The following is a 114763-nucleotide window of genomic DNA, read 5'->3' as shown; positions in this document are numbered from 1 at the left end:
CGTACGGATCGCGGCCTGCGAGCCGGCCACCGGCAGGGCATGGGGCGCGCCGCATGCCGCCGCGGCCAGTTCGGCCAGGCCATCGTCGTCCTGTGGCAAGCGTTGCCACACCTGCGGCGGCAGCGCGGGCACCGCATAGCCGTCGGGGTTGATGCCGGTGGACAGGTCGAGCCAGTCGTCGGCCGGGCGGCCGTAGCGGCGCACCGCGGCGAGCAGGTCGCCGCCATGGCGGATCGGGGGCAGGGCGGTGCTCATGCCGGTGCGGATGCCGTCAGTGCAGCGAGCGCGCTGGCGCCGGCCAGCGCCAGCCACAGCCATAGCGTGCGTTCGACCAGCCGCAGGCAGGCCATCACATGCGCCGCCTGCGGCGCGGTGCCGGTGCCAAGCGGCGGGCGTTGCTCGATTTCACCGTGATAGCGCGCCGGGCCGCCGAGCTGCACGCCGACCGCGCCGGCTCCCGCCGCCATCACCGGGCCGGCATTGGGGCTCGACCACGCCGGGGCCTGGGTGCGCCAGCAGCGCAGCGCCTGCCCGGTGGCGCCGAGCAGCGCATATGACAGCGCGGTCAGCCGTGCCGGCACCAGGTTGAGCGCATCGTCGAGGCGCGCTGCGGCCCAGCCGAAATGCAGCAGCCGCGGCGTGCGGTACCCCCACATCGCATCGAGCGTATTGGCCAGGCGGAATCCGATCACAGCGGGTGCGCCGCCGACCAGGAACCAGAACAGCGCGCCGGACACCGCGTCATTGCCGTTCTCCAGCGCCGATTCGCAGGCGGCGCGGGCCAGCGCCTCGGCGTCGGCATCGGCGGTGTCGCGCGAGACGATGCGCGCGGTCAGCGCGCGCGCGGTGGGCAGGTCGGCCGCGCCCAGCGCGTCGGCAATCGGGGCGATATGCTGGTGCAGGCTGCGCGCGCCCAGCGCCGCGTACAGCGCCAGCGCATGCAGCGCCAGCGCGGCGAGCGGATGCCAGCGGGCCGCGGCGGCCACCAGCCACCATGCCAGCGCGGCCGGGACCAGCACCAGCACGCACCAGCCGGCAAGCCCGGCAAGGCGCTGGCGCCATGGCGCATTACGTTGCGAGGGAGGGTTGAGGCATCGTTCCAATGCGGCCGCGATGCGGCCGAAGCCCACCAGCGGATGCCAGCGGCGCGGCTCGCCGAGCCAGCGGTCCAGCAGTGCCCCGATCCATGCCGCTGCCACGGATGCCGGCCAGGCCAGCATCAGCATGCGGGATCGGGCCCCTTTACCGCCACCGGGATGCCCGCCACCAGCAGCCGCACGCAGTCGGCGGCGGCAGCCAGCTTCTGGTTCAGGCGGCCCAGTTCATCGACATAGAAGCGGGTAATGGCGCCCATCGGAATCACGCCGAAGCCGATCTCGTTCGAGACCAGGATCACGTGGCCGGGCAGCGTCGGCAGTGCGTTGAGCAGCGCCTCGATTTCTTCGGTGAATGCCGCCGGTGGCGTGATCACGCCATGCTCGGGATAGCTGCGGCCATCGGGGAAAAGCAGGTTGTTGATCCACAGCGTCATGCAATCCACCAGGATGCAGCCGTCGTGGCGCGCGTTGGCATAGAGCGCATCGGCCAGGTGCACCGGCTCTTCGACCAGGCGCCAGTCGGCGGGGCGGCGCGCGCGGTGCAGCGCGATGCGCACCTCCAGTTCCTGGTCGGCGTGGGCCGGGTCCTGGTGCGCGGTGGCGATGTAGGTGACCGGCCCGCCGGTAAGGGTGGCGTGGTCGGTGGCGAGCTGTTCGGCAAAGTGGCTCTTGCCGGAACGTGCGCCGCCCAGCACCAGCGTCAGCTGGCGGCCGCCGGTCCCGCTGGCGGCAGCGCGCGGCTGTGCGGCAGGGGCGATGCCGGATGCGTTAGCGGGTGCGATGGCCGGGGTTTCCATCCGCGTATTGTAGCCGCCGCATCCGGGCATGGCACGACCCGCGTGCGGGCCGGTGCGATAATCCGCCGATGCAACCCGACTCTCCGCAATCCCGCTTTCCGGGTGCCCTGCGCGGCACCCTGATGGTCCAGGGCACCACCTCCGACGCCGGCAAGAGCACCATCGTCGCCGGCCTGTGCCGGGTGCTGGCGCGCGCCGGCACGCGCGTGGTGCCGTTCAAGCCGCAGAACATGGCGCTGAACAGCGCCGTCACCGCCGATGGCGGCGAGATCGGCCGGGCCCAGGCGCTGCAGGCGCAGGCCGCGCGGCTGGCGCCGCATACCGACATGAATCCGGTGCTGCTCAAGCCCAGCAGCGACACCGGCGCCCAGGTCATCATCCACGGCCGCGCGCGGCTGGACCTGGACGCGCGCGCCTACCACGCCTACAAGCCGCAGGCGATGCAGGCGGTGCTGGCCTCGCACGCGCGCCTGGCGCAGGCCTACGAGGTGGTGCTGGTGGAGGGCGCCGGCAGCCCGGCCGAGGTCAACCTGCGCGAGCGCGACATCGCCAACATGGGGTTTGCCGAGCAGGTCGACTGCCCGGTGGTGCTGGTCGCGGACATCGATCGCGGCGGCGTGTTCGCGCACCTGGTGGGCACGCTCGACTGCCTGTCCGAGAGCGAGCGCGCGCGCGTGACCGGCTTCATCATCAACCGCTTCCGCGGCGATATCGGGCTGCTGGAGCCGGGACTGGACTGGCTGGTGGCGCGTACCGGCAAGCCGGTGTTCGGCGTGCTGCCGTACCTGCATGGCCTGCACCTGGACGCCGAGGACGCCATCATCGGCGCGCAGGCCGAAGGTGGCCAGGACGCGCAGCGCCTGCGCGTGATCGTGCCGGTGCTGCCGCGCATCGCCAACCATACCGACTTCGACGCGCTGCGCGCGCACCCGCAGGTGGACCTGCAGTTTGTCGGCCCGGGCCGGCCGATCCCGCCGGCCGACCTGGTGGTGCTGCCCGGCAGCAAGAACGTGCGCGGCGACCTGGACTTCCTGCGGGCCCAGGGCTGGGACGCGGCGCTGGCGCGCCACCTGCGCTACGGCGGCAAGCTGATCGGCATCTGCGGCGGCATGCAGATGCTGGGGCGGCAGGTGCACGATCCCGACGGCCGCGAAGGCCCCGCCGGCAGCAGCGCAGGCCTGGGCTGGCTCGATTACGAAACCACGCTGGCCGCCGACAAGCAGCTGCGCCAGGTGCACGGACGGCTGGCGCCGGACCCGGCCGGGGCACCGGTGCGCGGCTACGAGATCCATCTCGGCGTCACCACCGGCAAGGGCCTGGAGCAGCCGGCGCTGTGGCTGGACCGAGGCGACGGCACCATGCGCCCGGACGGGGCGCGCTCGGCCGACGGGCAGGTGCTGGCCACCTATGTCCACGGCCTGTTCGACGATCCCGCGGCCTGCCAGGCGCTGCTGCGCTGGGCGGGGCTGGACCAGGCCCAGGCGGTGGACCTGGACGCGCTGCGCGAAGCGTCGATCGAACGCCTGGCCGACACCATGGCGGCGCACCTGGACCTGGCGGCACTGCTGGCGCCGTTGCAGCGCTGAGGTCGTGGCGCTGAGGTTGCGACGGGCACGCGGCGGCAAGCAGCGGCCCTGCTAGAATCGCGAATCCTTCGCATTCGCATCGTGGCATGGAGATGGCTTTTGCGCCATATTCCGCGCCTTGCAGCGTCCGCTCAACGTACTTCACCCCGTCATGGTTACCGGCCGCCTGCGCGTCGTCCTCGTCAAGCTGCATCGCTATATCGGCCTGAGTCTCGGCCTGCTGTTCGTCCTGTTGGGGCTGACCGGCATGACCATCGCCTGGCGCGATGAGCTCGACGCCTGGCTTAATCCCGACCTGCTGGTGGCGTCCGCGCCGATGACCGCGCCGGTGACCCCGGACACGGTCCAGGCCGTGACCGAGCGGCTGGCGGCGCCGCCCTACGGCAAGCCCAACCTGCTGATGCTGCCGACCCATGCCGACGGCGTCTTTATCGCCTGGTATCCGGTCAAGGGGCCCGGCGGCGTGGTGCCGGGGCGCTCGCGCCAGGTGATGGTCGATCCGGTCACGCTGGCAGTGAAGGGCGAGCGCGTGTGGGGCGAGGCGGGGCTGTCGCGCCGGCTGCTGCTGCCCACGCTGTTCCACCTGCACCGCTACCTGCTGTCGGGCGATACCGGCAAGACCATCACCGGCGTGGCCGGCATGCTGCTGTTGCTGACCACGCTGGTCGGGGTGGCAGCGTGGTGGCCCAAGATGAAGCTGCGCTCGGTGGTGCAGGCGTTCCGCGTTACGCATGGCGGTTCATGGTCGCGCTTCAATTACTCGCTGCACCGCGCCGGCGGCATCCTGGCCGCGCCGGTGCTGGCGATCATCGCGTTTTCCGGCTGGTACCTGAACCTGCCCAAGTGGGTGACGCCGATCGTGGCGGGGGTGATGACGGTGACGCCACCGGCCAAGCACGTCTCGGCACCGGCGCCGGCGGGCGCGCGGCCGCTGGAGGCGGGCGAGATCATGGCCGCCGCGCAGGCGCAGTTCCCGCAGGCGCAGGTGACCCGCATCGGCTTCCCGCGCAAGCCCGGCGATGCCTTCGAGATCCGGCTGTGCCAGCCCGGCGAGGTGCGCCAGCACACCGGCGCGACGCGGCTCTGGCTCGATGCCTGGACCGGCGCGCCCCTGGGCGTGCGCGACCCGCAGCAGGCGCCCGCCGGTGACACGCTGCTGAACTGGCAGTTTCCGCTGCATACCGGCGAAGCCTTCGGCCTGCCGGGGCGGATCTTCATCACGCTGTTCGGGCTGGCGCCGCTGGCGTTTGCCGTGACCGGCACTCTGATCTGGTGGAAGCGGCGGCGCGGCCACCAGCGCCATGTGGTGAAGAGCGCGCAACGCGCCGGCATGCGCGGGGCATGAAAAAAGGCAGGCGCAAGGCCTGCCTTCTTTCTTTGGCGGACGCGGCTGCGTCGCTCAGATTTCCAGGTTGTCGATCAACCGGGTCGCGCCCAGTTTGGCCGCGGTCAGGATCACCAGCGGCTCGCCGGCGAGGAATTCCTCGCGCGTCGGCGCTTGCAGGTCGACGCGCTTGCGGATCGACACATAGTCCGGCTTCCAGCCACGCTGTTCCAGCGACGCGCGGGCGCCGGCCTCCACCGCCAGCAGGTCGGCCGAGGCGCGGTCGCCGCCCAGCACCGTGTCGCGCACGTCGTGCAGGGTGCGGTACAGAACGGGTGCCTCGGCGCGCTCGTCCGGACTCAGGTAACGGTTGCGCGACGACAGCGCCAGGCCGTCTTCGGCGCGCACGGTCTCGGCGGGAATGATGTCGATCGGCAGCGCAAACTGCTGCACCATGCGGCGCACGATCATCAGCTGCTGGTAGTCCTTCTTGCCGAACACCGCCACGCGCGGCTGCGCGCACGAGAACAGCTTCATCACCACCGTGCACACGCCCTTGAAGAAGCCGGGGCGGAACTCGCCTTCGAGGATATCGCCCAGGTCGTGCGGCGGCTCGACGCGGTATTCCTGGGGCTCGGGGTACATGTCGCGCTCCGAAGGCGCGAACAGCACGTAGACGCCTTCGCTCTGCAGTTTCTCGATGTCGTCCTGCAGCGTGCGCGGGTACTTGTCGAAATCCTCGTTCGGGCCGAACTGCAGGCGGTTGACGAAGATGGATGCCACCACCGGATCGCCGTGCTGGCGCGCCAGGCGCATCAGCGACAGGTGGCCTTCGTGCAGGTTGCCCATGGTGGGGACAAACGCGGCGCGGTTCTGGCCGCGCAACTGGTCCCGCAGCTCTTGGATGGAGGAAATGACTTTCATCTGCCTTGGTGTGCTGGTCGTGTAGGGGTGACCCGGACGCCGGTCCGCGGCGCGCGGCGGCTGCCGTGCCGGTCTGGGCCGGCTGTCGGCGGATTGTAGATCAACTGGGGCGGGGCTGGCCTCGGCGGTTCGGACGGGTCAGCTGGGGCTGTACGCCAATCGCACATAAATCGGCGCGAACGGCTCGGCCTGGGTGATCTCCACCAGCGATTCGCGCGACAGTTCCAGCATGGCGATGAAGTTCACCACCACCACCGGCACGCCCTTGCCGGAGCGCACCGCGTCCTCGAACAGCTCCGAGAACTCCATGAAGCGCGCATGCTGCAGCCGGCGCAGGATCTGGCTCATATGCTCGCGCACCGACAGCTCCTCGCGCGAGATCTTGTGGTGCTGGTTGAGCTTGGCGCGCTTGAGCACGTCGGCCCAGGCCGCCTGCAGGTCGACGGTTTCCACGTCGGGAAAGCGCGGCGCCAGGCTCTGCTCGATATACACCTGCGAGCGCAGGAAGTCGCGGCCCAGCTGCGGCACCGTATCGAGGCGCTGCGCGGCCAGCTTCATCTGCTCGTACTCCAGCAGGCGGCGTACCAGCTCGGCGCGGGGGTCTTCGGCTTCCTCGTCGCTGTCGGCCTTCTTGACCGGCAGCAGCATGCGCGACTTGATCTCGATCAGCATCGCCGCCATCAGCAGGTATTCCGCCGCCAGCTCCAGGTTGGTCTTGCGAATCTGCTCGATATACGACAGGTACTGCCGCGTCACCTGCGACATCGGGATGTCGAGGACGTTGAAGTTCTGCTTGCGGATCAGGTACAGCAGCAGGTCCAGCGGACCTTCGAAGGCTTCGAGGAAGATCTCGAGCGCGTCCGGCGGGATATAGAGGTCCTGCGGCAGCTTGAACAGCGGCTCGCCGTACAGGCGCGCGAACGCCATCCCGTCGACCATGTCGGCGGGGCCGGCCGGGCCGGCGGCGGCCGCGGGCGCCACGGCGGGCAGCTCCACGGGCAGCGGCAGCTTGTCCTGGTCGGCTGCGCTCATGGTGCAGTCGGCTCGGGTCCGGGCTCTGGGGCGGCGGGAATCAGTTGTCCTGCGAGTAGACGTAGGGCTTCTGCGCCACGCGCGAAGCCTGGGCGCGGGCGCGCTCTTCGAGGTCGATCGGTGCCTTGTCCCACAGCAGGGCGCGGCCGTCGCGCTGCTCGGCCTCCAGCGTCGGGCGCTCTTGCTTGAGCTGCTTCAGGAACTGGGTGATATCGGATTCGTAGAGGGCCATGTTCAACCGGGATGCACCCGTGCGGGCGCCAGATAGGTACAGTGGGCCATGATTTTACAGTATCGGCCCCCCGGGATGCACGCCAGACTGTAGCCGGAGGCCGCGAGGGCACCGCAGCGCGTGGGAAAGTTCCGGGCGCGCGGCCGGGTGTGGTCAAATACCGACTTTGTATGTGTGGACAATGGGGCGATGCCGCAAGACACCGCTAACACCGCTGACTGGCCTGGCCGTGCCGCCAGGCGTCCCGCCGCGCGCGCACTCGGCGTGCTCGGAGCGCTGGTGCTGGCCCTTGCCGCAAGTGCGGCCCCGGCCGCCTACAAGGTCGAGGTGGAAGCGCCCAAGCCGATCCGCGAGATGCTCGAGGAGCACCTCGACCTGGCCCGCTACAAGGACCGCGCCGACCTGTCCCAGGACCAGTTCGACTACATGGTCGAGACCGTCGGCGAGCAGGTGCGGGCCTTAGCCTCCACCGAAGGCTATTTCGATCCGACCACCACTACCCGCGTCGAGGGCGAGGGCGACAAGCGCGTGGTCCATGTGATGGTGGACCCCGGCGCGCGCACGCTGATCCGCAACGTCGACCTGCAGGTGACCGGCCCGGCCGCGACCCAGTCGCCCGAGCAGGTGGCGGAGATGAAAGCCAAGTGGGGCCTGCCCGCGGGCGAGCCGTTCCGCCAGGAGGCCTGGGACAAGGCCAAGGAAAACGCGCTGGTGACGTTGCAGAGCCACACCTACTACGGCGCGCGGCTGGCTGCGTCGCAGGCGCGGATCGAGCCGGACGAACTGCGCGCGGACCTGTCGACGCACTATGTCAGCGGCCCGGCCTACCGGCTGGGCGCGCTCAAGGTCACGGGCACGCGCCGCTACCCGGAACAGATCGTCTATAACGTCAACCCGCTCAGCGAGGGCGAGCCGTACCGGGTGGAGCGGCTGCTGGAGCTGCAGCGCGCGATCCAGAACCAGCCGTATTTCTCCAACGTGCAGGTCGACCTGGAGCCGCCGCCGGATGCCGAGCAGGCCCCGGACGGTGTGGTCACCGCGCCGGTGTCGGTGCGCGTGCGCGAATATCCGGTGCACCGGCTCAACAGCGGTGTCGGCTTTACCACCGATACCGGGGCGCAGGTCGAAGGGCGCTATTCCTACTACAACCTGTTCAACCGCGCCTGGACCTTCGATTCGCAGGCGCGCATCGAGCAGAAGCGTTCCTACCTGTTCGCCGAGGCGGCGATGCCGCCGTCGCGCGGTGCCTACCGCAACAGCGTCTACAGCAGCTACGAGCGCACCATCGACATCGAGAACACCGACACCACCAGCCTGCGCGCGGGCCTGAAGCGCTCGCGCTCGCGCGAGAAGTACGACGTGACCACGTCGCTGGATTTCTACTACGACAAGCTGCTGCCGCTGGGCCAGGCCAGCCAGATCAGCAAGGCGCTGGTGCCGGCGTTTGCCTGGACCCGGCGCGATGTCGACAACCCGGTGTTCCCGCGCCGCGGCAACGTGATCAACACCCAGATCGGGGTGGCCGCCAAGAACCTGCTCAGCGATGCCACCTTCCTGCGGCTGTACGGCCGGATCCGCCAGTACGTGCCGGTGGGCAAGCGCGACCTGGTGGTGGCGCGGCTGGAGCTGGGCGCCGACCTGACCGGCGACAGCGCCAGCCAGATCCCGGCGACGCTGCGCTTCCGCGCCGGCGGCACCGACTCGATCCGCGGCTACAGCTACCAGTCGATCGGCACGCCCAGCGGCGCCAGCATCCTGCCGGCCAAGTACCTGGCCACCGGCAGCCTGGAGTACCAGTACTGGTTCAAGCCGGACTGGGGCGTGGCCGTGTTCTGGGATGCCGGCACCGCCGCCAACGACCTGCGCGGCGTGACCATCTACAACGGCGTGGGCGTCGGCGTGCGCTGGCGCACGCCGGTGGGCCCGCTGCAGCTGGACGTGGGCTATGGCATCCAGGAGCAGCAGTTCCGGCCGCATATCTCGCTGGGGGTGGCGTTCTGATGAACGTGCACGACCTGCCTTCCGTGCCCGGCGGCGGCGACGCCGCGCCGCCATCCGGTCCGGCACCGCGCAAGCGCCGGCGGCTGTGGCGCGCGCTGGGCTGGCTGGCCGGCATCCTGCTGTTGCTGGTGGTGGTGCTTACGGCTGCCGGCGTGGCGGCGCTGCGCACCGAAACCGGCACGCGCCACCTGTGGACGCTGGCCACGCGGCTGTCGGCCGGCATGCTCAGCGGCCGCCTGGAAGGCGGCACCGTGGCGCACGGCCTGCGCCTGCGCGACGTTGTGTTTGCCAGCGGCCAGACGCGCGTCACGGTCGACCGCGTCGACGGCAGCTGGAACCTGAGCTGGCAGCCCCGGCGGCTGCATGTGCAATGGCTGCGCATCGGCAAGGCCGAAGTGCGGCTGGGGCCGTCGGAGCCCAGCACCGGACCGATGCAGAAGCCGGCTTCGCTCGAACTGCCGCTGGCCGTCGATGTCGATGCGCTGACGCTCGAGCGCCTGGCGCTGGTGCAGGGCCCGGCGCCCACGGCCGAGCCGATGGTGTTCGGCAACCTGTCAGGCGCGCTGCACAGCGACGGCCAGCACCACCGCGTCAGCGTCGACAAGCTGGAAACGCCTTACGGCAAGCTCGCCGCCAACGCGCAGCTGGGCGCCGCCGCGCCGTTCGCGCTCAGCGCCGAGGCCTTGCTGGAAAGCAGCTGGCAGGACGAGGCCTTTGCCGTCAATGCCACCGCCGACGGCAACCTCGATGCCTTGCGCGCCGAGCTGCAGGCCAGCGGCGACCGCATCCACCTGCGTGCCGGCGCCGACCTGACGCCGTTCGGCAAGGTGCCGTTCACGCACCTGCTGGTCGATGGCGACCGCATCAACCCGCGCCTGTTCAGCCGGTCGGCGCCGCAGGCCAACCTGACCGTGCATGCGGAGCTGCGGCCGGTGGATGGCGTGGCGGCCGGCAGCAATGCGGCGGGGGCTTCGGCGCCTGCGGCTTCCGCGCCGGCTGCCTCCGCGCCATCGGCGCCATCGGCGGCCTCGGCCCCCGCGGCCCCCGCGGCCGCGTCGGCGCCGCTGGCAGTCGCCGGCGAGATCGAGATCCGCAACCTGGAGGCCGGCCCGCTCGACCGGGAGCGGCTGCCGGTGCAATCGGTGCGCGCCCGCGTGGAACTGAGCGAGGCGGCGCAGGCGGTGTCGGACCTGCGCGTGGCGCTGGCGGGCAAGGCCGAGATCGCCGGCAGCGGCTCGCTGCGCGGCGGCCGCGGCGGCTTCGACCTGGACGTGCGCCGGCTGGACCCGGCGGCGCTGCATGGCTCGCTGACCAGCGCCAGCCTGTCGGGCCCGGTGGTGGTCCGCCTCGAGCCGGGCCGCCAGAGCGTGGCGCTGGACCTGTCCGGCGGCCAGCTCAAGCTATTTGCCGACGCCAGCATGGATGCCGAGACCGTGACCCTGGCCGCGCTGCGCGCCGTGGTCGGCACCGGCCTGCTGACCGCCGAAGGCAAGCTGGGGCTGAAGGACAAGCAGCCGTACAGCTTCAAGGGCAAGCTGTCGGCGTTCGATCCGTCGCGGCTGGCCAAGGTGGCCGCGGGCCGGATCAATGCGGATTTCAGCGCGACCGGCGAGCTCGCGCCGCAACTGGGCGTGGCGCTGGACTTCGCCGTGCATGAAAGCGAATACGCGGGCCTGCCGATGACCGGCGGCGGCAAGCTGCGCCTGGCCGGCGAGCGGCTGCTGCCGAGCGAGGCCGCGCTCAGCATGGCCGGCAACCAGGCCAGCCTGCGCGGCAGCTTCGGCGCGCGCGGCGATGCGCTCAGGCTGGCGGTCGACGCGCCGCAGCTGGAGCGCCTGAAGTTCGGTGTGGCCGGCAAGCTCAAGCTCGACGCCACCATCACCGGCACGCTGAAGAAGCCCGAGGTAGTGGCCGACTACAACGCGCAAACGCTGGAATTGGGCCCGCACAAGCTGGCCAGCGCCAGCGGCCGCGCCGAGATCCGCGGCGGGCTCGACGGCCCGCTGTCGGTGCAGCTGGCGGCGCGCGGCTACCGCGGCCCGCACGCCAGCCTCGCCACGCTCGACGCGACCCTCAACGGCACCCAGGCCAGCCACGCCTTCGACGTCAAGGCGGCCGGCAGCCTGAACCAGCGGCCCCTGCAGCTGGCGCTGGCAGGTCAGGGCGCGTGGCGGGGCAAAGACGGCTGGAACGGCACCATCCGCACGCTGGAAGAGCGCGGCACCGTCAACCTGCGCCTGGCCGCGCCGACGCAGCTGCTGGTGGCCGATCAGCGCGTGCGCCTGGGCGCGACGCGCCTGCTGCTGGACCGCGCCACGCTGGTGATCGACAGCCTCGACTGGGACCACGGCCGCATCCGCAGCGCCGGCAGCCTCGACGGCCTGCAGGTGGCGCGCGTGCTGGAGCTGATGGAAACCATCACCGGCGAGCGCCCGCCGGTGCGTTCCGATCTGGTCATCGACGGCCGCTGGAACCTGGCGCTGGCCGAGACCGCCACCGGCTTTGCGGAACTGCGCCGGCGCAGCGGCGACCTGTCGGTCAACGCGGGCCGGGGCTTCACCACGCTCGGCCTGGGCGAGACCAGCCTGCGCGCCGACGCCGGCGGCAACCGCATCGCGCTGCGCGGCGGCATGGTGTCGGGCCGCATCGGCAAGGTGGTGGTCGATGCCTCGGCCGGCCTGGTGCAGGAGCAGGGGTTGCAGACCGTGGGCCCGGCCTCGACGCTGGGCGGCACCGTCACCGTCGACGTGCCGCGGCTGAAGTCGCTGGAAGCGCTGACCGGCCCGCAATACGCCTTCGACGGCCGCCTGGCTGCGGCGATGCGGCTGGCCGGCACGGTGGCGGCGCCGCTGCTGACCGGCACCATCAACGGTGACAATCTTGCGGTGACGCTGTACGACCAGGGGCTGCGCCTGACCGACGGCACCGTGCGCGTGGTGCTCGACCAGAACACGGTCGAGCTCAGGCAGGTGGAGTTCCATGGCGGCGAGGGCAAGCTCACCGCCACCGGCAACGTCAAGCTGGGCGAGGCCGATCCCAACCTGACCGGCAGGATCGTCGCCGACAAGCTGCAGCTGTTCGCCAGCCCGGAACGCACCCTGGTGGTGTCGGGCGATGCCAGCATCGCCAACGAGAACAAGCAGGTGGTGATCCGCGGCAAGTTCCGCGTCGACCGCGGCCTGTTCGACCTGCCCAAGGCCGGGGCGCCGGTGCTGGGCGACGATGTCGTGGTGATCCGGCGCAAGGACCAGCGCGCGGTCAAGACCGCGGCCACGCCGGTGCCGGAAAGCAAGCCCGCCAGCCGCTTCAGCCCCGTGATCGACCTGACCGTCGACCTCGGCAACAACTTCCGCTTCCGCGGTGCCGGCGCGGACCTGCTGCTGGCCGGGCAGATGGGCGTGAAGAGCGAACCGCTGGCGCCGATGAAGGCCACCGGCACGGTGCGCGTCACCGACGGCACCTACGAGGCCTTCGGACGCAAGCTGGACATCGAACGCGGCATCATCAATTTCAACGGGCCGATCGACAACCCGAACATGAACATCCGCGCCATGCGTCGCAACCAGGAGGTCGAGGCCGGCGTGGAAGTCACCGGCACGGTGCGGCTGCCGCGCGTGCGGCTGGTGTCGGAGCCCAACGTGCCCGACGAGGACAAGCTGTCGTGGCTGATGTTCGGCTACGGCGCGGAAAGCGCCGGCGCCGGCCAGCAGCGCCAGCTGAGCGGCTCGGCGCTGGGCGGCGCCGCGCTGGGGCTGATCGGCGGCCGGGCCGGCAAGGGCATCGTCTCGCATTTCGGCATCGACGAATTCTCGATCGGGCCCAGCACCGCCGGCCTGAACGACCAGCAGGTGGTCAGCATGGGCAAGGCCATCACCGAACGCATGTCGGTGGGCTACGAGCAGAGCCTGACCTCGGCCTCGAACGTGGTGAAACTGACCTGGCAATTTTCGCGGCGCTGGTCGCTGATTGCCAAGGGCGGGTCCATCAACGGTTTGTCGGTCTTGTTCAACCGCCGCTTCGATACCTGGGCCAACCTGTTCAGCGGGGCCCCGAATCGCGGTACCAGGAGGAGCCAGCAGGATGAAAGCCAGCCACTCGACCCCCAGGGCGCCGCACAGGCGGCCTCGGCCGTCATCGCCGAGCCGGTGCGCCGATGACTTCCCTTCGACCTTTGCCGCGTCGCCGCGACGCCTTGCCGCCATGGGACTGATTGCCTCGATGCTTGCGCTGTTCGGCTGCGACCAGCAGAAGGTCGACGAAGCCATGAAGAAGGCGGGCGAGACCGCGCGCAACACCTGGAACGCGATCAAGCCCGACAGCGAGCTGTTCAAGGGCATCGTGCCGGGCCAGTCGACCGAGGAAGACCTGCGCCGCCAGGCCGGCAAGCCCGAGATCGTCTGGGAAGAGGCCGACGGCGCGCGCCGCCTGGAATACCCGCGCGGCCCCGAGGGCACCACCACTTGGATGGTCACCATCGGCGCCGACGGCAAGGTCGCTAAGATCGAGCAGGTGCTGTCGGCCGAGAATTTCGCGCGCGTGCGCGCCGGCATGAGCAAGGACGATATCCGCCGCCTGCTGGGCAAGCCCACCAAGGTGGAAGCGTTCGCGCTGAAGCAGGAAGAGGTGTGGGGCTACCGCTGGATGGAAACCTCGACCGACAAGGCCTTCTTCAACGTGCATTTCAACAGCGACGGCACCGTCACCACCACCTCGCGCAGCGACGATCCGTCGCGGATGCAGGGCGGCTGAGGCAGTTCGGCCGAGCCCCGCGGCCCGCGCCTGCCTCCCGCCTGCCTTCTGTGAAGATTCACTGCAGCAGGTGGCAGGCGGCCTGGTGCGCCGGCATTGCCGCGCCGGTGGTCGGGTCCAGCCGCCGCATCGGCGGCACCTGCGTCGCGCACGCCGGCAGCGCGCGCGGGCAGCGCGGATGGAACTTGCAGCCCGGCGGCGGGTGCAGCGCCGAGCCGATCTCGCCCACGATCAGGCCTTCGGCGGGCTGGTGGTCCGGGTCGGGCCGCGGCGCCGAGCCCAGCAGCGCCTGCGTATAGGGATGGCGCGGCGCGCCGAACACCGCGGCGCTGGGCCCGCTTTCCGCCAGGTTGCCCAGGTACATCACGCCCACCGCCGAGCTGAAGTGCTCCACCAGCGCCAGGTCGTGGGCGATCACCACATAGGCCAGCCCGAAGCTGCGCTGGATATCCGACAGCAGGTTGATGATCTGCGCGCGGATCGACACATCCAGCGCCGAGGTCGGCTCGTCCAGCACCATCAGCCGCGGGCGCAGCGCCAGCGCGCGCGCCACCGCGATGCGCTGGCGCTGGCCGCCGCTGAACTCGTGCGGGTAGAGCTCGAGCGCGCCGGGCGGCAGGCCAACGATCTCGAGCAGCTCCAGCAGGCGGGCGCGCAGCGCCGCGCGGTTGCCGCCCTGGCCGTGCGCCAGCAGCGGCTCGGCCAGCAGCATGCTGACCTTCAGCCGCGGATTGAGCGACGACGACGGGTCCTGGAACACTGCCTGCACCTGGCGCCGGTAGGCCAGCACGCCCTTGCGGTCCAGTGCCAGCACGTCCTGGCCATCGAAGCGGACGGCGCCGGCGCTGGGGCGCTCGAGCAGCAGCAACTGGCGCGCTATGGTGGTCTTGCCGCAACCGGACTCGCCCACCAGCGCAAAGGTCTGGCCGGCATCGACGGCAAAGCTGACGCCGTCGACGGCACGCACGGTGCCGCCGCGCGTAGGGAAATGCTTTTGCAGGTCTTGCACTTCAAGCAGCATGGCGCCTCCTGGCTTAACGCTGTCTCAGCCGGCCGAGGCCAGCCAGCAGCTGACCTTGTGGCCGGATTCGAGTTCGATCTCTGGCGGATAGGCGTCGTCGCACAGCGGCTTGCGGTGCGGACAGCGCGCCGCGAAGCGGCAGCCGTGCGGCGGGTCGACCAGGCTGGGCGGGCTGCCCGGGATGGCGTACAGCCGCTCGCGCCGGTCGCCGAAATGCGGGATGGCCTGCAGCAGCGCCTGCGTATAGGGATGGGCGGGGCGCTGGTACAGCGTGCGCACGTCGCCGGTCTCGACGATGCGCCCGGCGTACATCACCGCGACCCGGTGGCAGATGCTGGCCGCCACGCCCAGGTCATGCGTGATCAGGATGATGCCGACGCCGGTCTGCGCCTGGATCCTGCGGAACAGCGCCATGATCTGCACCTGGATGGTCACGTCCAGCGCCGAGGTGGGCTCGTCGGCCACCAGCAGCCGCGGCGCGCTGGCGATGGCCATGCCGGTCACCACGCGCTGGCGCATGCCGCCGCTGAACTGGTGCGGATAGTCGTCCAGCCGCGTCTCGGGCGACGGGATGCGCACGCTTTCCAGCACCTGCACCACCTGGCGCCGGCGCGCTGCGCGGCTGTGGGCAAGGCCGTGGTAGTGCAGCGGCGCGCCGACCTGGTCACCGACGGTGAACACCGGATTGAGCGAGGTCAGCGGATCCTGCGAGATCATGGCGATCTTGCGGCCGCGGTACTGCGCGCTCATGGTCTTTTCCGGCAACTGCAGCAGGTCCACGCCATCGAGCAGCACCTTGCCGCCCAGGCGCACGCCGCCCTGGCGCGGCAGCAGGCGCAGGATCGAGAGGATGGTCATGGACTTGCCGGAGCCCGACTCGCCCACCACGCCCAGGGTCTCGCCCTGGTTCACATGCAGGTCGACGCCGTCGACGGCGCGCACCATGCCGCGGCGCAGTTCGAGGTGGGTGGTCAGGCCCTGCACCGACAGCATCGGCGTGCCATGCGAGGACGTGGCGGGGGCGGCCGTTGGCAACGGGCGTTGGGTCACGTGCGGGTCCGGGCCGGTCATAGCTGCCTCCGTTTCGGGTCGAAGTGGTCGCGCAGCCAGTCGCCCAGCAGGTTGGACGCCAGGCACGTGGCCATGATCGCAAGCCCGGGCATGGTGATGGCCCACCACGCGTTGGTGATGTAGTTGCGCGCATCGGCCAGCATCAGTCCCCACGACACGTCGGGCTGCTGGATGCCCAGCCCCAGGAAGCTCAGCGAGGCCTCGAAGATGATCACCTGGCCCACCTGCAGCGTGGCCAGCACCAGCAGGGTGTTGAGCAGGTTGGGCAGCAGGTGGCGGCGGAAGATGGTGAGCGTGCCGCAGCCCGCCACGCGTGCCAGCGCCACGTAGTCGCGCTGCTTGAGCGACATCACCTCGCCGCGCACGATGCGCGCGTACCAGGTCCAGTAGGTCACCACGATCACCAGCACCACGGTGTTGAAGCCCGGGCCCAGCACCGCGGCCAGCACCAGCGCCAGCGCCAGCGCGGGGATCGACATCTGGATGTCGACCAGCCGCATGATGAGCGCATCCAGGCGGCCGCCGAAGTAGCCGGCCAGCATGCCCGCGGCAGTGCCGATGCCGCCGGAGATCAGGATCGCGTACAGCGCGACCACCAGCGAGATGCGCGTGCCGGCCATGATGCGCGTGAGCAGGTCGCGCCCCATGTTGTCGGTGCCGAGCGGATAGGCCCAGCTGCCGCCGGCCAGCCATGCCGGCGGCTGGAACGCGAGCCCGAGGTCGAGGCCGTTGGGGTCGTGCGGCAGCAGCGCGTCGCCGCCGACGGCGCAGGCCAGCAGCAGCGGCAGCACCGCCAGCGCAAACCAGGGCAGGTCGCGCAGGTTGCGCCGCGGGCGCTTGCGCACGGGCGCCGCGGGGGCGCCGGCAGGGGGCATGGCGATCTCAGGCATGGCGGATCCTCGGGTCGATCAGGCCGTAGCTCAGGTCGACCAGCAGGTTGGACAGCACGAACAGTACGGAGGTGAGCATCACGCCCGCCTGCACCACGGGAAAATCGCGCGCGAACACGGCCTCGACCACGGTGCGGCCGACGCCGGGCCAGGCGAAGATGACTTCGACCACGAAGGCGCCGCCCAGCATCGCCGCGAAGTAGACGCCGAGGATCGTCACCAGCGGAATCGCCGCGTTGCGCAGCGCGTACTTCCAGATCAGCACGCGCTCGGGCAGGCCCATGGCGCGGCCCATGCGGATGTAGTCGCTGTCGAGCACGTCGAGCATGGCCGAGCGCACCACGCGGGTCTGCGCCGCCACCGGATACCAGCCCAGCGCCATCGCGGGCAGCACCAGGCTGTGCCACGATTCGCGCCCGAAGGCCGGCAGCCAGTTCAGCTGCACCGCGAAGAGCAGGATCAGCAGCAGGCCGACCCAGAAGTTGGGCATGGCCTGGCCAAGCATGGCGAACACCTTGGCAAAGCGGTCGAACCAGGAGCCGCGGTAGACCGCCGACAGCACCCCGAATGGCACCGCCATCGCAATCGAGAAGCCCAGCGCGGCCAGCGCCAGTTCCACCGTGGCCGGCAGCCGCTCCAGGATCAGGCCGAGCGCCGGCTCCTGCCAGCGGTAAGAGTTGCCGAAGTCGCCGGTGACGGCGTTGCGCAGGAACACCAGGTACTGCGCCGCCAGCGGCTGGTCCAGGCCGAGGTGCTGGCGGGTCTGTTCGATGACCTGTGGCGGCGCGTCGGCGGGCAGCAGCAAGGCCAGCGGGTCGCCGGACAGGCGCGAGATCAGGAAGATGATCACGCTCGCGCCAAGGATGCTGATCAGGCCGTGCAGCAGGCGTCTTGCAATGGGCATGACAGGCTCCGTCGGAGATTCGTCAGCGGGGATGCCGCGTCCGGCACGGGCGCCGGACGCGGCGGCGGGTCAGCGCTGCTTCCAGCTGACTTCCTGGAACGAGCGCCAGTAGTCGCGGATGGGCCAGGGCACGTAGTTGATCTTGTTGTCGCGCCAGGCAAAGGTCACCAGCGGCCGGTAGGTCGGCAGGCCGCCCAGCACGCGCTCCTGCTTGAGCCGCGCGATCTGCTGCAGCAGCGCGGTGCGTGCCGCCGGGTCCATGGTCTGGCGCTGCTTTTCCAGCAGCGCGTCGACCTCGGGGTCGCTGGTGTAGGAATAGGTGCCCCAGCCGCCGCCGCCCTGGTAGCTGTGCAGGTGGCCGGACCAGGCCAGCCCCGGGTCGCCGGGCAGCCCCTGCGACCACATCCAGCTCAGCACCCCATCCATCTCCGGCGGGCCGGTGCGCCCGCGCTTGCCCAGGCTGATCCACGCGCCGTACTCCAGGTTGCGTACCTGGCAGCGGATGCCCACCGCGCTCAGGTAGGCGTACATGGCTTCGCCGACTTCCTTCACACCCGGCTCGCGCGGCGTGGTCAGGTTGTAGCAGGGCGTGTCGAAGCCATGGGGGTAGCCCGCCTGCTTCAGCAGCTCGCGCGCCCGCTTCTGGTCAAAGGCATAAGGCTTGAGCGCGGGGTCGTAGCCGTTGGACTCCTTGCCCACCTGCGCATAGCGCTCGCCCTGGCCGAACAGCACGCGCTTGATGATGGCGTCGACATCGATGGCGTGCGCGGCCGCCTGGCGCACGCGCACGTCGTTGAACGGCGACTTCGGCATCTGCGTGTTGAAATTGAGGAAGAGGTTGTTGCCGCTCACCAGCGTGACGGTCTTCACGCCGGGCATTTTCTTGAATTCCTCGACCATCGACGGTGGCACGTTGTCGATGAAATCGACCTTGCCGGTCTTGAAGGCCGCCACCCGGGTCAGGTCCTCGGGAATCACCTTGATGGTCAGTTCCTTGATGCCCGGCCGCTTTTCCTGGTTCCAGTAGCCGTCAAAGGCTTCCAGCTTCAGCTCGTCCTTGACCGTGCGCGAGACAAACTTCCACGGCCCGGTGCCGACCGGCTTGCGGGCGAACTCTTCTTCACCGACCTTCTGGATGTACTTCTTGGGCATGGCCCACAGCTGCATATTGCCGACGATGAACTGCGCATCCGGCTCCTTGAAATGCAGCCTGAAGCGGTGTGCATCCACGATCTCGAAACGCTCGACCGACGAGACATAGTGCGAGAAGAAGCTGCTCTTGGGGTCGCGCTGTCGTTGCCAGGAGAACTCGAGGTCCTCGGAGGTCAGCGGGTCGCCGTTGTGGAAGCGCACGCCCTTGCGCAACTGCACGTCGAGCACGGGCTTGCCGTCCTTGCCGGTTTCCAGCTTCCAGTTCTCTGCCAGCCAGTTCTCGTCCTTGAGCGCGGCATTGCGGCGCACCAGCATCTCGAAGATCTGGCCGACAAAGTAGTGGTCGACGCCGGCCGAGATCTTGACCGGATCGAGCGTGGTGGATTCCGCGCCGAAGGCGACGGTAAGGCTGCCGGCGGCGGGCGCTGGCGCGGCGCCGTGGGCGAGCGGCACGATGGCCGCGGCGACGATGCCGGCCAGCAACTGGTGGCGGGTGGCGCCGGACAGTTTCTTCACTTGCATGGTGCTCCTCCTGTTGCGCCGTCTCGTGGCGGCGCTGTGGGTGTGAACCAGGGATGCGCTCAGCGCGGGAAGCTGCCTTCCAGCTGGCGTACCACCTCCAGCAGGCGCGGGCGCACCTCGTCGAGCAGGAATGACCGGGACAGGCGGTACGACGGCCCGCCCACGTTGATCGCCATGGGCGGCATGCCATGGCCGGGTTCGAAGCCGCGCGCGATGCCGTTGACGTCCGGCTGCCACTCACCCATCGAGCAGGTCACGCCCAGGGTGAGGTGGTCCGCCAGGCCCTGTTCGATGCCCTGGCGCAGGCGCGGCCAGGCCATGTCGTCGACATCGCGCACCTGTTCCATGAAGGCCTGCCGCTCTTGCTCCGGCACCACCGCCAGCCAGGCGCGGCCGATGGCTGAGGTGGCCACGGGAATGCGCGAGCCGGTATCGAGCGTCAGCGCAATCGCGGCGCTGCTGCGGCAGTGCTCGACATAGATCATCGAGAAGCGGTCGCGCGTGCCCAGCGACACCTCGCCGCCGGAGAAGTCCGCCAGCTCCTGCATCAGCGGTCGCGCCACCTTGCGGATATCCAGCCGCGACAGCATGGCGCCGCCCAGCCGCAGGCAGGCCGTGCCCAGGCTGTACTTGTGGCTGCCTTCGGCCTGCGCCAGGTAGCCCAGCCGGGTCAGGGTGGAGGTCAGGCGCGATACGGTCGACTTGGGCAGCCCGCAGCGCCGGGCGATTTCCTGGTTGCCCAGCACGCGGTCGCTGGTGCGGAAGCAGGCCAGCACTTCCAGTCCGCGCGCCAGCGCGGTGACGAAGTGGCGGTCTTCCTTGATGGTGCCGGTGGATCGGTCCTGCATGGCCGTTGGCTCCTTCGGGGCGCAGGCGTCCCGGACGCGCGCGCGGCGTCCTGGTCCGGTACTGCGGTACTACCTGACAGCGGTTCCGGTTCAGCCGCCGGCCTCGGTATCCAGCAGTGCCTGCAGTTCCACCTTGCGCACCTTGCCGGTGGCGGTCAGCGGGAACTCGGGCAGGATGCGGATCTCGGGCACCTTGTAGACCGCCATCTGCTCGCGGCACCATGCATGCAGCGCGTCGGCGGTGGTGCCCTCGGCATGCCCGGGACGCAGGCGGATAAAGGCCACCGGCACCTGGCCCTTGTCCGGGTCCGGGCGGCCCACCACGGCCGAGCCCAGCACCGCCGGATGGCGCGACAGCAGCACCTCCAGCTCCGACGGGAACACGCTCATGCCGCGCACCTTCAGCATCTCCTTGCGCCGCCCCAGGAAATGCAGGTAGCCGGCCTCGTCATAGGTGCCGATATCGCCGGTGCGGAACCAGCCGTCGCGGAACACCTCGGCATCGACGTCGGGGCGGCCCCAGTAGCCCTTGAACAGCGACGGCGTGCTGACCACGATCTCGCCTTCCTCGCCGACCGGCAGCACAGCGCCGGTGTCGAAGTCGCAGATCTTGATGCGCGTGCCCGGCACCGGCAGGCCGACAAAGACCGGGCGGCCGCGCAGGTCCATGTCGTCGTCCTGCATGCCGGTGGTGAAGGTGTCGCTGGTATGGGTCTCGGTCATGCCCCACGCGCCTTCGGCAATGATGCTGCCGGTCAGCGCGTGCCAGCGCTGGCGGATGTCGGGGGTGATCTTGCGGATGAACGAGGCGGCGCGCGTATGCTGCAGCGAGCGCAGGTCGTAGCGGCCGCAATCGGGATGGTTCATCAGCTCGACCGCGTTGTCGACCACGACGAAGGTACGGTTGACGCGATAGCGCTCGATCGCGGCCATCACCGCCACCGGGTCCCAGCGCGCCAGCAGGACCACGGTCGCGCCGCTGAAGATCGGATAGATCAGGCCGAGGTTCTCGCCCGCGATCCAGAACATCGGCAGGAAGTTCAGCATCACGTCGTCGGCGCCCTCGGCCAGCCGCGCCGCATCGACGCCGCCGGTCAGCGCATACGAGGCCGCCGCGGTGTACAGCATGTCGCGCTGCGTGTGCATGCAGCCCTTGGGCAGGCCGGTGGTGCCGCCGGTATAGTTCAGCGCGGCGAGCGCGTCCAGGTCGACCGGCGGCAGCGCCACCGGCGCGGTCTCGCGCAGTGCCTGCAGCAGGTCGATGGCGCCGTCGACCGCCAGCGCGGGCGCATCGAGTCCGGCCGGCAGCGGCAGGTCGGGCTGGGCCGGCAGCATCGCGCCGGCGCTGGTGGTGTAGACCGCCTGCAGCGGCGTGCGCGCGCGCACCGACATCAGCAGCGGCGCCAGCTGGTCCTGCACGATGATGGTGGTGGCGCCGGCGTCGTTCAGCTCATACTCCAGCTCCTGCTCCTTGAAGAGCGGGTTGACCGGCACATACACCGCGCCCAGCTTCAGGATGGCGTAGAACACCACGTGGAACTGCGGGCAGTTGCCCATCATCACCGCGACCCGGTCGCCCGCGCCCACGCCGCGTGCCCTGAGCAGCGCGGCGCAGCGCTCGGACAGGTCGTCGAGTTCGGCATAGGTGACGGTGGTGCCGTACCAGACCAGCGCGGCGTGGTCCGGGCGCTTGCGCGCCCACGCGCGCAGGTAGTCGCCCAGCGGGGCCTCGCCATGCGGGTAGACCGGTGCGTCGGGCAGGCCGGCGGGCCAGATTTTGCGATGCCGGGCTTCCAGGTCCGCGAAGAACGCCTGTTCGTTCATCTGCTGTCTCCTCTTGCTGTCGCTCTGGGGGGATGTCCGCCGCCGCGCCTACCAGGCGTCGACGAAGGCGCGTATCGGTCGCTGGGCGCGGTGGGGGTCGGCGGCGCCCGCGTCGAGGCCGCTGACCAGCCACTGGCGCGTGGCGGCGGGATCGATCACCGCATCGAGCTCCAGCGCCGCGGCGGCGTTGATGGCATGGCCGCGTTCGTACATCTGGGCGACCAGCTGCTGGTACAGCGCATCGCGCTGCGGGCCCTCGGGCAAGGCTTCCAGTTCCTTGCGAAAACCCAGCCGCACCGCACCCTCGAGTCCCATCCCGCCGAACTCGCCGGTCGGCCACGACACCGTGAAGCTGGGCGCGCGAAAGCCGCCCGCGGCCATCGCCATCGCGCCCAGTCCATAGCCCTTGCGCAGCACCACCGCCACGAACGGCACGCGCAGCTTGGCGCCGGTCACGAACATGCGCGACACGTGGCGCACCTGCGCGCGGGCCTCGACCTCGGGGCCCACCATGAAGCCCGGCGTGTCGATCAGCGACACGATCGGCAGCCCGTGCGCATTGCACAGCTGCATGAAGCGCGCGGCCTTGTCGGCGGCATCGGCGTCGATGGCGCCGCCGAGGTGGCGCGGATTGTTGGCGAGGATGCCCACCGGACGTCCTTCGATGCGCGCCAGCGCGGTATGGATGCCGGTGCCGAAGCCCGCGCGCAGCTCCAGCACGCTGCCGGTGTCGGCCAGTCCGTCGATGGCGGCACGGGTGTCGTACACGCGCAGGCGGTTTTCCGGCACCACCTGGCGCAGCGCCAGCGGGTCGGGCGCCTGCCATGTCTGCAGGCGGCCCTGGAACATCGACAGGTAGTGTCTGGCGGCGGCCACGGCCGCGGCTTCGTCGTCGACCAGCAGGTCGGCCACGCCGTTGTGGTACTGCACCGCGGCCGGGCCGATATCTTCTGGCCGGAACACGCCCAGGCCGCCGCCTTCGATCATGGCGGGGCCGGCCATGCCGATGTTGGCGTTGCGAGTGGCCACGATCAGATCGCAGCAGCCCAGCAGTGCGGCATTGCCGGCGAAGCAGCGCCCGGAGGCGATGCCGACCACCGGCACCTCGCCGCTCAGCTCGGCGAAGGCGCCGAACGAGGGCTGATACAGGCCCGCGACGGTGGGGAAGTCGACATCCCCCGGGCGGCCGCCGCCGCCTTCGGCAAAGATCACCGTGGGCAGGCGGTTGCGCAGCGCCACCTCCAGGATGCGGTCGGTCTTGGTGTGGTTGCGCTTGCCCTGGGTGCCGGCCAGCACGGTGGCGTCGTAGGCCAGCACCGCGCAGCGCGCGCGTTCCGGCGCGAACAGGCTGCCGTTGACGCTGCCGGTACCGGTGATCAGGCCGTCGGCGGGGGTGTTGGCGATCAGGTCAGCCTCGCTGCGCCGGCTGGCCTGCGCCGCCAGCGCCAGGCCACCGTATTCGCGGAAGCTGCCGGCATCGCACAGGTCGTCGACGTTCTCGCGCGCGGTGCGCTGGCCGCGCGCATGGCGGCGTGCCACCGCCTGCGGGCGGGCCTCGTCGTACAGGAAGGCATGGCGGTCCAGCACGCGCTGCAGGTCGGGGCGGATCGCCGCGGGGTCGGCGCATTCGGTGTCGCCAGCGGCATGCGCGCCGGCGTCGGCGGGCTCCAGCACCAGCAGCACCTGGCCCTCGGCCACCTGCTCGCCGGACGCGCTGCGCAGGTCGATCACGCGTCCCGCCTGTTCGGCCACGATGGCGTGTTCCATCTTCATCGCATCGAGCACCGCCACGGTCTGGCCGGCCTGGACCACGTCGTTCTCGCGCGCCAGTTCGATCACGCGGCCGTTCATCGGCGCGCGCACCGCGCACAGGCCTTCGCCCAGTTGTTCCTCGAAGCTGGCGGTGCTGGACGGGGCCGCCACCGGCGCCACGGGGGTGGCCGCCAGCGCCTGCCTTGCCGCGTGCTGCGCGCCGATCTGCGCCGCGCGCTCCAGCAGCGCGGGCAGCGCCGTCTCCATATAGCGGGTATGCACGTGCTGGCTGGCAAAATCATCGCGCTCCGCCAGCGCGCGCAGCAGGTCCAGGTTGGTGGCAATGCCGGCGATATTGAACTCGGCCAGCGCGCGCTGCAGGCGCCGCACCGCGTCGCCGAAGTGGTCGCTGGCCGAGGTGACGATCAGCTTGGCCAGCAGCGTGTCGTATTGCGCGGATGGTGCATAGCCGGTATAGCCGTGCGTGTCGACGCGCACGTCCGGCCCGGTGGGCGGATCGAAGCGCTCCAGCCGGCCTTGCGCCGGCCGCGCCAGTCCGTGCGCGTCGGTGGCTTCGGCATTCACGCGCACCTGGATCGCAAAGCCGCGCGTGCGCGGCGGGTGGTGCGGGTCCAGTCCCAGTTCGGGCAGGCTACGGCCCTGCGCCAGCCCCAGCTGGACGGCCACCAGGTCGATTCCGGTGACCTGCTCGGTGACGGTGTGCTCTACCTGCAGGCGCGGGTTGGCCTCGATAAAGACGAAGGGCAAGTCCGCGCCGTCGCGGCCGGTGCCGTGCCCGGGTTCTTCGACCAGGAACTCGAACGTGCCCAGGCTGCGGTAGCGCGCCTCGCGCGCCAGCGTGCACGCGGCATCGACGATGCGCTGGCGCAGCGCGGCATCGAGCGCCGGACTCGGCGCGATCTCCACCACCTTCTGGAAGCGGCGCTGCAGCGTGCAGTCGCGCTCGCCCAGCGCGATCACGCTGTCGCCGTCGCCGGCGATCTGCACTTCGATATGGCGCGCGCGCGCCACCAGCCGCTCGGCGTAGAGGGCGTCGATGCCGAACGCCGAGCGCGCCTCGGAGCGGCAGCGCGCATAGGCTTCGGGCAGGGCCTCGCGTTCGCGCACCACGCGCATGCCGCGCCCGCCGCCGCCGCCCACGGCCTTGAGCACCACGCCGGCGCCGTCCTGTTGGTCGAAGAACGCCGTCACCGCATCGAGCGTGGCGCCGCCCGGCGTGGCCGGCATCACCGGCACGCCGCAGCGGGCGGCCAGCGCCAGCGCGCGGCCCTTGTCGCCGAACAGGGCCAGGTGCCCGGGCTCGGGACCGACAAAGACGATCTGCGCCGCCGCGCAGGCGCTGGCGAAGTCGGCGCGCTCGCTGAGGAAACCGTAGCCGGGGTGGATCGCATCGCAGCCAGTGGCCCGCGCAGCGCCGAGAATGGCATCGATGTCGAGGTAGGCCGCCGCACCTTCGCCCTGCAGCGCGACAGCTTCGTCGGCGAGCAGGCGGTGCCGGCTGCCGGCGTCGTCGGTGGCGTAGATGGCCACGGTGTTGATGCCGAGATCGCGGGCGGCGCGCTGCACGCGCAACGCGATCTCGCCGCGATTGGCGATCAGGAGCTTCTTCACAATGTCCCCTTCCATGCGAAGCGGCGGCACGCAAGCGGGGCGGCGGCGCCGGCTTCTTGTTTTTGTGGTTTGTGATTCTGCGAGGTGGAATCTACGCGGCTGGCCAGGGGGTCACAAGCGCGATGCGCCGGAACCATGTATGACATGCCGCGTGTGCATAGAGCCGGGGGAGCGAGGGGATTTGCCGCTGTTTTGTTCTGCATTGCAGAATTCAGCCGGCTGTGGCGGGCGAGATGTCGCGCCGCGAGGGATGGAGCGGCAATTGGCCGTCGAGGGAAACCGCGTCACGGGCGTGCCGCGGGATGCAACCCTCTCCCGCGTGTCGGGAGAGGGAATAGCGATACCGACCGATCAGCCGATGCGCATGCCCGGCACCGCGCCGCTGTGCGGCTCCAGGATGTACAGGCCGGGCGCGGCCTTTTCATCCGCGGCCGAGGCCGCCAGCACCATGCCTTCGGAGACGCCGAACTTCATCTTGCGCGGCGCCAGGTTCGCCACCACCACGGTCAGCTTGCCGACCAGCTGCTCGGGCGTGTAGGCCGACTGGATGCCCGAGAACACATTGCGGGTGCGGCCTTCGCCCAGGTCCAGCGTCAGCTGCAGCAGCTTGTTCGAGCCTTCCACCTTCTGGCATTCGACGATCCTGGCCACGCGCAGGTCGATCTTCGCGAAGTCATCGATGGTGATGGTGTCGGCGATCGGCTCGATTGCAGCGGCGCTGGCGGCCGGCGCCGCGGTCGCCTGCAGCGATTCGCGGTTGGCGGCCAGCAGCGCGTCGACCTGCTTGGCATCGACGCGCGTCATCAGGTGCTGGTAGGGCTGCACCGGGCTGGCGGCCGACAGCTGCTGGTCGATCGCGCGCCAGTCCAGCGGCGCGACGTTGAGGAAGCGCTCGACGCCGGCGGCCACGTTGGGCACCACCGGCTTCAGGTAGATGGTGAGCAGGCGGAACGCCTCCAGCGAGACCGAGCACGCCGCATGCAGCGCGACACGCTTGCCGTCGTCCTTGGCCAGCTCCCACGGCTTCTCGGTGTCGACGAAGGCGTTGACGGCATCGGTCAGTTCCATCACCAGGCGCAGCGCCTTGCTGTACTCGCGGCTTTCATACAGGTGCGCCACCTGCGGCGCGGCCTGGCGCAGTTGCTCCAGCAGCGGATGGGCCAGCGCGGCCTCGTCGACCTTGCCGTCGAAGCGCTTGACCAGGAAGCCCGCGGCGCGGCTGGCGATGTTGACGTACTTGCCGATCAGGTCGCTGTTCACGCGCGCGATGAAGTCGTCGAGGTTCAGGTCGAGGTCTTCCATGCTGGCGTTGAGCTTGGCGGCGAAGTAGTAGCGCAGCCACTCCGGGTTCATGCCGGTGTCGATATAGCTCTGCGCGGTGATGAAGGTGCCGCGCGACTTGCTCATCTTGGCGCCGTCGACGGTCAGGAAGCCGTGGGCAAACACATTGGTCGGGGTGCGGTAGCCCGAGAAGCGCAGCATCGCCGGCCAGAACAGCGTGTGGAAGTACAGGATGTCCTTGCCGATGAAGTGGTACTGCTCGGCGGTCGAGTGCGGGCCGACCCAGGCGTCGAAATCGATGCCGCGCTGCTGTGCCAGGTTCTTGAAGCTGGCGTAGTAGCCGATCGGCGCGTCCAGCCACACGTAGAAGTACTTGCCCGGCGCGCCCGGGATCTCGAAGCCGAAGTAGGGCGCGTCGCGCGAGATGTCCCAGTCGGACAGCGTCGAGGCTTCGCCCTCGGCGCCCAGCCATTCCTGCATCTTGTTGGCGGCTTCGGGCTGCGCCAGGTCGGCCACCCACTCGCGCAGGAAGCTCTCGCAGCGCGGATCGGACAGCTTGAAGAAGTAGTGGGCCGACGACTTGCGCACCGGCGTCGCGCCCGACACCACCGAGTAAGGGTTCTTCAGGTCGGTCGGCACGTAGGTGGTGCCGCAGACCTCGCACGAATCGCCGTACTGGTCCTTGGCGCCGCACTTCGGGCACTCGCCCTTGATGAAGCGGTCCGGCAGGAACATGTTCTTGACCGGGTCGTAGAACTGCTCTACCTCGCGCTCGGCGATCAGGTCCTCGGCCTTCAGCGCCAGGTAGATCTTCTCGCACAGCTCGCGGTTTTCCTCGGCATCGGTGCTGTAGTAGTTGTCGAACGACACCAGGAAGCTGTCGAAATCGCGCTTGTGCTCGGTCCAGACACGGTCGATCAGAGCCTTGGGCGTGATGCCTTCCTTCTCGGCACGCAGCATGACCGGCGTGCCGTGGGTGTCGTCGGCGCCGACGTAGTAGACCTCGTTGCCCATCATGCGCTGGAACCGCACCCAGATATCGGTCTGGATGTACTCCACCAGGTGGCCGATATGGATCTGGCCGTTGGCGTAGGGCAGGGCGGATGTGACGAGGATGCGACGTGCGGTCATAAACAGGAGCCGGTCAGGAGCGGGGAATATCAGGGGCGACGGCGCTCCGCGTAAGGCGGGCGCGTGCCGGGGAAGGGGCTATTTTAGCAACGTAGTGCCCCCGGTGCGCCGGTTCCGCATGGCGGAATAGTCCGAGTTGGCGCGGGGCCTGCGCTGCGCGCGGCCAAAAAAAAGCGCCGGTCAGTGCCGGCGCAGCTTTCCACAACGGAAAAGGAGGAGAAATCAGGTACCGCCCGGGAGGTCAGCCACCCATCGCGAGCCAGCAACGGTGGCAAGCGGCACCTGTTTCTATGACAGGGTCAGCCTTGAATTGGTTTCAAAAAAATTTCGACGCGGCGATTTTGTGCCCGTCCGGCCTCGGTCCCGTTGTCCGCGACCGGCTGGCTCTGGCCACGGCCTTCGGCGCTCAGGCGGTTGCGTGCGACCCCGCGATCACCCAGATAACCTGCCACGCTCTGGGCGCGGCGCTGCGACAGTTGCATGTTGTAGTTGGGGTTGCCGGTGCTGTCGGTATGGCCCACCACGTTGGCGCTGACGTCCTGGTGCTGGCCCAGGGTCTGCGCGACCTGGTCGAGCACGGAGCGGAACGACGGCTTGATCGAGGCGCTGTCGGTGTCGAAGGTGACCTGGCTCGGGATGTTGACCTTCAGCGAGCCGTCGGGCTGCTCGGTGATCTGGGTGCCCGTGCCGGCGGTGTCCTTGTTCAGCTTGCCACGGATCGCGTTCCAGTTGTAACCGGTCGCGCCGCCGATGGCGCCGCCGACGGCCGCACCCACCAGCGTGCCGGTGGTGTTGCCGCCAATCAGGTTGCCAAGCCCCGCGCCGACCGCGGCGCCGACGCCGGTACCAACCGCCGTGTGGGTTTGCTGTTCGGTGGCGCAGCCAGCGGCCAGCAGCGTGGCGGCGGCGAGCGAAACGGTAACGAGCTTGATCTTCATGCTTTCTCCTTCTGATTGTTCCCGTAAATGTTCTTGGTACCGCGTGGCGATGGTAACGCCAAGGCAAGCGGCAGGTAACCCATTGTGCGCGTCGGCCCGGCCGGGCGCGGCACCGCTTGCGGTGTCGACCTGCCGGGCCGTCCAACCGCACTACAATATGGATATGGCGGCGCGCGCACAAGTGCAAGCTTGTGAGATTTGTAATTGTCTGTAATCCCCCACCCCACAGAGGGGATTGCGCGCGGATTTCCGGCGTTCATGGCCGGTGCTGCATACTTTGATACATTAGGCGCAGGCCATCATGCGCCCGTTCCCCACTATCCAAGCGGAGTTTGTCTTGAGCCTCAGCACTGAGCAGGTTACCGAAGCCCTGCGCACCGTCATCGATCCCAACACGGGCAAGGACCTGGTGTCCACCCGCTCGGCCAGGAACATCCGCGTCGATGGCGGCGAGGTATCGCTGGAAGTGGAACTCGGCTACCCCGCCAAGAGCCAGTTCGACCCGATCCGCAAGCTGGTGGTGGCCGCGGTCCGGCAAGTGCCGGGCGTGACCAATGTCAGCGTGGCCGTGAACATGAAGATCGTCGCCCACGCGGTGCAGCGCGGCGTCAAGCTGCTGCCTGGCGTGAAGAACGTGATCGCGGTGGCGTCGGGCAAGGGCGGCGTGGGCAAGTCGACCACGGCCGTGAACCTGGCGCTGGCGCTGGCCGCCGAAGGCGCGCGCGTGGGCATGCTCGACGCCGACATCTACGGCCCGAGCCTGCCGATGATGCTGGGCATCGACGGCCGCCCGGAATCCGCCGACGGCCAGACCATGGAGCCGCTCGAGGGCCATGGCCTGCAGGCCAACTCGATCGGCTTCCTGATCGAGCAGGACAACCCCATGGTATGGCGCGGCCCGATGGTGACCTCGGCGCTGGAGCAGCTGCTGCGCCAGACCAACTGGCGCGACCTCGATTACCTGATCGTCGACATGCCGCCGGGTACCGGCGACGTGCAGCTGACGCTGTCGCAGAAGGTGCCGGTCACCGGCGCGGTGATCGTCACCACGCCGCAGGACATTGCGCTGCTGGATGCCAAGAAGGGCCTGAAGATGTTCGAGAAAGTGGGCATTCCCATCCTCGGCATTGTCGAGAACATGGCGGTGTATTGCTGCCCGAACTGCGGCCATGTCGAGCATATCTTCGGTCATGGCGGCGGCGAGAAGATGTGCGCCGACTACGGCGTCGACCTGCTCGGCAGCCTGCCGCTGAACCTGAGCATCCGCGAACAGGCCGATTCCGGCCGCCCGACCGTGGTGGCCGAACCCGACAGCCCGGTGGCCGAGATGTACCGTGCCATTGCTCGCAAGGTCGCGATCAAGGTCGCCGACAAGGCGCGCGACATGACCAGCAAGTTCCCCAGCATCGTCGTGCAGAACACCTGAGCGCCCCGCCTGCCGCCATGGACAGCCAGCCCACCGCCAACCTGCCGCCGCCCGGCGCCCGCCCCGCCGTCACCATGGCCGTGGTGATGCGCAAGGTGGCGCTGGCGAACCGCTGGCAGCCCTGGAAATGGCAGCTGGATGCGGTGCTGCCCGATCTGGGCGAGTTCGGCACGCAGCCGGTATGCCTGGAGCACGATGCCCACGGCGCGCGCTGGCTGTACCCCGGCTACGAGGTGGAGCTGTTCCGCGACCAGGGCGAGGGCTACTACCTGAACCTGACTTCGGCCACGCCGTGCTGGTTCGTGCTGTGGCGCATGCCCGAGGATGAAGGCAAGGCCGACGCAGATGATGCGCATCCGGTGCCGGTCACCGTGGCGCTGTCGTATAACGAGGCGGGCCGCTGGCTGGATGCCGGCGAGACCGTCGAGAACGTGCCGCTGGCGCCTGAGCAGCGCGACTGGCTGCAGGCCTACGTCAACGAACATTATCGGCCCGAGCCCAAGCAGCGGCGCCGGCCCGAATCCTTCAAGGCGCCCGACCAGCGCGCCCGCTACTGATCCCTGACACCATCGAGAAGCGGCCCTGCTTATGAGCGAATCGTCCTTCCTGTCGCGCTGGTCGCGCCGCAAGGCCGCGGTGCGCGAGGGCGTGGCCGTTCCCGCCGAACCGCCGCAGCTACAGACCGAGGGCGAGCCGGTCCCCGCGACCGTCGAAGCCGCTCCCGAGGCGCCGCGGGATCCGCCGCCGACGCTGGCCGATGTCGCGGCGCTGCGGCCCGGTGACGAGATCGCCCGCTTCGTCGCGCGCGGCGTGGACGAATCGGTCAAGCGCGCCGCGCTGAAGACACTGTTTGCCGATCCGCACTTCAATGTGATGGACGGGCTCGATATCTATATCGACGATTACAGCAAGCCGGACCCGATCCCGCCCGAGATCCTGCGCCAGTTGCGCCAGGCGGAGACGCTGGGCTTGTTCGAGCCGACCGACGAGGAACGCGCCGCGGCCGAAGCCGCGGCCCGGCTGTCGGAGCCGGACCAGGTACCGCCGGCAGCGCAAACGGAGGCGGAGCAGGAACCGCATCAGGCGGGCGCAGCACCAGGCGAAGACGCCGACGCGCCGCTGGTGCAGGTCGATGCACCGGCAGGCGCCGAAACGCTGCGGCCGCACGCCGGTCAAAGCCAACAACAGGGCCTGCAAGACCCGCCGCAAGACCCGCATAAACGCGCGTAGCCCCAGCGGGCAGCGCAGCCTACAATAGGCATCCCCACAATCCGCCGGCCCGCAGACCCCCGCCAAGAAGGGACGTCCGGACCGGTCAGCCGCACTCGCCATGCCGACGCTGATCTGCAATTGCAACGACACCATGCCGCTGGACGGGGCGGCATTGTCAGACGCAACCCGCGACGCCAGCCAGGGGCCGCTCAAGGTCCATCGACTGCTGTGCCGGCGCGAAATCGGTGACTTCACCGCCGCGCTGGACGGCACCGAGGATGTGATCGTCGCCTGTACACAAGAGCGCCAGCTGTTCACCGAGGTGGCCGCGCAAGCCGCGCAAGGCCGCGATGGCCAACCGGTGGTGACCGCGCCGGTGCGCTTCGTCAATATCCGCGAGACCGGCGGCTGGTCGCAGGGCGCCCGGCGCGACCCCAGGACCGCCAACGCCAAGATCGCCGCGCTGCTGGCAGTAGCCGCGCTGCCCGAGCCCGAGCCGGTGGCGGTGGTGGACTACCGCAGTGACGGCGCCGTGCTGGTGCTGGGCCCGGCCGCGCGCGCGCTGCCGTGGGCCGAGCGGCTGGCGGCGATGCAGCTCGAGGTCACGGTGCTGCTGACCGGCGACCACCCGCGCGACGGCACCGCCGCGCAGCCCGCGGCGCGCGCCTATCCGGTCCACAGCGGCAAGCTGGCTGCACTGACCGGCTGGCTCGGCGCCTTCGAGGCGAGCTGGGAAACAGGCGCGGGCCACAGCAACCCGATCGACCTGGACCTGTGCACGCGCTGCAATGCCTGCATCGATGCCTGTCCCGAGGGCGCGATCGACTTCAGCTACCAGATCGACCTGTCGCGCTGCCGCGCGCATCGCGATTGCGTGCGCGCCTGCGGCGCCGCCGCGGCGATCGACTTCGACCGTCCGCAGGGCACCGGCGCGGGCCGCTTCGACCTGGTCTTCGACCTGTGCGACACGCCCGCCTTCACCATGCACCAGCCGCCGCAAGGCTACCTGCATGCCGGCGCCGACCCGGCCCGGCAGCAGGCCCAGGCGCTGGCGCTGGCCGGGCTGGTGGGCGAGTTCGAGAAGCCCAAATTCTTCCGCTACAAGGACAGCCTGTGCGCGCACGGCCGCAACCAGACCACCGGCTGCACCGCCTGCATCGATATCTGCTCGACCCAGGCCATCGCCTCGCGCTGGCATGACGGCAAGGGCCGCATCGAGGTCACGCCCAACCTGTGCATGGGATGCGGCGCCTGCACCACGGTCTGCCCCAGCGGTGCCATCAGCTACGCTTACCCCGGCCCCGAGACGACCGGCGCGCGGCTGCGCACGCTGCTGTCCGCCTACCGGCAGGCCGGCGCGCGCGATCCGGTGGTGCTGCTGCACGGCGAGGAATCCGGCACGCCCGCGCTGCTGGCGCTGGGCCGCGCCGCCCGTGGCGGCAAGGCGCAGGGTGTGCCCGCGCAGGTCATGCCGCTGTCGCTGTTCCATCCGGCCTCGGTGGGGCTGGAGTTGTGGCTGGCCGCGCTGTGCTGGGGCGCCAGCCGCGTCGCCGTGCTGCTGACCGGCGACGAGGCGCCGCAATACCGCACCGCGCTGCTCGAGCAGATGGCGGTGGGACGCGCGCTGCTGTCGGGCCTGGGCTATGACGGCGAGGCGCTGTCGCTGCTCGAGGCCGCAGACACGGAAACACTCGATGCCGGCCTGGCGGCGCTGCGGCCGGCGCGCAACGCGCTGCCGCCCGCGGCCTTCGGCCCGGTCGCGGCCAAGCGCGAGCTGCTCGACTTTGCCCTCGACCACCTGGTGCGCCATGCGCCGTCGCCGGCGCCGAGCGTGCCGCTGCCGGCGGGCGCGCCGATCGGCGCCATCGCCGTCGATACCGGCAAGTGCACCTTGTGCCTGGCGTGCGTGGGCGCATGTCCGTCGCAGGCGCTGCGTGACAACCCCGAGCGCCCGGTGCTCAGCTTTATCGAGCGCAATTGCGTGCAGTGCGGGCTGTGCCAGAAGACCTGCCCGGAAGACGCCGTGAGCCTGGTGCCGCGCCTGCTGGCCGGCGACGCGGCGCGGCGGCCGGGCACGCTCAACGAGGCCCAGCCGTTCCATTGCGTGCGCTGCGCCAAGCCGTTCGGCACGGCGCAGATGGTCGAGTCGATGCTGGTGCGCCTGGCTGGCCATCCGGCCTTTGCCGGTGCCGCCGCCGAGCGACTCAGGATGTGCCCCGACTGCCGCGTGGTGGACATGATGGAACGCGACCCCGGCGCCATCAGCGGCGCGACCCTGCGCTGAGACCCGGGCGACCGGGCACAATTCATCACGACATGACAGATTTCCAGCCGATCCAGCTCACCGCCGCTGCGCCCGCCGACCCCGCGGACAGCGAAGACACCGCCCGCGCCGACCTGTACGGCCTGCTGGCGACGCTGTTCTACCGCGCCCCGGACGCGGCCTTGCTGCATCACATCGCGGCCAACCGCGCCGTGGGCGAAGACGCGCAGACCGTGCTGGGCAAGGCGTGGAACGCGTTGTGCGACGCAGCATCCGAGACCACCGCGGCCGAGGCCGAGGAGGAGTACCGCCAACTGTTCGTCGGCGTGGGCCGCCAGGACGTGTTTCTCTACGGCTCTTTCTACATGACGGGCTTCCTCAACGAGCGCCCGCTGGTGGCGCTGCGCGAAGACCTGGCCCGCTATGGCCTGGAGCGCCACGAAGGCGTCAGCGAGACCGAGGACCACATCGCCACGCTGTGCGAGGTGATGCGCTTCCTGGTGGCGGGCGACGACCTGTCGGTGTCTAACCTGGGCGAGCAGCAGCGCTTCTATGCGAAGCATTTGCAGCCATGGATCGAGCCCTTGTGCGAGGCGGTGGCGGCGCACCCGCAGGCGCGCTTCTATCGCAGCGTGGCCGGACTGCTGGGCACCTTCGCCGGGGTCGAGGCGGTGGCGCTCGAGATGACCTGAGCGCGGGACCGATGCGGCGCAAGGCGCAGGTTTCTTAGCTCAAGTTGAAGCAGAAGGTAAGGAAAAACCCGTGCTTGTCATGGTCTTTCCTTCCAGTTGATTCTAGAATATGCATAACAACGCATAACGGCACAACCATCGGGCTTTGACAACCGAGGAGCCCCCACATGAGAGAGAAGCCAACCAGGGTCGCGCGCCGCACGTTTCTCGCGGGCGCCGGAGTTGTAGCCGCCGCCACCGGTGCGGCAGCGCTGAGCGCGCGCGCACCCGCCATGCCGGGCCAGGCTGCAGCCCTGCCGGAACCCACCGATCCTCCGTCGGACAGCAAGGGTTACCGGGTCTCCGACCACATCCGCAAGTATTACCGGACCACGCTGGTGTAACTGCCACGGCGGCGTGGTCTGGCGCGCCGCCTGCAACCGGACGCTACCCAATCGTCCGTTTCTGAGGTGAGACATGATCTTGACCCGCAAACGCGCGGCGCAGGGCGCATCCGCCCGCCTCGCTGATGGCCTCGCCCATCGATCCGACTCCGGGCCCGAGTCCGCCGGCGCAAGCTCCGGCCGGCTCTCCCAACGACTCGCGGCCAGCCTGGCCGGCGCCATGCCGACCATGGACCGCCGCAGCTTCCTCAAGCGCTCCGGCATCGGCGTCGGCGCCGGCCTCGCGGCCTCGCAGCTGACGCTGCTGCGCAAGGCCGACGCCGCCGACGACAAGAAAGCCGCCGGCGATGGCAAGACCGGCATCGTGGTCAGGCGCACCGTGTGCGGCCACTGCTCGGTCGGCTGCGCGGTCGACGCGGTGGTGCAGAACGGCGTGTGGATCCGCCAGGAGCCGGTGTTCGATTCGCCCCTGAACATGGGCGCGCACTGTGCCAAGGGCGCGGCGCTGCGCGAGCACGGCCACGGCGAATACCGGCTCAAGTATCCAATGAAGCTGGTCAACGGCAAGTACCAGCGCATCGGCTGGGACCAGGCGCTCGACGAGATCACCGCGAAGATGAAGGCGATCCGCCAGGAGACCGGCCCGGACTCGATGTTCTTCGTCGGGTCTTCCAAGCACAGCAACGAGCAGTCCTACCTGATGCGCAAGTGGGTGTCGTTCTTCGGCACCAACAACACCGACCACCAGGCGCGCATCTGCCACTCCACCACCGTGGCGGGCGTGGCCAACACCTGGGGCTACGGTGCGATGACCAACTCGTACAACGATATGCAGAACGCCAAGGCGGCGCTGTATATCGGCTCCAACGCGGCCGAGGCGCACCCGGTGTCGATGCTGCATCTGCTGCATGCCAAGGAGAACGGCTGCAAGGTGATCGTGGTCGATCCGCGCTTCACGCGCACCGCGGCCAAGGCGCACCATTACGTGCGGATCCGCTCGGGCACCGATATCGCATTCCTGTTCGGCGTGCTGTACCACGTCTTCAAGAACGGCTGGGAAGACCAGAAGTACCTGAACGACCGTGTCTACGGCATGGACAAGGTCAAGGAAGAGGTGCTGGCCAAGTGGACCCCCGACAAGGTCGAGGAGGTCACCGGCGTGCCCGAGGCGCAGGTCTACATGGTGGCCGAGATCATGGCCAAGAACCGCCCCAGCACGCTGGTGTGGTGCATGGGCCAGACCCAGCACACCATCGGCAACGCGATGGTGCGCGCCTCGTGCATCGTGCAGCTGGCGCTGGGCAATATCGGCGTGGCGGGCGGTGGTGCCAACATCTTCCGCGGCCACGACAACGTGCAGGGTGCCACCGACGTGGGCCCCAACCCCGATTCGCTGCCGGGCTACTACGGCCTGGCCACCGGTGCATGGAAGCACTACGCGGCGGTCTGGGGCGTGGACTACGAATGGATCAAGAAGCAGTTCGTGTCGCAGGCGATGATGGAGAAGTCCGGCACCACGGTGTCGCGCTGGATCGATATCGTCACCGAGAAGAACGAGCTGATCGACCAGGACAACAACGTGCGCGGCGTGTTCTTCTGGGGCCATGCCCCGAACTCGCAGACGCGCGGCCTGGAAATGAAGAAGGCGCTCGACAAGCTCGACCTGCTGGTGGTGGTGGACCCATACCCGTCGGCGACCGCGGCCATGGCCAACATGCCGCCGGCCGAAGGCGACAAAGTCAACCCCAACCGCGCGGTGTACCTGCTGCCCGCGGCGACGCAGTTCGAGACCTCGGGCTCGTGCACGGCCTCGAACCGCTCGCTGCAATGGCGCGAGAAGGTGATCGAGCCCCTGTTCGAGTCGATGCCCGACCAAACCATCATGCAGGCGTTCGCAGACAAGCTCGGCTTCGGCAAGGAGCTGTCGAAGAACTACAAGATGATCGAGGTCAAGCGGGCAGGCCGGACCTGGATGGAACCCGAGCCCGAATCGATCCTGCGCGAGATCAACGCCAGCAACTGGACCATTGGCTACACCGGCCAGTCGCCCGAACGGCTGAAGTCGCACATGCGCAATATGCAGATGTTCGACGTCAAGACGCTGCGCTGCAAGTCGGGCAAGGACCCGGTCACCGGCTACGACCTGACCGGCGACTACTTCGGCCTGCCGTGGCCATGCTATGGCACGCCGGAACTGAAGCATCCGGGCTCGCCCAACCTGTACGACACCAGCAAGCACGTGATGGACGGCGGCGGCAACTTCCGCGCCAACTTCGGCGTGGAGCGCGATGGCGTCAACCTGCTGGCCGAGGACGGTTCGCACTCGCTGGGCGCGGAGATCACCACCGGCTATCCCGAGTTCGACCACGTGCTGCTGAAGAAGCTGGGCTGGTGGGACGACCTGACCGATGCCGAGAAGGCCAAGGCCGAGGGCAAGAACTGGAAGACCGACCTGTCCGGCGGCATCCAGCGCGTGGTGCTGAAGAACCATGGCTGCCACCCGTTCGGCAATGCCAAGGCGCGCGCGGTGGTGTGGAACTTCCCGGACCCGATCCCGCAGCACCGCGAGCCGCTGTACTCCACGCGTCCCGACATGGTCGCGAAGTACCCGACCCACGACGACAAGATGGCGTTCTGGCGGCTGCCAACGCTGTACAAGTCGGTGCAGCAGCGCAATCTCGAGAACAAGGTGGCCGAGAAATTCCCGATCATCCTGACGTCGGGACGCCTGGTCGAGTACGAGGGCGGGGGCGAGGAAACCCGTTCCAACCCGTGGCTGGCGGAACTGCAGCAGGAGAACTTCGTCGAGATCAACCCGCGCGCCGCATCCGACCGCGGCATCCGCAACGGCGACTACTGCTGGGTCAAGACGCCGACCGGCGCCAGGCTGAAGGTGCGCGCGCTGGTAACGGAGCGGGTCGGGCCGGATACCGCCTTTGTCCCGTTCCACTTCTCGGGGTGGTGGCAGGGCAAGGACCTGAAGGACTACTACCCCGAGGGCGCGATGCCGGTGGTGCGTGGCGAAGCGGTCAACACCGCCACCACGTATGGCTATGACGCGGTGACGATGATGCAGGAAACCAAGACCACCATTTGCCAGATCGAGCGGTTTGCCTAAGCGCAGAGGAACACCATGGCACGCATGAAATTTATCTGTGACGCCGAGCGCTGCATCGAGTGCAACAGCTGCGTCACTGCCTGCAAGAACGAGCACGAGGTGCCCTGGGGGGTGAACCGGCGCCGCGTGGTCACGGTCAACGACGGCATGGTCGGCGCCGAGAAATCGATCTCGGTGGCCTGCATGCACTGCTCGGACGCGCCCTGCATGGCGGTCTGCCCGGTCGACTGCTTCTACCGCACCGAGGACGGCGTGGTGCTGCACGACAAGGACGTCTGCATTGGTTGCGGCTACTGCTCGTACGCCTGCCCGTTCGGCGCGCCGCAGTTTCCATCGACCGGCACCTTCGGCGTGCGCGGCAAGATGGACAAGTGCACCTTCTGCGCCGGCGGCCCGGAGAAGAACGGCAGCGAGGCCGAGTTCGAGAAGTACGGCCGCAACCGGCTCGCCGAAGGCAAGCTGCCGCTGTGCGCCGAGATGTGCTCGACCAAGGCGCTGCTGGGCGGCGACGGCGACGTGATTGCCGACATCCTGCGCAACCGCGTGATCAAGCGCGGCACCGGTGGCGACGTGTTCGGCTGGGGCACGGCCTATGGCAATGCCCAGGCCGGCGCGAAGCCCGCGGCACCGGCGCAGCAGCCCGCGCCCGCGCCCGCCGCGCCCGCCGCGCCGACCGCGCCGGCAGCCACGGCACCTGCAGGAGGGAAAGCGTCATGAATCGCATCCGCGTCGTTGCACTGGTGTCGCTGTGCGGCGTGCTGCTGGCCGCGTGCGGCGAGAAGCCGCAGACCATCGGCCCGTCGCACCGCAAGGCCGACGCCCAGGCGTTCCAGGGTGCCCCGGACGATCCGTTCGTGGCCAAGGGCTGGACCGCGGGCGACCGCAACAGCTGGAACAACCAGATCCGCCAGCGCAACCAGTTGCAGAACGAGTACAACCGGGTGCAATGACCGCGCCGCCGTGTGGACTTCCCGCCAGCCGGGAACTGAAGGAGGGGCTATGACGCCGTCGCACAATCGATGCCGCGCCGGAGGCTGGCGTGGCTGGCGGGGTTGGCTGACTGCCGGCGCGCTGGCGCTGGCCGCGGCCGGCAATGCCGTGGCACAGGCGCCGGCGCCCGCGCCGGGGCCGTCGACCGGACCGGCGACCGCATCGGCCAGCGCCGACGCCAACAACCCGGCCACGCATCCGGCCCAGCCGCTGGCCGGCATCGCGTCCGAGAACATCTTCAATATCCCGCCGCGCGACATCGCCGCCGAGGCCACGTCGCAGCAGCAGCGCAGCGTCACGCAGCCCGGCAACAACGCGCCGATGTGGCGCGAGGTCAATTCCGACCAGCGCCACTACAGCAGCCTGCCCGACAAGGAAGCCGGGGTGCTGATCCAGCGCACCGGCCAGTCGTGGCGGCTGTTCCGCAACGGTGTCATCACGGTCTGGGGCGGCTGGCTGCTGCTGATCGTGCCGGTGGCGATCCTGGGCTTCTTCCTGTGGCGCGGCACCATCCCGCTGCGCACGCCCAGAACCGGCCGCATGATCGAGCGCTTTACCCCGCTCGAGCGCATCGTGCACTGGACCATGGCGATTTCCTTCGTGGTGCTGGCGGTGTCGGGCATCGTGATGCTGCTGGGCAAGCATTTCCTGCTGCCGCTGATGGGCCATATGCTGTTCGGCTGGCTCAGCTACATCCTGAAGAACCTGCACAACGTGGTGGGGCCGATCTTCACGCTGTCGGTGATCGTCGCCTTCGTGGTGTTCCTGCGCGACAACCTGCCCAGCCGCGACGACGTCCGCTGGGTCACCAGCCTGGGCGGGCTGGCCTCGGGCAAGCACGTGCCGAGCGGGCGCTTCAATGCCGGCGAGAAGATGTGGTTCTGGGTGGGCGTGTTCGTGTTTGGCCTGGTGCTGTCGGTTTCGGGCTGGGTGCTCGACATGATCGTGCCGGGCATGGACTACTACCGCGCCACCATGCAGATCGCCAACGTGATCCACGGCATCTCGGCGGTGCTGATGATCGCGATGGCGTGCGGCCATATCTACATGGGCACCATCGGCATGGAAGGCGCATACCGCGCCATGCGTGATGGCTGGGTCGACGAGGCCTGGGCCAGGGAGCACCACGAGCTCTGGTACGACGACATCAAGTCGGGCAAGATCCCGGCCCAGCGTTCGGCCAGCCCGGATGCCGCCGCGGCCCGGCCGGCGCGGCAGAGTCCCGGCGAAGCCTGACGCAGGGCTGACGAGCGGGTCCCACGACACAGCAGGAATCCTGAACCATGACACGCATCCTGACCCTGATCGCCGTAGCCGCCGGTGCCGCCTGCACGGCCTTCGCCCCGGGCGCGCTGGCCAAGCTGCCCGCGCCGACCGAGGCCCAGCAGGCCAAGGCCGCCGAGACCAGGGCGCGCGCCGCCTGGTCCGACAAGGTCTCGGCCTACCAGCTGTGCCGTACCCAGGACAAGATCGCCGCGCATTATCTGGCCGAGCGCAAGGCGCACGGGCAGCAAGCGCGCGAGCCGGTGCAGACCGCCGCCTGCGCTGATCCGGGACCGTTCGTGGCGCCTGTGCCTGCCATCGCCAGCACCGCCGGTGCGCCCGCGGCAGGCGCGGTACAATCCCCTGCAAAGGCGCCGTAACTTCCGCCCCCTGCATGCCGCTCGGGGCCTTCACCCGCAGCCCCGAGTCCCTCGTCATGACCTTGCGTCCCGAGCTTACCCAGGCAGCCGTTCCACTGATCGAAGAGGTTGAAGTCGTCGACGAGCAAGGGCGCGTGCGCGCGGCCTACCTGCCGGGCGAGCGGCCGCTGACGGTCTATCTCGACAAGCGCGAGCTGGTCACCCTGATGACGCTGGGCGGCGCGCCCGAGCACCTGGTGCTGGGCTACCTGCGCAACCAGCGCCTGGTGGAATCGATCGAGGACATTGCCGCGGTGCAGGTCGACTGGGAAACCGAATCGGCGGCGGTGACCACCCGCACCGGCGTCGACCGCATCGAGGAGCGCACCGCGCGTCGCGTGGTGACCACCGGCTGCGGCCAGGGCACCGTGTTCGGCTCGCTGCTGGACGAAGTCGACAGCATCCGGCTGCCGGTTGGCGCCACCCTAGACCAGGACACCCTGTACGGCATCATCGACACCATCCGGCTGCAGCAGTCGGTGTACAAGCAGGCCGGCTCGGTGCATGGCTGCGCGCTGTTCCAGGGTACCGAGCTGCTGATGTTCGTCGAGGACGTCGGCCGCCACAATGCCGTCGACGCAATTGCCGGGCGCATGTGGCTCGAAGGCATGACTGGCGGCGACAAGATCTTCTACACCACCGGGCGCCTCACTTCCGAAATGGTGATCAAGGGCGCGCAGATGGGCATCCCGTTCCTGCTGTCGCGCTCGGGCGTGACGCAGATGGGCTACCAGATGGCCCGGCGCGTCAACCTGACGCTGTTCGCGCGCTGCACCGGAAAGCACTTCCTGCTCTATACCGGGCGCGAGCGCTTCCGCCACCCCCAGCCCGAAGATGTAGTGGCGTAGCGGCCACTTGCACGCCACCCTCTGGGGGCTTGAGGGGCGCGCGCCGAATGGTTGTACAATGCGGCGCACTCCGAGCCGTCTATCCTCCCAACCCTATGAGCATCAAATCCGACAAATGGATCCGCCGCATGGCGGAGCAGCACGGCATGATCGAGCCGTTCGAGCCAGGCCAGGTCCGGGAGGCCGACGGCCGCAAGATCGTGTCGTACGGTACCTCGAGCTACGGCTACGACATCCGCTGCGCCGATGAATTCAAGATCTTCACCAATATCAACAGCACCATCGTCGACCCGAAGAACTTCGACGAAAAGTCGTTCGTCGACTTCAAGGGCGAGGTCTGCATCATCCCGCCCAACTCGTTCGCGCTGGCGCGCACGATGGAATACTTCCGCATCCCGCGCAGCGTGCTGACCATCTGCCTGGGCAAGAGCACCTACGCCCGCTGCGGCATCATCGTCAACGTGACGCCGTTCGAGCCGGAATGGGAAGGCTATGTGACGCTGGAGTTTTCGAACACCACGCCGCTGCCGGCCAAGATCTACGCCGGCGAGGGCTGCGCCCAGGTACTGTTCTTCGAGAGCGACGAGGTCTGCGAGACCTCGTACGCCGACCGGGGCGGCAAGTACCAGGGCCAGCACGGTGTCACACTGCCGAAGACCTGAGCGCATTACAATCCGGCGTCTGCCGGCACGGCAGGCCCGCCAGGGCTGCCAAACCTGACGTGAGAGCCACATGTCGCCGTCGCGGGGAACCCCTGCCGGCCATGTGGCTCAAGTCCTTTATGTCCTGCTTTCCATCAAGGATGCCCGATGAAATTCCGCTTCCCCGTCATCATCATTGACGAAGACTTCCGCTCCGAAAACATCTCCGGCTCCGGCATCCGCGCGCTGGCCGAGGCGATCGAGAAAGAGGGCATGGAAGTCATGGGGCTGACCAGCTACGGCGACCTGACCTCGTTCGCCCAGCAGGCGAGCCGGGCATCGACCTTTATCGTGTCGATCGACGACGACGAGTTCGCCAGCGACAGCGAGGAGCTCGAGGCCGCCGCGATCGAGAAGCTGCGCGCCTTCGTCGCCGAGGTGCGCCGCCGCAACTCCGACCTGCCGATCTTCCTGTACGGCGAGACCCGCACCTCGCGCCATATCCCCAACGATATCCTGCGCGAACTGCACGGCTTCATCCACATGTTCGAGGACACCCCGGAGTTCGTGGCGCGCCACATCATCCGCGAGGCCAAGGTCTACCTGGACACGCTGGCGCCGCCGTTCTTCAAGGCGCTGATCGACTACGCGCAGGACAGCTCGTATTCGTGGCACTGCCCGGGGCACTCGGGCGGCGTGGCCTTCCTGAAGAGCCCGGTGGGCCAGGTGTTCCACCAGTTCTTCGGCGAGAACATGCTGCGCGCCGACGTCTGCAACGCCGTCGACGAGCTGGGCCAGCTGCTGGACCACACCGGCCCGGTGGCCGCGTCGGAGCGCAACGCCGCGCGCATCTTCAACTCCGACCACATGTATTTCGTCACCAACGGCACCTCCACCTCGAACAAGATGGTGTGGCATGCCAACGTGGCGCCGGGCGACATCGTGGTGGTGGACCGCAACTGCCACAAGTCCATCCTGCACGCGATCATGATGACGGGGGCGATCCCGGTGTTCCTGATGCCGACGCGCAACCACTACGGCATCATCGGCCCGATCCCGAAGAGCGAGTTCGATCCGCAGACCATCAAGAAGAAGATTGCCAGCCACCCGTTCGCCAGCAAGGCGAAGAACCAGAAGCCGCGCATCCTGACCATCACCCAGGGCACCTACGACGGCGTGCTGTACAACGCCGAGCAGATCAAGGAAATGCTGGCGGCCGAGATCGACACGCTGCACTTCGACGAAGCCTGGCTGCCGCACGCGGCCTTCCACGACTTCTATCGCAACATGCACGCGATCGGCAAGGACCGCCCGCGCAGCAAGGACGCGCTGGTGTTTGCCACGCAGTCGACGCACAAGCTGCTGGCCGGCCTGTCGCAGGCCTCGCAGATCCTGGTGCAGGATTCGGAGACGCGCAAGCTGGACCGCTACCGCTTCAATGAAGCGTACCTGATGCACACCTCGACCAGCCCGCAGTACTCGATCATCGCCTCGTGCGACGTGGCCGCGGCGATGATGGAAGCGCCGGGCGGCACCGCGCTGGTCGAGGAGAGCATCCAGGAAGCGATGGACTTCCGCCGCGCCATGCGCAAGGTCGAGGGCGACTACGATGCCGGCAACAACGGCGACTGGTGGTTCAAGGTGTGGGGCCCGGACGCGCTGATCGAAGACGGCATCGGCGACCGCGAGGAATGGATGCTGAAGGCCAACGAGCGCTGGCACGGCTTCGGCGACCTGGCCGACGGCTTCAACCTGCTCGACCCGATCAAGGCCACCCTCATCACCCCGGGGCTGGACGTCGACGGCGAGTTCAGCGAGCGCGGCATCCCGGCGGCGATCGTCACCAAGTACCTGGCCGAGCACGGCATCATCATCGAGAAGACCGGGCTGTACTCGTTCTTCATCATGTTCACCATCGGCATCACCAAGGGCCGCTGGAACTCTCTGGTGACCGAGTTGCAGCAGTTCAAGGACGACTACGACCAGAACCAGCCGCTGTGGCGCGTGCTGCCGGAATTCGTCGCCAAGTATCCGCAATACGAGCGCATGGGCCTGCGTGACCTGTGCGATGCAATTCACAGCGTGTACAAGGCCAACGACGTGGCGCGCGTGACCACGGAGATGTACCTGTCGGACATGGAGCCGGCGATGAAGCCGTCGGACGCGTGGGCCATGATGGCCCACCGCGAGATCGAGCGCGTGCCGGTCGACGACCTGGAAGGGCGTGTCACTGCCATCCTGCTGACGCCGTACCCGCCGGGCATTCCGCTGCTGATCCCGGGCGAGCGCTTCAACCGCACCATCGTGCAGTACCTGAAGTTCGCGCGCGAGTTCAACAAGCTGTTCCCGGGCTTCGAGACCGACATCCACGGCCTGGTGGAGGACGAGGTCGATGGCAAGAAGGCGTACTTCGTCGACTGCGTGAAGCAGGGCGCCTGAGCGCCACCCGGCTCCCGCCGATGCAGCAAGGGCCCCGCCAAGGCGGGGCCCTTTCTATTTGTCCTGGCTGAACGGATTCATCACCATCGTGCCGGTGCCGCGGAAGTCCGCGACATTGCGCGTGACGATGGTGAGGCGGTGGATCAGCGCGGTGGCGGCGATGAACTTGTCCAGCGCGTGCTCGGGCCGCGCCGCGCGCAACTGGCCCCAGACCTGCGCGACCTCGGCATCGACCGGCAGCACATGGCGGCCGAAGTCCTCCAGCACATGGGCCAGCCAGCGCTCCAGCAGCGCCGCCTGCACCGCGTCGCCGCGATGACGGATCAGGGCCACGCCGCGCTGGAGTTCGCCCACGGTCAGCGCCGACAGGTAGAGCGCGGTCCCATCGCGCGCTGCCTGCCGGAAGAAGGCCCGGACGCCGGGGTTGGCGCGCTCCCGCTTGCGGGTCTCGCTGATGACGTTGGTATCAATCAAATACACGCGGCGCCTCGCCCGTATCCTGGATGCGCTCGAAGTCGGCGTCATGCCCGACCTCGGGCATGACGGACAGCACTTCGGCAAAGCTGCGCCGGGCCGTGCCGCCCAACGCATGCGCCAGGATGGCGCGGTGTTCGGCCTCGGCGCTGCGGCCATTGGCCGCGGCCTGCTCGCGCAGGCGCTGGACCAGCGCTTCATCGACGCCACGAACCAGTAGGGTTGCCATCGTGAACTCCTCACCGTTGGATGGCGTGATGATAGCATTGTTATCATTACGGCGGTCACGTATCGATGGCAGGCAGTAGATCGGGGTCGCGGCGAAATGCCCCGCGCATTTGGTGCTAGGCATGGTGTTCTCCTGGGTCATGGGCTGGACGCAGGAACCAGTCTGGGCCGTGTCGGCCCGCTGGTCGATGAGCCGATTCGCATTTGCGCGGCTTGCCTCGCCGGGCGCGACGCCTGCTTCAGCGGCATCGCGCGCTGGTTGAAGCACCATAAGGCAATGCTGGCGCCGGGCGGCGGGCCATGGCACGCCGCAATGAAAAAGCCCCGCATTGCTGCGGGGCCTGGGCTTGCCGGAGACTGCCGCCAGGGCAGGTTTACTTCTTCTTCTCGAACTCGAACTGCGGCGCGGCCGATTCGCTTTCCGCGGGAGGCTGGGTCGGCAATTCAAGCGACCCGGACTCGGCCGGCGCGGAAGCCGGGCCCGGAATCGACAAGCTCGGCGCGGCCGGTTTGGGGCTGCTGCCTTCCAGGTCGATGTTCAGGTCGCGCGTGATGCTGCGGTCCTGCGCCTTCTGCGTGCCGGTGCTGACCAGGCCGGGGAAAACGATGATCAGCGCCACCATCACCAGCTGGATCACCACGAACGGCACCGAGCCCCAGTAGATATCGGAGGTCTTGACCTCGCGCGGCGCCACCGAGCGCAGGTAGAACAGCGAGAAGCCGAACGGCGGATGCATGAACGAGGTCTGCATGTTGACCGCCAGCAGCACGCCGAACCAGATCAGGTCGATGCCGAGCTTGTCTGCCACCGGTCCCACCAGCGGCACCAGGATAAAGGCCAGCTCGAAGAAGTCGAGGAAGAACGCCAGCAGGAAGAACAGCACGTTCACCGCCACCAGGAAGCCGGTCTGGCCGCCGGGCAGCGCGGTCAGCAGGTGCTCGACCCAGATATGGCCATCGACGCCGTAGAACGTCAGCGAGAACACGCGCGCGCCGATCAGGATGAAGATCACGAAGGCCGACAGCTTGAGCGTGGCTTCCATGGCCTGCCTGGTCAGGCCCAGGTCGAGGCGGCGCTTGACCATGGCCAGGATCAGCGCCCCGAGCGCGCCCATGCCGCCGCCTTCGGTCGGCGTGGCCACGCCGATGAAAATGGTGCCGAGCACCAGGAAGATCAGCGCCAGCGGCGGGATCAGCACGAAGGTGACCTTCTCCGCCATCTGCGACAGCAGGCCGAGCTTCAGCGTCTTGTTGATCACCGCCAGCACGAAGGCGAACAGGATCGCCGCGCCCACCGAGATCACCAGGCGCTCATCCAGCGGCGCCGAGGGCTTGTAGAACATGTCCACCAGCACGCCCACTGCCACCGCCAGCGCGGTCAGCACCAGTACCGAGGCCGCGCCGCTCTTGCCGCTGGGCTCGCGGAAGGTGCGTGCCTCGAGCGGCAACGCCGGCGCCGCGGCAGGCTTGACGAGCGTGACCATCAGCACGTACAGCATGTACAGGCCGGTCAGCACCAGGCCCGGCACGAACGCGCCCTTGTACATGTCGCCCACTGAGCGGCCGAGCTGGTCGGCCAGCACGATCAGCACCAGCGACGGCGGGATGATCTGCGCCAGCGTGCCCGAGGCCGCGATCACGCCCGAGGCCAGCCGCTTGTCGTACTTGTACTTGAGCATCAGCGGCAGCGAGATCAGCCCCATCGAGATCACCGAGGCCGCCACCACGCCGGTGGTCGCCGCCAGCAGCGCACCGACAAAGATCACCGCGTAGGCCAGGCCGCCGCGGATCGGGCCGAACAGCTGGCCGATGGTGTCGAGCAGGTCCTCGGCCATGCCCGAGCGTTCCAGGATCAGGCCCATGAAGGTGAAGAACGGGATCGCCAGCAGCGTATCGTTCTCGATGATGCCGAACAGCCGGCTCGGCAGCGCCTGCAGCAGCTCGGGCGGCAGCATCCCCAGCTCGATGCCGATGAAGGCGAACAGCAGCCCGTTGGCGGCCAGCGCAAAGGCGATCGGGAAGCCCGACAGCAGGAATACCACCAGCGAGGCGAACATGATCGGTGCCATGTTCGCAATCAGGAATTGCGTCATCGTGCGCGCCTCTTATCGTTTTTCAGACGCGGCGGTCTGGTTGGCCTCGGCGATCGCGGCGATCTCCAGCGCCGGGTCGACCGCGTGCTTGCGGAAGGCTGAGAACGGCAGGTCCCCCTTCAGGTAGGCGAAGCGCTTGATCAGCTCCGACAGGCCCTGCAGGATCATCAGGGCAAAGCCCGCCACGATCAGGAACTTGGCCGGCCAGCGGATCAGGCCGCCGGCGTTGCCGGACATTTCATGGCCGGCGTAAGACAGCCAGAAATAGGGGATCGACAACCAGAGAATGATGACGGAGATCGGCAGCAGGAAGAACAGGATGCCGAACACATCGATCCAGACCTGGGTGCGCTCGGAGAAGCGGCCGGCGACGACGTCGATGCGCACATGCTCGTCGCGGCGCAGGGTGTACGGGGCGCCGAGCAGGAACACGCCGGCGAACATATACCACTGCAGTTCGAGCCAGGCGTTGGAACTGATGCTGAAGCTGTAGCGAATGATGGCGTTGCCTGCGCAGACCAGCACGGCCAGCAGGACCAGCCATTTCGCCCACTGCCCGATGAAAGCATTCACGGCGTCGATAAGCCGCGAGATCCTCATGAGGGAAGACATGTGATCGTCCTAGGATTGGGGGATACAGGGGTGGCGCGTTAGTCTACGGCGTCGACGGCCCCGCATCTTTAGGGTGAATCCCCAGTGCGTCACATTTTCCGGTCGATTTGCACCAGTTATGTGCAGATTTGCTGGCCATGCCACGCCGATTCGATATTCCCGGATGGGAAATCGGCGCAAGGCCGCGTCCGCTTCATGCAATCTGCAACAGTCGTCGGTGCGCCGGCGGAGAGAAAAGAAAAACGGGAGCCTGCGCTCCCGTTTGCGGCTTGCCGGATTACCCGGGAAAGGACGATCAGCCGTTCAGCGCGGTGCGGGCCGCGGCGATGGCCGCGCGCACCTGGTCCGGCGCGGTGCCGCCGATATGGTTGCGCGCCGCGACCGAGCCTTCCAGCGTCAGCACCGCGTGCACGTCGTCGCCGATCAGCGTGGCCTGGTCGCCCAGGCCGGAGACTTCGCGCAGCTCGGCCACGGTCAGGTCGGCGAGGTCGCACTGGCGGCCGTCGCAGGCGCGCACGGCGTGGGCCACGGCCTCGTGCGCATCGCGGAAGGGCAGGCCCTTCTTCACCAGGTAATCGGCCAGGTCGGTGGCGGTGGCATAGCCCTGCAGCGCCGCGGCGCGCATCGCTTCGGGCTTGACGCTGATGCCCGGCACCATGTCGGCGAAGATGCGCAGCGTGTCGACCACGGTGTCGACGGTGTCGAACAGCGGCTCCTTGTCTTCCTGGTTGTCCTTGTTGTACGCCAGCGGCTGGCCCTTCATCAGCGTCAGCAGGCCGATCAGGTGGCCGTTGACGCGGCCGGTCTTGCCGCGCGCCAGCTCGGGCACGTCGGGGTTCTTCTTCTGCGGCATGATCGAGCTGCCGGTGCAGAAGCGGTCGGCGATGTCGATAAAGCCCACGCGCGGGCTCATCCACAGCACCAGCTCTTCCGAGAAGCGCGACACATGGGTCATCACCAGCGCCGCGGCGGCGCAGAATTCGATGGCGAAGTCGCGGTCCGAGACGGCATCCAGCGAATTGCGGCAGACGCCGTCGAAGCCCAGTTGCTGCGCGACGAACTCGCGGTCGATCGGGTAGCTGGTGCCGGCCAGCGCGGCGGCGCCGAGCGGCAGGCGGTTGACGCGCTTGCGGCAGTCGGCCATGCGCTCGGCATCGCGTGTGAACATCTCGTTGTAAGCCAGCAGGTGGTGGCCGAAAGTGACCGGCTGCGCCACCTGCAGGTGGGTGAAGCCGGGCAGGATGGTGTCGGCGTTCTGTTCGGCCAGGTCGAGCAGCGAGGTGCGCAGCGCGCCCAGCAGCACGATGATGTTGTCGATCTCGCTGCGCAGCCACAGGCGGATGTCGGTGGCGACCTGGTCGTTGCGCGAGCGGCCGGTGTGCAGGCGCTTTCCGGCATCGCCCACCAGCGCGGTCAGGCGCGCCTCGATGTTCAGGTGGACGTCTTCCAGGTCCAGCTTCCATTCGAAGCTGCCGGCTTCGATCTCGCCACGGATCTGCGCCATGCCGCGTTCGATCTCGGCGCGGTCGGCCTCGGCGATGATGCCCTGCTTTGCCAGCATGGCCGCGTGGGCCAGCGAACCCTGGATGTCGAACAGGGCCAGGCGCTTGTCGAAGAACACCGAGGCGGTGTAGCGCTTCACCAGGTCGGACATCGGTTCGGAGAAGCGGGCGGACCAGGCTTCGCCTTTCTTGGCAAGTTGGGAGGTGGACATGGACGTCGGCTGCAGTGGCTCGCGCGGCAGGCGGCCGGCGTGCGGACGGCGGCGGGCGCGAAAAATTGGGAAACGGCGATTATATCGCCCGGCGGCGCGCTGGCGGTGCCGGCCGCGACGGCGGGGCGGTGGTCAAGGCCGGCTGTGGATCACGGGCCCCTTGAACACCACCGGGCCGCTGGGCCCGTCGGCGCTCGGCGAGCCGCCGGCCGGCTCGATGCTGACGGCCAGTGCTGGCACGGCTACCGGCCCTTGCGCCAGGGCGAGCCTCGCCTGGGGCACACCGCCGATCAGGCCCAGGGACTGTGGCTTGCCGCGTTCCGGCAGCGCCCACAGCTGCAATACTTGCTGATCGCTCAGCTTCAGGTGATCCAGCCGCCGCACCACAAGATCGCCGCTGCCTGCGTCCCATGACACCAGCATGGCCGGCCGCGCGCGCTCGTCGTTGAGCACGGCAATGACTTCGCCGGGAGCCGCCTCGCGCTGACCCGCCAGGTGCATGCCGATGCCGATGGCCAGCACCGCCACCAGCGCCATCGCCGCCGCCGCACCACGCCAGAATACCGGCGCCGACCACAGGCGCTGCCACCAGCTGCCGGCGCCGTCGGGGCCTGGGGCGCCGGCTGCGGCGGGTGGACTGCGATCCTCGGCCGCCTTCCAGCCAAGCCGTTCCTCGATCCCGCACCAGACCTTGTCGACCGGCTCGGCCGCCGCCTGCAACTCGGCCACGCCGGCAAGGCGCGCCTGCCAGCGGTGGATCGCCGTGCGCACCGCCGGCTCTTCATGTGCCAGCCGCTCCAGGCGCCGGCGCGCGCCGCCGCGCAGCACGCCCAGCGCGTACTGGGCGGCGATCCGGTCGAGCAGGTCGGGATGGCTGGCCAGGTTCATGCCGCGCCCTCCATGCAGCTGCGCAGCCGCTCCAGCCCGCGCCGGATCCAGGACTTGACCGTCCCCAGCGGCGCGCGCAGGCGCTCGGCCAGCTCGGCGTGGCTCAGGTCCTGCAGGTAGGCCAGCATGATGGCCTGGCGCTGCGACTGTTCCAGCCGCTGCAGGCAGCGGTTGAGCGCGCGCGCCTGCTGGCTGGCCTCGGCCAGTTCGGCGGGCCCGGCGGCGTCGTCCGCCAGCCACTCGGCCAGGTCCTGCTCCAGCTCGGCGGTCTGCGGCACGCGCGCCGCCGCCGCCCGGCGCAGGCAGTCGAGCGCGCGGTTGCGCACGATCGCGGTCATCCACGTCATCGGCGCGGCCAGCTGCGGCCGGTAGTCGCCGGCGTGGTGCCAGATGCTGACAAAGCTTTCCTGCACAACGTCCTCCGCCCAATCGCGCCTGCCGGTAATACGCAGCGCAAGGCCAAACAGTTTCGTCGCGGTGAGGTCGTAGAGCGCGCGCAGCGCCTGGCGCTCGCCCACGGCAACGGCCTGCAACAGTCCTTCCAGCCGGTCGGGGCTGGCGGGCGTGGCATAGGACGGCTGCGGGGAAGGCGGCACCGGGACGGGTCCTTGCAAGGAGGCTTTGCCGGATTATAGGTAGCGCCGCATCCACGCGCATCCAAACGCCCGCCAGCTGCGTAGATGCAGACAGGCGCAAGCCAGGCACCCCGTACCAGGGGCACCACGTTGTCATCCCTCACAGGAGCACACCATGGACCGCATCTCCCAGACGCCGGCGCGCGAGCCCGGCTCCATCGTCACGCTGCCGGACGCGCGCCGGCGCGGGCTGCTCAAGGCGCCCGGCCTGTTCGCGCTGGGCTCGCTGGCCGTGATCACGCTCGGCGAATCGATGCCGGCGTGGGCGCAGACGCAATCGGGCAGCACCAAGGACGACATCAATATCCTCAATACCGCGCTGGGGCTGGAATACCAGGCGATCGCGGCCTACCAGGTCGGCGCCGAAAGCGGGCTGCTGCAGAAGCCGGTGCTGGCCACCGCGGTCAAGTTCCAGGACCACCACAAGGCCCATGCGCAGGTGCTGGCCGGGACGGTGTCGAAGCTCGGCGGCACGCCGGTGACGGCAAAGAAGGCGTCGGCGTATGAGTTTCCGACCGAAAAGCTGAAGACGCAGGCCGACGTGCTGCGCTTTGCCGCGGGGCTGGAGAAGGGCGCGACCGCGGCTTACCTCGGCGTGCTGCCGAATTTCCACAACCGCGAGCTGACGCGCGCGGCCGGCAGCATCCTCGGCGACGAGGCGATGCACTGGGCGGTGCTGCTGCACGCGCTGGGTGAAGATCCGGTGCCGGGGGCGTTTGTGGGGTGAGGCGGTTGAAGCTTGCCGGGGGGGTGCTCCCCTCTCCCGCGCGCGGGAGAGGGGCAGGGGGTGAGGGCAGGAGCGTCAAAGGCAGAGGCCGGTGGGTTAACACCGTTGGCCTTGCTTGATGTGGTTCCTGGTCAAACCGCCCCTCACCCCGACCCTCTCCCCGTGAGGGGAGAGGGAGAACACCTTGCCTGGGCCAGGTCGGGCGGCTTGGGAGCACCCAAAACCGCTCTCTTTGGCCGAGGTTAGGTTGGGCTGTCAACCCGTATTGCGCAACCCCGCCGCCACACCGTTGATGGTCAGATGGATGCCGCGCCGTACGCGGATGTCATCGCCATCCTTGCCCGAGCGGAAGCGCTTGAGCAATTCCACCTGCAAGTGGTTGAGCGGATCCAGATACGCAAAGCGGTTCTTGATCGAGCGCGCCAGCAGCGGGTTGTCCGCCAGCCGCTCCTGGTGGCCGGTGATCAGCGTCAGCATCTCGCAGGTCAGGTGCCATTCCTTGCTGATGCGGTTGAAGACGTTGCGGCGCAGCGCGGCGTCGTCGCACAGCTGGGCGTAGCGCGAGGCCACGGCGAGGTCGGTCTTGGCCAGCACCATGTCCATGTTGGACAGCAGCGTCGAGAAGAACGGCCAGGTCTTGACCATGCGCCGCAGCGTGGTGACGGCCTGCTTGCGCGCCTTGTCGTCCGGCGCGCTGTCGAGCAGCGAGCGCACCGCGCTGCCGAAGCCGTACCAGCCCGGCAGCAGCAGGCGGCATTGCCCCCACGAGAAGCCCCACGGGATCGCGCGCAGGTCTTCGATGCGGCGGTTCTTCTTGTCCATCAGCTTGCGCGAGGCCGGGCGCGAACCCAGGTTCAGGTCGGCGATCTCGGTGATCGGCGTGGTGGCGAAGAAGTAGTCCTTGAAGCCCGGAGTCTCGTAGACCAGGTCGCGATAGGCGGTGAAGGCGCGGTCCGACAGCTGCTGCATCACGGCCTCGAAGGTGTCCAGTTCCCTGGGCGCGTTCTGCTGCGGCAGCAGCGAGGCCTCCAGCGTCGCTGCAACCACCGTTTCCAGGTTGCGCCGGCCGATCTCGGCGTTGGCGAACTTGCTGTTGATGATCTCGCCCTGCTCGGTCAGGCGGATCTGGCCGTTGACCGTGCCGGGGGGCTGCGACAGGATCGCGTCGTAGGTCGGGCCGCCGCCGCGGCCGACCGTGCCGCCGCGGCCGTGGAACAGGCGCAGCTTGACGTTGCGCTGCTCGAACAGCTGCACCAGTTCCAGCTCGGCCTTGTACAGCTCCCAGGTGGAGGTCAGGAAGCCGCCGTCCTTGTTCGAATCCGAGTAGCCGAGCATCACTTCCTGCTCGACCCCATGGTGGGCGAGCACCGCATCGAAGCCCGGCAGGTCCAGCAGCGACTGCATGATGCCGGCGGCGTTGCGCAAGTCTTCGATGGTCTCGAACAGCGGGATCACCATCAGCTCCATGCGCGCCGGATCGGTCTTGCTGCCCAGCGTGCCCTGCAGCATGCCGGATTCCTTCTGCAGCAGCATCACCTCGACCAGGTCCGACAGCGTCTCGGTGTGCGAGATGATGTAGTTGCGCGCGACGCGCTTGCCATAGCGCGCACGCAGCTCGCGCGCGGCGGCGAAGATCGCCAGTTCCTTGCGGGTCTGCTCCGAGTACTGGTGCCACGGCAGCGTCAGCAGGCGCGGCTGGCGCAGTTCGGCCAGCAGCAGTTCCAGCTTGCGCGCCTCGGGCAGCGCGGCGTAGTCGGGCGCGATGCCGGCGGCGGCGAAAAGTTCGGCGATGACCGCCTCGTGCACGTCGGAGACCTGACGCATGTCGACCGAGGCCAGGTGGAAGCCGAACACGGCGATGGCGCGGGCCAGGGCATCGATGCGGTGGCTGGCCAGGGCCTGGCCGTGGTGCGCGCGCAAGGAGTCGATCACCACCTGGATGTCGGCGCCGAAGGCCTCGGCGCTGTCATAGGGCTCGGCCGGCGCCACCGGGCGGCGGGTCGCGGCATGTCCGCTCAGCGCCTTGCAGGTGGCGGCCAGGCGCGCATAGATGCCGATCAGCGCGCGCCGGTAGGGCTCGTCGGCGCGGTGCTCGGAATGGTCGGGCGAGCGCTCGGCCAGCGCCAGCAGTTCCGGGCTGGCATCGACCATCAGCATCGACATCGACAACTCGGCACCGAGCGCGTGGACTTCGTCCAGGTACCAATCCAGGATCAGCTGCGCCTGCTGGCCGGCGGCGTGCGCCAGGGTCTCGGCGGTCACGTTGGGGTTGCCGTCGCGGTCGCCGCCGATCCAGGAACCCATCTGCAGGAACGGCGCCAGCGGCGCGGCTTGCGTGCCCGAGGCGCCAGCGGCGCCCTTGCGCTTGCGCGTCCCCGGGAACACTGCGGCGATGTCTTCTTCCAGCTCGCTCATCAGCTGCGGGATGCCGCGCAGGAAGGTGGTGCGGTAGTACGACAGCGCGTTCTCGATCTCGTCGGCCACCGTCAGGCGCGCGTCGCGCAGCATGCGGGTCTGCCACAGCGTGGTGACCTTGGCGCGCAGCTGCGCGGTGTTGTGCTCGCGCTCGCGCGCGGTCATCGGCAGGTCGCGCTCGGCCAGCAGGCGGGCGATCTCGCGCTCGGCGTCGAGGATGCTCTTGCGCTGGACTTCGGTCGGGTGCGCGGTCAGCACCGGCACGATCAGCGCCTCGTCCAGGAACTTGCGCAGCTGCTTGCCGGTGACGCCGGCGGCGTCGATCTTTTCCAGCGCGTGCTGAAGGCTGCCGTCCTGCGGCGGCGAGCCGGCCAGCGCATGCACGCGGCGGCGGCGGTTGTGGTGCTGGTCCTCGGCGATATTGGCCAGGTGCGAGAAATAGCTGAAGGCGCGCACCACCTGGTTGGTCTGGTCGCGCGACAGGCGCTTGAGCAGCCGGTCAAGCTCGGCGCCGGCGGCGCGGTCGTTCTCGCGGCGGAAGCGCACCGCGGTCTGGCGGATGGTTTCGACCACCTCGAAGGCGGCGTCGCCTTCCTGCTCGCGCAGGCAGTCGCCCAGCAGGCGGCCCAGGAAGCGGATGTCCTCGCGCAGCGGCACGTCCTTGTCAGCGGTGCGGGCGGTGCGGCGGGTGGGGGCGGCGGCGATGGTGGTTCCGTTGCTCGACACGATCGAAAGCGTGGGCTTGGTAGAACGCTTGGCTGCGCGGGGGGCGGAGCGGGGCGGTTTAACGTTGGTTGCGCCGGTTGCGTCACCTTTCGCGGCGGACGAATCCTTGGCGGCCGTGCCGGTCTTCCGACCGTTGGGCCGCGCAGCATGCTGCGTCATGCAATCTCCTCTTGCTTCTCTAAGCTTATCTAATGGTGCGGAGGGGCGATTGGGGCGCGTGCTACCATTGACGCATGTCGTCCGCCACCCCGTCTTCCGCTACCGCTGTCGTGTCTCGCAACCATCCGCAAAAGCTCGTCATTGCCTCCCGAGAGAGCCGTCTGGCGCTGTGGCAGGCAGAACATGTGCGTGCTGCATTGCAACAATACTATCCCGCGTGCGACGTGTCCATTCTTGGCATGACTACCCGGGGAGACCAGATTCTAGACCGTACGCTGTCGAAAGTCGGCGGCAAGGGTCTGTTTGTCAAAGAACTGGAGTTCGCGATGGACGAAGGCCGGGCCGACCTCGCGGTGCATTCGCTCAAGGATGTGCCGATGGAGCTGCCCCCGGGCTTCACCCTGGCCGCGGTGATGGAGCGTGAAGACCCGCGCGACGCGCTGGTGTCGTCCGCTTATGCGTCGCTGGACGAGATGCCGCCCGGCACCGTGGTCGGCACTTCCAGCCTGCGCCGCGAAGCTGCCTTGCGCAGCCGCTACCCGCACCTGGTGATCAAGCCGCTGCGCGGCAACCTCGACACGCGCCTGGGCAAGCTCGATCGCGGCGAATATGGCGCCATCATCCTGGCTGCCGCGGGCCTGAAGCGGCTCGGGCTGGGCGACCGCATCCGCGCGCTGATCCCGGCCGAGGCGTCGCTGCCGGCCGCGGGGCAGGGCGCGCTGGGCATCGAGACCCTTTCCACCCGCCCCGAACTGGCCGAATGGCTGGCGCCGCTGAACCATCAACCGACCGCGCTGGCCGTGACCGCCGAACGCGCCGTGTCGCGCCGGCTGGGCGGCTCGTGCCAGGTCCCGCTGGCGGCGCACGCGCGCTGGGACGGTGACCAGCTTCGGCTGGAGGCCTTCGTCGCCTTGCCCGACGGCAGCCGCGCCATCCGCGCCGCGGCGGCGGGGCCCGCCGCCGACCTGGCTGCCGCCGAAGCGCTAGGCCAGGCTTGCGCCACCGACCTGCTGGCGCAGGGCGCCGAGTCGATCCTCGCCGCGCTGGCCGATTCAGGCGACGCCGCTGCTCCATCTCCCGCCTGAGGCTGCCCGATGCCCCGCCCGACCGTCGTTGTGACACGACCCGCCGGGCAGTCCCGGCAACTGACCGAGGCCCTGCAGGGCGCCGGTCTGGATGTACTCAGCTTCCCGCTGCTCGCGATCGGCCCGGCCGCTGACGACGCGCCGCTGCGCGCGGCGCTGGCGCGGCTGGAGACGTTTGCGCTGGTGGTGTTCGTCAGCCCCAATGCCATTGCCTTTGCACTAGACGCGCTCGCCGGCGTGCAGGGCTCGGCCGTGGCGCGCTGGCCGGCTCAGGTCGCGGTGGCAGTGGTCGGCCCCGCCAGCGTCGCCGCGCTGGCCGAGCGCGGCATCGCCGCACCGGCGTATCGCGTGATCGCGCCCGCGGGCGCCAGCGGCAACGGGGCGGGGCATGACGATACGGTGCCCGATGCCGAGGCGCTGCGTTTCGATTCCGAGGCGCTGTGGGCGCAGCTCGATCCCGCCGCACTGGCCGGCAAGCCGGTGCTGATCATCCGCGGCAACGGCGGACGCGACTGGCTCGGCGACCGCCTGCGCGAGGCCGGCGCCCAGGTCGAAGCCGTCGAGGCCTACCAGCGCACGCTGCCCGAACCGACTGCGATGCAATGGCAGGCCGTGCGCGACAACCTGCGTCCCGGCGCCGCACCGCATGCCTGGCTGCTAACCAGTTCCGAGGCGGTGCGCAACCTCGACGTGCTGGCACGGCAGCATCTGTCGCCCCAGGAAGACGCTTCCCTGCGGCAGGTGCAGTGCATCGCGCCCCATGCGAGAATCGCCGAACAGGCGCTGGCGCTGGGCTTCGCCCATATCCAGCGTGCCGCGCCCGGCGATGCCGGCCTGCTGGCGGCGTGCCTGCAGTGGGCCGATGCTTATGCTGGTCCTCCACCTGCTGGCCCCGCGCCCGCCGGTCCTGCGCCATCGAGCCTGCCGGCGCCGACCGCACCGGCGGCCGCCAAGCCGGTCGAAGCAACGCCGCCGGCCGCCAGCGCGCCTGCCGCAGTCCCTGCAATGTCAACGAAGGTCGAACGCGTGACGCAAGAAACCACGTCCTCCTCCGCTACGCCGCCGCCCGGCGCGGCCTCTGTCCACACGGCGCAGTCCGCGCAAGGGGTGCCGCCGCAAGGCGCCGGCCACGCCGGCGCCCGTCCCGCCGCGCGCCGCTCCGCCGCGCTATGGGCGCTGGTCGCCGTGCTGGTGGTGGCGACCGCCGGCGGCTTCTGGTGGCTGCAGCAGCGTGTCGACCACCTGACCGGCGAGCTGGCGCGCCGCCAGCAAAGCAACGACGCGCTGGTGCAGGAGTCGCGCGTGCTGACGCGCAACGCGCAGGACACCGTCAAGGAACTGCAGGCCAAGGTCGGCGCACTGGAGAACCAGGTGGGCGAGACCCGCGACAAGCAGGTGGCGCTGGAGCAGGTCTACCAGGACCTGATGCGTAATCGTGACGACTGGGAAATCGCCGAGATCCAGCAGTTGCTGACCAGCGCCGGCCAGCAGCTGCAGCTGACCGGCAACGTGCAGGTAGCGCTGGCCGCGCTGCAGAGCGCCGACGCGCGCCTGGCGCGCGCCGACAAGCCGCAATACAACCTGCTGCGCCGGGCCATCGCGCGCGACGTGGCGCGCATGAAGGCGGTGCCCGACACCGACCTGACCGGCGCCGCGATCAAGCTGGACGAAGCCATCAACCAGGTCGATGCGCTGCCGCTGCTGTCGAGCGAGCGCATGCTCGAACGCAGCGAGGCCGATGCCCGCAAGGGCGCCGCCGCCAACGGTGGCAATGGCGCCAGCGCGCCGGCCGCCGCCAACGGCACCGGCCCGGGCTGGTTCACCCGCTTCTGGGACTACCTGCGCGAAGAACTGGCGCAGGTGATCCGCATCCGCAAGGTCGACGATGCCGAGGCGCTGCTGCTCTCCGGCGACCAGGGCTGGTTCCTGCGCGAGAACGTCAAGCTGCGCCTGCTCAATGCGCGCCTGGCGCTGCTGTCGCGCAACGAGCCCGTGTTCCGCAACGACCTGGCCGCGGCGCAGGCGATGATCGGCCGCTATTTCGATACCAAGTCGCGCCGCGTGCAGGGTGTGCTGACGCTGCTGCGCCAGGCGCAGGCCGGCGCGGTCACGGTGCAGCTGCCGACCATGGCCGAAAGCCTGGGCGCGCTGCAGGCCCTGAAGAAGGAGTAAGCCCATGCGCCTTCTGTTCTGGGTTGCGGTCCTGTTCGGCGGCGCCGTCGGGCTGGCCCTGTTCACGCAGTTCAACCACAGCAATGTGGTGCTGTTCTATCCGCCGTACCGCGTCGAGTTGTCGCTGAACCTGGCGCTGGCGCTGCTGCTGCTGATCTTCTTCGTGGTCTGGACGGTGATGTCCACCATCCGCCATCTGGCCGAGATGCCACGCCGCGCCGCCGCCTACCGGGAGCGCAGCCGCATGGGCAAGGCCCAGGCAGCACTGCGCGAGTCGATCGAAAACCTGTTCGCCGGCCGTTTCGCCCGCGCCGAGCGCTGCGCGCGCGAAGCCCAGTCGTGGGACGACCAGGCTCAGACCGCCGCGCTGATCGGCGCGCGCGCCGCCCACCGCATGCAGGAAACCGAGCGGCGCGACGCCTGGATGGCGCAGGTGACCGACCCCGAGCGCGAGCAGGCCCGGCTGGTGTCGATGGCCGAGCTGCTGGTCGACGCCCGTGACGCCGACGGCGCGCTCGAAACCATCGCCCAGCTGCAGTCGCAGGGCGCGCGCCAGATCCACGTGCAGCGCATCGCGCTGCGCGCGCACCAGCACCTGAAGAACTGGTCCGAAGTGCTGCGCCTGGCGCGCTCGCTGGAGAAGCGCAACGCGCTGCATCCGGTACTGGCGCTGCGGCTCAAGCAGATGGCAGTCGAAGCCATGCTGGAAGAGCGCCGCCACGATGCCGAGGCGCTGTCGGAGTTCTGGCGCTCGCTGTCCGCCGACGAGCGCCGCGCCACCCGCATCGCCGAACCGGCGGCGCGCTACTTCGCCGCACTGGGCCGGCAGAACGAGGCCCGCCGCATCATCGAAGACGCGCTCAAGGTCAACTGGGACAGCCGCCTGGTGCTGCGCTATGCCGAATGCGCCGTGCCCGGCCATGCGCTGCCGCAGATCCAGCAGGCCGAGAAATGGCTGGCCGCGCATCCCGCCGACGCCGACCTGTACTACACGCTGGGCGTGCTGTGCCTGGGCGAGAAGCTGTGGGGCAAGGCGCAGTCCAGCTTCGAGCGCGCGCTCAAGTATGCCGACCCCGACCAGCAGCGCCGCCTGCGCGTGCGCACGCACCTGGCGCTGGCGCGGCTGTTCGAGGAAACCGAGCGCTTCGAAGACGCTCAGCGCCACTATCGCGAAAGCGCGATGCTGGCCGCCTGAGCGGCACGGCGGCCGGCGCATTCAGTCCTCCGCGCCGGCGCCCTTCGCCTTCAGCTTCTCCACCTGCTTTACCGCTTCATAGCGCCGCAGCGTTTGCTGGCGCGCCACGTCGTGCTGCACCAGCGGGCGCGGGTAGTTGTCGCCCAGGCGCACGCCGGCCTCGGCCAGCACGGTTTCCGGGGCGGTCCACGGCGCATGCAGGTACTTGTCCGGCAGGGCTGCCAGCTGCGGCAGGTATTTGCGGATAAAGCGGCCCTGCGGATCGAACTTCTGCGATTGCGTTACCGGATTGAAAATGCGGAACCACGGCTGCGCGTCGCAGCCGGTGGACGCGGCCCATTGCCAGCCGCCGTTGTTGGCGGCCAGGTCGAAATCATTGAGCTGGTCGGCAAAATACTGCTCGCCGCGACGCCAGTCGACGCCGAGGTCCTTCACCAGGAAGCTGGCCGTGACCATGCGCAGGCGGTTGTGCATATAGCCGCTTTGCCGGATCTGCAGCATCGCCGCGTCGATCAGCGGATAGCCGGTGGCGGCGTCGCGCCAGGCGCGGAAATAGCGCTCGCCGGTGTCGCCGTCCTGCCAGCGGATGGCGTCATAGGCTGGCTGGAACGACGCGCCGGCGGCCACACGCGGATGGTGATGCAGGATCATGAAGTAGAAATCGCGCCAGATCAGTTCCGACAGCCACACCGCCGCGCCCGCGCTGTCGGCGCCGCCGCACAGCATGACAGCGTGCGCGGTGCGCGCCAGCGTGCGGATCGAGATGGTGCCGAAGCGCAGGTGCACCGACAGGTAGCTGGGGCCGCGCAGGGCAGGGTAGTCGCGCCGGCGGCCATAGTTGCCCATGCGCCCGGTGAATTCCTCGAACAGGGCCTGGGCACCCGATGCGCCGGCGGGCATCGCGATCTCCGCGAGGTTGCTGGCGCCAAAGCCGAGCTGCGCGAGCGTCGGTACCGGCTGGCGGTACGCGGCGGGCACCGGCGCCAGCGCCGGCAGGTATGGGTCGACGGGATACGGGCGCAGGTCGAACGGCTCCACGCTCCTGAGCCAGGCGTTCTTGTACGGCGTGAACACCGAAAACGGCTTGCCCTGCCCGTTCAGGATCTCGTCGCGCTCGAACACCGCCTGGTCCTTGAAGGTAAAGAGCGCGCAGGACTGTTCCGACAGCGCCTGGCGCACCGCTTCGTCGCGGGCATTGGCAGCGGGCTCGTAGTCGTGGTTGGCGAAGACCGCCTCCACCTCCAGTGCGCGCGCCAGCGCCGGGATGGCGGTCTGCGCGCGGTCGTGCACCGTGATCAGGCCGCCGCCGGCTGCGGCCAGTGTCCCGGCGAGTTCCACCAGCGATTGCCGGATGAATTCGACCCGCCGGTCGGCTTGCAGCCCGCGCGCGAGCAGCGGGTCCAGGATGTCGCGGTCGAACACGAACACGCACCACACCTGCGCGCAGTGCCGCAGGGCATAATGCAGCGCCGCGTGGTCGGTGGCGCGCAGGTCGCGCCGGAACCAGACCAGTCCGCGCGCAAAGGTCTTGCCGATCCGGTACGGTGGCCGGGACGTAGCCGGGGTGGCTGCTGCCTGCATGTTCGCTTGCCTGTCTGACGGGTTTGCCGGCGCTGAACCTTGTGCAACGCCGGATCGATCGCGCCGATACCCTAACATAGCGGTACAGGAGCCGGCCGCCGGCCGCCATGCCGCTACCCCATTCTCTACAGAAGCTCATGACTCTCGACCGTATTCTTCAATCCCAGGGATTTGGCACGCGCCGGTACTGCGGCGACCTGATCGCCGCCGGGCTGGTCGAGGTCAACGGCGAACTCTGCGACGACCCGCGCACGCAGTTTGAAGTGGACGGCTTGCGCCTCACTGTCGATGGCGAGGAATGGCTGGCCTGCACCAAGGCTTACCTGATGCTGAACAAGCCCGCCGGCTATGAATGCTCGCAGCGCCCGCGCCATCACCCCAGCGTCTACAACCTGCTGCCGGTGCCGCTGCGCCAGCGCGAGGTGCAGGCGGTGGGGCGGCTCGACCACGACACCACCGGACTGCTGCTGCTGACCGACGACGGCCAGTTCATCCACGCCCAGACCTCGCCCAAGCGCAAGGTGCCCAAGATCTATGAAGTGACCACCGCCGAGCCGGTCACAGCCGAGCAGGCCCAGGCGCTGCGCAGCGGCGTGCAGCTGCTGGATGAACCGGCGCCGATCGCGGCGGAAGCCTGCGAGATCACCGGCGAACGCAGCCTGCGGCTGACGCTGGTGCAAGGCAAGTACCATCAGGTCAAGCGCATGGTCGCGGCCGCGGGCAACCACGTCGACGCGCTGCATCGCAGTGCCATCGGCGGCCTGCAGCTGGACCCGGCGCTGGCCGAGGGCGAGTGGCGCTGGCTGACGGCGCCGGAACTGGCTGCGCTGACCGGCAAGGAATGAGCCATCACGGTATCAAACGCCACCGTCATTCCCGCGCAGGCGGGAATCCAGTGACTTTTGAAGACGCTGGGTTCCCGCTTGCGCGGGAACGACGGTGGTTATCTGAACGGCATTCAGCCGCTGGCGCGCCGCTTGCTGCACTGGAACGTCCGCCAATCTTTTCCGGAAGACCCCCGGCGATTTGATAAAATGCAAGGCATGGCGAAGCCCGAAGCACCCATCAATCTGACCAATCAGTTCCTGATTGCCATGCCCGGCATGGCCGATCCGACCTTTTCGGGTTCCGTCGTCTACATCTGCGAACACAACGAGCGTGGCGCGCTCGGGCTGGTGATCAACCGGCCCATCGACATCGACATGGCCACGCTGTTCGACAAGATCGACCTCAAGCTCGAGATCCAGCCCGTGGCGCACCAGCCGGTCTACTTCGGCGGCCCGGTGCAGACCGAGCGCGGTTTCGTGCTGCACGACCCGGTCGGCGTCTATGTGTCGTCGCTGGCCGTGCCCGGCGGGCTGGAGATGACCACCTCCAAGGACGTGCTCGAGGCCGTGGCCAATGGCAGCGGCCCGCACCGCTTCCTGCTGACGCTGGGCTATTCCGGCTGGGGCGCCGGCCAGCTGGAGGAAGAACTCAGCCGCAACGGCTGGCTCACGGTCCAGGCCGATCCCGAGATCATCTTCAGCGTGCCGCCCGACGAGCGCTTTGCCGCCGCTATCCGGCTGCTCGGCATCGACTTCACCATGCTGTCCGGGGAGGCCGGGCATGCCTGATGCCGTGGGGCGTGAACTGCCCCGCGACGGCACGGTCCTGGCATTCGACTACGGCGAAAAAAAGATCGGCGTTGCGCTGGGCAACTTCATCACGCGCGAGGCGCGGGCCCTGACCATTCTTCCCAATATCACCGTCGAGGGCCGCTTCGAGGCCGTGGCTGCGCTGATCCAGGAGTGGAACCCGGTGCAGCTAATCGTCGGCATGCCGGTCAACCCCGAAGGCGGCGAGCAGCCGTCGATGAAGCTGGCGCGGCGCTTCGGCAACCAGCTCAACGGCCGCTTCGGCCTGCCGGTGGAATGGGTGGACGAGCGCTATACCTCGCGCGCCGCGTCGATGGCCGGCGCCCGCCGCGGCGAACTCGATGCCGAGGCCGCCCGCATCATCCTGCAACAGTACTTCGACCAATTCCCGCTATGACGCAGATTTCCGTTCCCGACGCCGAGTCGCTGTACCGCAAGCTGCTGGAGCAGGCGCAGGCACTGATCCCCGAGGCCGAGCGCGCGCGCTGGTCGGTGGCCGGCATCCATTCCGGCGGGGCATGGATCGCCGCGCGGCTGGCGGCGGACCTGCAGTTGCCCGAGCACGGCGTGATCAACGTCGCCTTCCATCGCGACGACTATGCCAAGAAGGGGCTGCACAGCCAGGCCCAGCCGACCACGCTGCCGTTTGCCGTGGACGAGCGCAACATCCTGCTGATCGACGACGTGCTGGCCACCGGCCGCACCATCCGCGCCGCCGTCAACGAGCTGTTCGACTACGGCCGCCCCGCGCGCGTGGCGCTGGGCGTGCTGGTCGACCGCGGCGGGCGCCAGCTGCCGATCGCCGCCGACCTGTGCGCCGCCGGGATGGGGCTGCCGCCCGGCACGACCCTGGTGCTGTCGCGCCAGGGCGAAGGCGCCGGCGCACAATTCGCCTTCGCGATCGAACCTACCGATTCCGCCACCGGCTGAACCGGCACCGAGGGCGTGCCCGGCGCGCCCCACAGACCGGCAGCCCGAAAGCCAGCCCGAGACCAGACCACCTCCCCGTTTTTTGCCCGCGCCCGACCAGCCATGACCAAGACGTTCCGCAACCCGCAGCTCACCAAGAACGGCGAACTGAAGCACCTGCTGTCGATCGAGGGGTTGTCGCGTGACATGATCACGCACATCCTCGACACCGCCAGCCAGTTTGTCTCGCTGTCCGACTCCGACCGCGATGTCAAGAAGGTGCCGCTGCTGCGCGGCAAGAGCGTGTTCAACCTGTTCTTCGAGAACTCCACCCGCACCCGCACCACCTTCGAGATCGCCGCCAAGCGGCTGTCGGCGGACGTGCTGAACCTGAACATCAACGCGTCGTCGACCAGCAAGGGCGAGTCGCTGCTGGACACCATCAACAACCTGTCGGCAATGTCCGCCGACATGTTCGTGGTGCGCCATGCCAGCTCGGGCGCGCCTTACCTGATCGCCGAGCACGTCGCGCCGCACGTGCACGTGATCAACGCCGGCGACGGCCGCCATGCCCACCCGACGCAGGGCCTGCTGGACATGTACACCATCCGGCATTTCAAGAAGGACTTCACCAACCTGACGGTGGCCATCGTCGGCGACATCCTGCACTCGCGCGTGGCGCGTTCCGACATCCATGCATTGACCACGCTGGGCGTGCCCGAAGTGCGCGCCATCGGCCCGCGCACGCTGCTGCCATCCGGGCTGGAGCAGATGGGTGTGCGCGTGTTCCACAACATGGAAGAGGGCCTCAAGGGCGTCGACGTGGTCATCATGCTGCGGCTGCAGAACGAGCGCATGAGCGGCGCGCTGCTGCCCTCGGCGCAGGAATACTTCAAGGCCTACGGCCTGACGCCGGAGCGCCTGGCGCTGGCCAGGCCGGACGCCATCGTGATGCACCCGGGGCCGATGAACCGCGGTGTCGAGATCGACTCCGCCGTGGCCGATGGCTCTCAATCCGTGATCCTGAACCAGGTGACCTTCGGCATCGCCGTGCGCATGGCGGTGATGGGCATCGTTGCCGGGAACAACGACTGATGCCGGCCAGCCACACCCCGCACGCCAGCCAGAACACACCGAACCAGCCCAGCGACACGACAAGCCAAGCTATGAAGATTCACATCCAGGGCGGCCGCCTGATCGATCCGGCCAGCAACACCGACGCCGCGCAGGACCTCTATATCGCCGCCGGCAAGATCGTCGGCGTCGGCAGCGCCCCGGCGGACTTCACCGCCAACAAGGTCATCGACGCCAAGGGGCTGATCGTGTGCCCCGGCCTGGTCGACCTGTCCGCACGCCTGCGCGAGCCTGGCTACGAATACAAGGCCACGCTCGAATCCGAAGTGGCCGCCGCCACCGCCGGCGGCGTGACCAGCCTGGTCTGCCCGCCCGACACCGACCCGGTGCTCGACGAGCCCGGCCTGGTCGAAATGCTGAAGTTCCGCGCCCGCACGCTGAACCAGACCCACGTCTACCCGCTCGGCGCGCTGACGCTGGGCCTGAAGGGCGAGACCCTGACCGAGATGGGCCAGCTGACCGAGGCCGGCTGCGTCGGCTTCAGCCAGGCCGAGGCGCCGGTGCGCAACACCCAGGTGCTGCTGCGCGCGCTGCAATACGCCCAGACCTTCGGCTTCACTGTCTGGCTGCGCCCGGAAGACCCGTTCCTCGGCGGCGGCGTCGCCGCCAGTGGCGCGGTCGCGTCGCGCCTGGGCCTGTCGGGTGTGTCGGTCATCGCCGAGACCGTGCGCCTGCATACCATCTTCGAACTGATGCGCAGCACCGGCGCGCGCGTGCACCTGTGCCGGCTGTCGTCCGCCGCCGGGCTGGAACTGGTGCGCCAGGCCAAGCGCGAAGGGCTGAAGGTGACCTGCGACGTCAATATCCACCATGTCTCGCTGACCGACATGGATATCGGCTACTTCAATTCGCAGATGCGTTTCTCGCCGCCGCTGCGCAGCCCGCGCGACCGCGACGCCATCGTCGCCGCGCTGGCCGACGGTACCATCGACGCGCTGTGCTCGGACCATACGCCGGTCGACGATGACGAGAAACTGCTGCCCTTCGCCGAGGCGTCCCCGGGCGCAACCGGCCTGGAACTGCTGCTTCCGCTGACCCTGCGCTGGGCCACCGAGCACAAGGTTCCGCTGGCCCAGGCGCTGGCCCGCATCACCGCCGAGCCCGCCCGCGTGATCGGCCTCAAGGCCGGCACCCTCGCCGTCGGCAGCGCCGCCGACGTGTGCGTGTTCGATCCCAGGCAAGTGTGGAAGGTCGAGCGCCGCTCCCTCAAGAGCCAGGGCAAGAACTCGCCATGGCTCGGCTACGAAATGGAAGGCAAGGTCCGCATGACCCTGGTCGGCGGGCAAGTCGTCTACGGCAACCACGCCCAGGCATGATCTGGCTGCGCAAGACCGCGCTGGTCCTGCACCTGCTGCGCGGGTTGCTGACCTGCGCCTTGCTGTTCCCATGGCTGGGCGTGCGCTCGCGCGCATGGCATATCAGGCGCTGGTCGCGGCGTTTGCTGCGGATCTGCGGGGTGGAAGTGGAGGTGGTCGACGCCACTGGCGCCGCGCACACCGGCGCGGCGCGGCAGGGGGCGATGGTGGTGTCCAACCACATCTCGTGGCTGGACATCTACGTCATCCACAGCTGGCAGCCGGTGCGCTTCGTCGCCAAGTCCGAGATCCGCAGCTGGCCGCTGATCGGCTGGCTGTGCGACAAGACCGGCACCATCTTCATCGAGCGCGCGCGCAAGCGGGACGCGCATCGCGTGTTGCATGACATTACGGATGTGATGCTGCAGGGCGATCTGGTCGGGGTGTTTCCGGAAGGGACGACGACGGATGGGACCAGCGTGCTGCCGTTCCATGCCAACCTGATGCAGGCGCCGATTTCGGGCGGGCTGCCGGTGCAGCCATTGGGCCTGAACTACCTCGATGCTGCCACCGGCCAGCCGACGCTGGCCGCCGCCTATATCGGCGACACCACGCTGCTGCAATCGCTGGAGGCGGTCCTGCGCGCGCCGCGGATCAAGGCGCGGCTGGTGGTCGGGCCGGCGCTGGTGCCGGCCTCGGGCGACCGCCGCGAACTGGCGGCTTCTGCAAGGGAAGTCGTCGCCCATCTCAGCCAGGGCGCCGCGGAGCATGCCGCCACGGCAGCGCAGCGGCTGAATCAGCCCTCAGAACCGGGCGGCGCGGCGCAACCGGCGTCCGCTGCCATCGGCTAGCCACCCTGTCGTCCCCGCCAACGCGGGATAGCGAGTCACGCCAGCGGATCGCAATATTGCGGGCAATCCACCTGGATGACAGTCCGCTCGGCAGGATCCCGCGCCAGGCGCGCAGCCGTCAGCTTGCCACCCCAGACGCAACCCGTATCCAGCGCCATCAGGTTCGGCCGCATGACCAGGCCCAGCGTCGACCAGTGCCCGCAGACTACCGTCACCTCCTCGGTGCGCCGCCCCGGCACATCGAACCATGGCATGAACCCTGCCGGCGCCTTGCCCGGGCCGTCCTTGGTCTTGAAGTCCATCACCCCGTCGATCGTGCAGTAGCGCAGGCGGGTGAGGGCATTCACCACCACGCGGTGACGGTCGATGCCGCGCAGGCCGTCGTGCCAGCGGTCAGGCGTGTTGCCGAAGATGTCGGCGAGGAAGCCTTGCCAGTTGGGGCCTTGGAGCTGTTCTTCGACTTCACGGGCAAGGTCGATCACCTGGGCTGCGGTCCACTGGGGCAGCACACCGGCGTGGACCAGCAGGAAGTTGTTTTCCAGCAGGGCAAGCGGGCGGTGGCGCAGCCAGGTGAGCAGATCGTCACGGTCAGGGGCGGCGAGGATGTCGCCCAGGGTGTCGTGGCGGCCTTTCTTGCGTACACCGGAGGCGACTGCGAGAAGGTGGATATCGTGGTTGCCAAGGACGGTTTCGGCACGATCGCCCATGGCGCGTATGGTGCGCAAGGTTGCGAGAGAGGCGGGGCCACGGTTGACGAGATCGCCGACCAGGCGCACGGCCGGCTGCGCCGGCAGGCGGGCGAGCAGGGCGTCCAGCGAAGGTGCGCAACCTTGCAGATCACCGATTGCGTAAAGTGATGGATGTGTAACTTTATTGTTGGGCATCTGGTCCAGGGAGAACAAATTCGCTTCTATTTGTAGTTTTGTGACCGATATACCGTGGCACGGTTACATGAGGCTACAAAAAGTGGGAGGCAGCCCGTAAGCTGCGGCTATCAGTCAGATAGAATACCGCCACTTCTGCAGGCACTTAACGCCCCGCCGTCCCGCAAGAGGACAAGGTGGGCGCTCGGCTTTTGTCGGGTCATCGAAACATATCGAGGCAAGGAGCAAGTTTTGTCCCATATTTTGGTCACTGGGGGCGCCGGATTCATTGGCGCCAATTTCGTTCTGGCGTGGTTGAGCGATGGGTCGGCGGATGGTGTAGTGAACGTCGACAAGCTCACCTATGCGGGGAATCGAAAGACCCTCGCATCGGTCGAGGACGATCCCCGCCACGTGTTTTCGCAAACCGATATTTGCGACCGTGCCGCACTGGACCAGCTCTTCGCCACCTACCAGCCGCGTGCCGTGGTGCACTTCGCCGCCGAGAGCCATGTTGACCGCTCCATCCACGGGCCCGGAGAGTTCATCCAGACCAATATCGTCGGCACGTTTACGCTGCTGGAGGCCGCCCGCGCCTACTGGAGCGGCTTGCAGGAACCGGCCAAGTCCGAATTCCGCTTCCTCCATGTGTCGACCGACGAGGTGTTCGGCTCGCTGAGCGAAACCGATCCGCAGTTCTCGGAAACGACCCCCTACGCGCCCAACAGCCCGTACTCGGCCTCCAAGGCCGCATCGGACCACCTGGTGCGCGCGTATCACCATACCTACGGCTTGCCGGTTCTGACGACGAACTGCTCGAACAACTACGGTCCGTATCATTTCCCGGAAAAGCTGATTCCGCTGGTGATTGCCAACGCCCTCGCCGGCAAACCGCTGCCCATCTATGGCGACGGGAAGAACGTGCGTGACTGGCTGTATGTGCGCGACCACTGCTCGGCCATCCGCGAGGTGCTGGCGCGCGGCCGTCTCGGCGAAACCTATAACGTCGGCGGCTGGAACGAGAAGACCAACCTGGACGTCGTGCACACCTTGTGCGACCTGCTTGACGAACTGTCGCCCAAGGCTACCGGCTCGTACCGCGACCAGATCACCTTCGTCAAGGATCGCCCCGGGCATGATCGCCGCTATGCGATCGATGCGCGCAAGCTGGAACGCGAACTGGGCTGGAAGCCGGCCGAGACGTTTGAAAGCGGCCTGCGCAAGACGGTCCAGTGGTATCTGGATAACCAGGCGTGGGTGCAGGACGTGATGTCGGGGGAGTATCGGAATTGGGTTGAAACGAACTACATGGAACGGAGTTAAACATGGCACGCAAGGGCATTATTCTGGCGGGCGGCTCCGGCACCCGCCTTTACCCTATTACGCATTCGGTGTCGAAGCAGTTGCTGCCGGTCTACGACAAGCCGATGATTTACTACCCTCTCTCGACACTGATGATCGCCGGCATTCGGGACATCCTGATCATCTCGACGCCTCAGGACACCCCGCGTTTTGAGGCGATGCTGGGCGACGGCGCGCACTGGGGCGTGAACATTACTTACGCCGTGCAACCTTCGCCGGATGGGCTGGCACAGGCTTTTCTGATCGGTCGTGAATTCGTTGGCAACGATCCGTCCGCACTGATCTTGGGCGACAACATCTTCTATGGCCATGACCTGCATCGGCAACTGGCCAACGCAAACGTCCGTACCGACGGTGCCACCGTTTTTGCGTACCACGTACATGATCCGGAACGCTATGGTGTGGTCGAGTTCGATGACGAATTCCGTGCGCTGTCTATCGAGGAAAAGCCTGTTAAGGCGCGTTCAAACTACGCGGTGACTGGCCTCTATTTCTACGACAACAACGTTTGCGATATCGCCGCTGATATACGTCCGTCTGCGCGCGGCGAACTGGAGATTACCGATATCAACTCGCGATATCTTGAGCATGGCAAGCTCAATGTCGAGATCATGGGCCGCGGCTACGCCTGGCTTGACACCGGCACGCATGATTCTCTAATCGAAGCGGCCACGTTCATTGCCACGCTGCAGAAGCGTCAAGGGCTGATGGTCTCGTGCCCCGAGGAGATTGCTTTCCGCAATAAGTGGATCGATGCCGAGCAATTGGCTCGCCTAGCGAAGCCGTTGGCCAAAAACGGCTATGGACAATATCTGAGCAACATTCTTGCGGACATCGTATGGCAATACAAGTAACACCGACGGCGCTGCCGGAAGTCAAGATCATCGAGCCAAAGTGCTTTGGCGACGATCGCGGCTTCTTCTATGAGAGTTTCAACGCGCGTGAATTCGAAGAGCGCGTGGCCCCCGGCTACACGTTTGTGCAAGACAACCACTCGCGTTCCACCCAGAACGTAATACGCGGCTTGCACTATCAGATCGAGCATGCCCAAGGCAAGCTGGTGCGCGTCATTGTAGGTAAAGTCTTTGATGTCGCGGTGGACATGCGTCGCAACTCGCCGAACTTTGGCAAGTGGGTCGGCGTGGAACTGTCTGTAGAGAATCGGCGCCAGTTGTGGGTCCCACCTGGATTTGCCCATGGTTTTGCGGTATTGAGCGATGCAGCCGAGTTCCTCTACAAGACTACCGACTACTGGTATCAGGAGTACGAACGCAGCGTGCTGTGGAACGACCCGTCGCTGAGTATCAAGTGGCCGCTGACCGGAGAACCGAAGCTCGCCGCCAAGGATTCCGCCGCGCCCAAATTCGTGGATGCCGATCACTACAACTGAGAGGCCTGGACCGGCGAGTCTTTCGATATAACATGACGATTTTCTTTTCGGAGTTGTGGAACTCCAAGCTCGTCTTGAGCCAGCTTGTCCATCAGTACGTCACGCTTCGGTACCGGCGAACGGCACTGGGTTTCCTTTGGACGCTCATCAATCCGCTGTTCACGATGGTGATCACCTCCGTGATCTTCTCCATGATGATGAGGATGCCGATCAAGAGTTTCGCGGTATTCCTGTTCACCGGCTTGATTCCGTGGACGCTCTTCTCGGCCTGCCTGTTGCAGGGCGGTGGGGCGATCCTCGAAAACGAGGCGCTGATAAAGAAGATCTATATTCCGCGTCAGACCTTCGTGACGGCCAAATGCCTCAGCCTGATGATCGATGCATTGCTCAGCTTTGGTGCTTTGTTCGTCATTGCTTACGCGATCGGTGCGCCGATCTCGGTGGCCCTTGCATTTGTGCCGGTGGCGTTTCTGTTCATCTTCGTCTTTTCGCTGGGCGTGGCGCTGGTGATGTCCGTTGTTACAGTGTTCTACCGCGATTCACAGCATGTCATGGGCATTGCGTTGCAAGCAGGCTATTACCTAACGCCGATCATCTATCCGCTCACGATCGTGCCCGAGCGTTTCCGGTGGATCTTCGAGTGGAACCCGATGTACTACTTCGTGCAGCTGTTCCGGCTGCCCATTTACGAGGCCACAGTGCCATCGCTGCAGCTTATCGGCCTGACCGGCGGACTGGCATTGACCATGCTGGTTTTGGGTGTGGTGGTGTTCCGTAAGTACGACCATACACTGATTTTCCGTCTGTGATGAACAACAGTGAAATTCGCCTCGACGGAGTCTCTCTGAGTTTCCGTCTTTATCATGACCGGAACGTATCCATGAAGGAACGTTTCGCGAATCTGTTCAGCCGCAAGAAAGTCCAAGGTCCGACCGATTTTTGGGCGTTGAAGGATATCAGTCTCTCCATCGGCCATGGCGAGAGGGTGGGTATTGTCGGACATAATGGCGCAGGCAAGAGCACGCTGCTTAAGACCATCTGCCGAATTTACGAACCGACGCACGGCGGCGTGGACGTAAAAGGTCGCATTGCCCCGTTGCTTGAAATCGGTGCAGGTTTCCAGCCGGAAATCAGCGGTCGCCAGAATATCTACCTCAACGGCGCGATCCTGGGTTATCCCACAGCAACGCTTAAGGAAATCGAGAAAGAGGTCATTGAGTTCACCCAGTTGGGGGACTTTATCGACATGCCGGTCAAATATTATTCGACCGGTATGTACATGAAGCTTGCATTCGCGATTGCGACGGCGGTGCATCCCGATATCCTCATTCTCGACGAGCTTTTTGCAGGGGGTGATGCGGAGTTCATAGAGCGGGCACAGGCGCGCATGCGGGAGTTTGTGGATCAATCGAGTATCATGGTTTTCGTGTCGCATCAGGCGAGTCTGATCCAGCAGCTCTGCAACAGGGTTATCTGGATCGATCACGGTAAGGTCGTGATGGATGGTGCTACAGAAGACGTTCTTCCAAAATATCTAAACGGTTCGAGAGGATAGAGAGTATGGCCACGCAATTGTTTGTCCCGAATTTTCGCATTGACGAGTGTCTCGAACAGATTCGCGAATGTCTCGAGAAGGGCTGGACCGGCCTGGGCTTCAAGACGCTCGAGTTCGAAAAGGCCTGGACGGAATACACCGGTCTGCCACATGCCCACTTTCTTTCCTCCAATACGGTGGGCCTGCATCTGGCGCTGCGGATGCTGAAGACGCGTCATGGCTGGAGCGACGGTGATGAAATCATCGTCACGCCGCTAACCTTCGTGTCGAGCAACCACGCCGTGATGTACGAAGGCCTGCATCCTGTGTTCGCGGATGTGGACGAATCGCTGTGCCTGGATCCGGCCGACGTCGAGCGCAAGATTTCCGCGAAAACGCGTGCCGTGATGTTCGTGGGTATCGGTGGCAACGTGGGACGTTATGACGAAATCGTCGCCCTGTGTCGCAAGCATGGGCTGAAGCTGATCCTCGATGCCGCGCACATGTCGGGCACCCGCGTTGAGGGCCGTCATGTCGGCTACGACGCCGATGTCACAGTTTTCAGCTTCCAGGCAGTCAAGAATTTGCCGACGGCCGATTCTGGCATGATTTGCTTCGCTGACGCGGAAGACGATGCGCGTGCACGCAAGCTGTCGTGGTTGGGCATCAATAAGGACACCTTCGCTCGTACGAACGCACAGGGTGCCTACAAGTGGATGTATGACGTCGAGGAAGTCGGCTTCAAGTACCACGGCAATTCGATCATGGCCGGCATCGGACTGGTCCAGTTGAAGTACCTGGATCGCGACAACGCCTATCGCCGACAGCTGGCTGTATGGTACTCGCGCGAGCTCGCCCAGTACCCGCACGTGCGTGTGGTGGATCATTCGGAGAAGTGCGAGTCGTCGCGTCACCTGTTCCAGGTGCGCCTGTCAAATCGCGACGAGATGATGTTCGCGCTCAACGAGCACGAAATTTATCCCGGCGTGCACTACCGCGACAACACCCAATACCGCATGTACGCTTATGCGCAGGGCACTTGCCCGGAGGCGCATCGCGCGAGCGACGAAGTCCTGTCGCTTCCGATGCATCTCGGCGTGACAGCGCATGAGGTGGCGAAGATCGCTAGCTTGCTGGGCAAGCACGCCAAATAACGCCCGACCCAGGTAGTGCCCAACCATCACGAGAGGGATTTTTCCATGTTAACGGATTTGCGATGCTTCTATTCGGCGGCGGATAGAGTGGCGGTCACAGGCGGAACCGGCTTTATCGGCAACGCTTTCATCGCGCAATCCGAGCCAGGATCATTCTTGCCGTGCAAGTTCGAGGCACTGCCCCCCAACGCCATCGTTCTCCATCTTGCAGCAGCGGTGCAGAACGATAGATCGGCTGCGGCACAGAATTTTGCAAACGACCTTTGGGTCATCGAAGAGATTCGCACAAAGCATGCTGGGTTGATCTACGCGTCAACTAACAATGTGTATCCGTTCGGGATCGATTGCCGCATCGATGCGGCGACACGCTGTAATGACTACTATTCGACGTCGAAGGTTATTGCAGAGAAAGTTGTGCGCGATACGGTTTGCAAGCCCTACTCCATCGTGCGTATTGCGGACGTGTTCGGTGCGGGTCAGCGACACGGCAATCTCTTTCGAGCCATTGAGAAGTCGTTGGTGGAAAGGGACGCGTTGCGCAAATACGGCGTGGGCCTGAAGCGGCGTAGCTATATCTATGCACCGGAACTGGTCGCGATGCTCTGGTATGTAGTGACTAGCATACGCAATGACATGCCTATTCCAGACTGCTTCAACGCGTGCTATGAGGACTCTGCGTCCGTGGCGGAAATCATCGACCAGATTTCGATGCTTAGTGGTCTTCCGGTCAAAAACGTCGACCATGCGGGTCCCGAAGCTTCTTGGCGCGACATCCGCACCATGGTCGCAGGCCCCCTGCACGGATATACGTACAAGTGGCCCGGCTTCCGCGACGCGTTGGCCGATTACGTGAATACCTTGGCGACAAAGTAAAGAATCAATCGTGAACATTCTCATTACCGGTGCTGGTTCCGTAATGGGCCAGAGCATCTATAAGGCTTTGGCAGCGCACGACTTCGGTGAGCCGTTGTCGATTCATTTTGCCAACAGTATCGAGCTTGGTGCGGGACGTTTTTTCAACGATCCGCGGGCTCGTGTGACCGCCGTGCCCATTTTTCCGCTTGCCGCGGACCCAAACTTCAATGCGTTTCTTGAAGACTATGTCGCGACGAGCAAGATCGACATTGTCTTCGCGGGCACTCAGCATGAGTTGGCAAAAATTTCTGCGTACCGTGACAAAACCTTGAAAGCTGCCACAATTTCTCAGGAAATTGCGGACATCTGCATGGACAAGTTGCGCACGGCGGAAGTGATGGAGAAGCACGGTGTCCGTGTGCCAAGGACGCAGTCATTCGAGGCCTATCTGGAAAACCCGTCAATTGGCGGCCCGGTGATCGTCAAGCCTAATCATAGCTCGTCGTCGCGCAGCATCTACCGGTTCGAAAGCCATCTGGCAGCAACCGAGTCCGAAATCGTACAGAGTGGCAAGGAGCACTCATTCCTAGTTCAGGAAAGACTTGCCGGGGACGAATTTACGTGCGGCTGCTACGTCGACCGGTATTCCAAAGCGGTGAAACTGATCTGCTTCCGTCGCACGCTGACCCCTGATGGGGCAACGTTCTACGGCGAAATCGTGACCGATCCGCGTATCCGCACCTATGTTTCAGATGTGGCACACGCGCTAATCGATGAAGGCATGGACTTTGGGCATATCAATGTCCAACTGATCATGGACGAGACGGGCCCCTGTCTATTTGAGATCAATGGCCGCCTAAGTTCGACTGAAGCTTCCAAGGCGCACTTTGGCTTCAATTCCTGTGCCGCTTTCGTCCATAACATTGTGCGACAAGAGGAATTCACAGGCTGGGATATTGCGGAAGCCGGCCGGTTTTTGAGGTACTACGAAGAGTTGTATTTTTGAGTTAATGCGCAGTTTAATTGACCGCCGGTATCTGGAGTTGACTCGAGACGTCTATGTCCTCTCAGATATCCATGCAAACCTGCCCGCCTTGGAGGCGGTGCTGGGAAGCATTGACCCGTCCGCACGAATTCTTTGTGCTGGTGACGTGGTGGATTACTATGCGGACCCTAACGAAGTCATCGCCTTGCTGCAGGCGCGTGGAGTGGATTGCATTGTGGGTAATCATGATCTCTACGCATTAGGGGAACTGCCCTATAACGCTGCGCGCGAATCGATTTATCGCGTTGAGTGGACACGCAGGGCTTTGACAAACGGTAATCGCGAATGGCTATCTTCCTTGCCCGTTGGAATCGATTACACAGTCGTAAAGGGTAGTGATGGAGATTCGGGCGAGGCCATAGAGAGGGTGTTGTTACGTCATGGAGATCTGTTTGACCCGGAGACGTACATCTATCCCGATTCGGATTTTGACTGCTCGATGTTAGGGGAAAAAACTCTGGCGATATTCGGGCATACTCATCATCCAATGGTGCGGCGATATGGGACTTCGGCGATTCTCAATCCGGGATCTGTCGGGCAACCCAGGGACCGCAATCCTGCTGCAGCATATGCAAAAGTAGATCTCCGAACGGGCCAACACATGTTTGTGCGTGCGTGCTACGACGTGGCTTCGTATCAAGCAAGACTTGCCGGAGAAGGAGTTGTCGAATCGATGATAGATATTCTGTCGCGTACCGGCTGATATATACCGCTCAATAATGCGGGGGCTGACAATATAATGATTAGTTGGAATCGATCTCTCCAGATCGTGGGAGATGGAAACACGTCGACCACAGTACTGGTTCGCCACCTTCTGCGAGGAACCTCCACGTGGCGAGGTCGACAGATTCACGTCGACGAAACAATCAAGTTCTCGTTGGAGGAAGTTGAGAGTCAGAACGATGCGTTATTCTTGATACGCTATTGTGACCCGAAGGGTCTGTCTGATATAAAGCTTTTGATCGAACGTGGTATTCCCTACGCTTACCTGATCGACGACAATTTCTGGCTTTTGCTGGATGACTCACCTTTGTCTAAATTTTATAAGGACTGGTCGGTAAGGCGCACCCTTGAGGCGGCTATATCCGGTGCGAACGTTGTTCTCTGTCATTCGCGAAAATTTCGCGATTTTCTGCGTCGCTACAATGCAAATGTAGTCGTAGTGCCTGCATTTTTCGATGCTTCATGTATCCAGAACATGGTGCCTCTGGATTGTCATGGGGAGCGTCGTATCGGTGTTGTTGGTAATCCATCTAAAGCCGGGGATCTGGATATTATTGTGCCTGCTGTGCTCTCCGTAGCTGAGAGGGCGGGTGAAGACGTATTCTTCGAGTTTTTTGGCTACGTCCCTCCAAAACTTTCGGGGCATCCGAAGGTGCGAAGCTTCGCGCCGATAGCCGATTATCCGACTTTTCTACGCGCACAATTTCAGCGAAATTGGATTACTGCGCTTGCGCCGTTGCGCGAGAATCGATTTTCTTCGTACAAGAGCAATAACAAATATCGAGAATTTGGCGGATGTGCGATTGCTGGAATTTACTCGGATGTTGACGTCTACCGGGAGAGTGTGTCGCATGGGCATAATGGCTGGCTGGTTGCCAATGAGCCTGCCGCCTGGGCGAGACAGATAGAGATTGCTCTGTCGGACCCGGATGAGAGCAAGCGCATTGGCATGAACGCGCAAAAGAACGTCTTACAGCATTACTCGCTAGTGCACGTACGTAAGCTCTGGATCAGTGCTGTATGGTCTGCTGTGAGCAAAGCGGGAGCCAAACGTTGGGCAGGATCGTTCAGACGCTCGGTGCCAAGATCAAATGTGCAGAGCGGTGATCTTTTTATTTCAACGAACTCGGGATGGGTGGGCAATTCGCCTTCAACTGCACGTGCCGGGTTTTACGAGGGTGAGGTACTGTTCAGTATTGCACCTGGGGAATCTGTCCAGGCGGGTATCGAAGCGCCGGTATCTGGTGAGTTCCATTGGAACATGGTGGTCGCCACGTTCATGAAAACGCTGAGCGGCATGCTGACGATCGAGGTACTGGCTGAAGGCCGAGCGATCCATGCCATTCGCCTGAACGGCCCGGAGATCGTCGACAACCAAGCCATTCCCATCGATCTGAATTTGGAGGAGGGCCAGCAATTGACGATCAACGTGCGTAACGAACTGGAAGAGGCGATTGGGCTCTATCTGCTGAGTCCGAACGGCATGACGACATACGCTAGTACCGGCCGTTTCTATGCCGGGCGTTTTGTCGCATAAACAAAGGGAATTCATGAGACAAGTTCTTTTCGTCTGCAACGATACCGTAGGCCACCGCATGGCAGGCCCGGCGATCCGTTGCATCGAACTGGCCAAGACTCTTGCGGGAGACTTTGACGTCGTGGTCGCAGCTCGCAATCTCGATGAGAGCTATGTCCCCCCTATAAAGCTGATCGCTGCAGATTCGGACACCGTGGCAGCAGCCGCGGCACAAGCGGACGTCGTGGTGGTGCAGGGCGATGCGCTGCGCCGCAATCCTGCGTTGCTGGAGATTAAGGGGGCGCTTGTGGCGGACATGTACTGCCCCATTCCGCTCGAATATCACATGTCCTCCACCGGCGTGCCGGAATCGGTGCGGCTTGAGCACGGCTGGCACGTTTCGCGCCTGATGCAGGAGCAGCTGTTCTATGCCGACTATTTCCTCTGCGCGAGCGAGCGGCAGATGGACTTCTGGTCGGGCGCGCTGACGATGGCGGGACGTATCAATGCCATCTCGATGCCCGATGGCATCCGGACCGGACTCGAGCATTTCGTCGCGTGTGTACCGTTTGGATTGTCCGACGAAACGCCGGTGGCTAACGCTCATCCGCTGCGCGAGAAGTTCAACATTCCTCAGGACGAGTTCCTTATGGTCTGGGGCGGTGGAATCTATGAATGGTTCGACCCGGTCACGATCATCAAGGCGATTGCCAAACTGGAACGTGAAGGATTGCGCTCGCATCTGGTCTTCCTGGGGGTCAAGCATCCGAACCCGGGAATCGCCGACCACGACAAGCTGACCGTTGCAGTGCAGACCTCGCGCGACCTGGGCGTCCTTGACCGGCTCGTCCATTTCAACTTCGGTTGGGTAGAATACTCGAGGCGCCACGAATACTTGATGGACGCGGACGTCGGCGTGAGCGCGCATCTGGATAATGCCGAGACACGTTTCTCGTTTCGTACGCGCATGCTGGACTACCTGTGGTGCGGATTGCCGATCGTCGCGACCAGGGGCGACGAATTCGGCGAAATCGTCGGCAGAGAAGGACTCGGCATTGCCACAGACTATGAGAATAGCGACGACTGGGTCAGTGCCATCCGGCGCATGGTCACTGACGATGCATTTCGGGCCCAGTGCCGCAATGCCGTGGCGGAGACGCGTGAGCGGTATCGATGGTCTGAGGTCGTTAGGCCAATGCGGCAAGTCTTCAAGGAACTCGCGGCGTCTCCCGACCGCGCTTATGCGCGGCGTCGTGCAGCCGAGGTGGGGTTTCAGGGCTCGGCTGCCGCGCCAATCCCCCCACCGAGCATCATGTCGCGTGTGCGCGCCGTCTACGCCCAGCGCGGTCTCGTTGGCTTGGTAAGGGCCATCGTCAATCGTGTGCGTCGAGAGGTGGCGTGATAGAGAGCGTCATGCCGTTCGCCCCAGGCGCTGTCGCGTTTCCAGACGTGACGGCGATCGTCGTCACGTGGAACCCGGACATTGCCGCATTTCGCCACGCCTGGTCGTCGTATGCGGCGCGGACACGGGTCCTCATCGTTGACAATGGTTCCCGACCGGAAATCGTTGCCGCATTGCGCGAACTGGAATCGGCGACCTGTTCGGTCATTGCGCTACCGACCAATCTTGGTATTGCCAGCGCCATCAATGCAGGTGTGGCACATGTCGAGCAAACCAACCCCGCGTTCTACTTGCTGCTGGACCAGGATTCGGTGTTCGAGCCGGATACCCTTCCCGCGCTTCTCGAAGCGAGCCACGCCCTCCGCCAATCCGGCATCGGGCGCCCGGTGGTGGGCCCGCTTCCCGTCGAAAAGGAATCGGGTGTCATGATCGGCATGTACGGCAGCATGGGGCTCCGGGCAGGGGACAGGCAACCGTTTGCCACCGAATCGCTCTACACGTCAGGCATGCTGGTACCAGCGGATTTGGCGAGGGAAGCCCCGCAGAAGGAAGCGTTCTTTATTGACTATGTCGACACGGAGTGGTGCTACCGGGTGGCGAAGCTGCATGGAGCACATACTTACGTCGTGCCGCACGCCGTCATCCGGCACAAGGTAGGCGATACCGCGCTGCCACTGCACGTGCGGCACCAGCCGCTGCTGGTACACGGTCCGATCCGTCAGTATTTTCAATTGCGCAATGCTATCTGGATGCTGGCGTGCGACTACATCCCTGTCCGGACGCGGTGGCGCATGGCGCTGCGTTGCTTGGCACGAGTCAGCATCCTGGCGGCCTGTGTGGCGCCCCGGCTCACGCGGATGCGGTTTGTGGGGTGTGCGATGATCGACGGGCTTCGTGGCAAGGCCGGGCGCTGGCGCTTCCTGCCGCGTGGCGCTCAGCTCGGCGCCGACAGACCTTTCCCACATTAGTCCGTATGACGACACGGGCCCATATTGCCGAATGTCATCACAGAGACCGTGCCAACACCATCCTGGAATGATGTCAGGTATCCGGAGCCAGTAAAATGCCTAAGCAAGTCTGACAGGGCGATTTGCTGCGATAGTCCCGGATAACGAACGACAGGACCATGGGTCCGACGAACAAGTTGCCTGCATGACCGATTGCAAAACCAATATCCCGAAAATACTGCTGACCGGTGCCAACGGTCAGCTCGGATTTGAACTTCGACGAAGCCTGGCCCCGGTAGGTGAGGTCTTGGCACTGGATCGGAAAGGCTGTGACCTTGCGAGGCCTGACATGATCCGTCAGGTGGTGCGGCAAGCCCGTCCCGACATCATCGTCAACGCTGGTGCCTATACCGCGGTCGACAAGGCTGAGTTGGAGGAAGCCGCAGCGTTCGCGATCAATGCCGTCGCGCCTGGTGTGCTCGCCGAGGAAGCTCGCGACCTTGGCGCTTTGCTGGTTCATTACTCCACAGATTACGTATTCAACGGCGAGAAATCTGGCTACTACAGCGAGTCCGACACACCCAATCCTGTCTCGGCCTATGCGCGCAGCAAGGCGGCTGGCGAGCAATCAGTGCTTGATGCGGACATGCAGGCGTGGATTTTCCGAACCAGCTGGGTCTTCAGCGCCCACGGCAGCAATTTCCTGAAGACCATGATGCGCCTGGCGCGCACCAAGGAGACGTTGCGCGTAGTCAATGACCAGTTCGGTGCGCCAACGTCTGCCTCGCTGGTTGCCGATGTCACGGCCCACGCCCTGCGCCAAGGCTGGCTGCATGCCGGATGCGGGCGTGCCGAGCGCGGCGTGTATCATCTCGTGGCCAGCGGTGAAACCACGTGGTTCGAGTTCGCGCGGGCGATCGTGGAGCGGATGCGTGACGCCGGTGAATCGCTGAAGGTGCAGCCCGACCAGATCGTGCCGATACTTTCGTCTGAATTCCCGGTGCCGGCCCGACGTCCTGCCAATTCAAGACTTTCTACCGAAAAGCTGCGCAATACATTCGGTGTACATCTGCCGGAATGGCGGCAGTGCATGCATTACGTTCTAGACCAGCTAGAGGATTGATGTCGGGTATCCGGTTCGCCAGGCATCCCGCGGATGCCTGGGCACGTTAGCCTATGAAAATTGCAATCTCGATCGTCAGTCACGGCCAAAGCCGGCTCGTTGAACCGCTCCTTGCGCAGTTGCGTGAGCTCAGTACGCGGGTCGATCTCGATGTGATCGTGACTGAAAACTTGCCGGGCGATCCCATCCATGTGGCCTCGAATAGCCGCTTCCGCGTACGGAAGATCTGCAATCCGGAGCCCAAGGGATTCGGCGCCAACCACAATGCGGCCTTCGCACTGTGCGAGACCGAGTGGTTCGTCGTCATGAATCCGGACCTGCGGCTGACGGAAACCGGACTGACTGCCCTGATGACTTGCTTGAAGGAACGGCCCGGCGTGGCTGGCCCACGCGTGGTGACCAAGGAAGGGCGCATCGAGGACAGCGCGCGCCGTGTGCCGGGCGTATTGCGCCTGGCGAGCCGCTGGTACCGGCGCCGCTTCGAGCCCGAATACAATCCTTCCGTAGCGTTGCAGGGCGTGGATTGGCTTGCCGGCATGTGCCTGGCGTTTGACCGGCGTACGTTCGAGGAGGTCGGCGGCTTCGACGACCGTTTCCATCTTTATTGCGAGGACGTCGACATCTGCCTGCGTGTACATCTGCTGGGCGGAAGCGTGACCTGGGTACAGTCCAGCGTCGTCGTGCACGATGCCCAGCGGACCAGCCACAGAAAATGGCGTTATCTGCTGTGGCACGTATCCAGTCTCGGCAAGCTGCTCACATCGCGACCGTATTGGCAGTACAGGCTATTACCCTCAACCCGCTGAACCCTCCGTCGCTGCACCTGCCCTCCCACCATGTTCGACTTCTTCTGGGTGCCCTTGACCACCGCGCTTATTTCGGCCGTGGCGATCTTAATGCTGCGTCCGCTTGCCAAGCGCGGTGGCCTGCTCGATCGCCCGGGCGGCCGCAAGCGCCATGCCGGGGAAGTGCCGCTGGTCGGCGGCATTGCGATCCTAATTGCCATCGGCGTTGGTGCGAACATGTTTGTGCGGGGACAGGGCTACTACGTGGCGCTCTTTTCGGCGCTGACATTGCTGGCCCTCACGGGCCTCATCGACGATCTGCGCGGTCTAACGCCATTGACGAAGCTCGCCGTCCAGCTCTTCGCTGGCATCCTGATGACATCGTGGGGCGGCGTGTTCCTGCACTCGCTCGGCGATATATTCGCCAGGCGCGTCGTCGATCTCGGCAACTGGGGCATCCCACTAACGCTGTTTGCCGTGGTGGCGGTCGTGAATGCGGTCAACATGTCCGATGGGCTCGACGGCTTGGCCGGCGGCCTGGCCCTCAGCATCTTCGGCTGGTACGCCTATCTGGCGGGAGAAACGGGCAATCTGATGGCGCAGCGCATCTGCATGCTCCTCGTGGGTGCGCTGGTTGGCTTCCTGATCTTCAACATGCGCAATCCTCTCAGGGGTAATCTCCGTGTGTTTCTCGGAGACGCTGGCAGCCTGATGCTAGGCTTGGCCATCGTTTGGTTCGCGGTGGAGTTGTCTCAGCCCGCCTACAATACGGGGCGGACAGTGCCGCCGGTGGTTATGCTGTGGGTAGTAGGTTTCCTGTTGATTGATCTGCTAGCTGTTGTCGCCCGGAGGCTGATTTCGGGACGGAATCCCATGTCGGCAGACCGTACGCACTTGCATCATATTCTGTCGCGGATGGATGTCTCCGCGGGAGTTGTGGTCTGGACTATCCTAGCCAGCAATGCAGTACTTGGACTGATTGGTGTGTCAGCCTGGAAGCTTGGTGTCCCCGAGCACGTCTTATTCCTGCTGTTTCTCATTGTCACAGCGGCACATTTGATCGTGATGCGTAACGCTGCTTATTTCCTTCGCAGTGGTCGGCGCCTGCTGTCCAGGCGCAATAAGCGGCCACAGAACTAGTCGTCTCGAAACTGGAATTTGTAGACAAAATTCGCTCGGTGTTGGCGAGGGGCAAGTATGGCTTTAAATCGCATCGATTTTAAGATTAAGTCGCTTTCAGCCCTTCCACAGCATTCTTGGAAAAATGGACAACGATGGTTTCCGCCGCGACACGAATCGCCCACCGGGTGACTTGCGCAAACCGTTTACGAGTTCCTTGACCTGGATAACGTCAACGTTACGCCTTTCATGTTTACGAGTTCGCCAATGACACAAATGCTGTGACAATTACGTGCGAGATGTCGCCAAGTTCGACGATGAATTTTCGGAGGATCGGCGTGCCGAACCGCCGGCTGGCTGTCGTTCGCTCAGCAACTTGACGTCCGTCAGTGCCTTTAGTGCGATTTCGAATCGACGTTCGACGGCCGACAGCACCAACCGACGCACGCATCTCGCCGCCTGTCAAGCGCTTGCGGGGCAAATTGGGAATTTTTTCGGCCCTTATCTTGATGGCTTGCTCCGCACGCGGACTGAAGCGACAAATACTGCAAGTGCGCTCAGAATGTTCTGAGCCTCGACATTGTTAGCCGTATCGCTACCGTCTCCCCGCGTCTTCGCTACCAAGCTAGGGATCCGCTATCATTGCCTTTTTCGGAGTTTGGAAAGACCCCTGCTCCGAGCGAGTCAAACAATGGAGATCAGGTCTTATATGTCCATCAGCACTGGTTCTTCAGAAACTGAAAATATTTCTAATTCCGAGAAAGTCAATCGACTTTCCCTCGTCGTAGTGGCGTTGCTCTTGCCCGCGCTATTGGCGCTTTGTGCGGTGGTTCCGCCTTTCCAGTCGCCGGATGAGGTCGATCACTTCAAGCGGGGATATATGCTATCGCGAGGTCAGCTCACACTGCATCCCTTTGGCCCATACGACTCCGGCGGCATGATCGATGCATCTGTTGAGGCATTGATCGCAGTCTATTCTAATCTCCCCGGCAATAGGGAGGCGCGCGTGGATTCGAAGGATCGTCTCAAGGCCAACAGTGTGATGTGGACCGGCCATGAGATTTTCTCAACCGCTCCGGGGACCTCATACTACTTCCCGATAATCTATTTGCCGTCCGCGGCGGGCGTATTGCTTGGGAAAGCGACAAGCGCAAGCGTGCTAAAGGCGTATTATTATTCCAGGATATTTTCGATTCTTGCCTTTGTAAGCATTCTTTGGCTGTCGTTCCGAATCTACTCGCCGCCGCCCCTTACTTTGGCCATATTGGGACTGCCGATCACCCTATTTCAGGCTATCTCAACAAGTATTGATGGCCTAGCGCTTGCACTGATGGTTCTAGCATGCAGCATTTTTGCTCACGCGATGAAAGGCGGAGCACTAAATGGCCGTTGCACAACCCTTCTGTTAGGAAGTTGCCTTATTGTTGCCACCAGTCGGCCGCACATGCTATGCCTGTTGCTCTTACCGTTCTTGATCCCAAGGGCCAGAGTGCAGAAACCTCGCGTATTGCTCGGCGGAGCCCTGGCAACAATGCTTTTGGCGGTGATTTGGCTGGCTATTGCGCTTACTATAACCGTCGATACTCGCGTAAAGCGCAGCATTTCGACAGCTGACTCCATTAAGTATTATTTTTTCCACCCGCTCACATTTCTGGACCTTGTCAGCAAGACAGTGGACGTCCATAGCTATAACCTTTGGACGGGATTTGTGGGCTACCTTGGGTGGTTGGATACACCGCTGCAAGATATCGTTTACTACATGTGGCTCATCACACTATGTGCAGTGGGTATGATCACTTTACTCTGGTTTCTAAGATGCCTGATCAAAACAAAAAGCAAACATGCAGTCACAGTGCAGTTCACCATTTTTGTATTCGTTGCGGTTAGTGCTGCGCTGCTTGTTTTCTTTTTGCTCCTCTGCACGTGGACATCCAGCTTCCCTACCGCTCTCATTGAGGGAGTGCAGGGGCGCTATTTCAGCCTGCCGGCGCTTGCACTGGCTTATGCCATAGCAGTACAACTGTTGGCGACTCCCAAGTGGCTTCGCCTAAGCCTGGAAATCTTACTGCTGACAGCGGCCGGCATCTCGCTGATTGCGATGACCGAGACATTGATATCGAGATACTACATATGACCGTCGAGCATTTGACCAGCACTAATAAACCGCTAGTCGCGGTGGTGATCCCCACATACAAGGCGCGTGCTCATATCCTAGATGTACTGGCAAGAATTGGGCCGGAGGTTGACCTAGTTTTCGTGGTGGATGATGCGTGCCCGGAAGAAAGCGGCACGTATGTTGAGCTGTCTGTCGTGGATCCTCGCGTTCAAGTTGTAAAGCACGAAGTCAATCGTGGTGTTGGGGGGGCGGTTTTGACGGGCTACCGGGCCGCCATCGAACACGGCGCAGATGTCGTCGTGAAGATCGATAGCGATGGTCAAATGGATCCTTCGCTAATCCCCCAGTTCGTTGAGCCGATCCTTACCAATCAAGCCGACTACACGAAGGGAAATCGTTTCTTCGATCTAGAAGGCGTCGAACAAATGCCAGCTATACGGCTCATTGGCAACGCGGCACTTTCGTTTCTAACCAAGATTTCATCCGGTTATTGGGACATATTTGACCCAACCAATGGCTATACTGCAATTTCCTCACAAGCCTTGAAGCTATTGCCATTTTCAAAGATCAGTGAACGATATTTCTTCGAGACCGACATGCTTTTCCGCCTAAATACGGCGCGAGCCGTCGTCCTTGATATCCCGATGAAAGCCGTTTATGGCGATGAGGTTAGCAATCTAAAAATATCAAAAATTATTGGGGAGTTCTTTTTTAAGAACTGCAAGAACTTTTTAAAACGTGTTTTTTACAATTACTATTTACGCGACATGTCGGCGGCATCGATTGAGCTTCCCTTAGGAATGGTGCTGCTGCTTTTTGGATTGCTTTTCGGCGGATACCATTGGCAAGACAGCCTGGTGACTGGCCATCCAGCCGCTACCGGTACAGTGGTATTGTCAGCCCTGAACATTTTGATGGGATTCCAGATGCTTCTTGCATTTCTTGCGTTTGATGTGGCGAGCGTGCCTAGACGGCCGCGAACAAACCTACCTCAGGCCAAATCAAACCAGCCGCATTGGAGATCAGAATGATGTCGTCGTCCACTTTACTTTTAATTCTCTTCACAACCCTCGCCCTCTCTGCGGGCCAGGTGCTATTCAAGCTTGCTGCAATGGATGGCGAAAGCACACGATCACTTCTCCAACTCCTACTATCCTGGAAGATGATCACGGCGCTATCAGTGTATGGCATTGCAACGCTGGCTTGGGTGTATGCTTTGCGCTCTGTGCCACTTACGCTGGCCTATCCATTTGTGGCGCTCGCTTATGTAATCGTCCCGATTTTAGCGCACTTTCTGCTGGGCGAGGTAATTTCGGCTCGAACAATCGCGGGTGCGGTTTTTATTATCTTTGGAGTCTGGCTATCAACAACCTAATGGGTTCTGTAACAATTAAATACGATTGTCATTACACCCAATGGCGGGCGTGATTCCACATTAACCGGTACCGTTGGCGCGGAGTTTGGAAAATAGACTAGCAAGTCCGTCTTATTGCGGAAGCCCGCGTCAAGACGGATAAGATCGATGCGGGGATCCTCGCGCAACTCTATGCTAGTGGCTTCCTGCCCGAGGTCTGGACTTCCGACGAGGCCACACAGCGATGCGGCGGCAGGTGTCGCGCCGCACCCGGATCGTGCGGCAGCGGACGCGGCTCAAGAATGAGATATCCTTTCTCATCGACCGGTGTTCCGCGACAGACCTGAATTAGCAAGAAAGGGCGGGGTGGCGGAGCCTGCGGCCGCTACCTACAAACGAACGCATCGGGATCGAGCCGTGGATACATGCGCTTGGCCGGCTGGCAGATAATCTGCAGGAAATTGAGCGCGTCCTGGCGCAATCCGCTATCCAAGACGACAGGCTGCGCAAGGCGCCGACATCACCGGCATCAACACCACGGTGGCAATCGGCTTGCTCTAGGCCATCGGCGATATCGCCCGCCCTCGCGCGCCGGAGAACTTGGTCAGCTACTTTGGCCTCAATCCGTCGATCTACAAATCTAGCTTGCAAGCAGCAAAACGCGACACATCAGCAGCGCGGACGTTCCTATGAGCGTGCCAAGGCTGTCTAGGCCGCAGCGCAAACGGCCGGGCCCCGTCCGAGCCTTCTTCCTACGTGTCCCCAAGACGCCTTCGATCAGAGCCTTCGTGAAAGCCATTGAGCTGTCCTGGACCGCCTCGGCAGTCATCGGAGTCCCTTTACAAAATGGGCGATCAGGTCCTCGGAAATGGTCGGCAGGTCACGATCGGCGGCCTGGCTCGTCGTGGTTCTACGTGGCATGACATGCTCCTTGGCGATGTTATGCCCCAACACACAAAATTTTTGACAGGCCTTGGCTCGGTACTATGCAAGCCACAAATAACAACTTGCCCTTGCCGTACCTCGACCTTTATCGACCGCCCGATGGCAAACCCGGCCTCCTCCAGCCAGACCCCTTTCAACCGAATCCAAGGTACGGCCCGTAACCCACTAAAGCCGTTATTCTTGGCGCACCGAACCGGAAGGTATGTGCGCCCAGTGGTAAGGGTGCGCACTTGAGAGCAAGCAGATTTCTCCGTCATAGCCAACTCCTGAGAGATGTCACTTCGCTCCTAGTCATGGGGCAGCCGGGTACTTGACCACCGCTCGTAGACGGCCCGCATCCTTTCCCTTCCGGGTCTTGTATCAATGCGCGCTACCCGGCCAAAGCGGAGCTTTGGCTGTTACGTAACCACGACTGTCGAGTGTGGTTGAGTCGCTACGAGAGGTGTGGTCAGCACCGCCGTCAACACTACGCGTCAGCGAGACTCGGGAGAATGAGATAACGCTAAGAACTTCAAAAGGCTACGCTGGTAGGCATGGGTGACCACGCCCGGTGAAGCTTGGCCTATGCAGACGCAACCGCCGTCGCAGTCCGCGCCCGAAGTGCCAAAGCCAATCCAAATAGCAATGCCACGGCATTGCCCACCGCATAGCCAAGCACTGCCCCGCGTGTACCCAAACGCGGTACCGCAATAAGGTCGACAATAACCGTCGTAGTCAGCACCAGCCCCCACTTCATCGCCACCCACCTCGGCTTGCGCAGGAACACGGGCAACAGACTCAAACCGACATCCGCAAAAACAAGAGTGGATGCCAGCGCCGCAAGCCGCAGCAGCACGACCGTCTCACCAAATGCTTGCCCGTACAGCAACGCAACGACCCATTCCGCAGACAGCGCCAGAATGAGTGCACCGCATAGGCCGATTGCCGTCATGCCGCCCGCCACGCGAAGTACGTTTCTTCTGGCAGCCTCGGCCGATTGCTGGCCAAACACATACATCGGCGCAATGCCTGCGGCAAGAATGGTGGCGACTGTCGTAAAGTTGTCCAGCACTTGCATCGTCGCCGCATAGGCCCCCAGTTCCGCTAGCGGCACAAGCGGCTTGAGAATTAACTGGTCGGCACGCCGGGCACACACCATCAGCATAAAGCTCACCCAGAACAGCGTCCCATCACGTACCAGGTCGCGGGTCAGCGACGCGTCCCGGGTTGGTACGGTACGCGGCGCGCGTGACATGTAGTACCAGGCTAACAACGCAGCGGCAATCAGCGGTTCGATGGCAAAGGCTGTCGCATACGCAGGCAAGAAATTGACGCCAGTAAAGAACAGCGCGCCGATCAGAGCGACCTTCGCAGCCATTGCAATGAGGTTGAAGACCACGTTCGGCCGGTTATGCGTACGCGCCTGCATCCATGCGATGACCACGCCGAATGGTTCGCGAAGCATGATGGCTGTGCCGAGGATGGCTGCAGGTATCCACGTGTCTGCCGGCTGTTGTGTGAATGCAAGGTAGGCGCACATCAGTGCGTAACCGGCTATGCCTGCGGACATGCGAATCGCAAAGGCGTGGGCGAGCAGCGCGTGCGTTGCTTCTGGATCCGGCCGCGTCACCAACCTCGGCACCACCACCTCCGCCGAACAAAGCAACGGTATCGACGCCGCAATAAACACCAGCGACTGCGCATACTGGAAATGCGCGAATCCTTCGGTGCCCAGCGCCCGCGCCAGCATAGCCACCACGCCGATGCCCACGACCACCTGCAAGCCACGGTCGGCCAGCAGCCAGAGCAGGTTGCCCGCGACTTTGCGGCGCATCAGGGTTGCTTCCTCAGGCTACGGTATTGCGCCAGCCATTGCCGCGCCACACCGTTCACGTCGAAATGGCCGACAATCCGCTGGCGGCGACGGTCGCGTTCAAAGTCGGTGCCGGGCAGGCTTGCGATGGCGTTGCGCAGGGCGCTCGCCAGGGCGTGCGGATTTTCCGTAGGGGTCAGCGTGGCGGTGTCTCCCGCCAGTTCGGCCACGCCTGCCGCGGCGGTCGCCACGACCGGCAGCCCGCTAGCCAGCGCTTCTCCCACTGCCAGCGGCATGCCTTCGATACGCGAAGACAGCACGAAGACATCGGCGGCGCGCAGCAGCTCCGGGATGTCCGTCCTGGCGCCGGCCAACAGTACGGCATGATTCAGCCCGTGCCGGGCGACCCGATGCGCCAGTTCATCGCGCAACGGACCATCTCCGGCAATCATGAGCCGTGCCTTGGGCATGTCGCGGCTGAGCTCGGCGAAGGCCTCGATCAGCATGGCCTGGTCCTTTTCCGGTACCAGCCTGCCGACGTTGAGGACCAGCACGCCGTCGGCGCCCAGGCCGAGGTCGCGTCGGGCCAGTTCGCGCGAAGCCTGGTCCGGGCGAAAGCGGCCGGTATCGATGCCGTTCGGCATCACGATCACACGCCCGTCCGGCACGGCGCCGCTGGCCACCATCGCCAGGCGGCCGGCGTCGCTGACGTGGGTCGTCAGGGCGCACCAGCGGTCCGTGACGCGGTAGGCGAGGGCGCGCAGGCGGCCGCCTTCGCGTGCGCTGTGCGCCGAGCAGATGACTGGCGGCATGCGTCCCGTCCTGGACAGCACCCGTGCGAACAGATTGGCGTGGACCATATGGGCGTGGATAACATCCGGGCGCCATTGCTGCACGAGCAGCCGGGCCTTGCGCAGGGCCGCCAGCATCGACAGCGGGGTCTTGCGCATGTCCAGTTCGGTGACGTGGATGGCGGCAGGCAAGTCGATCTCCTGCCCCTGCGTCAGGCTGAGGATGGCGACCTCGTTGCCCAGTGCCAGGAAGGCGCGCGCCAGCGCCGCGATCTGCTGCTCGGCGCCGCCCAGCTTGAGGCCAGTGGTGATGACAAGGATGCGCAATGGCGCCGGCGCGGCAGTCTCGTCGACGCTGCCCATCAGCGGGCTCCGTAACCGGTCGCGAGGGTCCTGAGCGTCTTCACCCCGATCAGCAAATCCAGTGCCAGCGAACAATGCTTGACGTAGTACAGGTCATAGCTGAGCTTGGTCACAGTCTCTTCATGGCTGCCGGCATAACCTTGCTGCACCTGCGCCCAGCCGGAGAGGCCGGGCCGCACCAGGTGCCGGTACGGGTAATAGGGAATGGTCTCGGAAAACCGGTCGACCATGGGCGCCTGCTCCGGCCGCGGCCCGATCAGGCTCATATGCCCGAGCAGCACGTTCCACAGCTGCGGAATCTCGTCCAGGCGGTACTTGCGGATAATGCGCCCGACCCGCGTCACGCGCGGATCGCGGCGTGTCGCGAACAGGGCGGGCGCGCTGGCGTCGACGCCCATGCTGCGGAACTTGAGCATGACGAAGGGCTTGCCGAACAGGCCCACGCGTTCTTGCCGGAAGATGGCGCCGCCAGGCGTTTCGAGTCGGATGGCGAGTGCGACGGCGAGTCCCAGCGGCACGGCCAGCGGTGCCAGGCAGGCGACGGCCACGATATCGATCGCGCGCTTCAGGTAGCCATAGAGGTAGTGCGCGGCGTAGTCGTCCAGGAAGTTCTCGTCGATATGCGCCAGGCCGACGCGGCCGGTCAGCATTTCGCCGACGCGCTCGACCGAGTACATGCGGACATGGCTCATCTTGTAGTGCGCGAGCAGCCGCGTGCGTTCGGGGTCGCCGGTGGCGCTGCGCTCTACCATCAGGCCGTCGAAGTGCCTGGCGTCCTCCAGCGAGCCCACCGGTTCAAAGCGGATGCGCGCCGGCGCCGCGGCGCCGGGCATGGCGAGGATGGCGTCCAGCTGCGCCAGCGTACCCGGATCGGTATAGCCGAACAGCGGCACGTAGTTCTGCACGAAGCGTCGATAGCCGGTCCAGAGCCACGCCAGTGTGATCAGGTAGGACAGCAGCAGCGCGCCGCGCGAGTATTCGATATGGAAGGCGGCAAACACAAAAAGCAGGCCACAGAACGGCAGCGTCGCGGCAAGTCCGGCCAGGCTGTTGCCTTCCATCGCCGGCAGGTGCAGCGAGCGATGCAGCAGCATGAACGCGACCAAGTACGGCACGACGGACCATAGCAGGGTGCGCGTGAACACGTAGGTCACGATGCCGGCGCGGTGGGCCATTTCGGCGCCGACCGCGCTGAGCGCGAACAGCGCCAGGCCGAGCACCGCCCAGGCCACCATCCGGCTGACGCGGCGCACGGTCTCCGAGCCGCCGGTGCGCATGCGCAGGGCGCGGTGCCGCATGCTGTCGGCCTTGATGGTCATGACGTCGGCACCCGCGCGGCGCGGGGCGTTTGGGCGAGAGCGTCGCGGTAGACGGACCAGGTGGCGTCGGTCATGCGTTCCAGGCCATAGCATTGCTCCCAGCGCTGGCGCGCGCCATGGCCAAGCGCCGCACGCAGGGCGCTGTCGTCGGCAAGGCGGCGCAGCGCTGCGGCGAACGCATGCTCGTCATCGTGATCGACCAGCAGCCCGTGCCGGTTGTCTTCGATCTGTTCACGAATGCCAGGCAGGTTTGAGGCGACTACCGGCAGTCCGGCACGCATCGCCTCGAGCACGGACAGCGGAAAGCCTTCGTGGTCCGACGCCAGCACAAAGGCCTGCGCCGAAGCCAGCAGCGCCGGTACTGCGGTGACGTTGCCGGGAAACTCCACGCGCCCCGGTGCAAGCTGTTGCGCCAGCTGCTGCATGGCGTGCCGCTGCGGACCGTCTCCGACCAGGGTCAGTACGCACGACTCCAGCCCTGCGCGCGCGAACGCGCGGATCGCCGCGTCCGGGCGCTTGGGCGCGGCAAAGCGCGCGACCATCACAATCCTTCGCAGGGGGGCTTGCGGGTCGGCGCGATGGGGTGCATCGGGGATGCCGTTGGGAATGACCGTGATGCGTTCGGCGGCAAGCGGAAGCGATCGGGCCAGTTGTCGTTCCGCTTGCGCGACGCAGATTACGCGCGCGGCCAGCGGTGCCAGCAGCCATTCCGCCACGCGCGCGGCCAGGCGCTGGCGGGGTGGGGCTTCGGCCTTGAAGGCAAAGCCGTGAACGGTATAGACCACGGGTATGCCGAGTAACAGTCCGGCGATGCGGCCCAGGGCGCCTGCCTTGGCGCTGTGGGCATGGATCAGGTCCGGCGCGGCGTGTTTCAATGCCCCGACCAGTTCACGCAAGGCATGGATGGCGCGCCAGGGCGACAGGGCATTGTCCAGCCGTGTCAGCCGGATGGTCTGCGCGCCGGTGCGTGCGGCGATCTCGAAGAGGGGGCCTTCGCCGCCCGCCAGCAGCACGGTATCCGCCTTGCCGGCCGTCGACCGCAGCAGGTCGGCGACATGCGACTGCGCGCCGCCGATCTCCGCATTGGTGATCAGGTAGGCAATGCGAGGTCGGGACGACGGTTGCGCGGATGGCTTCAAGGCTGTGTACGTTTCGTGACGGATCGGGTCCGCCGCGGGTGCCGCGGCAGGACAAAATACCCCTGAGCGCTGGGCAGGGCACCGCCGGATGTAGGACAGACTCCGAAAATTGTGTCCATCCGTGATAATGCGGCGATTATACCGCCCGGGCCCGCCGCAATCCGGCAAAATAGCTGCCTTTGGGGCGCCGCATCGGCCTGCTGGCAAGGTGTGGCGCGGACGACAAGCAACTCAGGACCTTACATGCAAATCGATCCTTCCATCTTCAAAGCCTATGACATTCGCGGCATCGTGGGCAAAACGCTCACCCGCGACGTCGCGCGCCAGATCGGCTTGTCGTTCGGCTCCGCCGCCATGGAGCTTGGCGAGACTTCCATCGCCGTCGGCCGTGACGGCCGGCTGTCCGGCCCGGACCTGATCGGTGGCCTGGTCGAGGGCCTGCGCGCCACCGGGCTGGACGTGCTGGACCTGGGCATGGTGGCGACGCCGATGGTCTATTTCGCAACCAATATCGAGATCGACGGCGTCCGACCCACCTCGGGCATCATGGTCACCGGCAGCCATAACCCGCCCGACTACAACGGCTTCAAGATGGTGCTGGCGGGCCGGGCCATCTACGGCGAGCAGATCCAGGATTTGCGCAAGCGGATCGAGGCGGGGGCGTTCACCCAGGGCGCTGGCGCGTACAAGGAAGTCGATGTGCGCCAGAAGTACCTCGATCGCATCCTTGGCGATATCAAGCTGTCCCGGCCGATGAAGATTGCACTCGATGCCGGCAATGGCGTGGCCGGTGCCTTTGTCGGCGATCTGTTCCGCGGCCTGGGCTGTGAAGTGGTCGAGCTGTTCTGCGAGGTCGACGGCAACTTCCCCAACCACCATCCCGATCCCGCGCATATCGAAAACCTGCAGGACCTGATGAAGACCCTGCGCGAGACCGACTGCGAGCTGGGCCTGGCCTTCGACGGCGACGGCGACCGCCTGGGCGTGGTGACCAAGGACGGACAGGTGATCTTCCCGGACCGCCAGCTAATGCTGTTCGCCGAGGAAATCCTGTCGCGCAATCCCGGTGCGCAGGTGATCTACGACGTCAAGTGCACCGGCAAGCTGGCCCCGTGGATCCGCCAGCACGGCGGCGAGCCGCTGATGTGGAAGACCGGCCATTCGCTGGTGAAGGCCAAGCTGAAGGAAACTGGCGCGCCGATCGCCGGTGAAATGAGCGGCCATGTCTTCTTCAAGGACCGCTGGTACGGTTTTGACGATGGCCTGTACACCGGCGCGCGGCTGCTGGAAATCCTGTCGCGCCATGCCGATCCCAGCGCCGTGCTGAACGCGCTGCCGAACGCCAACAACACCCCTGAACTGCAACTGAAGTGCGCCGAGGGCGAGCCCTTCACGCTGCTCGACAAGATCCGGGCCAACGCCAGGTTCGACGGCGCGCGCGAAGTGATCACCATCGACGGCGTGCGGGTGGAATATGCCGACGGCTTTGGCCTGGCGCGTCCGTCCAATACCACGCCGGTGGTGGTGATGCGTTTCGAAGCGGACAACGACGCCGCGCTGGCGCGCATCCAGGCAGAGTTCAAGCGCGTGATCCTCGCCGAGAAGCCGGATGCTCAGCTCCCGTTCTGAGGGCGCGACGGTGCCTGAGGCATCGTCTGACGCGGCCGGTGTGGCACTGCCCATGCCGGCCGCGGTGCCTTTTGCGCTGCCGGAGCGGCCGCGCATCCTGCTGGTCAAGGTATCGTCGCTCGGCGATGTGGTGCACAACATGCCGCTGGTGCACGACTTGCGCGCGCAGTGGCCGGGCGCCGAGATCGACTGGGTCGTCGAAGAAGGCTACGTTGAGCTGGTACGCCTGCTGCCCGAGGTGCGCCGCGTGATCCCGTTTGCGCTGCGGCGCTGGCGCAAGCAACTTCTGGGCGGCGGCACCTGGCGCGAGATCGGCGCGGTGCGCGACGCCTTGCGCCAGGAGCGCTATGACGCCGTGATCGAAAGCCAGGGCTTGCTCAAGACCGCGGTGGTGGCGCGCGTTGCCGCGCGCGCGCCGGGCGCGCCCATCATCGGGCTTGGCAACGCGACGCAGGGCTCGGGCTATGAGCCGGCGGCGCGGCTGCTTTATACCGATCCGGTATCGGTGCCGCGCCAGACCCATTCGGTGCGGCGCTCGCGCTTGCTCGGCGCAGCGCTGACCGGGACCGCGCCGGCGGAGCCGCCGTTGTTTTTCGGAGAGGCCGCGCGGACCCTGTCCGTCGACGATCCGCTATGGGCGGATTTGCCGGCGCGCTATGCCGTGTGCTTCCATGCGACCGCGGGGGCGCGCAAGAAATGGGCGCTGCAGAACTGGCACGCGCTGGGCGAGCGTCTGGATCAAGAAGGCCTGGTGATGCTGTTGCCATGGGGCAATGACAAGGAACGCCAGGCTGCCGAAGCCATTGCTGCGGGCGTGCCGCGGGCCAAGGTGTTGCCGCGCTTTTCCGTGATGCAGGGCTTTGGCCTGATCAATCGCGCCGAGGTCGTGATCGGCGTGGATACCGGGCTGGTCCATATCGCCGCGGCGCTGTGCCGGCCCACGGTGGAAATCTATACCGCTACCTGGCGCTGGAAGACCGAAGGCTATTGGTCGGAGCGCATTGCCAATGTCGGCGACGACGGCGTGGTGCCCTCGGTCGATGAAGTCTACGAGGCGGCTTGCCGCGTGCGCGGAGTGGCTGCCTGATGTTGCGTCTCCTGTACAGCTTGTTGTGGGTGGTGGTGCTGCCGCTGGCGCTGCTGCGCCTGGCCTGGCGCGCGCGCAAGGAGCCGGGCTACCTGCAGCATGTCGGCGAACGCCTCGGGGCCTATGGCGGCCTGCCGAAGCCGGGGCCGTGGCTATGGGTCCACGCCGTGTCGGTGGGCGAGACCCGCGCCGCCCAGCCGCTGGTCGAGGCGCTGCTGGCCGCGCATCCCCATCACCGCCTGCTGCTGACGCACATGACGCCAACCGGTCGCCAGACCGGCGCGCAGTTGTTTGGCAAGGAGCCGCGCGTGGTCCAGTGCTACCTGCCGTACGACCTGCCGTGGCTGGTGCGGCGGTTCATGCGGTATTTCCGGCCGCAGGTGGGCATGCTGATGGAGACCGAGGTGTGGCCGAACCTGGTGCATGGGGCGCGCAAGGCAGGCGTGCCGCTGTACCTCGTCAACGCCCGTTTGTCGCCGCGCAGCTACCGGCGCACGGCCCGCTTCGGACGCGCCGCGGCGGCGATGTACCGCGACTTTGCCGGCGTGCTGGCACAGACGGCGGGCGATGCCGAGCGCTTTCGCGCACTGGGTGTGCCGGCGGTGCAGATCACCGGCAACCTCAAGTTCGACATGCAGCCCGCGCCGGCCGGCGTGGCGCTGGGCGCGCAGCTGCGCCAGGCCTTCGGCGCGCGCGCGGTGCTGGCGGCGGCCAGTACGCGCGAGGGCGAAGAGGCGATGCTGCTCGACGCCTTCTCGCGCTGGGAGTCCCTGGCGCCAGGCGTGCCCCGGCCGGCGCTGCTGCTGATTCCGCGCCACCCGCAGCGTTTCGATGAAGTGGCCGCGATGGCGGCGCGGACCGGGTTTTCGGTCGAACGCCGCAGCAATCTGGATCTCGATCGCGTGCGGTCGCCGCTGACGGCCGACATCGTGCTGGGCGATTCGATGGGCGAGATGGCGATGTACTTCGCCGCGTCGGACCTGGCGTTTATCGGCGGCAGCCTGTTGCCGCTGGGCGGGCAGAACCTGATCGAAGCCTGCGCTGTCGGCACCCCGGTTCTGATCGGGCCGCATACCTTCAACTTTGCGCAAGCGACCGAGGATGCGATTGCCGCGGGCGCGTGCCTGCCTGTCGACAATGCCGACGTGCTGATGCGTACCGCGGCCAGCGTGCTGGCAGATCCGGCGCGCCTGGCCGAGATGCGTGCGCATGCGCAGACTTTTTCGGGCTTGCATCGCGGCGCCACCGTGCGCACCCTGGCGGCCGTTGCACCAACGTTGGAAGGCTGACTGAAGATTAGCTCGGCGCCCTGACCAGGGCGTCCCATTGTTGCGCAATGTGTTCCAGCGCGAACCGGCTGGCTTTCTGGCGGCCGCTGGCGCCGAGCCTTGCTGCCAGTTCCGGTTGGCGGATCACGGCCAGCAGCGCCTGGGCCAAGGCATCGGCGTCGTCGATGGCAACCACCAGCGCGTCGTGGCCCGGATCCAGCAATTCACGCGGGCCGGTCTCGCAATCGGTTGATACGATCGGCAGCCCGAAGGCCATCGCTTCGATCAGCACCAGCCCGAAGCCCTCGTAGCGCGAACTCAGGCAGAACACCGAGGCGTTGCCATAGGTTTGCACGGGGTCATCGCAGATGCCGGGCAGGCTGGCGCTGCCTTCCAGTTCCAGTTCCCGGATCGATGCCGCCAGCGCGGGGCGCTCCTCGCCTTCGCCATGGATCACCAACTGCCATTGCGGCGCCTGTGCCGCCACGATCTTCCAGGCGCGCAGCAGCACATCGAAACCCTTGGCCGGGACCAGCCGTCCCATGGCCAGCACCGTCCTTTGCGTGCGTGGCGCCGGCGCCTCCGGCAACGCAAACGGCAGCGGGTTCGGCAGGCACACGACCTCGCTGCGCGGCCGCAGGGTTTCCAGCCAGCGGCTGCGGTCGCGCTCCGTCAGTACCACCACCTGGCGGCAGAACCGCGCCGCCAGCCGGCGCGCCAGCTTGCGTGCGGGCTTGCCGAGATCCTCGTCGAAATGACAGTGCTCCCAGGCGATATGGTGCAGGCCCAGGCCGAGCGTGGCAGGCAGCACGAACAGTTCCAGCATGGGGTCCACCTGCACCAGGACATCGATGCGATGCGCAATGCAGTGCCGGCGGATGCCGGCAACGGTGGCGAAATAGGCGCGCTTGAAAGAAGGGCGTTGCGCGAACACCGCTTCATGGCGCACCTCGGGGTGCAATGGAAACTGGCTGGACCGGTCCCAAAGGCTAAGGACGGTGACGCAGTGTCCCAGCGCAGCCAGCGCGTTGGCGATGGTGGCGGTCATCCGCTCCGCGCCGGCCATCGCATTCAGGGTGCCGGTCAGGAAGCAGATATGGCGCCGCGAGTCTGGGTTCAAGGCGTTGCCGGTGCCGGCAGTTTGCTTTGGCGCGCGACGACGTAGGCAAAGCAAAACGCCATGACCAGGCTATAGAAGGCATTGACCAGCGTCGTGGCGAACATGACTTCGGTCAGCCCGAACACCATGAAGCCGCAGCACAGCGCCAGGCCCATGGCGCTGGCGACCCGGGTGCCGCGGTCGGTTCCGCGCAGGTGGCGCAAAAAGAAGACGGCGGGCACAAGGTACAGCGCAAGGATCGCCAGCAATCCAGGAATGCCGAGCGTCGCCGCGGCATGCAGCAGTTCATTGTGAGAATGCGGCATGGTCGCCGCCAGCGGCGTAATCACATGCTGTGTGGCAAGGGTCTGCAGGGTCGTTTCGAAGTGTTCCGGTCCGACGCCGGTCCAGGGGTGGGCCTGGAACAGTTCAAGCGACGCGCGCCAGAGCTGAAGGCGAACTCCGATCGAAGTGTCCGACGTTACATGCTGAACAAATTGAGACAGTTCCGATACAACCGCAGCCGTCCTCTGCTGCACGATAGCGCTGCTGAACCACCCCAGCGCCATCAGTCCCGCCAGCCCCGCCAGCACTCCGGCCTTGTGCAGTCGCGTCAACCTGCGCGAGGCCGCCAATGCGATCAGTGCCAGCACCGGAATGGCCAGCCATCCGCCCCGCGTACCGCTCATGTATGACGCATACAGGCCCGCGAAGCCGGCCAGCAGTTTCAGGCCGGCCAGCCAGTGATCACCGGGGCGGTTCCAGCCGATCGAGATCACGGCGAGCATGCCGGTCAGCAGGGCGAGATTGCCGAAGGGAATGACATTGGAGAAGCCGACATGGCTGGGGCGGCCTGCTGCGGCCACTTCGTGCAGCCACAAGGCGGATATCAGCGCACAGCCCACGAAGCCCCACTGGATGCTCTGCATGCCGCGTCGGCCCAGACGCAGCATGCCAGGGACCAGAAGGATGAACAGCGCAAAACGCAGGTAAAGATAGGGCACATGCGGGTCTTCGGCCCCGGTCAGCAGTTGCTGGACCAGCACGGCCAGCGGCAGCGCCGCCATTGCCAGCATGAAGGGCCAATACCGGCGCAGGATCGCGCCGTATTCGGCCAGTGCGGCGCGGCCGCCTGCCACCAGTGCAATGGCGCTCCATCCCAGCAACAGCCCGAAGCAGGTGTTGCTGAGCGACGGCTTGACGAACATCAGCGCGGGAAACGCAGCCAGGACAACACAGGCGCTCAGGTACAGAGCTTTGTCGATCCCCAACGGTAGGGATCCTTGCAATCTCGTCATCAAGAGCATGGAGAAAGGTTTCCGGAGGAAGGTGGTGCATGGGAGATGCGTGCCGTTCCGTCCGTCTTATTATTGTCGCCGTCTCCTGAGGAGCGGTGCCCGGCGCCGGCATTGCGGCTCGGGGCGAAGCGATTATATCGGATGGCCACGGTGGCATTTCCAGGAGTCCTGCATCCTATCCGGCTGGGCGTGTCGACCCGTTACAGGATGTATGTGGAGGGTCGGGCGCTTCACGAGGTCTTGCCGGATCGGCTTGCTAAACTGAAGGTCTATGGCCGGGGTGCACTTTCCGGCATGCTGTCAGTCACATCCATCGATGACATCGCTACGGGCGCCCCAGGGCAGCCCGCAACAGGAGTTCTTATGGATAGCCGAAATCGCCTGATTCCCTTGGCGGCCGCCTTGCTGGTCGCCGCCGTGCTTGGTGCCTGCACCACCGCGACCGCGCCTAACCTGCCCTCGGCCGGCGCCAACCTGAATCAGACCCAGCCGTCGGGCCCGAGCCGCTGGGAACTGGTGCGCTGGCAGCAGCCTGACGGCTCGCTGCGCGAGATCCCGCACGGCGACAATGGCGAGCCGATCATTTTTGAATTCAACGAGGGCATCGATGCCGCGCAGGGCACGGTCAGCGGCACCAGCGGCTGCAATCGCTTTAGCGGCAGCTATGGCAAGACCGAGACCGGTATCCGCTTCGACCGCATCGCCGGCACGCGCATGGCGTGCCCGCCGCCGCGCATGGCGCTGGAGTCGGCGCTGCTGAAGGCGATGCAGTCGCCGTTTGCAACCGTGGGCACGCAGCCGTCGGCGGGCAGTACCGGCCGGCAGATCATCTGGAAGAGCGTTGACGGCGACCTACTGCAGTTCGTCGAGCGCGAAGGCGTGGGCAAGCGTGGCGCGCGCGTGGAAGCCGCGGGCGTGGAGAAGACCGTCTATATCGACTCGCAGCGTGTGGAGTGCACGGGCGTCGGCAAGATGACGTGCTACCGCTGGCGCGAGTCGCCGGATGCGCCGTGGCAGCTGTGGTATGGGCCGATCGAAGGGCTGGATTTCGAGCCGGGGGTGTCGTACCGGCTGCGCGTACGCGAATACCAGGTGCCGAACCCGCCGGCGGATGCATCGGCGATCCGCTGGCAGCTGCTGAAGGTGGAGTCGCGGGCACGGGCGCAGTAGCTGCCGGTTTGCTCCCCTCTCCCATTTATGGGAGAGGGGAGACAACCAGCGCATCTTCGCCGCACTACACAGAGAAAAGCGGCAGCGGTTGTTGCCGACGGATCAGGAGCGCGGACGCGCGCCGCGGCGATCCACAGTGGCAGCCGCCTTTGCAGGCGCCTTGCCACCCGCCTGTGCCGGCACCGGCAGCTTGTACAGCGCGCCCGGCGACGAGGTCAGCAGGGTGTTGATCTGCACCACGTCCTCTTCCTGCAGCACGCCGGTGGAAGCCTTCAGGCGCAGGCCGTTCATGATGGTGTCGTAGCGCGCCTTGGCCAGGTCGCGGCGGGTGGAAAACAGCTGCGCTTCGGCGTTCAGCACGTCGATGTTGATGCGCACGCCCACTTCATAGCCGAGCTGGTTGGATTCCACCGCGCTGGTGGCCGAACGTTCGGCCGCCTCCAGCGCCTTGACCTGGGCCAGGCCGTTGGAGACGCCGGAGTAGGTCTGGCGCGCGGTCTGCGCCGCGGTGCGGCGGGCGAATTCGAGGTCGCTGGCGGCCTTGTCGGCCAGCGCCAGGGTTTCGCGCACGCGCGACTGGATCTGGCCGCCGGCAAAGATCGGCAGGGTCAGTTGCACGCCGATCTGCGACGCGTTGTAGTGCGTCGAGATCGCCTGCGTGGCGCTGCCGGTCTGGTTGTTGAAGCCGTACGAGGCCACCAGGTCCACCGACGGCAGGTGCCCGGCCTTGGCCTTGTTGGTCTCGCGCTGCGCGGTCTCGAGGTTGTAGCTCGCCAGGTTGACCTGCAGGTTGCTGGTCTCGGCCTGCGCCGCCCAGGCGTTGACGTCGGGCGGCTGGGGTCCGGGGATCGGCGCTTCGGCGCGCAGGCCCATCAGTTCGTCGACGGGCTTGCCGGTGACCTGCTGCAGCGTGGCGCGCCTGATCTCCAGGTCGCTCTGCGCGGCGATCTCGGTCGAGGTGGCCAGGTCGAAGCGGGCCTGGGCGTCGTTGGCGTCGACGATGGTGGCGGTGCCGACCTCGAAATTGCGCTTTGCCTGTTCCAGCTGCTCGGCGATGGCCTTCTTCTGCGCGCGCGCCAGGTAGAGGTTGTCTTGCGCGGCCAGCACGTCGAAGTAGGCCTGCGCGCTGCGCGTGATCAGGTCGAGCTCGGCCTGGTGGAAGGTGACTTCGCCCGCCTGCGCGGCCAGCTCGCCCTGCTTGTAGGTTTCCCAGCGGTCCCAGCGGAACAACGGCTGGCTCAGCTGAAGCTGCCAGTTGTTGTTGTTGAAGAAACGCGTGCCGGAGGCGCTGGGCGCGCCGCCGATGGGCAGCGAAGCGGTCTGGTCGAGCTTGGTGCGGTTGGCGCCGGCGGTGCCCACCACCTGCGGCAGCAGGCCCGCGCGGCCCTGCGGCAGCTTCTCGCGCGTGGCCAGCAGCTGCGCGCGGGCGCTGGCGAACTGGGCGTCATTGGCTTGCGCATCGCGATAGACCTGCAGCAGGTCGGCCGCGCCTGCCGGCGCCGCGGGCATCACCGCCAGCAGCGGGGCAAGCAGGGAAGCCGCGATCGCCAGGCGCGTCCGGATCACTCCGGGCTGGGCGTTGGGCGCAAACGTCATGACACCTCCAGGTGGGCGCGGCGGATGCCGCGGCCGACAGTCGTTTCTTCTTCGTGTTGCTGCTGGCTGCCGCGTCAGTACTTCGGCATGGCGGGGTCGACCTGGCTGGCCCAGGCGTCGACGCCGCCGGTCAGGTTGTAGACCTTGCCGTAGCCCTGGCGCTCCAGGTAGGCCGCCACCTGCATGCTGCGTGCGCCGTGATGGCAGATGCAGACGATGTCGGCGTCTTCGTCGAGTTCGGCAGCGCGCGCCGGGATGTCGCGCATCGGGATGTGGGTGATGCCGGGCAGGGCGCAGGTCTGCACCTCCCAGCCTTCACGCACGTCGAGCAGGACCGGCCTGGCGCGGCTGGCGTCGGCCAGCCACTGGGCCAGTTCGGTCGCTTGGATGACCTGCATGGCGTACGTCCTCAGAACTGGAATTGCGACGGCCGGGCCGCGCCCTGCAGGGGCTTGACCGCGGTCTCGAACAGGTTGACGACCTGGTACTCGGTCTCGGACACGCGCGTGACCAGGCGCGCTTCCATCACCGGCAGTTCGCCGACGAAGGCGGCGATGCGCCCGCCCACCTTCACCTGCGCCAGAATCGACGGCGGGATCGCCGGCAGCGAGCCCGAAATGCAGATCACGTCGTAGGGCGCGGCGGCGGCCCAGCCATCGGCGGCATTGCCTTCGGCGACGTCGACATTGGTGACGCCGGCGCTGGCCAGGTTGGTGCGGGCCAGCTCGACCAGCTCGGGCACGATGTCGACGGTCAGCACGTGGCGGGCGCGGTTGGCCAGCAGCGCGGCCATGTAGCCGGAGCCGGCGCCGATTTCCAGCACGGTCTCATGCTTGCGCACGGCCAGGTCCTGCAGGATGCGGGCTTCGACGCGCGGCGCCAGCATGTTCTGCCCGGCGGGCAGCGGAATCTCCATGTCGACGAACGCCAGCGAGGCGTACGCGGACGGGACGAACTGCTCCCGCTTGACCACCGCCAGCAGGTCCAGGATTTCCTGGTCCAGCACGTCCCACGGGCGGATTTGCTGTTCGATCATATTGAATCGGGCTTTTTCGAGATCCATCTTGCCATTCCTTACCAATGCCAACCGCTGTCGGTCTGTGCGCCGGCCGCGCGGTGCCACGGCCGGACAGTCTTATCAAACCCGTTATTTTAACCTTGCGGGCGCCTGCGGGCTCATTCCGCGCTGGCCTCCACCGGGGCCGGGCGTTCCGCTGCCGAAGGCCGGCCGGTCCCGGCCTGCGCGGGCGCTGCCGGCGCGGCTGGCGCCGCTGACGCATTACGCGGCTTGCCTTGCCACAGCCGGCTCAGCCACGCGCCGAAATCATCAAGGTACGTATAGATCACCGGCACCACCACCAGCGTCAGGATCGACGAAGTGATGATCCCGCCGATCACGGTCTGCCCCATCGGCGCGCGCTGCTCGGCGCCTTCGCCCAGGCTGAAGGCCAGCGGCACCATGCCGAAGATCATCGCCAGCGTCGTCATCAGGATCGGGCGCAGCCGCACGCGCGCGGCTTCCACCAGCGCGGCCTCGCGCGACAGCGGCTCGCGACCGCAGGCGCCGTCAACATGGCCCTGGCGCGCCTGGTTGGCAAAGTCCACCAGCAGGATCGCATTCTTGGTTACCAGCCCCATCAGCATGATGAAACCGATGATCGAGAACATGTTCAGGGTCGAGCCGAACAGCAGCAGCGCCGCGAACACGCCGGCCAGCGTCAGCGGCAGCGAGGTCATGATGGCGATCGGCTGGAAGAAGCTGGCGAACTGCGAGGCCAGGATCATGTAGATGAAGATCACCGCCAGCGCCAGCGCCGACACCGCGTAGCCGAACGACTCGTTCATCGACTTGGTCGAGCCGCCGAAGCGGTACTTGTAGCCCGCCGGCCAGTTGACCCCGTCCAGCGCGGCCTTGATGTCGCGCGCCACCTCGCCGGCCGAGCGGCCGGCCACGTTGGCGGTCAGCTCGACCTCGCGGTTCAGGTCGCGCCGGCTGATCTGGTTGGCGCCGGTGGTGGGCACCAGCTCGGCGATCTGGCGCAGCGGCACCATCTTCGGCGAGCCGTCGGCGTTGGCGTGGCTGCTGGCGATCATCAGCGCGCTGAGGTCGGCCATGCCGGTGCGCGCGTCCTTCGGCAGGCGCACGCGCACGTCATAGTTCTCGTCGTCCGGCGCGCGCCAGGAGCTGATGGCATCGCCAGCCAGCAGCGGACGCAGCGCATTGCCGATCTGTGCCACGCCCACCCCGAGGTCCGAGGCCAGCTCGCGCCGGATACGGACCTCGATGGTGGGGCGGTCGTCCTTCATGCTCGAATCCAGGTCGGTCAGGCCCGGGATCGCCGCCATGCGTGCGCCGGCTTCGCGCGACAGGCGCCGCAGCTCGTCCAGGTCGTCGCCCTGGATCGATACCTGGATCGCCTTTTGCCCGCCGGCGCCGTCGGGCATGCCGACCATGGTCAGCGTGATGCCGGCAATGCCGGCCAGCCGCGCGCGGATCAGCGGGTTGAGCTGCGCGGTGGTCAGGGTGCGCGCGCGCCGCTCGGTCAGGCGCACCGACACCAGCGCGTTGTTGCGCCCCGACGCGTTGCCCGAGTTGATGGTGGCGTAGGTGTAGGCCACTTCGGGGAAGGCCTTCAGCGCGGCCTCCACCTGCCGCACCTTGGCTTCGGTGACGTCGAGCGAGGTGCCGACCGGCGTGGTGAAGCCGACCTGGGTCTCGCCCAGGTCGGCATTGGGCACGAACTCCGTGCCGATCAGCGGCACCAGCGCGAAGCTGCCGAAGAAGGTGGCGGCGGCGATGATGGCGGTGGCCAGGCGGTGCTTCAGCGCCCAGCCCAGCATGCCGGCATAGCCGTCGCCAAGCCGGTCCATCCTGGCCGAGAACCAGTCCAGCAGCCGCCCCACGGTGCGTCCGTACCAGCTGCGCTTGTTGCCGGTGCCGTGCAGGTCGGGGTCATGCCAGACCGAGGACAGCATCGGATCCAGCGTGAACGAGACGAACATCGAGATCAGCACGGCCGCCACCACGGTGATGCCGAACTGGTGGAAGAAGCGCCCGATGATGCCGCCCATGAAGCCCACCGGCAGGAACACCGCGACGATCGAGAAGGTGGTGGCCAGCACCGCCAGGCCGATCTCGTTGGTGCCATCCAGTGCCGCCGTGCGGTGGTCCTTGCCCATCAGGTTGTGGCGCACGATGTTCTCGCGGACCACGATGGCATCGTCGATCAGCAGGCCCACGCACAGCGACAGCGCCATCAGCGTGATCACGTTGAGCGTGAAGCCGCACAGGTACATCACGCCGAAGGTGCCGATCAGCGCGATCGGCAGCGTCAGCCCGGTTATCACCGTGCTGCGCCACGAGCCAAGGAACAGGAACACGATGGCCACGGTCAGGAAGGCGCCTTCCAGCAGCGTCGAGCGTACCTCCTTCACGCTGCTGCGGATGCCGCGCGCGGTATCGTTGACCACTGTGAGCTGCACGCCGGCGGGCACCAGCTTGCGCACCTCGTCGGTCATGCGGATCAGCCCGTCGACGGTATCGACGGTGTTCTGGCCCTGCGCCTTCACCACCGACAGGAAGAGGGCGCGCTTGCCGTCGAGCAGCGCCAGGCTTTCCTGCTCTTCCTGGCCGTCGCGCACGTCGGCGATCTCGCCCAGCGTCACCGGCTGGCCGGCGCGGCGTGCCACGATGATCTGGCGAAACGCATCCGGCGTGGGCACGCGGCCCTTGATCTGCACCACGGTCTCGGTCGCCGAGGAACGCAGTTCGCCCGCGGGCAACTCCTGGTTCTCGTTGCGGATTGCGTTCATCACCTGGTCGACGCCGATGCCCAGCGCTTCCAGCTGCGCGGGGCGGATGCGGATCTCGACCTCGCGCCTGGTGCCGCCGACAAGATTGATCGCGCCCACGCCGCGCACGGTTTCCAGCCGCTTGCGCACGATCTGGTCGGCGATGGTGGTCAGCTCGCGCTGGCTGCGGCTGGCGCCCGGCGCGTTGGAGACGGACAGGTAGAAGATCGGCGCGTCGGACGGATCGTAGCGCAGCACGCGCGGTTCCTTGACCTCGTCGCGGAACTGCGGCCGGATCAGCGCGATCTTGTCGCGCACGTCCTGCGCGGCCTGGCCGACATCGACGCTCAGGTCGAACTTGATGACGACGACTGAAGTGCCCTGGTAGGAGTGCGAAAAGATCTCGTCGATGCCGGAGATGGTATTGACGATTTCCTCCACCTTGCGCGTGACGTCGGATTCCACCGACTCCGGCGCGGCGCCCGGATATTCTGTCTGCACCACCACCACCGGGAAGGTGATGTCGGGAAACTGGTCGACCGGCAGCCGCTGGTAGGAGAACAGCCCCACCACGATGAACGCCATCATCATCATGGTGGCCAGCACCGGATTGCGGATCGACAGGCGCGTGAACCACATGGCGCGTCCTCTGTACCGTCAGGCCTTGACGCGCCTGACCTGGCTGCCGCTGCGCAGCGTGCCCAGGTTGTTGCGCACGATCTCGGCGCCGGCGTCGAGGCCGGCGACGATTTCCACCATGCCGTTGGCTTCGTCGCGCAGGCCGAGTTGCACCGGGCGTTCGGCCAGCGTGTCGCGCTCGATGGCATAGACGAAGGCGCGTTCGCCCTCGGTGCGCACCGCCGACACCGGCACCGCCACCACGGCGGCGCGCTGGCCCAGCACCAGGGCGCCGCGCGCGAACATGCCCGCGCGCAGCACCTGGTCGGCGTTGTCGACGCGGACATAGACCATGATGCTGCGCGTGCCCTCGCTGACGGCCGGGTTGATGCGTACCAGCTTGCCGGCAAAGCGGCCGGCGCCTTCCACTTCCAGCGCCACCGGCTGGCCCACCGCGGCGCGCGCCACGTCGGCCATCGGTACCGGTGCTTCCAGCTCCAGCACGCGCAGGTCGACCACATCGACCAGGCGCGTATCCGGCGACACCTTCTCGCCCGGCTGCACCGCGCGCGCGGCCACCATGCCGTCGAGCGGCGCCTTGACCACGGTGTCGGCCAGCGCCTTCTGCGCCACCGCAAGTCCGCCCTGGGCGGCGTCGAGGTTGGCGCGCGCCACCGCCAGGTCGGACTGGTACTTGTCGAAGGCGGTCTGCGAGATAAAGCCCTTGTCGACCAGCTCGCGGTTGCGCTCCCAGGTCTGGCGCGAATTCTCGAACTGCCCCCGCGCCGCCAGCATCTGGCCGCGCGCCTGCGCGACCCGAGCTTCATATTCGGTCGCGTCGATGCGCACGATGACCTGGCCGGCGCGCACCGGTTCGCCTTCGCGCACCAGCACCTGCTTTACTTCGCCGGAGACCTTGGCCTTGAGCGAGGCCTGGTTCAGCGCGCGCAGGCTGCCCGACAGCGGCAGCGACAGCTGCAGGTCCTGGCGCGCCACGCGTACCAGGTCGGTCTGCAGGAACTCCACGATATTGGCGGCCGGTGCCGTGACTTGCGGCTGCCGCGCGCTGCCGGCCTTGCGCACGGCCACCGTGGCGCTCAGCGCCAGGGCCAGGCAGGCGGCGGTGATCAGCAGGGTCTTGCGCTTCATGTCGGGGTGCCGGGTCGCGGCGCGGCGGGGGCGGGATCGGCGTCGGCGGCCAGCGCGGCGGCGCGTTGCGCCAGCATCTCGTCGCGGATCACTTCCCAGATATAGGGACCGTGCTGCGGCGGCAGCGGGCGGTCGCGGGCTTCGCCGGCGGTCAGCCCGAACAGCAGCGTATCGAGCAGGCCGTCGAGGAAGGCCTCGGGATCGATGTCTTTCTCGGCGGTGGCGCGCAGCGCGCGCTGCCACATCATCAGGAATACCAGCGGCGCGCAGATCAGCGTGGTGGTGGGGTTGGGCGGCAGCGCGCGGAACTCGCCGCGCGCCACGCCGCGCGCCAGCACCTTGGCGAACAGCTCGTCGCCCGGCACCATCACTTCCTGGTTATAGAAGCGCGCGATGTCCGGGAAGTTGGCCGACTCCGCCATGATCAGCTTGGTCAGCCCCGCCACCGGCGTGGCGCCGATCAGGCCCCACCAGCCGCGCAGCAGTTCGCGCAGCAACTCAGGCGTGCTGCCCTGGTAGGCATCGACCAGGTCGGCGCCGCGCGCCAGTGCCGGCACCAGGTTCTCGCGCACCACCGACTTGAACAGCTCCTCCTTGTTGGCGAAGTACAGGTAGACGGTGCCCTTGGACACGCCAGCCGCCGCGGCCACGTCTTCCAGGCGCGTGGCGGCATAGCCGCGCTCGACGAACAGGTCCAGCGCCGCCGCCACCAGTTCCTGCGGCCGCGCGGCCTTGCGCCGGCTCCAGCGCGGGCTGTCGGCGTCCTTGTGCGGATCGGCGGGGGGCTTGGTCACGGCGGGCTTGCGAAGACTTCGGGGCACGAGTGGGGACGCGTCGAAAGTTAATAACTTGTGGGTCAGTAATGTAGATGAGGCCCCCCAGAGGGTCAAGCACGGGCATGCACTGGACCAGGCCGCCACAACCCGTTCTCCGTCATGTGATGCAAAGTGCACGGATCGCCTTTCACCTGCGCCTGTGCTTACGGCGTTTTCCTTTTCTTACAGGAGGCCCGCGGCCCTTCGGGCACAATGTCGCCTTTGTGCTGGCAGCCTCAGCGGCCGCCGATCCCGAACCATCGTCATGAGTTGCCGGTCAGACCTTTCCTGTCGCGCGGGCTGCGGCGCGTGTTGTATCGCGCCGTCGATCGCCTCGCCGCTGCCGGGCATGCCGGGCGGCAAGCCGGCGGGCGTGCCGTGCGCGCAGTTGCTGCCGGACATGCGCTGCGCGGTGTTCGGCAGCCCGGACCGGCCCGCGTTCTGCGGCGGCCTGAAGCCGTCGGCCGAGATGTGCGGCGATTCCCGCGAAGCGGCGCTGCAATGGCTGGCCCGGCTCGAGATCCTGACCGCGCCGCAAGCGCACGCCTGAAAGGCCCGGGGCGGCATGACGCCTGGCATCCGTACCTGATATCCCGCAATCGGAGGCAATATGATCCGGACTTCTCGACGGCGCTGGCTCGCCGCTGCCGCCGCGGCCACCCTGGCCGTGGGGCTGGCCGCCTGCGGCGCCTTCCGCAGCGAGTACACGTTCTCGCAAAGCGAGCTGCAGGCGGCGCTGGAGCGCAAGTTCCCGTTCAACAAGCGCTACATGGAGCTGTTCGACATCCAGCTGACCAACCCGCAGTTGACGCTGGACTCCGTGCGCAACCGCGTCAACGTGCAGTTCGACGCCACCATCGACAACAAGCTGTTCTTCAGCCAGGCGCTGAGCGGCCGCTTCGCGCTGGACAGCGGACTGCGCTACGACGAGCCCACGCGTTCGGTGGTGCTGCAGGACCCGGAGGTGAAGCGCTTCGACGTGCAGGGCATGCCCGCGCAGTTTTCGCGCCAGCTCAATGCGCTGGGCGGCATCCTGGCCGAGCAGCTGTTGCAGGGCTATCCGCTCTATACCTTCCGCGAAGACCAGCTGCGCCTTGCCGGCACGCACGTCGAGCCCGGTACAATCACCGTTTTGCCCGACGGCATCAACGTCAAGATCAACCGCCCCTGACCGGGCGCATCGAACAACAATGCAGGCGGTCCGGCACGGAGCCGGGCAACGCCTGTGATTACGTCTCTATCGTTCCGCATGGAAATCGCACTAGCGCTGAAGGCCGTGATCCTCGGCATCGTCGAAGGCCTGACCGAGTTTCTTCCCATTTCGAGCACCGGCCACCTGATCCTGGCCGGGCAACTGCTCGACTTCAACGACGAGAAGGGCAAGATCTTCGAGATCGTGATCCAGTTCGGCGCCATCCTGGCGGTGTGCTGGGAATTCCGCGCGCGCATCGGCAAGGTGGTGCGCGGCCTGCGCGACGACCCGCTGTCGCAGCGCTTTGCCGCCAACGTGGTGATTGCCTCGGTGCCGGCGATCGTGCTGGCCTTTATCTTCGGCAAATGGATCAAGGCCCACCTGTTCAACCCGATCTCGGTGGCGCTGGCCTTTATCGTCGGTGGCGTGGTGATCCTGCTGGCCGAATGGCGCGACGCGCGCCGCGGCACGGTCTCGCATCCGCAGGGCAATGCCCTGCTGGAAGCGGCCAAGGCCGGCGCGCCGCGCATCGAGTCGGTCGACGACCTGAACTGGCGCGACGCGCTCAAGGTGGGGCTGGCGCAGTGCTTCGCGCTGGTTCCGGGCACCTCGCGTTCCGGCGCCACCATCATCGGCGGCATGCTGTTCGGCCTGTCGCGTCAGGTAGCCACCGAGTTCTCGTTTTTCCTGGCGATCCCGGTGATCTTCGGCGCCACCGTCTACGAACTGTACAAGGCGCGCGCGCTGCTGAACGCTGACGACCTCGGCATCTTCGCGGTCGGCTTCGTCTTTGCCTTCCTGTCGGCCTTTTTGTGCGTGCGCTGGCTGCTGCGTTTCGTCGCCACGCACGACTTCAAGCCGTTCGCGTGGTACCGCATCGCCTTCGGCATCGTGGTGCTGCTGACCGCGTACACCGGGCTGGTGTCCTGGCACGCCTGAGCAGGGGCCATACCGCAGGCGACAAAAAAAGCGTGGCATCTGCCACGCTTTTTTGTTTGCGCATCTGCTGCGCTCAGGCGCGCTTGCGGAACACCACGTCCCACACGCCATGCCCGAGCCGCACACCGCGCCGCTCGAACTTGGTCACGGGCCGGTAATCCGGCCGCTCGGCAAAACCGTCCGGCGCCGCCGAGGTGTTCTCCAGCAGCGGCTCGGCCGACAGCACTTCCACCATCTGGTGCGCGTATTCTTCCCAGTCGGTCGCGCAATGGATATAGCCGCCCGGCTTCAGGCGCGCGGCCAGCACCTTCACCAGCGGCGGCTGCACCAACCGGCGCTTGTTGTGGCGCTTCTTGTGCCACGGGTCCGGAAAGTAGATATGCACGCCGTCGAGGCTGTTGTCCGTCAGCATATGCGCGATCACCTCGACCGCATCGTGCTGCAGGATCCGCACATTGGACAGGCCACGCTCGTCGATCAGCTTGAGCAGCGCGCCCACGCCCGGCTCATGCACCTCGCACCCCAGGAAATTGTCCTGCGGCCGCAGGCCGGCGATATGCGCGGTGGTCTCGCCCATGCCGAAGCCGATCTCCAGGATCGACGGCGCCTGGCGGCCAAAGGTCGCTTCCCAGTCCAGCGGCTGCGGTGCGTACGGCACCATCATGCGCGGTCCGACCTCGTCGATGGCGCGTTGCTGCCCGGTCGAGGTCCGGCCCGCGCGGCGCACGAACGAACGGATGCGGCGCGGATGCGCAACGCCTTCAGGATCGGCAGGAGAGGGGGCGGACGCTGGCACGGCGGCGCGGTCTGCCGGCTCGGCTTCGTCGGCCGGCCCGGTGCTGGGGTCTTGGGGAAGCATGGCAACAAAAAAGCCGCCGGGCGGATCACCGTAACGGTGGCAAAGGCGGCTTGTCTCGACTGGAAGTGGAGCGGGCGATGGGAATCGAACCCACGTCTTTAGCTTGGGAAGCTAAGGTAATAGCCATTATACGACGCCCGCGAACCCGCGATTCTATGCGGGATCCGGGGGGAGTGCAAGCGAGTGGCCGATGGGGCGCATTCAGATCTCCGGGTCCTTTTTCGCGAAATTCTTGCCGACCACCTGACTGAGATAGCTGCACAGCCCGCGTCCCGCCGTGGCGAGCCGCTTCATGTGTTCGACCTGGCCGCGGCCGGGCCTGCGGTAGTCATAGGTGTAGACGTGGCCGTTGTCGAAGCGGATCCGGATGTGTTCCGGGCCGAGCTCGTAGGCGACCACCCCCGAATTGCCGCTGAGATTCCGGTAGGGCTGCATAGCTGCCAATGATAGGTCGTGTCTGGACTGGCTGCTTCGGCTCTACCGCGGCCGGCGACGCGCGGCGTATAGTGGCTGGCACGCCGGCGCACAGGACCGCAAGTGCCGGAGCCCTCCCGCAATGTCAGGATACCCCCACCTTGACCACCGACTTCTTCGCCCGCTTCGAAGCCGAATGCCTGCCGCGCATCGCCGATGCGATCGGCCAGCAGCACCGGCGCTTGCAACTCCAGCCGCTGCATGCCGATGGCGCCGGGATGCCGCCGCGTCTGCGCATGACGGCAGAAGGCCCGTCGGAGCTGCGCCGTCATCCGTATGCGCTCGATATCACGCTGGCCTGGGACGGACTGGAGGTGCAGCGGCTGTTCGCCGCGGGCGGCGAGGCGCGCTTTGCCGGCTACCTGGCGGCGCTGCCGGCCAAGCTGCAGGCGTGGCAGGAGCCGCGCGGCATCGATTTCCGCTCGCTGTCGCAGGCCGACCCGCAGATCCTGATCGGCGGGCTGGATTTTGAACGCTGAGCGGCCCGACCTGAATCAACCGGCTACGCGCAGTTGGCACACCGCGCTTTCCGCCTGGCCGGGCTCGATCCAGCGCAAGCCGTGGCCATGGTGGATGGCATCGGGCAGTCCCACCCACGGTTCCACGCAATAGAAGTCGGAGGTTTCGGTTTCGGACCAGGTGGTCACGGCATGCCAGGGCGTGCTGCCGGGCAGGTCGAGCTCGAAGCCGATACGGCGGCCAGGCATGGCCAGTTGCGCCGAGGGGCTGCCGCGGAAGACGTGGAAGGTGTCCTGCAGCCGTGGATTGTCCAACTGGTACGTAGACTCGCCAGACTCGGCTGGGCCCGGGCTGCCGTCCGGCAACTGGCGCCTGCGTTCGGTGCCGGGCAGCGCCAGCGATGCCTTGGCGCGCTGCGCGTGGGGCAGGGTGAAATAGAAGTGGTGGCCGGGATAACAGGGCAGGCGCTGCGTGCCGGTGTTGGTGGTGCGCAGCGCCACCTCCAGGCCGTCGGGCAGCAAGGTATAGGCCACGTCGAAGGCGAAGGCAAACGGATAGCCGGCGCGCGTGGCCTCGCTGTCGCGCAGCGTCATCGTGATCGCGGCCTGCGGGTCGATGGCGCTGACCTCGAACGGCAGGTCGCGCGCAAAGCCGTGTTGCGCCAGGGGGTGGACCATTCCGCCTGCGTCGCGCCATTGCCCCGCGTTGCCCTCGACAAAATGCCGGCCGATAAACGGGAACAGCAGCGGGTTGCCGCCGCGGACCTTGGCCGGGCGGCTCCAGTCGGCGGCGTCGGGCCAGTACAGCAGATCTTGCCCGCGGTGCACCCAGCGGACCAGCCGCGCGCCGTATTGCGGCGCCAGCAGCAGGTACGAATCGGCCTGGCCGATCCGCACCAGCGGCTGGCCCTGGAAGTCTTCGGTTGGCAGGTTGTGCATGGCCTGGACGAGGTGGTGGCGTTCAGGTCGCGGCCGACTCGGCCTGGCGCGCCTTGAGGAAGCGCGCGGCGTAGTCGAAGTACCAGTCGAGCGTGTCGGGGTTGGCCATGGCGTCGCGGTTGGCGATGCCCTGCGGCGCATGGCCCAGCAGCAGCTTCTTGATCGGCACCTCCATCTTCTTGCCCGACAGCGTGCGCGGCACGCCGGGCGCCTGCACGATCTCGTTGGGCACATGGCGCGACGACAGCGCGCTGCGAATGCGCGCGCGCAGAGTGTCGCGCAGCGCGTCGTCGAGCACCATGCCTTCGCGCAGCACCACGAACAGCGGCATATATGATTCGCGGCCCAGGTATTCCAGGTCGACCACCATGCTGTCGAGCACCTCGGGCAGGTCTTCGACCACGCGGTACAGCTCGCTGGTGCCCATGCGGATGCCGTGGCGGTTGATGGTGGCGTCGGAACGCCCGTAGATCACCGCGCCGCCGCGTCTGGTGATCTTGATCCAGTCGCCATGCCGCCAGGCGCCGGGGTAGGTGTCGAAATAGCTGTCGCGGTAGCGCTTGCCATCGGTGTCGCCCCACAGGTAAAGCGGCATCGACGGCATCGGCTCGGTGCAGACCAGTTCGCCGACCGCGTCGATCAGCGGCTGGCCCTGGTCGTCGAAGGCTTCCACCTTGGCGCCCAGGCAGCGGCACTGCATCTCGCCGGAATAGACCGGCAGCAGCGGGCAGCCGGCGACGAACGAGCCGGCGAAGTCAGTACCGCCCGACATCGGCACCAGCCAGATGTCTTCGCGTACGTGGCGGTAGATCCAGTCGTAGGCCTCGACCGGCAGCGGCGAGCCGGTCGAGCCCAGTCCGCGCAGCCGCGACACGTTGGCGATGCGCGCCGGCTCGATGCCGGCCTTCATGCAGTTGGTGAAGAACGCCGCGCCGGCGCCGAACATGGTTACGCCGGCATCGTCGACAAAGCGCCACAGCACGCCCGCGTCGGGCCAGGCCGGGTTGCCGTCGTAGAGCGCGATGGTGGTGCCCAGCAGCAGCCCCGCCACCTGCGCGTTCCACATGATCCAGCCGCTGCTGCTGTACCAGTGGAACACGTCGTCCGGGCCCAGGTTGTTGTGGAACGCCATCAGCTTGAGCTGCTCGATGACGATGCCGCCATGGCCGTGCACGATCGGCTTGGGCATGCCGGTGGTGCCGGAGGAATAGACGATCCACAACGGATGGTCGAACGGCACGGGTTCGATCGCCAGCGGCACGTCGTGCGCCAGCACGTCCTGCCAGGCATGGACGCGCACGCCGGCGGGCGTCGCGGCGCCGCTGCTGGTTTGCGGCACCAGCACCAGGTCGGTCAGCGAGGGCAGCGCGGCGACCAGCTCGGCCAGCATCGGCGCGCGGTCGTAGGCCTTGCCGCCGTAGCGGTAGCCGTCGACCGCGATCAGCACTTTTGGCTCGATCTGGCGGAAGCGGTCGACCACCGCCACCTGGCCCATGTCCGGCGCGCAGCCGGACCAGACCGCGCCCAGGCTGGCGGTGGCCAGGAAGGCGACCACGGTAGCAGGGATATTGGGCAGGTAGCCGGCGACGCGGTCGCCGCGCTGCACGCCCATCCGGCGCAGCGCATGCGCGAGCGACGCGACCTGTGCCTCGAGCGCGTGCCAGCTGATGTCGGCCAGCGGCTGCGCCTCGCCGGCATGGCGGATGGCGGTGCGCTGGCGGGCGCTGCCGCTGCCGGCATGGCGGAAGACCTGCTGCACGTAGTTCAGCGTGGCCCCTTCGAACCAGCGCGCGCCCGGCATCACGCGCCGGT

General features: G+C 66.3%; 99 protein-coding genes, 1 tRNA gene and 2 pseudogenes (2 of these 102 running past the window's edge). 57 read left to right on the top strand and 45 right to left on the bottom strand.

Translation table 11 applies throughout. The features are described from left to right. The 3 genes in view from cobD to cobU are tightly spaced (each overlapping or abutting the next) and all read right to left on the bottom strand, a layout consistent with a single transcriptional unit that may run on beyond the window. A protein-coding gene (cobD, locus tag MKD50_RS05535) for a threonine-phosphate decarboxylase CobD (RefSeq protein ID WP_252666616.1) crosses the window boundary here: on the bottom strand, positions 1-255 show its 5' end (the start). The gene continues 762 nt to the left of window position 1, outside the view; the window shows 255 of its 1017 coding nt (coding positions 1-255); its start codon is at positions 253-255; its stop codon lies off the left edge, out of view. Further along, on the bottom strand, positions 252-1226 hold the full coding sequence (gene cbiB, locus MKD50_RS05530; protein WP_252666615.1) for an adenosylcobinamide-phosphate synthase CbiB: 975 nt from the start codon (positions 1224-1226) through the stop codon (positions 252-254). The genes cobD and cbiB overlap by 4 nt, the downstream gene beginning before the upstream one ends. Beyond that, the gene (cobU, locus tag MKD50_RS05525; protein ID WP_371925289.1) at positions 1220-1894 is read right to left on the bottom strand and encodes a bifunctional adenosylcobinamide kinase/adenosylcobinamide-phosphate guanylyltransferase; all 675 of its coding nucleotides are present in this window, start codon (positions 1892-1894) and stop codon (positions 1220-1222) included. Before cobU ends, cbiB begins: the two co-directional genes overlap by 7 nt. 68 nt (positions 1895-1962) lie before the next feature. Between cobU and MKD50_RS05520 the strand changes: the two genes are divergently transcribed. Next, positions 1963-3480, top strand: a complete 1518-nt coding sequence (locus MKD50_RS05520; RefSeq protein ID WP_240072529.1) for a cobyric acid synthase — start codon at positions 1963-1965, stop codon at positions 3478-3480. Positions 3481-3631: 151 nt separating this feature from the next. Next, positions 3632-4825, top strand: coding sequence for a PepSY-associated TM helix domain-containing protein (locus MKD50_RS05515; RefSeq protein WP_252666614.1), 1194 nt, complete (start codon positions 3632-3634; stop codon positions 4823-4825). Between the two features lie 54 nt (positions 4826-4879). On the opposite strand, the gene panC is transcribed toward MKD50_RS05515, so the two are convergent. The 3 genes from panC to MKD50_RS05500 all read right to left on the bottom strand — a co-directional run bounded on the left by panC (position 4880) and on the right by MKD50_RS05500 (position 6992). Next, positions 4880-5728, bottom strand: coding sequence for a pantoate--beta-alanine ligase (gene panC / locus MKD50_RS05510; protein ID WP_115704432.1), 849 nt, complete (start codon positions 5726-5728; stop codon positions 4880-4882). A 138-nt stretch (positions 5729-5866) separates the two neighbouring features. After that, on the bottom strand, positions 5867-6760 hold the full coding sequence (locus MKD50_RS05505; protein WP_115704430.1) for a segregation and condensation protein A: 894 nt from the start codon (positions 6758-6760) through the stop codon (positions 5867-5869). Between the two features lie 40 nt (positions 6761-6800). After that, positions 6801-6992, bottom strand: coding sequence for a DUF3460 family protein (locus MKD50_RS05500; protein WP_018008060.1), 192 nt, complete (start codon positions 6990-6992; stop codon positions 6801-6803). Between the two features lie 189 nt (positions 6993-7181). Here MKD50_RS05500 and MKD50_RS05495 point away from each other — a divergent pair, with 189 nt between their 5' ends. From MKD50_RS05495 to bamE, 3 genes are read left to right on the top strand one after another with little or no spacing between them, the layout of a single operon-like run. Then, on the top strand, positions 7182-8993 hold the full coding sequence (locus tag MKD50_RS05495; protein ID WP_252666613.1) for an autotransporter assembly complex protein TamA: 1812 nt from the start codon (positions 7182-7184) through the stop codon (positions 8991-8993). After that, entirely contained in the window at positions 8993-13150 is a 4158-nt protein-coding gene (locus tag MKD50_RS05490) for a translocation/assembly module TamB domain-containing protein (RefSeq protein ID WP_252666612.1), read from the top strand. The genes MKD50_RS05495 and MKD50_RS05490 overlap by 1 nt, the downstream gene beginning before the upstream one ends. A gap of 43 nt (positions 13151-13193) precedes the next feature. Then, complete coding sequence (bamE, locus tag MKD50_RS05485) at positions 13194-13742, top strand: outer membrane protein assembly factor BamE domain-containing protein (RefSeq protein WP_115704426.1); 549 nt, start codon at positions 13194-13196, stop codon at positions 13740-13742. 58 nt (positions 13743-13800) lie between these two features. Here bamE and MKD50_RS05480 read toward each other — a convergent pair whose 3' ends face one another. The 10 genes from MKD50_RS05480 to MKD50_RS05435 all read right to left on the bottom strand — a co-directional run bounded on the left by MKD50_RS05480 (position 13801) and on the right by MKD50_RS05435 (position 28708). Continuing rightward, entirely contained in the window at positions 13801-14763 is a 963-nt protein-coding gene (locus MKD50_RS05480; protein ID WP_115704424.1) for an ABC transporter ATP-binding protein, read from the bottom strand. 24 nt (positions 14764-14787) lie between these two features. Next, complete coding sequence (locus MKD50_RS05475) at positions 14788-15834, bottom strand: ABC transporter ATP-binding protein (protein ID WP_115704422.1); 1047 nt, start codon at positions 15832-15834, stop codon at positions 14788-14790. Beyond that, on the bottom strand, positions 15831-16724 hold the full coding sequence (locus MKD50_RS05470; RefSeq protein WP_115704420.1) for an ABC transporter permease: 894 nt from the start codon (positions 16722-16724) through the stop codon (positions 15831-15833). The genes MKD50_RS05475 and MKD50_RS05470 overlap by 4 nt, the downstream gene beginning before the upstream one ends. Further along, entirely contained in the window at positions 16717-17628 is a 912-nt protein-coding gene (locus tag MKD50_RS05465) for an ABC transporter permease (protein ID WP_115704419.1), read from the bottom strand. The genes MKD50_RS05470 and MKD50_RS05465 overlap by 8 nt, the downstream gene beginning before the upstream one ends. A 69-nt stretch (positions 17629-17697) precedes the next feature. Then, a complete protein-coding gene (locus MKD50_RS05460) occupies positions 17698-19302 on the bottom strand; it encodes an ABC transporter substrate-binding protein (RefSeq protein WP_252666611.1) in 1605 nt (534 codons plus the stop codon). A 59-nt stretch (positions 19303-19361) separates the two neighbouring features. After that, the gene (locus MKD50_RS05455) at positions 19362-20150 is read right to left on the bottom strand and encodes an IclR family transcriptional regulator (RefSeq protein WP_252666610.1); all 789 of its coding nucleotides are present in this window, start codon (positions 20148-20150) and stop codon (positions 19362-19364) included. Between the two features lie 90 nt (positions 20151-20240). After that, a complete protein-coding gene (locus MKD50_RS05450; RefSeq protein WP_252666609.1) occupies positions 20241-21974 on the bottom strand; it encodes an AMP-binding protein in 1734 nt (577 codons plus the stop codon). 48 nt (positions 21975-22022) lie between these two features. Continuing rightward, the gene (locus tag MKD50_RS05445; RefSeq protein WP_252666608.1) at positions 22023-25358 is read right to left on the bottom strand and encodes an acetyl-CoA carboxylase family protein; all 3336 of its coding nucleotides are present in this window, start codon (positions 25356-25358) and stop codon (positions 22023-22025) included. A 351-nt stretch (positions 25359-25709) separates the two neighbouring features. Beyond that, the gene (gene metG / locus MKD50_RS05440) at positions 25710-27770 is read right to left on the bottom strand and encodes a methionine--tRNA ligase (protein WP_252666607.1); all 2061 of its coding nucleotides are present in this window, start codon (positions 27768-27770) and stop codon (positions 25710-25712) included. A gap of 299 nt (positions 27771-28069) precedes the next feature. Next, positions 28070-28708 (bottom strand): YiaD family glycine zipper/OmpA-like lipoprotein, encoded by a 639-nt coding sequence (locus tag MKD50_RS05435; RefSeq protein WP_115704410.1) that lies wholly within the window; start codon positions 28706-28708, stop codon positions 28070-28072. 337 nt (positions 28709-29045) lie between these two features. Between MKD50_RS05435 and apbC the strand changes: the two genes are divergently transcribed. From apbC to MKD50_RS05365, 14 genes are all read left to right on the top strand, one after another. Continuing rightward, on the top strand, positions 29046-30134 hold the full coding sequence (gene apbC, locus MKD50_RS05430) for an iron-sulfur cluster carrier protein ApbC (protein WP_115704409.1): 1089 nt from the start codon (positions 29046-29048) through the stop codon (positions 30132-30134). A 17-nt stretch (positions 30135-30151) separates the two neighbouring features. Continuing rightward, the gene (locus tag MKD50_RS05425) at positions 30152-30691 is read left to right on the top strand and encodes a DUF3305 domain-containing protein (protein WP_115704408.1); all 540 of its coding nucleotides are present in this window, start codon (positions 30152-30154) and stop codon (positions 30689-30691) included. A gap of 31 nt (positions 30692-30722) precedes the next feature. Continuing rightward, positions 30723-31364 carry a DUF3306 domain-containing protein gene (locus tag MKD50_RS05420; protein ID WP_115704407.1) on the top strand — a complete coding sequence of 214 codons (642 nt, stop codon included), beginning with the start codon at positions 30723-30725 and terminating at the stop codon, positions 31362-31364. Positions 31365-31464: 100 nt separating this feature from the next. Next, entirely contained in the window at positions 31465-33630 is a 2166-nt protein-coding gene (locus MKD50_RS05415) for a 4Fe-4S binding protein (RefSeq protein WP_252666606.1), read from the top strand. Between the two features lie 32 nt (positions 33631-33662). Next, positions 33663-34301, top strand: coding sequence for a TorD/DmsD family molecular chaperone (locus MKD50_RS05410; protein ID WP_252666605.1), 639 nt, complete (start codon positions 33663-33665; stop codon positions 34299-34301). A 167-nt stretch (positions 34302-34468) separates the two neighbouring features. Beyond that, on the top strand, positions 34469-34684 hold the full coding sequence (locus MKD50_RS05405; RefSeq protein ID WP_062801520.1) for a formate dehydrogenase: 216 nt from the start codon (positions 34469-34471) through the stop codon (positions 34682-34684). 73 nt (positions 34685-34757) lie between these two features. Next, positions 34758-37802: a molybdopterin-dependent oxidoreductase gene (locus tag MKD50_RS05400; RefSeq protein WP_115704404.1), complete on the top strand. Its 3045-nt coding sequence runs from the start codon at positions 34758-34760 to the stop codon at positions 37800-37802. Positions 37803-37817: 15 nt separating this feature from the next. Continuing rightward, positions 37818-38519: a formate dehydrogenase FDH3 subunit beta gene (gene fdh3B, locus MKD50_RS05395; protein WP_092306741.1), complete on the top strand. Its 702-nt coding sequence runs from the start codon at positions 37818-37820 to the stop codon at positions 38517-38519. Further along, a complete protein-coding gene (locus MKD50_RS05390) occupies positions 38516-38752 on the top strand; it encodes a hypothetical protein (protein WP_018008073.1) in 237 nt (78 codons plus the stop codon). The genes fdh3B and MKD50_RS05390 overlap by 4 nt, the downstream gene beginning before the upstream one ends. 49 nt (positions 38753-38801) lie before the next feature. Beyond that, positions 38802-40028, top strand: a complete 1227-nt coding sequence (locus MKD50_RS05385) for a formate dehydrogenase subunit gamma (RefSeq protein ID WP_252666604.1) — start codon at positions 38802-38804, stop codon at positions 40026-40028. 47 nt (positions 40029-40075) lie between these two features. Beyond that, positions 40076-40435 (top strand): hypothetical protein, encoded by a 360-nt coding sequence (locus MKD50_RS05380; protein WP_115704400.1) that lies wholly within the window; start codon positions 40076-40078, stop codon positions 40433-40435. 56 nt (positions 40436-40491) lie between these two features. Beyond that, positions 40492-41322, top strand: a complete 831-nt coding sequence (locus tag MKD50_RS05375) for a formate dehydrogenase accessory sulfurtransferase FdhD (protein ID WP_252666603.1) — start codon at positions 40492-40494, stop codon at positions 41320-41322. A 95-nt stretch (positions 41323-41417) separates the two neighbouring features. Beyond that, positions 41418-41984, top strand: coding sequence for a dCTP deaminase (dcd, locus tag MKD50_RS05370; RefSeq protein WP_115661373.1), 567 nt, complete (start codon positions 41418-41420; stop codon positions 41982-41984). A 147-nt stretch (positions 41985-42131) separates the two neighbouring features. Then, on the top strand, positions 42132-44402 hold the full coding sequence (locus MKD50_RS05365) for an arginine/lysine/ornithine decarboxylase (RefSeq protein ID WP_240072513.1): 2271 nt from the start codon (positions 42132-42134) through the stop codon (positions 44400-44402). A gap of 54 nt (positions 44403-44456) precedes the next feature. On the opposite strand, the gene MKD50_RS05360 is transcribed toward MKD50_RS05365, so the two are convergent. The 7 genes from MKD50_RS05360 to MKD50_RS05330 form a co-directional block, all read right to left on the bottom strand. Beyond that, the gene (locus MKD50_RS05360; RefSeq protein ID WP_240072512.1) at positions 44457-44882 is read right to left on the bottom strand and encodes a type II toxin-antitoxin system VapC family toxin; all 426 of its coding nucleotides are present in this window, start codon (positions 44880-44882) and stop codon (positions 44457-44459) included. Continuing rightward, positions 44869-45105 (bottom strand): FitA-like ribbon-helix-helix domain-containing protein, encoded by a 237-nt coding sequence (locus MKD50_RS05355; protein ID WP_115704394.1) that lies wholly within the window; start codon positions 45103-45105, stop codon positions 44869-44871. The genes MKD50_RS05360 and MKD50_RS05355 overlap by 14 nt, the downstream gene beginning before the upstream one ends. A 373-nt stretch (positions 45106-45478) precedes the next feature. Continuing rightward, positions 45479-47197 (bottom strand): TRAP transporter large permease, encoded by a 1719-nt coding sequence (locus tag MKD50_RS05350; RefSeq protein ID WP_252666602.1) that lies wholly within the window; start codon positions 47195-47197, stop codon positions 45479-45481. Between the two features lie 12 nt (positions 47198-47209). Then, a complete protein-coding gene (locus tag MKD50_RS05345; protein ID WP_115704390.1) occupies positions 47210-47809 on the bottom strand; it encodes a TRAP transporter small permease subunit in 600 nt (199 codons plus the stop codon). A gap of 295 nt (positions 47810-48104) precedes the next feature. Next, positions 48105-49523 carry an argininosuccinate lyase gene (argH, locus tag MKD50_RS05340; RefSeq protein ID WP_115704388.1) on the bottom strand — a complete coding sequence of 473 codons (1419 nt, stop codon included), beginning with the start codon at positions 49521-49523 and terminating at the stop codon, positions 48105-48107. 132 nt (positions 49524-49655) lie between these two features. Continuing rightward, positions 49656-50411, bottom strand: coding sequence for an anti-sigma factor (locus tag MKD50_RS05335; RefSeq protein WP_252666601.1), 756 nt, complete (start codon positions 50409-50411; stop codon positions 49656-49658). Further along, positions 50408-51007, bottom strand: coding sequence for a sigma-70 family RNA polymerase sigma factor (locus MKD50_RS05330; RefSeq protein WP_115704384.1), 600 nt, complete (start codon positions 51005-51007; stop codon positions 50408-50410). The genes MKD50_RS05335 and MKD50_RS05330 overlap by 4 nt, the downstream gene beginning before the upstream one ends. A gap of 154 nt (positions 51008-51161) precedes the next feature. On the opposite strand from MKD50_RS05330, the gene MKD50_RS05325 reads away from it, so the two are divergent. Then, positions 51162-51773 (top strand): ferritin-like domain-containing protein, encoded by a 612-nt coding sequence (locus MKD50_RS05325; protein ID WP_115704382.1) that lies wholly within the window; start codon positions 51162-51164, stop codon positions 51771-51773. 255 nt (positions 51774-52028) lie between these two features. On the opposite strand, the gene ppc is transcribed toward MKD50_RS05325, so the two are convergent. Then, positions 52029-55073 carry a phosphoenolpyruvate carboxylase gene (gene ppc, locus MKD50_RS05320; protein WP_252666600.1) on the bottom strand — a complete coding sequence of 1015 codons (3045 nt, stop codon included), beginning with the start codon at positions 55071-55073 and terminating at the stop codon, positions 52029-52031. A gap of 74 nt (positions 55074-55147) precedes the next feature. On the opposite strand from ppc, the gene hemC reads away from it, so the two are divergent. From hemC to MKD50_RS05305, 3 genes are read left to right on the top strand one after another with little or no spacing between them, the layout of a single operon-like run. After that, positions 55148-56158, top strand: coding sequence for a hydroxymethylbilane synthase (hemC, locus tag MKD50_RS05315; protein WP_252666599.1), 1011 nt, complete (start codon positions 55148-55150; stop codon positions 56156-56158). Positions 56159-56167: 9 nt separating this feature from the next. After that, a complete protein-coding gene (hemDX, locus tag MKD50_RS05310; protein ID WP_252666598.1) occupies positions 56168-58330 on the top strand; it encodes a fused uroporphyrinogen-III synthase HemD/membrane protein HemX in 2163 nt (720 codons plus the stop codon). Positions 58331-58334: 4 nt separating this feature from the next. Then, complete coding sequence (locus MKD50_RS05305; protein WP_115704374.1) at positions 58335-59525, top strand: heme biosynthesis protein HemY; 1191 nt, start codon at positions 58335-58337, stop codon at positions 59523-59525. Between the two features lie 21 nt (positions 59526-59546). On the opposite strand, the gene MKD50_RS05300 is transcribed toward MKD50_RS05305, so the two are convergent. Continuing rightward, entirely contained in the window at positions 59547-61106 is a 1560-nt protein-coding gene (locus MKD50_RS05300; RefSeq protein ID WP_252666597.1) for a cryptochrome/photolyase family protein, read from the bottom strand. A gap of 137 nt (positions 61107-61243) precedes the next feature. Here MKD50_RS05300 and MKD50_RS05295 point away from each other — a divergent pair, with 137 nt between their 5' ends. From MKD50_RS05295 to MKD50_RS05265, 7 genes are all read left to right on the top strand, one after another. Next, the gene (locus tag MKD50_RS05295; RefSeq protein WP_252666596.1) at positions 61244-61951 is read left to right on the top strand and encodes a pseudouridine synthase; all 708 of its coding nucleotides are present in this window, start codon (positions 61244-61246) and stop codon (positions 61949-61951) included. A 198-nt stretch (positions 61952-62149) separates the two neighbouring features. Then, on the top strand, positions 62150-62722 hold the full coding sequence (locus MKD50_RS05290; protein WP_025583981.1) for a YqgE/AlgH family protein: 573 nt from the start codon (positions 62150-62152) through the stop codon (positions 62720-62722). Next, complete coding sequence (gene ruvX, locus MKD50_RS05285) at positions 62715-63140, top strand: Holliday junction resolvase RuvX (protein ID WP_010813827.1); 426 nt, start codon at positions 62715-62717, stop codon at positions 63138-63140. The genes MKD50_RS05290 and ruvX overlap by 8 nt, the downstream gene beginning before the upstream one ends. Further along, positions 63137-63673: a bifunctional pyr operon transcriptional regulator/uracil phosphoribosyltransferase PyrR gene (gene pyrR / locus MKD50_RS05280; protein WP_252666595.1), complete on the top strand. Its 537-nt coding sequence runs from the start codon at positions 63137-63139 to the stop codon at positions 63671-63673. Before ruvX ends, pyrR begins: the two co-directional genes overlap by 4 nt. A 102-nt stretch (positions 63674-63775) precedes the next feature. Beyond that, a complete protein-coding gene (locus MKD50_RS05275) occupies positions 63776-64747 on the top strand; it encodes an aspartate carbamoyltransferase catalytic subunit (protein ID WP_115704367.1) in 972 nt (323 codons plus the stop codon). A gap of 71 nt (positions 64748-64818) precedes the next feature. Continuing rightward, positions 64819-66102: a dihydroorotase gene (locus MKD50_RS05270; RefSeq protein WP_252666594.1), complete on the top strand. Its 1284-nt coding sequence runs from the start codon at positions 64819-64821 to the stop codon at positions 66100-66102. Beyond that, positions 66099-66932, top strand: a complete 834-nt coding sequence (locus MKD50_RS05265; RefSeq protein ID WP_252666593.1) for a lysophospholipid acyltransferase family protein — start codon at positions 66099-66101, stop codon at positions 66930-66932. Before MKD50_RS05270 ends, MKD50_RS05265 begins: the two co-directional genes overlap by 4 nt. Positions 66933-66967: 35 nt before the next feature. Here the strand turns inward: MKD50_RS05265 and MKD50_RS05260 are convergent, their stop codons facing one another. Beyond that, positions 66968-67816 carry a symmetrical bis(5'-nucleosyl)-tetraphosphatase gene (locus MKD50_RS05260; RefSeq protein WP_252666675.1) on the bottom strand — a complete coding sequence of 283 codons (849 nt, stop codon included), beginning with the start codon at positions 67814-67816 and terminating at the stop codon, positions 66968-66970. Positions 67817-68047: 231 nt separating this feature from the next. Between MKD50_RS05260 and rfbB the strand changes: the two genes are divergently transcribed. From rfbB to MKD50_RS30805, 19 genes and pseudogenes are all read left to right on the top strand, one after another. Beyond that, a complete protein-coding gene (rfbB, locus tag MKD50_RS05255) occupies positions 68048-69118 on the top strand; it encodes a dTDP-glucose 4,6-dehydratase (protein ID WP_252666592.1) in 1071 nt (356 codons plus the stop codon). Positions 69119-69120: 2 nt separating this feature from the next. Further along, positions 69121-70011, top strand: a complete 891-nt coding sequence (gene rfbA / locus MKD50_RS05250; RefSeq protein WP_252666591.1) for a glucose-1-phosphate thymidylyltransferase RfbA — start codon at positions 69121-69123, stop codon at positions 70009-70011. Continuing rightward, positions 69996-70547 carry a dTDP-4-dehydrorhamnose 3,5-epimerase gene (gene rfbC, locus MKD50_RS05245; RefSeq protein ID WP_252666590.1) on the top strand — a complete coding sequence of 184 codons (552 nt, stop codon included), beginning with the start codon at positions 69996-69998 and terminating at the stop codon, positions 70545-70547. The genes rfbA and rfbC overlap by 16 nt, the downstream gene beginning before the upstream one ends. A gap of 32 nt (positions 70548-70579) precedes the next feature. Next, positions 70580-71356 (top strand): ABC transporter permease, encoded by a 777-nt coding sequence (locus MKD50_RS05240; RefSeq protein WP_252666589.1) that lies wholly within the window; start codon positions 70580-70582, stop codon positions 71354-71356. A gap of 71 nt (positions 71357-71427) precedes the next feature. After that, positions 71428-72102: an ABC transporter ATP-binding protein gene (locus tag MKD50_RS05235; protein WP_252666588.1), complete on the top strand. Its 675-nt coding sequence runs from the start codon at positions 71428-71430 to the stop codon at positions 72100-72102. A gap of 5 nt (positions 72103-72107) precedes the next feature. Continuing rightward, positions 72108-73235, top strand: a complete 1128-nt coding sequence (locus MKD50_RS05230) for a DegT/DnrJ/EryC1/StrS family aminotransferase (protein WP_252666587.1) — start codon at positions 72108-72110, stop codon at positions 73233-73235. Between the two features lie 45 nt (positions 73236-73280). Further along, the gene (locus MKD50_RS05225) at positions 73281-74108 is read left to right on the top strand and encodes an NAD-dependent epimerase/dehydratase family protein (protein ID WP_252666586.1); all 828 of its coding nucleotides are present in this window, start codon (positions 73281-73283) and stop codon (positions 74106-74108) included. A gap of 10 nt (positions 74109-74118) precedes the next feature. Further along, the gene (locus MKD50_RS05220) at positions 74119-75096 is read left to right on the top strand and encodes an ATP-grasp domain-containing protein (RefSeq protein ID WP_252666585.1); all 978 of its coding nucleotides are present in this window, start codon (positions 74119-74121) and stop codon (positions 75094-75096) included. A gap of 37 nt (positions 75097-75133) precedes the next feature. After that, positions 75134-75838: a metallophosphoesterase family protein gene (locus tag MKD50_RS05215; protein ID WP_252666584.1), complete on the top strand. Its 705-nt coding sequence runs from the start codon at positions 75134-75136 to the stop codon at positions 75836-75838. Positions 75839-76012: 174 nt separating this feature from the next. After that, on the top strand, positions 76013-77395 hold the full coding sequence (locus MKD50_RS05210) for a glycosyltransferase (protein ID WP_252666583.1): 1383 nt from the start codon (positions 76013-76015) through the stop codon (positions 77393-77395). Between the two features lie 13 nt (positions 77396-77408). Next, positions 77409-78776, top strand: a complete 1368-nt coding sequence (locus tag MKD50_RS05205; protein ID WP_252666582.1) for a glycosyltransferase — start codon at positions 77409-77411, stop codon at positions 78774-78776. Positions 78777-78787: 11 nt separating this feature from the next. Beyond that, complete coding sequence (locus tag MKD50_RS05200; RefSeq protein WP_252666581.1) at positions 78788-79744, top strand: glycosyltransferase; 957 nt, start codon at positions 78788-78790, stop codon at positions 79742-79744. A gap of 184 nt (positions 79745-79928) precedes the next feature. Then, on the top strand, positions 79929-80846 hold the full coding sequence (gene rfbD, locus MKD50_RS05195) for a dTDP-4-dehydrorhamnose reductase (protein WP_252666580.1): 918 nt from the start codon (positions 79929-79931) through the stop codon (positions 80844-80846). 53 nt (positions 80847-80899) lie between these two features. Then, entirely contained in the window at positions 80900-81652 is a 753-nt protein-coding gene (locus tag MKD50_RS05190; RefSeq protein ID WP_252666579.1) for a glycosyltransferase, read from the top strand. A gap of 30 nt (positions 81653-81682) precedes the next feature. Further along, positions 81683-82771 carry an MraY family glycosyltransferase gene (locus tag MKD50_RS05185; RefSeq protein ID WP_252666578.1) on the top strand — a complete coding sequence of 363 codons (1089 nt, stop codon included), beginning with the start codon at positions 81683-81685 and terminating at the stop codon, positions 82769-82771. A gap of 688 nt (positions 82772-83459) precedes the next feature. Next, on the top strand, positions 83460-84884 hold the full coding sequence (locus MKD50_RS05180) for a DUF2142 domain-containing protein (RefSeq protein ID WP_252666577.1): 1425 nt from the start codon (positions 83460-83462) through the stop codon (positions 84882-84884). Further along, a complete protein-coding gene (locus tag MKD50_RS05175) occupies positions 84881-85897 on the top strand; it encodes a glycosyltransferase family 2 protein (protein ID WP_252666576.1) in 1017 nt (338 codons plus the stop codon). The genes MKD50_RS05180 and MKD50_RS05175 overlap by 4 nt, the downstream gene beginning before the upstream one ends. After that, positions 85894-86241, top strand: coding sequence for an EamA family transporter (locus tag MKD50_RS05170; protein ID WP_252666575.1), 348 nt, complete (start codon positions 85894-85896; stop codon positions 86239-86241). Before MKD50_RS05175 ends, MKD50_RS05170 begins: the two co-directional genes overlap by 4 nt. A 101-nt stretch (positions 86242-86342) precedes the next feature. Beyond that, positions 86343-86929, top strand: a pseudogene (locus MKD50_RS30805) (IS110 family transposase); the annotation flags it as partial. A gap of 51 nt (positions 86930-86980) precedes the next feature. Here MKD50_RS30805 and MKD50_RS05165 read toward each other — a convergent pair. From MKD50_RS05165 to MKD50_RS05145, 6 genes and pseudogenes are all read right to left on the bottom strand, one after another. Then, positions 86981-87141, bottom strand: a pseudogene (locus MKD50_RS05165) (IS256 family transposase); the annotation flags it as partial. Further along, positions 87075-87422, bottom strand: a complete 348-nt coding sequence (locus MKD50_RS30725) for a SymE family type I addiction module toxin (RefSeq protein WP_371925286.1) — start codon at positions 87420-87422, stop codon at positions 87075-87077. The pseudogene MKD50_RS05165 and the gene MKD50_RS30725, both read right to left, overlap by 67 nt. Before the next feature lie 305 nt (positions 87423-87727). Then, positions 87728-88978 (bottom strand): lipopolysaccharide biosynthesis protein, encoded by a 1251-nt coding sequence (locus tag MKD50_RS05160; protein ID WP_252666574.1) that lies wholly within the window; start codon positions 88976-88978, stop codon positions 87728-87730. Continuing rightward, positions 88978-90111, bottom strand: a complete 1134-nt coding sequence (locus MKD50_RS05155) for a glycosyltransferase (RefSeq protein ID WP_252666573.1) — start codon at positions 90109-90111, stop codon at positions 88978-88980. The genes MKD50_RS05160 and MKD50_RS05155 overlap by 1 nt, the downstream gene beginning before the upstream one ends. Continuing rightward, complete coding sequence (locus MKD50_RS05150) at positions 90111-91430, bottom strand: sugar transferase (RefSeq protein ID WP_240072491.1); 1320 nt, start codon at positions 91428-91430, stop codon at positions 90111-90113. Before MKD50_RS05150 ends, MKD50_RS05155 begins: the two co-directional genes overlap by 1 nt. Beyond that, complete coding sequence (locus tag MKD50_RS05145) at positions 91427-92569, bottom strand: glycosyltransferase family 4 protein (RefSeq protein ID WP_252666572.1); 1143 nt, start codon at positions 92567-92569, stop codon at positions 91427-91429. The genes MKD50_RS05150 and MKD50_RS05145 overlap by 4 nt, the downstream gene beginning before the upstream one ends. Before the next feature lie 243 nt (positions 92570-92812). On the opposite strand from MKD50_RS05145, the gene MKD50_RS05140 reads away from it, so the two are divergent. From MKD50_RS05140 to waaA, 3 genes are read left to right on the top strand one after another with little or no spacing between them, the layout of a single operon-like run. Further along, positions 92813-94198, top strand: coding sequence for a phosphomannomutase/phosphoglucomutase (locus MKD50_RS05140; protein WP_252666571.1), 1386 nt, complete (start codon positions 92813-92815; stop codon positions 94196-94198). Continuing rightward, positions 94179-95285, top strand: a complete 1107-nt coding sequence (gene waaC, locus MKD50_RS05135; RefSeq protein ID WP_252666570.1) for a lipopolysaccharide heptosyltransferase I — start codon at positions 94179-94181, stop codon at positions 95283-95285. Before MKD50_RS05140 ends, waaC begins: the two co-directional genes overlap by 20 nt. After that, positions 95285-96574, top strand: a complete 1290-nt coding sequence (gene waaA, locus MKD50_RS05130; RefSeq protein WP_252666569.1) for a lipid IV(A) 3-deoxy-D-manno-octulosonic acid transferase — start codon at positions 95285-95287, stop codon at positions 96572-96574. Before waaC ends, waaA begins: the two co-directional genes overlap by 1 nt. Positions 96575-96581: 7 nt before the next feature. On the opposite strand, the gene MKD50_RS05125 is transcribed toward waaA, so the two are convergent. Together MKD50_RS05125 and MKD50_RS05120 are read right to left on the bottom strand one after the other, a co-directional pair. After that, positions 96582-97673: a glycosyltransferase family 4 protein gene (locus tag MKD50_RS05125; RefSeq protein WP_252666568.1), complete on the bottom strand. Its 1092-nt coding sequence runs from the start codon at positions 97671-97673 to the stop codon at positions 96582-96584. Further along, the gene (locus tag MKD50_RS05120) at positions 97670-98923 is read right to left on the bottom strand and encodes an O-antigen ligase family protein (RefSeq protein WP_252666567.1); all 1254 of its coding nucleotides are present in this window, start codon (positions 98921-98923) and stop codon (positions 97670-97672) included. Before MKD50_RS05120 ends, MKD50_RS05125 begins: the two co-directional genes overlap by 4 nt. 390 nt (positions 98924-99313) lie before the next feature. Between MKD50_RS05120 and MKD50_RS05115 the strand changes: the two genes are divergently transcribed. Further along, on the top strand, positions 99314-100120 hold the full coding sequence (locus MKD50_RS05115) for an META and DUF4377 domain-containing protein (RefSeq protein WP_252666566.1): 807 nt from the start codon (positions 99314-99316) through the stop codon (positions 100118-100120). A 102-nt stretch (positions 100121-100222) separates the two neighbouring features. Here the strand turns inward: MKD50_RS05115 and MKD50_RS05110 are convergent, their stop codons facing one another. The 6 genes from MKD50_RS05110 to MKD50_RS05085 form a co-directional block, all read right to left on the bottom strand. Beyond that, positions 100223-101716 carry a TolC family outer membrane protein gene (locus MKD50_RS05110; RefSeq protein WP_252666565.1) on the bottom strand — a complete coding sequence of 498 codons (1494 nt, stop codon included), beginning with the start codon at positions 101714-101716 and terminating at the stop codon, positions 100223-100225. 74 nt (positions 101717-101790) lie between these two features. Next, positions 101791-102114, bottom strand: a complete 324-nt coding sequence (locus MKD50_RS05105) for a rhodanese-like domain-containing protein (RefSeq protein WP_012353593.1) — start codon at positions 102112-102114, stop codon at positions 101791-101793. Positions 102115-102125: 11 nt separating this feature from the next. Continuing rightward, a complete protein-coding gene (locus MKD50_RS05100) occupies positions 102126-102779 on the bottom strand; it encodes a protein-L-isoaspartate O-methyltransferase family protein (RefSeq protein ID WP_115704311.1) in 654 nt (217 codons plus the stop codon). Positions 102780-102892: 113 nt separating this feature from the next. Continuing rightward, complete coding sequence (locus tag MKD50_RS05095) at positions 102893-106147, bottom strand: efflux RND transporter permease subunit (protein WP_252666564.1); 3255 nt, start codon at positions 106145-106147, stop codon at positions 102893-102895. Positions 106148-106165: 18 nt separating this feature from the next. Beyond that, complete coding sequence (locus tag MKD50_RS05090; protein WP_252666563.1) at positions 106166-107275, bottom strand: efflux RND transporter periplasmic adaptor subunit; 1110 nt, start codon at positions 107273-107275, stop codon at positions 106166-106168. Then, positions 107272-108096, bottom strand: a complete 825-nt coding sequence (locus MKD50_RS05085) for a TetR/AcrR family transcriptional regulator (RefSeq protein ID WP_115704308.1) — start codon at positions 108094-108096, stop codon at positions 107272-107274. Before MKD50_RS05085 ends, MKD50_RS05090 begins: the two co-directional genes overlap by 4 nt. A gap of 259 nt (positions 108097-108355) precedes the next feature. On the opposite strand from MKD50_RS05085, the gene MKD50_RS05080 reads away from it, so the two are divergent. The 3 genes from MKD50_RS05080 to MKD50_RS05070 all read left to right on the top strand — a co-directional run bounded on the left by MKD50_RS05080 (position 108356) and on the right by MKD50_RS05070 (position 110221). Further along, positions 108356-108640, top strand: coding sequence for a YkgJ family cysteine cluster protein (locus tag MKD50_RS05080; protein ID WP_115704307.1), 285 nt, complete (start codon positions 108356-108358; stop codon positions 108638-108640). A gap of 60 nt (positions 108641-108700) precedes the next feature. Continuing rightward, complete coding sequence (locus MKD50_RS05075) at positions 108701-109261, top strand: DUF1439 domain-containing protein (RefSeq protein ID WP_115704306.1); 561 nt, start codon at positions 108701-108703, stop codon at positions 109259-109261. Between the two features lie 78 nt (positions 109262-109339). Beyond that, positions 109340-110221 carry an undecaprenyl-diphosphate phosphatase gene (locus tag MKD50_RS05070; protein WP_012353586.1) on the top strand — a complete coding sequence of 294 codons (882 nt, stop codon included), beginning with the start codon at positions 109340-109342 and terminating at the stop codon, positions 110219-110221. A gap of 73 nt (positions 110222-110294) precedes the next feature. Here MKD50_RS05070 and trmB read toward each other — a convergent pair whose 3' ends face one another. The 3 genes from trmB to MKD50_RS05055 form a co-directional block, all read right to left on the bottom strand. Next, complete coding sequence (gene trmB / locus MKD50_RS05065) at positions 110295-111080, bottom strand: tRNA (guanosine(46)-N7)-methyltransferase TrmB (protein WP_252666562.1); 786 nt, start codon at positions 111078-111080, stop codon at positions 110295-110297. A gap of 66 nt (positions 111081-111146) precedes the next feature. After that, positions 111147-111221 (bottom strand) — tRNA-Gly (locus MKD50_RS05060). Positions 111222-111281: 60 nt separating this feature from the next. Then, positions 111282-111515, bottom strand: coding sequence for a hypothetical protein (locus tag MKD50_RS05055; protein WP_252666674.1), 234 nt, complete (start codon positions 111513-111515; stop codon positions 111282-111284). Between the two features lie 140 nt (positions 111516-111655). Between MKD50_RS05055 and MKD50_RS05050 the strand changes: the two genes are divergently transcribed. Next, on the top strand, positions 111656-112033 hold the full coding sequence (locus MKD50_RS05050) for a DUF5594 family protein (RefSeq protein WP_252666561.1): 378 nt from the start codon (positions 111656-111658) through the stop codon (positions 112031-112033). 15 nt (positions 112034-112048) lie between these two features. On the opposite strand, the gene MKD50_RS05045 is transcribed toward MKD50_RS05050, so the two are convergent. Both MKD50_RS05045 and MKD50_RS05040 read right to left on the bottom strand, forming a co-directional pair. Beyond that, positions 112049-112951 carry an aldose epimerase family protein gene (locus tag MKD50_RS05045; protein ID WP_252666560.1) on the bottom strand — a complete coding sequence of 301 codons (903 nt, stop codon included), beginning with the start codon at positions 112949-112951 and terminating at the stop codon, positions 112049-112051. A 22-nt stretch (positions 112952-112973) separates the two neighbouring features. Next, positions 112974-114763, bottom strand: the 3' portion of a protein-coding gene (locus MKD50_RS05040) for an acetoacetate--CoA ligase (protein ID WP_252666559.1). Its footprint extends 235 nt past the window's final position; the window shows 1790 of its 2025 coding nt (coding positions 236-2025); its start codon lies beyond the right edge, outside the window; the stop codon is at positions 112974-112976.

Source organism: Cupriavidus mimosae (assembly GCF_023952485.1).
Lineage (GTDB): Bacteria > Pseudomonadota > Gammaproteobacteria > Burkholderiales > Burkholderiaceae > Cupriavidus > Cupriavidus taiwanensis_C.
The sequence above is the reverse complement of the archived record's forward strand: the minus strand, read 5'-3'. Positions and strand labels throughout refer to the sequence as shown.

What these genes read in the sequence shown, in the direction of transcription:
- cbiB (WP_252666615.1), bottom strand. Translation starts at nt 1,226, where the DNA reads ATGCTGATGCTGGCCTGGCCGGCATCCGTGGCAGCGGCATGGATCGGG.
- cobU (WP_371925289.1), bottom strand. Translation starts at nt 1,894, where the DNA reads ATGGAAACCCCGGCCATCGCACCCGCTAACGCATCCGGCATCGCCCCT.
- MKD50_RS05520 (WP_240072529.1), top strand. Translation starts at nt 1,963, where the DNA reads ATGCAACCCGACTCTCCGCAATCCCGCTTTCCGGGTGCCCTGCGCGGC.
- MKD50_RS05515 (WP_252666614.1), top strand. Translation starts at nt 3,632, where the DNA reads ATGGTTACCGGCCGCCTGCGCGTCGTCCTCGTCAAGCTGCATCGCTAT.
- panC (WP_115704432.1), bottom strand. Translation starts at nt 5,728, where the DNA reads ATGAAAGTCATTTCCTCCATCCAAGAGCTGCGGGACCAGTTGCGCGGC.
- MKD50_RS05505 (WP_115704430.1), bottom strand. Translation starts at nt 6,760, where the DNA reads ATGAGCGCAGCCGACCAGGACAAGCTGCCGCTGCCCGTGGAGCTGCCC.
- MKD50_RS05500 (WP_018008060.1), bottom strand. Translation starts at nt 6,992, where the DNA reads ATGGCCCTCTACGAATCCGATATCACCCAGTTCCTGAAGCAGCTCAAG.
- MKD50_RS05495 (WP_252666613.1), top strand. Translation starts at nt 7,182, where the DNA reads ATGCCGCAAGACACCGCTAACACCGCTGACTGGCCTGGCCGTGCCGCC.
- MKD50_RS05490 (WP_252666612.1), top strand. Translation starts at nt 8,993, where the DNA reads ATGAACGTGCACGACCTGCCTTCCGTGCCCGGCGGCGGCGACGCCGCG.
- bamE (WP_115704426.1), top strand. Translation starts at nt 13,194, where the DNA reads ATGGGACTGATTGCCTCGATGCTTGCGCTGTTCGGCTGCGACCAGCAG.
- MKD50_RS05480 (WP_115704424.1), bottom strand. Translation starts at nt 14,763, where the DNA reads ATGCTGCTTGAAGTGCAAGACCTGCAAAAGCATTTCCCTACGCGCGGC.
- MKD50_RS05475 (WP_115704422.1), bottom strand. Translation starts at nt 15,834, where the DNA reads ATGACCGGCCCGGACCCGCACGTGACCCAACGCCCGTTGCCAACGGCC.
- MKD50_RS05470 (WP_115704420.1), bottom strand. Translation starts at nt 16,724, where the DNA reads ATGCCTGAGATCGCCATGCCCCCTGCCGGCGCCCCCGCGGCGCCCGTG.
- MKD50_RS05465 (WP_115704419.1), bottom strand. Translation starts at nt 17,628, where the DNA reads ATGCCCATTGCAAGACGCCTGCTGCACGGCCTGATCAGCATCCTTGGC.
- MKD50_RS05460 (WP_252666611.1), bottom strand. Translation starts at nt 19,302, where the DNA reads ATGCAAGTGAAGAAACTGTCCGGCGCCACCCGCCACCAGTTGCTGGCC.
- MKD50_RS05455 (WP_252666610.1), bottom strand. Translation starts at nt 20,150, where the DNA reads ATGCAGGACCGATCCACCGGCACCATCAAGGAAGACCGCCACTTCGTC.
- MKD50_RS05450 (WP_252666609.1), bottom strand. Translation starts at nt 21,974, where the DNA reads ATGAACGAACAGGCGTTCTTCGCGGACCTGGAAGCCCGGCATCGCAAA.
- metG (WP_252666607.1), bottom strand. Translation starts at nt 27,770, where the DNA reads ATGACCGCACGTCGCATCCTCGTCACATCCGCCCTGCCCTACGCCAAC.
- MKD50_RS05435 (WP_115704410.1), bottom strand. Translation starts at nt 28,708, where the DNA reads ATGAAGATCAAGCTCGTTACCGTTTCGCTCGCCGCCGCCACGCTGCTG.
- MKD50_RS05425 (WP_115704408.1), top strand. Translation starts at nt 30,152, where the DNA reads ATGGACAGCCAGCCCACCGCCAACCTGCCGCCGCCCGGCGCCCGCCCC.
- MKD50_RS05420 (WP_115704407.1), top strand. Translation starts at nt 30,723, where the DNA reads ATGAGCGAATCGTCCTTCCTGTCGCGCTGGTCGCGCCGCAAGGCCGCG.
- MKD50_RS05415 (WP_252666606.1), top strand. Translation starts at nt 31,465, where the DNA reads ATGCCGACGCTGATCTGCAATTGCAACGACACCATGCCGCTGGACGGG.
- MKD50_RS05410 (WP_252666605.1), top strand. Translation starts at nt 33,663, where the DNA reads ATGACAGATTTCCAGCCGATCCAGCTCACCGCCGCTGCGCCCGCCGAC.
- MKD50_RS05405 (WP_062801520.1), top strand. Translation starts at nt 34,469, where the DNA reads ATGAGAGAGAAGCCAACCAGGGTCGCGCGCCGCACGTTTCTCGCGGGC.
- MKD50_RS05400 (WP_115704404.1), top strand. Translation starts at nt 34,758, where the DNA reads ATGATCTTGACCCGCAAACGCGCGGCGCAGGGCGCATCCGCCCGCCTC.
- fdh3B (WP_092306741.1), top strand. Translation starts at nt 37,818, where the DNA reads ATGGCACGCATGAAATTTATCTGTGACGCCGAGCGCTGCATCGAGTGC.
- MKD50_RS05390 (WP_018008073.1), top strand. Translation starts at nt 38,516, where the DNA reads ATGAATCGCATCCGCGTCGTTGCACTGGTGTCGCTGTGCGGCGTGCTG.
- MKD50_RS05385 (WP_252666604.1), top strand. Translation starts at nt 38,802, where the DNA reads ATGACGCCGTCGCACAATCGATGCCGCGCCGGAGGCTGGCGTGGCTGG.
- MKD50_RS05380 (WP_115704400.1), top strand. Translation starts at nt 40,076, where the DNA reads ATGACACGCATCCTGACCCTGATCGCCGTAGCCGCCGGTGCCGCCTGC.
- MKD50_RS05375 (WP_252666603.1), top strand. Translation starts at nt 40,492, where the DNA reads ATGACCTTGCGTCCCGAGCTTACCCAGGCAGCCGTTCCACTGATCGAA.
- dcd (WP_115661373.1), top strand. Translation starts at nt 41,418, where the DNA reads ATGAGCATCAAATCCGACAAATGGATCCGCCGCATGGCGGAGCAGCAC.
- MKD50_RS05365 (WP_240072513.1), top strand. Translation starts at nt 42,132, where the DNA reads ATGAAATTCCGCTTCCCCGTCATCATCATTGACGAAGACTTCCGCTCC.
- MKD50_RS05355 (WP_115704394.1), bottom strand. Translation starts at nt 45,105, where the DNA reads ATGGCAACCCTACTGGTTCGTGGCGTCGATGAAGCGCTGGTCCAGCGC.
- MKD50_RS05350 (WP_252666602.1), bottom strand. Translation starts at nt 47,197, where the DNA reads ATGACGCAATTCCTGATTGCGAACATGGCACCGATCATGTTCGCCTCG.
- MKD50_RS05345 (WP_115704390.1), bottom strand. Translation starts at nt 47,809, where the DNA reads ATGTCTTCCCTCATGAGGATCTCGCGGCTTATCGACGCCGTGAATGCT.
- argH (WP_115704388.1), bottom strand. Translation starts at nt 49,523, where the DNA reads ATGTCCACCTCCCAACTTGCCAAGAAAGGCGAAGCCTGGTCCGCCCGC.
- MKD50_RS05335 (WP_252666601.1), bottom strand. Translation starts at nt 50,411, where the DNA reads ATGAACCTGGCCAGCCATCCCGACCTGCTCGACCGGATCGCCGCCCAG.
- MKD50_RS05325 (WP_115704382.1), top strand. Translation starts at nt 51,162, where the DNA reads ATGGACCGCATCTCCCAGACGCCGGCGCGCGAGCCCGGCTCCATCGTC.
- ppc (WP_252666600.1), bottom strand. Translation starts at nt 55,073, where the DNA reads ATGACGCAGCATGCTGCGCGGCCCAACGGTCGGAAGACCGGCACGGCC.
- hemC (WP_252666599.1), top strand. Translation starts at nt 55,148, where the DNA reads ATGTCGTCCGCCACCCCGTCTTCCGCTACCGCTGTCGTGTCTCGCAAC.
- hemDX (WP_252666598.1), top strand. Translation starts at nt 56,168, where the DNA reads ATGCCCCGCCCGACCGTCGTTGTGACACGACCCGCCGGGCAGTCCCGG.
- MKD50_RS05305 (WP_115704374.1), top strand. Translation starts at nt 58,335, where the DNA reads ATGCGCCTTCTGTTCTGGGTTGCGGTCCTGTTCGGCGGCGCCGTCGGG.
- MKD50_RS05300 (WP_252666597.1), bottom strand. Translation starts at nt 61,106, where the DNA reads ATGCAGGCAGCAGCCACCCCGGCTACGTCCCGGCCACCGTACCGGATC.
- MKD50_RS05295 (WP_252666596.1), top strand. Translation starts at nt 61,244, where the DNA reads ATGACTCTCGACCGTATTCTTCAATCCCAGGGATTTGGCACGCGCCGG.
- MKD50_RS05290 (WP_025583981.1), top strand. Translation starts at nt 62,150, where the DNA reads ATGGCGAAGCCCGAAGCACCCATCAATCTGACCAATCAGTTCCTGATT.
- ruvX (WP_010813827.1), top strand. Translation starts at nt 62,715, where the DNA reads ATGCCTGATGCCGTGGGGCGTGAACTGCCCCGCGACGGCACGGTCCTG.
- pyrR (WP_252666595.1), top strand. Translation starts at nt 63,137, where the DNA reads ATGACGCAGATTTCCGTTCCCGACGCCGAGTCGCTGTACCGCAAGCTG.
- MKD50_RS05275 (WP_115704367.1), top strand. Translation starts at nt 63,776, where the DNA reads ATGACCAAGACGTTCCGCAACCCGCAGCTCACCAAGAACGGCGAACTG.
- MKD50_RS05270 (WP_252666594.1), top strand. Translation starts at nt 64,819, where the DNA reads ATGAAGATTCACATCCAGGGCGGCCGCCTGATCGATCCGGCCAGCAAC.
- MKD50_RS05265 (WP_252666593.1), top strand. Translation starts at nt 66,099, where the DNA reads ATGATCTGGCTGCGCAAGACCGCGCTGGTCCTGCACCTGCTGCGCGGG.
- MKD50_RS05260 (WP_252666675.1), bottom strand. Translation starts at nt 67,816, where the DNA reads ATGCCCAACAATAAAGTTACACATCCATCACTTTACGCAATCGGTGAT.
- rfbA (WP_252666591.1), top strand. Translation starts at nt 69,121, where the DNA reads ATGGCACGCAAGGGCATTATTCTGGCGGGCGGCTCCGGCACCCGCCTT.
- rfbC (WP_252666590.1), top strand. Translation starts at nt 69,996, where the DNA reads ATGGCAATACAAGTAACACCGACGGCGCTGCCGGAAGTCAAGATCATC.
- MKD50_RS05240 (WP_252666589.1), top strand. Translation starts at nt 70,580, where the DNA reads ATGACGATTTTCTTTTCGGAGTTGTGGAACTCCAAGCTCGTCTTGAGC.
- MKD50_RS05235 (WP_252666588.1), top strand. Translation starts at nt 71,428, where the DNA reads ATGAAGGAACGTTTCGCGAATCTGTTCAGCCGCAAGAAAGTCCAAGGT.
- MKD50_RS05230 (WP_252666587.1), top strand. Translation starts at nt 72,108, where the DNA reads ATGGCCACGCAATTGTTTGTCCCGAATTTTCGCATTGACGAGTGTCTC.
- MKD50_RS05225 (WP_252666586.1), top strand. Translation starts at nt 73,281, where the DNA reads ATGTTAACGGATTTGCGATGCTTCTATTCGGCGGCGGATAGAGTGGCG.
- MKD50_RS05205 (WP_252666582.1), top strand. Translation starts at nt 77,409, where the DNA reads ATGAGACAAGTTCTTTTCGTCTGCAACGATACCGTAGGCCACCGCATG.
- MKD50_RS05200 (WP_252666581.1), top strand. Translation starts at nt 78,788, where the DNA reads ATGCCGTTCGCCCCAGGCGCTGTCGCGTTTCCAGACGTGACGGCGATC.
- rfbD (WP_252666580.1), top strand. Translation starts at nt 79,929, where the DNA reads ATGACCGATTGCAAAACCAATATCCCGAAAATACTGCTGACCGGTGCC.
- MKD50_RS05190 (WP_252666579.1), top strand. Translation starts at nt 80,900, where the DNA reads ATGAAAATTGCAATCTCGATCGTCAGTCACGGCCAAAGCCGGCTCGTT.
- MKD50_RS05185 (WP_252666578.1), top strand. Translation starts at nt 81,683, where the DNA reads ATGTTCGACTTCTTCTGGGTGCCCTTGACCACCGCGCTTATTTCGGCC.
- MKD50_RS05180 (WP_252666577.1), top strand. Translation starts at nt 83,460, where the DNA reads ATGTCCATCAGCACTGGTTCTTCAGAAACTGAAAATATTTCTAATTCC.
- MKD50_RS05175 (WP_252666576.1), top strand. Translation starts at nt 84,881, where the DNA reads ATGACCGTCGAGCATTTGACCAGCACTAATAAACCGCTAGTCGCGGTG.
- MKD50_RS05170 (WP_252666575.1), top strand. Translation starts at nt 85,894, where the DNA reads ATGATGTCGTCGTCCACTTTACTTTTAATTCTCTTCACAACCCTCGCC.
- MKD50_RS30725 (WP_371925286.1), bottom strand. Translation starts at nt 87,422, where the DNA reads ATGACGGAGAAATCTGCTTGCTCTCAAGTGCGCACCCTTACCACTGGG.
- MKD50_RS05160 (WP_252666574.1), bottom strand. Translation starts at nt 88,978, where the DNA reads ATGCGCCGCAAAGTCGCGGGCAACCTGCTCTGGCTGCTGGCCGACCGT.
- MKD50_RS05155 (WP_252666573.1), bottom strand. Translation starts at nt 90,111, where the DNA reads ATGGGCAGCGTCGACGAGACTGCCGCGCCGGCGCCATTGCGCATCCTT.
- MKD50_RS05150 (WP_240072491.1), bottom strand. Translation starts at nt 91,430, where the DNA reads ATGACCATCAAGGCCGACAGCATGCGGCACCGCGCCCTGCGCATGCGC.
- MKD50_RS05140 (WP_252666571.1), top strand. Translation starts at nt 92,813, where the DNA reads ATGCAAATCGATCCTTCCATCTTCAAAGCCTATGACATTCGCGGCATC.
- waaC (WP_252666570.1), top strand. Translation starts at nt 94,179, where the DNA reads ATGCTCAGCTCCCGTTCTGAGGGCGCGACGGTGCCTGAGGCATCGTCT.
- waaA (WP_252666569.1), top strand. Translation starts at nt 95,285, where the DNA reads ATGTTGCGTCTCCTGTACAGCTTGTTGTGGGTGGTGGTGCTGCCGCTG.
- MKD50_RS05115 (WP_252666566.1), top strand. Translation starts at nt 99,314, where the DNA reads ATGGATAGCCGAAATCGCCTGATTCCCTTGGCGGCCGCCTTGCTGGTC.
- MKD50_RS05110 (WP_252666565.1), bottom strand. Translation starts at nt 101,716, where the DNA reads ATGACGTTTGCGCCCAACGCCCAGCCCGGAGTGATCCGGACGCGCCTG.
- MKD50_RS05105 (WP_012353593.1), bottom strand. Translation starts at nt 102,114, where the DNA reads ATGCAGGTCATCCAAGCGACCGAACTGGCCCAGTGGCTGGCCGACGCC.
- MKD50_RS05100 (WP_115704311.1), bottom strand. Translation starts at nt 102,779, where the DNA reads ATGGATCTCGAAAAAGCCCGATTCAATATGATCGAACAGCAAATCCGC.
- MKD50_RS05095 (WP_252666564.1), bottom strand. Translation starts at nt 106,147, where the DNA reads ATGTGGTTCACGCGCCTGTCGATCCGCAATCCGGTGCTGGCCACCATG.
- MKD50_RS05090 (WP_252666563.1), bottom strand. Translation starts at nt 107,275, where the DNA reads ATGAAGCGCAAGACCCTGCTGATCACCGCCGCCTGCCTGGCCCTGGCG.
- MKD50_RS05080 (WP_115704307.1), top strand. Translation starts at nt 108,356, where the DNA reads ATGAGTTGCCGGTCAGACCTTTCCTGTCGCGCGGGCTGCGGCGCGTGT.
- MKD50_RS05075 (WP_115704306.1), top strand. Translation starts at nt 108,701, where the DNA reads ATGATCCGGACTTCTCGACGGCGCTGGCTCGCCGCTGCCGCCGCGGCC.
- MKD50_RS05070 (WP_012353586.1), top strand. Translation starts at nt 109,340, where the DNA reads ATGGAAATCGCACTAGCGCTGAAGGCCGTGATCCTCGGCATCGTCGAA.
- trmB (WP_252666562.1), bottom strand. Translation starts at nt 111,080, where the DNA reads ATGCTTCCCCAAGACCCCAGCACCGGGCCGGCCGACGAAGCCGAGCCG.
- MKD50_RS05055 (WP_252666674.1), bottom strand. Translation starts at nt 111,515, where the DNA reads ATGCAGCCCTACCGGAATCTCAGCGGCAATTCGGGGGTGGTCGCCTAC.
- MKD50_RS05045 (WP_252666560.1), bottom strand. Translation starts at nt 112,951, where the DNA reads ATGCACAACCTGCCAACCGAAGACTTCCAGGGCCAGCCGCTGGTGCGG.